Raw genomic sequence first — 112,999 nt, 5'->3', positions numbered from 1 at the left:
GTTCTCGCTTTCTGTGCGATCGATGACGAAACGATGCGGGTGCTGCTGCCCTGGCTCGGCTTCGACACCGAGTATCCGCCGACACCACTGTGGTTCGACGTTGTGGTGATCGTCGCGATCGGGTTCCTCCTCGTGCTGAGCTGGCGACCGCTCGCGAACCTGTTCGCGCGGCACCAGTTGATGAACGCGAGCTTCAATCGGTACCACCTCGTCAACGCCTATGGGGCGTTCGGCACCGTCACGAAGGTTCGGATCGAAGTGATCGTCGAGGGCTGCGCCGATGAGCGTCCGGGGCCGGGGTCGGAGTGGATTCCCTACGAATTCAAGGGCAAGCCGGGCGACGTGAGGAGGATGCCTCCCCAGGTCGCGCCGTACCATCTGCGACTCGACTGGCTGATGTGGTTTCTCGCGCTCGGGTCGCCCGACTCGCGGTGGTTCCAGATGCTCGTCGTCAAGCTGCTCGAGGGCGATCGGCGTACGTTGCGGTTGCTGGACTCGAACCCGTTCCCGGATGCTCCGCCGCGCTGGATCCGCGCCCGCGCGTTCCGGTACCGCTACTCCACCTGGGCGGAGCTCCGCGAAACCGGGGCGTGGTGGGTGCGCACGCCAGCGGGCACCCTCCTGGAGCCGGTCGCGTTGCCGCGGTGAGGCATCCGCTCTGCGCATGGTGTGCAACGGATGTCTCTGCGTTGCTCGGTCGGTTTTGGCTGGAGTTTGGGCTCCGGTGCAGCCAATAATGACCGAGCAAGGTGCGGGAGCGGGTGCCGATGGCGTTGAGTGTGTTGCGTGGTCGATTGTGGTTGAAGCGAGGGCTCCGGAGCTGCCAAAAGTGACCGAGCAGGGTCAGCTACCGTCGGACTCCTGGCCCGCGTTGCCGTTGCCTTCGCCCATGCCGGTGCCATCGCCGATGCCTTCGTCGGCGCCGAAGCCCGCGTCATCCACTGAGTCGCCGGCGTTCGAGAGGCCTTCCTCTGCGGGTCCGCGGGAGTCCCCGGCGTGGTCAAGCGCGGTGCCGCCGGGGGCGATTCCGCCGACGGAAGCGTCTGAGTTGTCCTCACCGGGAACGTGGGACTGCACGCCGGGCGCCGAACTGTCGACGGTGTTAATGGGGTCGTCGCTGATGGGGTTGTTGTCGCGACCGAAGTCGCCTGCATCGTTGGAGGTCATGCGGCGAGGCTACGCCGCGGCCGCGCAGGCCGGCGAGGCCTTGACGCGGTGGCCAGGTCATGGCATCCGTTGCTCGGACGGTAACGGTTTCTCGTGGCGGGATCCAGCAGCCAAAAGTGACCGAGCAACGCGCACGCCACCCGCCGAGCAACCACAACCGACCGAGCAACCGGAGCACCGCGGCAACAGGGGTGGCCGCGGACGCACCGCACCCGGACAATGGGAGCATGACGACGAACACGCCGGAGCCCGGCCACTCCCAGAGCGAGATCGAGCGCAAGTACGACGTGGAAGAGGGGGCGAGCGTCCCGGATCTGAGCGCGGTCGACGGTGTGGCATCCGTCGTCACTCACGAGCCGGTGCAACTCGACGCCGTTTACTACGACACGGAGAACCTCGACCTTTCCATGCGGCGCATCGTCGTCCGCAGGCGAACGGGTGGCGGGGACGCCGGTTGGCACATCAAGAAGCCCGCGGCCGAGGGACGCACCGAGATGCACTGGCCGCTCGGCAGAAACACGGGCACGGTGCCGGCCAAACTGGTCGAACCGATCCGCGCCTGGGTGCGCGACCGCGAGCTCACTCCCCTCGCCCGCATCTCGACAAACCGCACGGCGATCCACCTGCTGGATGCCGCCGGCAACGGCATCGTTGAGATCGCCGACGACGAGGTCACGGCCACGGATGCCCGCAACGGCGGGGAGCGCAGCTGGCGCGAGTGGGAGGTCGAACTCCTCGACGCCGCGCCAGACACCGAAGAGGGACGCACTGCCCTGCTCGACTCCATCGAGTCCCTCATCGCGCCGGCCGGAGCCCACCCGTCGTCGAGCATCGCCAAGATCGCCCGGGCGCTCGGCGCCGACTCCCTCACCCAGGTGGTGCCCGAAGCCACCGACAAGCCGAAGAAGGGCCGCAAGGCGGGCGAGGCGGCATCCGTCGTCGTTGCCGCGATCGGCGACACCGTGAACGCCCTGGAACACACCGACCCCGCCGCGCGCGCGGACGAACCCGACGCGGTGCACCGCATGCGCACCCTCGTGCGCCGGCTCCGCAGCGTGCTTGCCGCGTACCGCTCCCTCTTCGACCGCGAGGTCACCGACGATCTGCGCAACCGGCTCGCCGACCTCGGCGCCGCCCTCGGTAACGCCCGCGACCTCGAAGTGCGCGCCCTTCGCGCTGAAGCGATGCTTGAAGAACTCGGCAAACCCGAGACGGATGCCCGCGCCCGCCTCATCGACGGCGTGCAGCGCAACTACGCAACGGCCCACAAGAAGCTCCGTGCGGTGTTGTCGTCGCCGGAGTACTTTCGCCTGCTCGACGACCTCGACGCGTTCGTCGCGAACCCGCCGCTCACCGATGCCGCCATGAAGAGCACGAAGAAAAGCGGCAAAAAAGGCGCGAAGAAGGGCAGCAAGAAAAACGCCGCGAAGAACAGCGGCAAGAAACTTCTCAAGAAGGTGCTGGCGCGCGAGGTCCGGCGGGTCCAGAAACGAGCGGATGCCGTCGCCACGGAGGGCGGGGACCTCGAGTCCCAGCTCCACGAGGTCCGCAAGGCCGGCCGGCGTCTGCGCTACGCCGCAGAAGCCGCACAGGCGGCGAGCCTCGGCCGCTCAACGTCTGTCGCCGAGGCCGGGGAACGCATACAGGACACGCTCGGGGAACATCGCGACAGCATTCTTTTTGCTGCACACCTCGCGCGCACCGCTATCCGAGCCGAAGCGAAGGGCGAGAAGACCGCCGTCTATACCGTGCTCGCGGAACTGAGCGGTCGAAACGGCACAACGGCGCTCGCCGAATCGACGATCGCGCTGGAGGATATCCGAAAAGTCGGCCGGTCCTGACCCCCGCGAAACGCCCAGAACTCGCCTGTAGAGTTGAGGGCGGTGAGCCGGGAAGTCTGGTCGGCACCGTCTTGTCGACCGCATAAAAGGGAGCCTCATGGCAACTACTCCGCCCAAAAACTCGTCTGACCGCAATCTGATCGGTCGCGGCAGTTACTCCGAGGCGCTTCGAATCGGCTCAATTCTGCGCAAGGAAACGGTCGGCGGACTCCTCCTTGTCGTCGCAGCGATCGTTGCCGTCGTGTGGGCCAATTCACCGGCATCCGACACCTACTTCGCGATCCGTGACTTCGAGATCGGCTACGAACCGTGGCACCTCAAGCTGAGCCTCGGCGCGTGGGCGGCTGACGGACTGCTCGCCATCTTCTTCTTCCTCGTCGGACTCGAGCTCAAGCGCGAGTTCGTCGCCGGCGACCTCAGCCAGTTCAACCGGGCGATCATTCCCGTCGCCGCTGCCGTGGGTGGCGTCGTCGTTCCCGCCCTCATCTACGTGGCCTTCAACTTCCGCGATTCCGGGGCGGTGCGTGGCTGGGCCATCCCCACCGCGACGGACATCGCCTTTGCGGTCGCGGTGCTCGCGATCATCGGGTCGCATCTACCGAGCGCTCTGCGGATCTTCCTGCTGACCCTCGCGGTGGTCGACGACCTGCTCGCCATCGCCATCATCGCCGTGTTCTACACCGACGAGATCAACGTGTTGCCGCTCGTGCTGTTCCTCATCCCGGTTGCGATCTACTGGGTCCTCGCCCACCGTTATCGCCGGTTCTTCGGGCTGCACGCGGGCGCCGCGTGGTACATCCTTCTGCCGCTCGGTCTCATCGCGTGGGGCTTCCTCCACGCGTCCGGTGTGCACGCGACCATTGCTGGCGTCGTACTCGGCTTTGCCGTTCCCGTGCTGCGGAGTGCGGCAAGTGGTGGGCCGACGGCCGGCCCCGGGCTCGCTGAGATCTTCGAGCACCGGTTCCGCCCGATCTCGGCCGGTTTCGCCGTGCCTGTCTTCGCGTTCATGTCTGCCGGTGTGGCGATCGGCGGCTGGGAGGGGTTCACCTCGGCACTCACCGACCCGGTCACCATCGGCATCATCGCGGCGCTCGTGCTCGGTAAACCGATCGGAATCGTTGCGACGACGTGGGTCATGAGCCGGTTCACGAAGGCGAAGCTCGATGCCTCGCTCGCCTGGATCGACCTCATCGGCATCAGCCTGCTCGCCGGAATCGGCTTCACCGTTTCGCTGCTCGTGGCCGAACTCAGCTTCGGGCTCGGTGCGCTCGAGAACGACCACGCGAAGGTTGGCATCCTCGTGGCATCCGTGTTGGCCGCGGTGCTCGCATCCGTTCTGCTGATGAGCCGCAACCGTCGATACCGTCGCATCGAACTTGAAGAGAACGTGGATGCCAATGCCGACGGCATCCCGGACGTCTACGAGCGCGAGAACTAAACTCCCGCGCGCATACTGACGCCGGACGCCTGCTGGGCGCCCGGCGTCAGTCGTTTATCCGGTCAGCTGATGCCGGCGTTACCCTCGAGGTCGATCTCGCCCGGGTCGACGTCGATGTCGCCGACGTCGTCCGGGCCGCCGGTTCCCGGCAGCAGGTTCACGTTGTCGGGGTCGATGTCGCTGTCGTTGAACGCCTCCGAGTCGGAGGACTGCTGGCGCTCCTCGGTCTCCTGCCCGCTCGACGGGCTGTACGACATGTCCTTGCCGGTCTGCTCTTCGTCGGTGAGGTTGCCGTCGGTGCGTGGTTTGGTCACGGGGTCTCCGCTCGGGACGGTGCCCGGCGGGTTCAATGTCTCGTCGCTCATTTCTTGAGGCTAAGCCGGGGTCGAAAAGTCGAGAACCCCCTTGCGTTTTAGGCGGTGGTGTCCGCAGCCTCCGAGACTGGGCGCGGCAGCCCGGTTTCGGGAAACCTAGTTGTCGTCGTCCGAGCCGTCTTCGTCGATCTGCACGACGGCGAACTTTACGTTGAGCTCGACTTCAGCCTCGGTGCCGTCTTCGCGGCGAACCTCGACCTCGTAAGCGTGGTCGGCGTCGTCGCTGCGGTCGATCTCGGTCACGGTGCCGGGAACAGCGGCCAGCGCCGCCTTCTCAACACTCGCGCGCTCGGCGTCGGTCAGCGGCTTGTCGTCGGCGTCGTCAGACTTGTCGGAGTCAGACCCGGTGCCGGATCCGTTGTCGTCGGAGTCGTCGTCGTCCTTGTCGAGCCGCACGACGGCGAAGTTCTCGTCGAGATCGACGTCGACCTCACGGCCGTTGTCGAGGGTGACTTCGACCTCGTAGCCGGCGTCGTCGGCCTCCGCGTCGGTGACTTTCCCGGAGCCGACCTCAGCGAGAGCAGCCTTCGATGCCCGTTCCAGCGCCGGCCCGGTGAGCTGGTCGTCGTTGTCGAACGGTTCGGTGACCGCAACAGCGACGCCCGTTCCTCCGAGCACGAGTACTGCGGCGAGTGCGGATCCGATAATGACGTTCTTCTTCTTCACGAGAGCCTCCTTGTGGCGTTTGATTCCACTGTGCCAAGCGCTCGCTGAAGCCAGCCTGAAGCCTCCTGAAGGCTTCTTCAGGAACCCGAATCGGATGCCGCCGGCATCCGCAATTCGAATCGCGCGCCACCCAGCTCGCTCGCGGTGGCAACGACCGAGCCGCCGTGGGCCTGGGCGATTTCACGCACGATCGACAGGCCGAGGCCGCTGCCGCCGGATTCGCGGGCGCGAGCCTCATCGAGGCGGACGAAGCGATCGAACACGCGATTCCGGGCGTCGTCAGGGATCCCGTTGCCGTCGTCCGAGATCGCGAGCAGCACCTGGCCACCGGACTCCGACAGTTCGAACCGTACCCGCCCGGCCGCGTGCCGGGCGGCGTTATCGGCGACGTTGCGCAACGCCTGACCGAGCAGGCCGACATCGCCGAGCACCCGCGCGGGCCCGACGGCAGAGGTGTCGATCGAGTGCGGCGTTGTGTCTTTCAGCCGGCGTGCTTCGGCGAGAACGAGGTCGTCGAGGTCCACGGCGGTGCGGGTCGGAGCGAGACTGTGTTCGTCTGCTTTCGCGAGCACGAGCATCCCCTGCACGAGCCGCTCCAGCCGGGCGCCCTCGTCGAGCACGACCTCCGAGAGGTCGCTGACGCCCACCCGGTCCGGATGCGCCTGGGCGACCTCGGCGTATTGCCTCATCGACGCGAGCGGCGATTTCAGCTCGTGCGAGGCATCCGAAATGAACCGCCGCTGGGTCTTCTGCGCAACGTCGAGCCGGTCGAGCATGCGGTTCATCGTGGTCGCCAGTCGGCCGATCTCGTCGCTCGAACCAGGGTCGGCGATCCGCTGGTGCAGGTTCGCGGATGTCACATCGTCGACTTCGCGTCGCATCCGCTCGACCGGGCGGAGGGCACGCCCGACCACGAACCACGTTGTAAGGGCGACGAAGCCGAGGAGCACCGGGAGCGCGATGGCGAGAAGCCGCGTGACCGTTCCGGTCGTCTCCCCGATCGACTCGATACTGCGGCCCGTGAGGATGGTGAGGCCGTCCGCTTCGGTACCGACGGTGACGAATTGGGCGGGCTCCCCCGGCAGCGAGATCGTGCGCGCCTCGCCGTTCGCGGGGAGCACGAGCGTTCCGATGCCCGTCGCGTTCTCGCTCGCGGCGACGACGGCGCCGTCCTCGTCGATCACCTGGAAGAAGGCCTCGTCATCGTCGTAATTGGCGAGGAAGTCCTCGGTGCTCTGGGTGACCGGGTCGTCGTCATCGTCATCATCCGGGTCGTCGTCGTCGTCATCGTCGTCGTCCGGGGTGGCGGGCGGCGGAGCATCCGCAGAGATCGAATCGAGACCGGATGCCTCAACGCGGCTCACGAGATCGGTGAGACCCTGTTCGGCGGTCGCGCGCACGCCGTCGCGCAGCGATTGCGTGAGGAGGAGAACGAAGCCTGCGGCGCCGAGCAGCAGGGCGACGGCGACCACGGCTGTGGCGGCGAGGACGATGCGCGAGCGCAGCGACATGCGGCGCCGGGTGGGTTCAGCCACCGTTGGCCGCCAGTCGGTAACCAGCACCGCGGAGGGTTTCGATCGCCTCACGCCCGAACGGACGGTCGAGTTTGTTGCGCAGGTGCCGCACGTAGACCTCGACGATGTTGGGGTCGCCATCGAAGTCGAAGTCCCAGACGTTGTCGAGCACCTCGCGTTTCGAGACGACGTTGCCGAGGTTGCGCATGAGGTAGTCGAGCACGGCGAATTCACGGCTGGTCAGGTCAATCAGCGTGTCGCCGCGCCACACTTTGCGCGCGGCAGGATCCACGCGGATGTCTCCCGCCTCCATCACGACCGGGCGTTCGGCGGCACCGCGGCGGAGCAGGGCGCGCACGCGGGCGAGCAGGATCGCAAACGAGAACGGTTTGGTGAGGTAGTCGTCTGCGCCGGTGTCGAGTGCTTCGACCTGGTCCCATTCGCCGTCCTTGGCGGTGAGCATGAGGATCGGCGTCCAGTTCTTCTCGGCTCGCAGGGTTTCGCACACGCGGTAGCCGCTCATCCCCGGGAGCATGATGTCAAGCAGGATCACCCCGTAGGTGTTCTCGCGGGCAAGCCAGAGTCCGTCGGTCCCTGTGGGTGCGACGTCGATGGCGAAGCCCTCAGCCTCGAGGCCGTGGCGCAGGCCGTCGGCGAGGCGGGCTTCGTCTTCGACCACGAGTATCCGCATGCCGCCATTCTGCCCGAGCGGCGCTGAAGCGGTGCTGAAGCGGGGCCCGGCCTGGGTACAGCGTTCCCAGCTTCGGAGTTTCGGGGCTGAGCCCGCGGTTCTCGGCTCGAATATCACGGGCACCGCACTGCGACCCGGCCTGTACGGGCGGGCTGCCAGCGCTGTCAGCCCGCCTCCCAGATTTCCTCGGTATCGTTTCACCTGCAGAACTCCCCACCCGAAAGCGAGCGGATGCCCGACAGCCCGATCTCGGCGACGCCTTACGAAATCCTCGGCGTCAGCCCGACAGCCGCCCAGGATGACCTGCGTCGCGCCTACCGCAAGCTGATGAGGGAAACGCACCCGGACACCGGTGGAGACGCGACGCGGTTCACTGCCGTGCAGCTGGCATGGGAGCGAGTGGGCACCGTCGAGAGCCGTGCCGCGTACGATCGCGGCCGCTCGACCGGAGCGAGCGCGCCGGAGGAACCGCACACGTGGGCGGCATCCGCGTCGAAGCCGCAACCGGACTCCCGTCCCCGATCGCGGTCGTACGGGCATCCGGGTGGCTGGCGGCGTGAGCGGTACCTGCGCCTCATGCGCGAGTGGACCGGTCGCGGCGTGGACGCCGACCCGTACGACCCGGCCCTCGTGCGCTCGGCTCCGCGTGAACTGCGGCACCTCCTCGCCGATGCCCTTGCCGAGGAGGCGACGGCGAAGAACCTCGCCGAGCTCGGCCTTGGCTTCACGATCTGGCACGACGTCGCGACGGGTGCCCCCGACGAGAAGATCGACCACGTCGTGCTCGGCCCGACCGGACTGTTCGCGCTCCTCTCCGAGGACTACGGCGCCCCGGTCAAGATCAAGCGCGGCGAACTCATCGGCGAGGCGCTCGGTGGCGAGAAGCCCATGCACAACCTCGCCACCCGTGCCAAGGTGCTCAGCCGCTCCTTGAAGGTAAAGTTCACCGGCCTCGCGATCGTGCTCCCCGACGACGCACTCGAGGCGCCGTACGTTCAGCTCGGCAGCACCCGCGGCGCGGCAACGCTCGCGATCCGCGAATCGTTCCTGCCCGGCTTCCTCCGAGCCGGACTCCCCGACCTGGCCCGCGCCGGCGGCAACGAACTCTTCGACCTGCGCACCCGACTGCAGAACGGCATCCGCTTCGTCGAGTGAACGGATGCCGCGACGCCCGCGGATACCGCTCCTGGCGCTAACGTAAGGACGCACGCGAACGCGAACGGAGGGCAGCATGGCCACGATCTATGACGTCGCCACGCTCGCCGGAGTGTCGCCGGCAACGGTGTCGCGTGTCTTCAACGGCCGGGCGGTGTCCGAGGATCGGGCCCAGCGCGTGCGCGAAGCGGCTGAAGCGCTGGCGTTCGTACCCAACCGAACGGCGAGAACTCTGCGACGGCAGAGCTCCGAGGTTATTGCCCTGATCATCCCCGATATCGAAAACCCGTTCTTCACAGCGCTGGCGCGTGGCGTCGAAGACCGGGCCCAGGCAGCCGGATACTCCGTCGTGCTCTGCAACACCGACGACGACCCGGTCAAAGAGGCGACGTACCTCCAGATCGCGATTTCGGAGAACATGGCGGGCGTCATCCTCGTGCCCGCGTCCGATGAGAGCGACCTCGAGGTGATCATCGCCTCTGGCCGCCCCGTCGTCACGGTCGACCGCACCACGGCGTTCGACGTCGACCACGTGATGATCGAGAACGAGCCGGCCGGGGCATCCGTCACCGCTGCCCTCTTCGACGCTGGCTACCAGCGGATCGCGTGCATCGCCGGCCCTGAGACCGTCGTCACCGCGATCGACCGTGCCCGCGGCTGGCGTTCGGTCGTCGAACAGCGCGGGAACTACGACCCCGACCTCTTCGTCCGCAGCGCCAATCACAGGGTCGACGGCGGCCGCGCCGCGATGGCCGAACTGCTCGCGTCACCCGAAAAACCCGATGCCGTCGTCGCCACGAACAACCTCATGGGCGTCGGCGCGCTCCAGGTGCTCAATGAGCACGGGCTCACCCCGCCGGCGTTCGGTGTCGGCGTGATCGGCGACCTCCCGTTCACGACCCTCTCGCCCGGCCTCGTCACGCTCGTGCATCTCCCCACCCGCGACCTCGGTACCACCGCCGTCGGAATGCTCGTCTCACGCATCTCGGGCCAACGCGAACCCGCCCGCACGGTGCTGCTGCCCGGCGAGCTGGCTGCGGCGGCATCCGCTCGCTCCTGATCCCGGCGTAGTTTGGCCGCGCATCGGCGGCCCGAACAGCCGATCGTGGTGGCAACTCAACCGAATGGATGCCGCGGCGCGGCAACACACGGAATTAGCGTCCCACTCCCCGACCCCGCTTGATTATGAAATCGATTTCTGCGACGCTGAAATGGTCTACCGCCAGACCAAGGAGCCAACGATGTCGACCTACACACTTCCCGCGCCCGCAGCCGAACCGGCCCTCGCGCCGAAGACCGCCTACCTGATCTCAAGCGGTGACCTCCGCGAGTCAGCAAACACCGCCGGCTGGCCCGTTCAGGAGGCGATGGAGCGCGACATCGAGAAGGCGTTCGAGGGCATCGGCTGGTCGATCCAGCGCGGCAACCCGGTCGACCCCGATCTCGGGCACGGTTTCATCCGCAGCCAGCGGATGGGACTCGATGTGTTCCGCAACATCCCGCCGACCGCGCCACTCATCGTCGCCGAAGCCGTCTGGCAGTACAGCCACCACGTGCTCGCCGGCCTCCGCACGCACCAGGGCTCGATTCTGACCATCGCGAACTTCGCACCCGACTGGCCCGGACTCGTCGGCCTGCTCGGCCTCAACGCCGGCCTGACCAAGATGGGCACCGAGTACTCGACCATCTGGAGCGTCGACTTCACCGACGGATGGTTCCTCGACGGCATCCGCCAGTGGACCGAGATCGGCACCATTACGCACGACGACTCGCATGTGCGCCCGCTCGGCGAGCTCCCGGACTCGCCCGAAAAGGAGCTCGGCACCGCCCTTGCCCACCAGCTCAAGACCGAGAAGGCCATCATCGGCGTCTTCGACGAGGGCTGCATGGGCATGTACAACGCGATCTTCGACGACGAACTGCTCAACACGCTCGGCATCTACAAGGAGCGCCTCTCGCAGAGCGCCCTCTACGCCGAAATGCTCACCGTCAGCGAAGCGGATGCCGCCGCCGTCGGCGAGTGGCTCACCAACGCCGGCATGACGTTCAAGCTCGGCACCGACGAGGCGACGGAGCTCACCGAAGCGCAACTCACCTGGCAGTACAAGATGTACATCGCCGCGCTCCGGATCAGCGATGACTTCGGGCTCGATGCCGTCGGCATCCAGTACCAGCAGGGGCTCAAGGACCTCGTTCCGGCGAGCGACCTGGCCGAAGGCCTGCTCAACTCCACCGAGCGCCCGCCGGTGACGAGCCGCGACGGTTCGCGCGTGCTGCACGAGGGCAAGGCGTTCCCGCACTTCAACGAGGCCGATGAGGGCGTCGCGGTCGACGCGCTCATCACCGACCGGGTCTGGCGGGCAATGGGCCTCGTGCCAGACAACACGCTGCACGACGTGCGCTGGGGTGAAGAGTTCGACGGCGAGTTCGTCTGGGTCTACGAGATCTCCGGCTCCGTTCCGGCCTCGCACCTCGGCGGTTACGACAAGGCCGAGGGATGGCGGCAGAGTCCGGTCTTCTTCCCCGCGGGCGGCAGCACCATCAACGGTGTGTCCAAGCCGGGCGAGATCGTGTGGTCGCGGGTGTATATCGCCGACGGCGTGCTGAACCTCGACATCGGGCGCGCGAGCGTCGTCGAGCTGCCGGCCGAGGAGACCGAGCGGCGCAAGCAGGCGACGAACCCGGAGTGGCCGATCGCCCACGTCGTGCTGCGCGGCGTCTCCCGCGACCAGTACATGGCCCGCCACAAGGCGAACCACGCCCAGGTCGTCTACGCGCCGGATGCCGACACCGCCGACAAAGCGCTGGTCGCGAAGGCAGCGCTATTCGCTGAACTCGGCGTGCGTGTACACCTCATCGGCGACGTCACCGTCTAACCGGCCCGGCACAGCATAGCCTCCGCGCTCCGATCCCGTTCTGGGGATGCGGGGGCCTTGCGCCCGCTCGCTACGCTCGGGAGCGCACGCAATCGAGGGAGCCGAGTGACCATCACCACCAGCATGAGCCAGCGCCGCCCGGCGCAGGCCGTGATCGAAGAACTCCTCGGCGATCCAGCACACCGAGTGAGCAGGAGTCGGCTTGGTCGAGTGTTCGGTCGCTCGCCTCTCACCGACAATGGGATGGCCTGGTATCGCGGCGCGCAGGGCGAAATCGCTGTCGGGCGGATGCTTGACATGCTTCCCGAGGAATGGACCGTCTTCCACGCGCTGCCGGTTGGTCGCAAGGAAGCCGACATCGACCACCTCGTCGTTGGTCCTGGCGGGGTGTACACCATCAACACCAAGCACCACAGGGGCAAGGCGATCTGGGTTGCCAACAGAACCCTCATGGTTGCCGGGCAACGCCTGCCACACATTCGCAATGCGGAATACGAAGCCGCCCGGGTGACGAAACTTCTGTTCGCTCCACTGGGGCTTGAAGGCCGCGTCAAGCCGGTCGTGGCCGTGCACGGTGCCTCTTCGATCGTCGTGAAGGAGTGGCCGGACCTCGTGTCGGTGCTTGACGCCCGCAAGCTGCAGCGCTGGCTCCTCAAACGTCCGGTGCAATTCGGACTCCACGACGTCGCCCGCGTCGTTGCACTCGTCGATGATCCGGACACGTGGCGAGCCACGGCATCCGCCCCGTGCGAGTTCATGCTCGCGAGCTTCGATGAACTCGACAATGAGATCCGCACAGCGGCGAAGCGCCGGTCGCTCTGGTCGCTGGGTGGGGTACTTGCCTCAGGCGCGGCGCTCGTCGCCGTAGCTCCCTTAGCGTTCGCCGCCGTATTTCAGGCGGGTGCTGCACTTCTCCTGCCGTGAGACGAGTGAGGGGGCTGTGACCATCCGGCGCCAACCCCCTCGCCCGGCCGATGTCGCGGTGGAGCACAGCCGCAACATCTCTTTCCCCCCGGAAGACAGCCCGTCGTCGGGCCGCCTGAGCGCACGTTGTGCGCGGCGCAGCGGGCGATGAAACGCACACGCTGCTGCTTGAGGCTAGTTTGAGAAACCGGTTGCGACCAGTGCCACGTTTTCAGATAGTGAATGCCCCTCACGCGAGGCGATCGGCGCCCAGCTGAAGTGACAGGCGCGCTGCGGCAGCGAGCATCCGCTCGGCGACATCCGCGACGTCGTCTGGCGCAACATCCGACGGTGCCGAGATGGCGAGAGATGCGACGACGCCGGGAGCGCCGACGGGAACGGCGAGGCAGTTGTTGCCGATCACGTACTCCTCGACGTCGGTCGACGTGCAGCCGCTCGATTCAAGTTGCCGCAGCAGCGTGCGCCGGTCGCTGATCGTGTTGGGCGTGAGACTCTCCAACGGATGCCGCGACAGGTAGTCGAGGCGCTCCTCGGGTTCGAGGTCGGCGAGAATCCGTTTGCCGAGTGCGGTGGCGTGGGCGCTGTCGTGGAGCCCAACCCAGAACTCAACGCGCGGTTGAGTGGCGGATTCGACGATGTCGACGACATGAACCTCGCCGTCGTCGAAGCGCGAAAGGTACGCGGTGGCGCCGAATTCCGCGGTGACGTCACGGAGGGCCGATCGCACGCGGGCGAGAAATACTCCGTCGGCATCCTCTCCGCGCAGCGTGGGAAACCGTTGGCCCAGCACGAGGCCGTCGGGCTCGCGGGTGAGGTAGCCCTCGTGCACCAGGGTCCTGACAATGTTGTACGTGGTGCCGAGAGTCAGGCCGGCCGCCGAGGCGAGAGCCTTGACCGAAAGCGGTCTCGGCGCGTTGGCCACCATGTCCACAAGCGCGATGGCGCGCTGGATGGAGCCCAGCAGCGTGCCCCCACGTTCGGTCATCGATGATCCCCCGGGCTTCAGGGTAGTCGCGTTCGCGGCGTTGTCTACGCCATTTACCCCGCCCCCTTCCGGGGTCTAACGTGTGTGTCACCCAGCGACAGAGCCGTCGCAGTTCTATGAGAGGGGCCGACATGGCATCCGCACTTCCTGAGCCGGTGGCTCGGCTGATCACCGCCGTCAATACCGCAGATACCGAAGCATTTCTCGACACGTTTGCGCCCGATGGCACGGTGGAGGATGGTGGGCGCGTCTTCACCGGTCGGGAGGAGATTCGCGAGTGGTCGGATGCCGAACTGATCGGCGTGCAGGCGACTCTCGACGTGACGGCAGACATCACCACCGGCGAGTACACGACGATCACTGCCGAGGTGGGCGGTGAGGGTTTCACGGGCACGAGCCACTTCAGCTTCACCGTGCAGGATGACCTCGTGCAACAGATGACAATCACGGCCTGACGCGCTCGTCTCCTCGAAACCCCGCCCCACTAGGCTGGGGGCGCCGACCCACCGCCGGCGCCGAGGAGAGTCATGGAATTGCTAGGAATCGTTCTGAGCCCGATCATCGTTGCCGTTGTCGTGGGCGTCGTCCTGCTGATCGTCATCGTCATGTTCGTGCAGGGCCGCTACAAGATTGCTCAGCCCGATGAGGCGATCATCGTCACCGGGCGTCGTGCCCGTAAGTCCGTCGGAGTCGACGGCCGCACGATCACCGACCTGACCGGCCAAAAGGTCGTTCAGGGTGGCGGTGTTTTCGTCATCCCGTTCCTGCAGAAGCAGTTCTCGATGTCGCTGCGTTCGCGCGCCATCGGCATTCAGGTGGTGGCACAGACCCGCAACGGTGTGACCATCCGGATCGAAGCCGTCGCCGTCGTCAAGGTGGGCGACAGTGATAGTGCCATTCGCTCCGCTGCCCAGCGGTTCCTTGGCCAGGACAAGCACATTGAGCCGTTCACCCAGGAGGTGCTCTCCGGTTCGCTGCGGTCCTCCATCGGTAACCTCACCGTTGAGGAGATCATCCGTGACCGTGCCGGCCTCGCCGAGCAGGTCATTGAAGCAGCACGTACCTCACTGCTCAACCAGGGTCTCGACGTCGACACGTTCCAGATCAAGGAGATCGCTGACGACAAGGGGTACATCACCGACCTTGGCCGCCCCGAGCAGGCTCGCGTGCGCCAGGCCGCTGAGATCGCCGAGTCCGTTTCGGCTCGTGCTTCGGAGCAGGCCCGCATCGAAGCAGCTGAAGCGATCGCTGACGCGAACCGTGAACTGTCGCTGAAGAACGCATCGATCAAGATGGAGACGGACAAGGCGCTCGCCGAGGCCGAAGCAGCCAAGCCGCTCGCCGAAGCCTTCGCCCAGCAGGGCATTCTGCAGCAGCGCGAGGTCACGGCTCAGCGCGAGACCGCCCTGCGTGAGCAGCAGCTCAACGCAGACGTGCGCAAGACCGCCGATGCTGAGTCGTACCGGATCCGTCAGATCGCCGACGCGCACGCCTCACAGGTCGTCGCTGAAGCGAAGGCGGACCGCGACCGTCGTATCGCCGAGGCCGAGGCAACGCGGGCCGAGGGTGAGGCTGAAGCAGCCGCGATCTTCGCCAAGGGTGAGGCAGAGGCGCGGGCGACCGAGCTGCGCGTCGCCGCTCTTCGCGACGAGTCCGAAGCCCTGCTTCAGCAGCGTGCAATCGAGATCCTCCCCGAGATCGCCAAGCAGCTCGCCGCCCCGTACGGTGCGATCGACAACCTCACGGTCATCTCGACCGATGGCGCCTCACACCTCTCGAAGCAGGTCGTCGGCAACGTCACCGAGGTCACGCAGCTGCTCAAGGACTCCACGGGCATCGACCTCGCGTCGCTCCTCAACGGATTCGTGGGTGGGCGTTCGTCCGCCGCTGCGGCGTCGACGGATGCTGCCGCTTCCGCCACCGCAGACGCTCCGGCTCCCGCCACCGCAGACGCTCCGGCTCCCGCCGCCGCCCCGGTTGCGGTTGCTGCCGAGTAGCAACGCGCTGAGGTAAGGACATCGGTCCCAGATCAGGACGAAACTCAGGTTTTCGTCCTTATCTGGGGCCGTTTTCCTATTTTCGGCGTGATGGTCTTCGCTGCCGCACCGGCGGCATCCGCTCGGCACCTCCCGTCGCACGCCAACAGGAGATCACACGGTTTACAGGATGCTTGTCAGTCTTTCCTCCTGCAAACCGTGCGATCTCCTGTAAACCGGCGGCGGATGCTGCGCTCCAGCACCCGGGAACACGACGATTCGCTGCTGCCGCACCGGCGGCATCCGCTCGGCACCGCAATAATGGGGCCATGAGCCTCCTGCGAAACACGAAACTGTCGGTCATCGGAGCAGGAAGCGTGGGGTCGTCGTTGGCCTATGCGGCGCTGATCCGGAATTCGGCGCGCGAGGTCGTGCTGTATGACCTCAACGCCGCGAGGGCCGAGGCCGAGGTGCTCGACCTGGCGCACGGCACGCCGTTCACCGGGGCGTCGCGCATCACGGGTGGTGGTGACATCGAGGCGGTCGCCGGGTCGGATGTCATCGTCGTCACCGCGGGTGCCAAACAGGAGCCGGGGCAGACGCGACTCGACCTCGCCGGGGTGAACGCGCGAATTCTCGAGAAGCTCTTGCCGCGGCTCGTCGAACTTGCGCCGCACGCGGTCATCATCCTGGTCACGAACCCGTGCGACGTGCTCACCGCCGTTGCCGACCAGCTCGTGGATTTGCCTGCTGGTCAGTTGTTTTCATCCGGAACGGTGCTCGACTCCTCGCGACTGCGCTGGCTGCTCGCCGAGTCCGCCGGGGTGGCGCCGCAGAACGTGCACGCGCTGATCGTCGGCGAGCATGGTGACAGCGAGTTCGCCCTGTGGTCGGATGCCACGATCGGCCAGACCCCGCTCCGCGACTGGACAGATGAGAGTGGCACGCTGCTGTTCCCGCGCGAGCGCCTCGAGTCCCTCACGTCGGATGTCGTGCACGCCGCCTACAAAATCATCGCCGGCAAGGGTGCGACCAACTACGCGATCGGACTCTCGGGTGCGCGCATCGTCGAGGCGGTCCTGCGCAACGAGCGGGCGATCCTTCCGGTGTCGAGCATGCTGCGCGGATACCGCGGAATCGATGGTGTCGCCCTCAGCGTTCCGTCGATCGTGGGTTCTCGCGGAGTCGAGCGCACGCTCGATGTGCCGATGGATGACATCGAGGTCGAGATGCTGCACCGCTCGGCGGATGCGCTCCGGCAGTCGATCGCGCACCTGAGCTGACGTTGTGCACTCGCTGGACCGACGGCATCCGCTCGTCAGAGGCTGGTTGCACTCAAGCAGGAGATCGCACCAATTGCAGGATGCTTTCGCGACTTTCTCCCTGTAAACCGTGCGATCTCCTGCAAAACGTTCCAAGCGGCAGACGAACGGCAAGGGCCAGTGCGTCAGAGCGCCAGAGTGTCAGAGCGTCTGAAGCACGTATCCCACAAGCCCAAGCGCAACGGCGACGATGAGGACGCCGACGTTGCGCCAGCGCGTCCGCAGCCGCCGGCCCCCCACCGCCACGCCCGCGGGCGACGCCAGCGCACCGGCGATGGGAGCAGGCGAACCAACAGCTGGGGTAGAGGCATCGGGTGGCGCCGCCGCCGGGTTGAGGAGTCGCTCGTCGCGCCAGCGGGTCCACGCGTCGACCTTCGCCTGCAGCGCGGCGACGGTCTCGAACAGCTGCGCCCAGACGGCAGGATTCACCGTCGAAATGGCCGGTCCAGTGTATAAAAACAGCTTGTCGTCGACGATCTCGACGTCGAACAGCGCGGCGTGATCGATGAATCGGGCCATGATGTCGGGCGAGAAGAGGTAGAGCGCATCGCGCTCGTACCCCTCGGGGCAATACAGCTCGAAGTAGCGATCGAAGTCGCCCTCGAGTGAGAGCCGCTGCTGCGTTTTGAACGCGGTCGGCAGGTTGCTACCCATGACGGAGTTGTTTGTGACGGCATCCAGCACGATGTGCGGCAACGTGGTGCCGAGCTCGATCGCGACGTAGCCCCAGGCTCGGTGGATGGCGTGCTTGCCGCCGTTTTCCAGGTACTGATGGTGTCCGAATTCGACGGACGGCGACGCCACGGTGCGCAGAACGTCGGATGCGACCCGGTCGCCTCCGATCGAGAAGATCATTCCAGCGCGGTCGGGGTTCTCGATCCGGTGCTGGTACGTCATTCCGTTGGCCGCGGCGAAGCGGTCAAGCCGGAACCGGATCTCCCGATCCCGCAGCACCCGCCGCCGCACCCGCACGGTGATCAGCGCGACGGACCCGGCCACCACAGCGAACACACTGAGAGGAACGACGACTCCACCGGTCAGCTCCCCCAGCTCCACCAGGAAGAGCGCAAACATCACCACGCCCACCAGTGCAACCACGACGAGGAGGGCATCCGCGAAAGCGTGCCCGGCAGATCGCACCCGGGATGCGCTCAGCCGCGCGTGATGCTCCTGCACCTGCAGGGCGTCCACCCGATCGGTCAGGGGCGTCGGGTCGAAAGAAATTTTGGGTCGAAGGGTGGGGGCACTCACCCCTCAACGCTATCGGCTCCGTTCCGTGCGTTCGCGCGCGAGTGGAGGCGTCCGTGCTGCGTTTTCGCGCGGGAGCGTGAGCATCCGTACCGTGCGTCTGCGCGAGTGCAGGCCTCCGTTCTCAGCGACGCCGTTGCACGCAAAACAGGAGATCGCACGATAAACCGGATGCTTCCGCTCAATTCCTCCTGTACCCGTGCGATCTCCTGTAAACCGTGCGAGCTCACAACGAAAGCACAAGCAAGAAGTAAATCGCCCTTGACATCACGTCAAACTTTCTTTACATTCACAAGTGTAAGGTTTTCTTGACATGAGCGAGGAGCTCCGGATGTCATCCGAAGAGAAAAGCGCGTGGGTCCTGCTGGTCGTCGCGATCGCGGGGTACGCGACGTACCTGATGCTCGTGGCGAGCGAGGCGGCATCCGTCCCGGTTCTGGAGACTGGATGGGCGACCTGGATGCTGTGGACGATCGGCGGCGGAATCGTCGGCGGCATTGTCATCAACATCGTGGTCGGAATCTTGTCGCCGAAGGACGCGGGCAAGAAGGACCAGCGCGACCGGGAGATCACGCGCTTCGGGGACTCGGTCGGGCAGGCGTTCGTCGTGATCGGCGGGGTCGTCGCGCTGAGCCTGGCGCTTCTCGAAGCTCCGTACTTCTGGATCGCCAATGCCATCTACCTCGCCTTCGTGCTCTCGGCGGTGCTCGGTTCGATCGCGCGGGTCGTCGCCTACCGGCGGGGGCTGCCGACATGGTGAAGGCTCAGACCCGGGTGACCAATGACATCCGCCGCCTGCGTTTCGCGAATGGCGAGATGACGCAGGCCGAACTCGCCGACCGCATCGGGGTCACCCGGCAAACCATCATCGCCATCGAGCAGGGGCGGTACTCGCCGTCGCTCGAGATGGCATTTCAGATCGCCGGAGTCTTCGGGGTGCCACTCGACACGGTCTTTTCGTATGCGGCGCCCGACAAGGAGTCGTCATGAAAGCCATCGTTCAACATCGATATGGGGCAGCCGATGTGCTCGCCGTCGAAAACATCGAGCAGCCTGAGATCGGCGATGACGACGTGCTCGTGCGCGTCGCCGCCGCCGGAGTCGACGCCGGCGTCTGGCACACCGTCGCGGGCAAGCCCTACCTGTTGCGGCTGTTCGGATTCGGGTTCCGGGCACCGAAACAGAAAACTCCGGGGCGGGATGTCGCGGGGCACGTCACACAGGTCGGTACGAATGTGACCCGGTTCACGCTGGGAGACGAGGTCTTCGGCACCACACTCGAGGGCAGCTTTGCCGAGTTCACGCGGGTGCCTGCTGAGCGGCTCGCGCTCAAGCCGGCGAACGTGACCTTCGAGCAGGCGGCGGCGTCTCCGGTCTCGGGATGCACCGCGATGCACGGCTTGCGCGATGCCGGGCGCCTGACCGCCGGTCAGAAAGTGCTCGTGCTCGGTGCCGGGGGAGGGGTCGGCTCGTTCGCCGTGCAGATCGCTGTCGCGATGGGGGCATCCGTCACCGGCGTGTGCAGCACCGACAAGGTCGAGTTCGTCCGCTCGCTCGGCGCCGCCCAGGTGATCGACCGCACACGCGAGGACTTTGCGGACGGCCCCGGCGGATACGATCTCATCCTCGACACCGCCGGACACAACTCGCTCAGGCGCCTCCGACGGATGCTGTCGCGTCGCGGCAGCCTCGTCATCGTCGGTGGTGAAGGTGGAGGGCTTCTCCTCGGTGGATTCGGCCGGTCGCTTCGGGCGCTGGTCGTATCTGCCTGCGTGCCGCAGCGGTTGGTCGGGCTGATGTCGGAGGAGGACCTGCCGACGCTCGAGGCGCTCGCGGCCCTGCTGGCTGACGGCAGCGTTGTGCCGCCCGTCGACAAGGTGTTCCCGCTCGAGCGCGCAGGCGACGCGATCGAGTACCTGCACGCCGGGCGTCCGCTCGGCAAGGTGGTCGTGAAGGTGTAGTACCGCCAGTTGCCCACTTTCGCGGGTTGAAGGCACGCCGCACCCGCGAAAGTGGGCAACTCGCGAGGAGGGTCCCGGGCGCACCCCATGTACGCGCGCACCCGGCGTGAGTAGCATGAACGGCGGAGCGGGGCGCGGGGACGCAGCCCCGTGGCATCCGCTCATCATGTTCACAAGGGAGTGCGCAATGCAGAAGATCACGCCGTGCCTATGGTTCGAGACGCAGGCCGAAGAAGCCGCTGAGTTCTACGTGTCGGTGTTTGAGAACTCCGAAATCCTTCACGTGTCGCGATACGGCGAGGGTGGGCCGATGCCCGCCGGCACCGCGCTCGCAGCCGACTTCGTGATCGACGGCGTGCAGATGCAGGCGCTGAACGGGCTGCAGGCCACCAGCTTCACCGAGGCGATCTCGCTCTCGGTGAGCACCGAAACGCAGGAGGAGACCGACCGGCTCTGGGAAGCTCTCACCTCCGACGGCGGCGAAGAAAGCATGTGCGGCTGGCTCAAGGACAAGTTCGGCGTTTCGTGGCAGATCGTTCCGACCGTGATGCAGCTGCTGAGCGACCCCGACCAGGAGAAAGCGGGCCGGACGATGCAGGCGATGATGAAGATGAAGAAGATCGTCATCGCCGACATTCAGGCGGCATACGACGGTCGCTGAGCAGGGCATGGCCGGAGCATGAAAGCCGTGATCGTCGGTGCGGGAATCGCCGGTCTGGTGACGGCACGGCAACTCGCGCACGCCGGATGGGAGGTGGTTGTGCTCGAGAAGTCGCCGGGCCCACGGACCGCCGGCTACATGATGGACTTCTTCGGCCCCGGCGTCGAGGCAGCCGAACGGATCGGGCTCTACCCGCGGCTGGCTGCCGCGTCTTACCGGGTGGATGCCGCCGAATACGTCACTCCTGATGGCCGCGTGACGGCGCGGGTCGACTACCGGCGGTTCGTGCAGGCCGCAGGAGGAAAGGCACTCACCCTGATGCGCCCGGACCTCGAACGTGCCGCTCTCGAAGCGCTCGACGATCTCCCTGCTGGTCGCGTGCAGGTCCGCTACGATTCCCGGCCGAGCGGATTCTCCGTCGATGAGGACGGCGTCAGGGTGGAGATGGCGGGCGCGCTCGGATCCCCGCTCGTTGCCGATGCTCTGATCGGTGCTGACGGCATCCACTCGGATGTGAGGGCGCAGCTCTTCGGCCCCGAACCGGAATACCTGCGACCGGTGGGGATGCGTGCGGCCGCTTTTCTCGTGGAGGCTGCGGATATTCATGCCCGGGTTCGGACCCGGTTCATGCTGACGGACAGCATCGACCGAACTGCAGGCCTGTACGGGCTCCGCACCGGGGAGGTTGCAGCGATGCTGGTCTATCGCGACACCCAAACGCTGAGCGGTGAGGACACGACTGCACCACGGGATCGTTTGCGCCAGAAATTTGCCGGGCTCGGAGCCGACGTCGACCGCGTGCTGGCGCTCAGCCCGGAGCGACCGTACGACGACGTCGTCGCGCAAATCGTGATGCCCAGGTGGCGTCGTGAACGGGTGATCCTGGTGGGAGATGCGTGTGGTGCCGTGTCGCTGCTCGCCGGGCAGGGCGGCTCCCTTGCTGTCGCCGGCGGCGCCCTCCTCGGCGACATCCTCGGCCCCGTTTCGTCACCAGGCGACATTGACGGGGCGTTGGCAGAGTTCGAAAGGCGCTGGCGCCCGGTTGTGGAGAGCGCGCAAGTCTCCGGAAGGAGGGCGGCGGCGTCATTCCTTCCGGCAAGTCGCTTTCAGCGACGAACTCGCCGCTGGATTCTCCGTGCGGCTGGGTTGCCTGTCATCAACCGAATCGTGGCACGGCAAATCGTCAACCGGCTCACGAAGTGATTCGGCGCAACCAGCTCCTCCGTCATATGAACAAGTCCGGCTCCAGCCATACCCGCAAACCCCCGATTTGTCATATTGGCGAGGGCAAGCAGTTGTCGGTGCAAGCATTGGGCTATGAGTTCCAGCCTTTCCAGCCTCCCCATCCTCGATTTCTCCCGACTGGATGCCGGCGCCGACGAAGCAGCAGCCTTCCGCGCCGACCTGCTCCGCGCCACCCACGAGGTCGGGTTCTTCTACCTCGTCGGTCACGGGGTCGACCGGCAACTCATCGACGACCTGCTCGCCGTCTCGCGCCGCTTCTTCGAGCTGCCCACCGACGAGAAGCTCAAGCTCGAGAACGTGCACAGCCCGCAGTTCCGCGGTTACACGCGTGTCGGCGGCGAGCTCACGCACGGTGACGTGGACTGGCGTGAGCAGATCGACATCGGACCCGAGCGGGATGCCGTCGAGCCGGCACCAGGGACGGCCGACTTCTGGCGCCTCGAGGGTCCCAATCTGTGGCCCGAAGCGCTTCCCGAACTGAAGAGCATCGCCGAGCGCTGGAACGACGAGCTCACGCGGGTCTCCCTGAGGCTGCTGCGCGTCTGGGCGCTGTCGCTCGGCGCGAGCGAGGACGCCTTCGACGAAGCCTTCGCCGACAAGCCGTTCTCGATGACGAAGATCGTGCGGTACCCGGGGGAGTCCGGCGCCGAACGCAAGCAGGGCGTCGGTGCGCACCGCGACGGCGGCGTGCTCACCCTCCTCCTCGTCGAGCCCGGCAAGGAAGGCCTCCAGGTCGAGCACGAGGGCGAGTGGATCGACGCGCCCTCCATTCCAGGAGCGTTCGTCGTGAACATCGGCGAAATGCTCGAGCTCGCCACCAGCGGCTACCTCAAGGCGACGCTGCACAAGGTGTTCTCGCCCCCGGTCGGCAGCGACCGCATCTCGGTGCCCTTCTTCTTCAACCCGGCGCTCGACACGGTCATGCCGCGGCTCGAACTCAGCCCCGAGCTGGCGACCGCGGCCCGCGGGCTCTCCGTCGACCCGACGAACAGTCCCATCCTCGACACCTATGGTGACAACGCGCTGCGCTACCGGCTGCGCGCGCACCCGAACGTGGCGGAGATCCACCACAAGGACCTGCTCGCCGCCAACGGCGATTGAGCACCGCCAACGGCGATTGAGCACCGACCCGGCGATTGAGCTTGTCGAAATAGCCTTTCGGCGGAGAGCCGTCCCACGAAAACCCCCACAGCGGCGGATGCCATGGAACATCCCGGCTCATACGTTGGTCGAACGGAAACAATTCGGATCGACCCCGGGGAGGTCACTATGTCGACCAGTGAAACGACGAAAGGCGCCATCGATAGGGCCGTTGATCGCACCGAAGCGCAACGGCTGAAGAACATTGAGAAAGGCCCAGTTCTGCCAACCGCTGTGCCGTGGCGCGCGGTTGTCGTCTTCACGGTTCTCGCGCTCGGGCTCGCCTGGCTGATTCAGCTGCCGGTGTGGCTGTCGGGTGAGGGCATGGCGCATCCGTTGTTCGGGATTCTCACCACGGCGATGATGTTCACGCCCACGGTCGCCGCCCTCGTGGTGGTGTTCTTCGTGAAGCGACCACCGAACATCCCGCGCCTTCTGGGCCTGTCTCCGATCCGGCCGTGGAAGCGCACGCTGCTGTTCTGCCTGATCGCCCTGTTGGGGATGCCGGCCCTCGCGTTCGCGGCGATGCTGCTCGGCCAGGCGTTCGGGCTCATCACGCTCGATCTGACGAGCTTCTCGGGGCTGGTCGAGGGCATGAATGCTGCGGGCCAGGAGATCCCGGGCGGCAACATTCAGGCGGTCGTGATGATGCAGCTTCTCTTGCTGCCAATTTCTGCGATCTTCAGTTCGGTTGCGGCGTTCGGCGAGGAGCTCGGCTGGCGCGGATGGTTGCTGCCCAACCTGCGCCCGCTCGGCACGGCGCCGGCGCTGCTCATCTCGGGAGCGATCTGGGGTGTCTGGCACGCACCGGTGATCCTCCTCGGCTACAACTACGGACGCACAGACGTCCTCGGCGTGCTGCTCATGGTGGGTTGGTGCATGCTGCTCGGTGTCGTCATCGGATGGCTGCGGTTGCGGAGCGCATCGGTCTGGCCGGCGGTCTTCGCGCACGGCTCGATCAACGCATCGACAAACCTGCTCCTGATCACGTTCCTCGCGGCAGGCCAGGGCCAGGAGGCGATCTGGGGATCGATCCTCGGCTGGAGCGGGTGGATCGTGCTCGGTGCCGTCATCCTGGTGCTGGCGGTGACCGGTCAGCTGCGCAAGCAGCCGCAGCCAGGGCTGACGCTGCGGGAGTCCCGTGCTGTCGCTGGCCCGCCACTCAACGACTGAGGTAGTCGGAATCTCCGCCAAGAGCGCGCGGACGACGAACAGAGAACGGATGCCACGGCGCAGTCGCGCACCGTGGCATCCGTTCGTCGGGTGAGGCGAAACTACGGAACGAGGATCGCCCGACCTCGAACCGTGCCGGCCTCGAGGTCGTCGAACGCCTGGATGCCGTCTTCGAGCGAGTACTGCTGGGTTTCGACGGTGATCTTGCCGAGCTTGGCGAGTTCGATCACCTGGCGCTGGTCGGAGCGGGTGCCTCCGTAGGAGCGGCGCACGTCGACGCCCCACGGCAGGGTCGTCGTGAGCGCATCGGCGGCGTAGGTGAAGGAACCTTCGCCGAGTCCCACGAAGCGGAGCGCTCCGTCTGGAGCGATAATCTTCGTCGCGAGGTCGACCGTCGGCTGGACGCCGACGAAGTCGAAGACGGCATCCGCCCCGTATTCGCCGGTGAGGGCGAGGACCTTCGCCGCGGTGTCACCGTCGCTCATGAAGGTTTCGTCTGCGCCGTGTTCGCGGGCTATCTCGAGCTTCTGCTCGCTGGAGTCGATCGCGATGACGCGAGCGCCGGTGGTGGCCTTGAGGATCTGGAGGCCCATGTGACCGAGGCCACCGACTCCGATAACGGCGACCGTCGAGCCTGGGGTGAGGCGGTGGCGGGCGCCGTTGATGGCGTGCATCGGGGTGAGGCCGGCGTCGGCGAGGGGGCCGGCGGTGACCGGGTCGAGGTCGCCGAGTGGTTCGAGGTAGCGCGCCTTGACTGCGATGTACTCGGCCATGCCGCCGTCCGGGCCGAGGCCGGGGCAGGGCGGCATGCCGTATCGCCCACCGGTGTTGACGCAGACGTTGTCGCGGCCTTCGATGCAGGGGCGGCAGACGCCGCAGGCCCACACGAGGTAGACGAGAACGGCGTCGCCTTCGCTGAGTCCGGTCACGTCATTGCCCAGGGACGCCACGTGGCCGGCGGTCTCGTGCCCGAGCGTCATGTTCGGCACGGGCCACTCGGGCGCGTGGCGCACGTGGACGTCGGAGTGGCAGAGGCCGGCTCCGGCCACCTTCACGAGGACTTCGTCTGGGCCGATTTCGGGGACCGGAACGTCGCGGACTTCAAGAACGCCGGCGGATACGATTTGCAAGGCTCGCATATTGCTCTCTTTCTTCAGGTCGATGACCGTCGTTGGCCACTGAATTTTCACAATAGGACAGATGCCCCATAGATCTCTACGGGGGTTAGACTCACGCAGTGACTGATGAGCTCATGGACCCGCGCCAGCGGCGAACGCGTGCCCGCCTGCACGAGGTCATCCACGAGCTGGCGGCGTCGACGCCTCTCGGCAGCATCACCGTTGCCGACATCGCGCGTGCCGCGGACGTGAAGCGCGACACCGTGTACCGCCATGCGGGGAGTGCAGTTGCGCTGCTCGCACAGGCGCTCGAGTCCGAGATGGAAGAGCTGGTTGTGTACACGTCAGAGCTGCCAGCGGTGTCGGAGACGGGGGAGAGCGTCTTCGCCGGGCCAGAACGGGCGTTGTTCGAGCATGTGGCGAAACACGCGGATATCTACCGAAACGCGTTGGCGTCTGAGGTGAGTGGTCCGATCCGTGATCTGCTGATCCGCTCGAGTGCCCGAGCGCTGACGGCGCACCTGGAGCGGCATCCCGAGATCGCACCGCTTGTCGACGGCCGGCCCGCGACGGAGTCGGAACGACGGATGTTCGTGGCCTTCGCTGCATCGGGAACGTTCGGTGCGGTGCAGGCCTGGCTCGCTGAGGGTAATCTCAGCGACCTGGATGCCGCGGCGGCGGCAACGCTGGCGGCGGCGCCGGAGTGGTGGTTGGGGCGGCGTTGAAGTCGTCCGGTGATTGAGCCTGTCGAAATCGCGCAAACCAGAGTGCCCTTTGCGACCATCATGACTAGCCAGCAGCTCGATGCGCGTATCGGCTGATGACGCTGATTGGCTCGTGTAGACCCGCACTGGGGGAAGACAGACGTTGGAGGCGCCAACTAGCTTGAAGGCATGGGGGCGTCTTGGGGAGCGAACGGGCTGAGCGCGCCCAACCCAATCCTGGACATGTCGACTGTTCTGCCGGCGTACGCCGGGATGATCATTCTGGTCGTTCTCCTGCCCTTCGTCGCCACCTTCGTACTCGACGGGGTGGTGCTCGTGCTTCGCGGCCGAGGGCTGAAGCCCCTGATGATGGGTGCCGGGTTCTCCATTGTGGTAGCGCTTATTGGCTTGGCATTCCTCTCAAACGCCCAGCCCGAGGACCGTACGCCCCCGGAAATAGCGGCGGGGATGGCGTCAGCGGCCGAGATGCTTTGGCCGTTCTCAGTAGCACTCGCGCTCTTTGCGTTCGTGCTGCGCACCGCCTCATCTCTCGCTCGTGACAAGTCCAACAAGCGTCGACGTGCTCGGGTGTGAGTAGCCAACTCTACGCTGGACGGCTCAAGCTGATTCGAATGCCAGCTCGGCCGAGCGCCTAACCGAATCGGAACGGATCACCTTTGCCTAGCCCAAGCCGCGCCTACTACTCGGCTCCTATCCTTCAATTCCTAAAGACGGACAACTCAGCTGTGCTGGGAATGCTGGTGGACAGCGCCATGAATGTCGAGGAGTCCCAGCGGCTCGCCTGGCAAATCTCCGTCGAGCTCTTGCGGGACCAGCTTGCCGCTGACCCTCAAGGTCATCTTTATCTCGAACTTGTCATTCCACGAGCTGGTCGGCGCATCGACGCAGTGATCGTGAAAGACGCCGCAATCTTCGCTATCGAATTCAAGATCGGCGCGAAAGCCTACATGCGGACGGATGAGCGACAGGCCGAAGGTTACGCGGTCGACCTCAAGAACTTCCACGAGACAAGTGCGGACGCGCCTATTATCCCCGTGCTGGTTTGCACAGCGGCCGAAGAGCGACCCTTCCAATTGATTCTGGCGCACGACCGTGTGGCAAAGACGATATTGAGTAACGGCAGCAATCTCGGCCCACTTCTCGCCGAGCTTTCTTGCTCGTTTGATGATGAGCCGTTAGACCCAAGGGAGTGGTACGCCGGCAAGTACCGCCCCACCCCGACGATCGTCGAAGCCGCTCAATACATGTACGCCAATCATGAGGTGGCAGCGATTACCCGGAGCGAGTCGACGGCAGAGAACCTCACCGGGACTACGCGGACGATCAAAGACATCGTTAGTAGTTCGCGGGCGAAGCAACGCAAGAGCATATGTTTCGTAACTGGCGTGCCTGGGGCAGGCAAAACACTGGCTGGTCTTAATATTGCGACGAAACTGGACGACGATACTGCTGCTGGACCCGCGGATCTCGCAGTGTTCCTCTCCGGAAATGGTCCGCTCGTGAAGGTGCTTCGAGAAGCGCTTGCTCGGGACGCAAATGATCGGGACCCGTCGATAACTAAAGCGGCCGCACGCAGATCGACCGGGCGATTCATTCAGAACGTTCACCATTTTCGCGACGAGACGCTAGTTGACACAAGCGCCCCGCCGGAACGAGTAGCGATCTTTGACGAGGCGCAGCGAGCGTGGGATCACGCAGCGACCGCGTCGTTCATGGCCAGGAAAAAAGGTCGGCTCGACTTCACAATGTCCGAACCGGAGTTCCTGATAAGCGTGATGGATCGGCATGACGACTGGGCGGTCATCGTTGCTCTGATCGGAGGCGGGCAAGAGATCAACACCGGAGAGGCAGGCCTTGCGGGTTGGGTGGACGCCCTCGAGTCGAGATTCTCAGACTGGGACGTATATTTCTCCGAGCAGCTGTCTGATGCTCATTTCGCGGGCAACGAGGTTGACCTTCCACGTTTAGCGAGCCCACAACGCGTGGCCGAAGCGAGGCCAGGGCTGCACCTCTCTACATCTCTTCGCTCCTTCCGCGCTGAGAATCTGTCTCAGATGGTGCACCACCTGGTGCACAATGAGCCCTCGGCCGCACGCGCTCAGCACGCGAAATTCGAGGACCTATACCAAATCTTCGTAACCCGCGACATAAGCCGAGCACGAGAATGGATCGAGCGTCAAAACCGCGGATTCGAGTCACGGGGGCTTCTTGCCTCGTCTGGCGGGATGCGGCTTCGTCCTGAAGGAATCCATGTCAAGAACATGATCGAGCAGGAGCATTGGTTCTTGAACGGACCCGAAGACGTTCGTTCTAGCAATGCTCTTGAATTGGTGGCGACGGAATTCGACGTGCAGGGGCTGGAGCTCGATTGGACTCTAGTGGCATGGGATGGGGACCTTCGCCACACTGGGGATCACTTCGTTCATTACCAGTTCAAAGGCACTAAGTGGCAAAGTCGTAACCAGGAGCCCAGTAGGCGGTTCCTGGAAAATGCCTACCGGGTTCTGCTCACTCGCGCGCGACAGGGAATGGTCATATTCGTACCCCGAGGCAGCGACTCGGATGCCTCCCGGACACCGGCCTTCTACGACGGAACGTATTCGTATCTCCGGTCATGCGGGATCCGTAAGCTCCCTGACTCTGCTGAAGGTTGAGAGTGAGGGCTAGCTCCGCAACTACATTCTCGATATACGCGACTGGTTCAATCGGCGGCGACGGTTACCCGAGTACGCCGACCCACAGGCCGTCACGCGCTCGAGTCATCGCGACATAGAGCTCCCGTCGATCGCGCTCGTCCCGTTCGCGCGTGATGTCGTTCGACGATGACCCGTTTGCATCTGCACTCGAGTGAACGTTGGAATTCAGTTGCTCGGCGCGAAGTCTGGGCACCAGAACTTGCTTGAACTCCAGTCCCTTTGCCCGCTTGACGGTGCCGATCTTGACCGCATCGAGCGGCCGGCCGTCGTAATCTTCGAGGTCGATTGTTGGTATTCCCGCCTTCCGGCAAGCACGAGAGATGAGATCGACATTCGCGTTCGTTAAAGCCAAAATTCCGATGTCCCCGAAGGACGTTCCAACTTCGCTCGATGCCTTCCGGATTTGCGAGACCATCGCTTGATCATGTTCAGCGGTGGTCCGACTGCGAGATATCACCGGAGCGTCACCGTGCCTTGGTACTGCCTTCGTGGAATCTGCGCGCTGATCGGTGCCCTCGATATCCGTGAACTGGTCGCCGGCGATCATGGCATCCGCGAAGGCCAGTATCTCCGCTGTATTGCGGTAATTAGTGTCCATGACGACACCACGACCCGCCAAGGAGATCCCGACCTCAGCCAGCGTGTATCCGCCAGGGTAGATGCTCTGCTGCCCATCGCCGATCAATGTAAACCCGTCGGCTTCGTCACCAACCAGCGAATAGAGCATGCCGACCATTGCACACGATAGATCCTGCGCCTCGTCAACGATAACTGCGGAATATCCGGTGAGCGGGTCGTCGCGGAGTGACGCGGCTGCTAGAAGTACTTGGTCCGCGAAATCGTTGATTCCAGCGCTTCGTAACCGGTCCTCGTACGCTCGGTAGAGCTTCCAAACTTCGCGGCGCTGTTCTACCGTCAAGCGACGACGTCGACCAACCCGCGCTGATTCGGCGTATACGTCGAATGACGTCATCCCGCGTCCCTTGATGACGTGGTCGATCTCTTCCTTCCAGTAACGGTCCTTCGGCTCAATTGCCGACAGCGGGCCGCTCGCTCCGACCTCGAACCAAGCTGATTTGAACGCTGAGTTTGCCTGCGTCGGCTTGGTGTTCACCCGGATGCCGCGCTCACTGAGTACTCGACTAGCGAACCGATGGACGTTTATGAATTCGACGTTCACCACTTCTGGTGCCATTCGCTCCATCAGACGAGAAAGCACAAGCGGAAGTGTCCGAACGTAAGTAGTTACCAGGACCTTCCCTGGTCGAGATCGAGCGAGATAAGCCGCCCTATGCAGCCCAATTACCGTTTTTCCAGTACCAGCCGCACCTCGAATTCGCGATGGTCCGTTGAAATTCCGCCGGATGAGTTTGCTCTGATCGGGGTGGAGAAACGTCATCCACTCCTCCACCGGTGCCGCCAGGAGCCCTTCGAGAAGGGCTGAATTCACCTCGTCGGTTGAAAGCAATTCGCTTTCATCGATCTGTGTAGGGGATGCTTCGATCACGGGTTCAGGCAGCGTGGTATTCACTGGTTGTGGCGCACCTACAACGGGGAAGTGGCTTAAAGCAGCGCGAAGGACGGTGTCCACCTGCAGTGATGTCAGGCGGTTCCCTCGTGCGGCAATATGCCGAAGCACATCGCCTTCGCCCACGATATCGACGGTGCCAATTGTTGCTTTGACTCCTTTGCGGCCCGCCAGGACAACGATCGGGCGCACTTCCCCGGGAGCGAGCCCGACCGCTCCGAGAGCGCCTTCCGCACCGAACGCCAAGTCGGCAAGGTTGTCGAACTCATCAGTGACGTCATCCTGGTCGCGGAACACGCGTCCAGCCGCAATCACAACGTCCTTCCACCATTTGGTGTCGACGATGAACACTCCGCCAGGGCCGACCATGACGAGGTCCACTTGCGCGGTCCGGCTGCCAGGCCACTGTCGATCTGGCAAGAAGTGGTAGCCGGCCGCCGATAGCGGGGCGAGGACTCGCGCGACCTGTTTCTCCGAAATGGACGCTGCCCGGTAGCGTCCCGCTGCCTGGCGCGCATCGATCGCTGCGCGTTCGTGCTGCGCCGCCAAAGCAAGCTGCCTCAGGGACTCATGGCCCGCGGACGATCCAGCCGACATCCGCACTCCCCCCGATTGCACGTCTCGGTTATTCTGACATCCGACACGGCCGCCATACCGCTTCTCGAGCGACGTGCACCCGAAATGGGGTAGCTGAAAGAAGTGCCTGCTCAGTCGCCTCAGCGCTGGAGCACTGGCTCCGGGAAGAGTCGCCGAATCTCCCGCTGCTGACTCACCAGCGCGAACACCGCGAACCCGATCGCTGCGCCCAGTGTGTTCGCGATGAGGTCGTTCACGTCGGCGGTTCGGGTGGCACCGACCATCCCGAGCCAGATCTGCGTCATTTCGATGCCCAGGCTGAACAGCGCACCGGCTGCGACAACTCGACCGAGCGTGTCAAAGCGTGTCAGCACGGGGAGCAGGAAGCCGAGCGGAGCCGTCATGAGGATGTTGAGCATGAAGGTGCGGATGTCGATGGTCACGATCGGCCAGGGGTTGATGATCGACCACCACGGTCCCTGGTTGGCGTACTCGCCGATGTTCACGTGGAACGGAAAGAACGTGACCGCCGCAACGCAGATCAGGTAGGCGACGGCGGCACCGTTCCAGAGCGTCCGCACGGGTGAAGCACCGATGCGCTGGGAGTGAATGAGCGTCAAAGGGACCAAAAAAGCTAGCGCGGGGATCGCGAAGATGATCAGGGGAATGGTGAAACGGATGTCGAGCACGGCAGACCAATCAGATCGGGTTTACTCGATCATCGTGGGACCCGCTATCGCATCGCGTCAGTCGCGAGAATGAAGCGTCCGGATGGGATGTCATCCAGTTGGCGTACGGGGGCACGCTCCAGGGGCGGCACTCCGGCGACCACCGTTCCGCGGGCTTCGTAGTTCCTCAGTAGGTGATGCTCGGCATCAGGAGACCACCGACGATCACGGTGTAGCCCAAGCCGACGAAGGCTGCGGTCGAGCATGCGCTGACACCAACTCGCCACCATGAGGCGGCGTCTGGTCGCCCGAGATCGCGCAGACGTTTTACCAGCAGCCACGTGCTGGGAACGATACCGAGAACTGCAATGAGCACCAGCGCTTGGGCCCCACGGATCACGAAGGCACCGGGTGGTTCTGCGTCTGAGAGCAGAGCGTCGGCGACGAGAACCCAGAGCGGGATCGACAGAACCAGGGCAAGAATCGCCGAGTACTGCGCCCACTGGAGGGTTCGTTCGCGGCTCGAAGGAGCGGGGCGATGCGCATATCGGCGAATAAGGGCTGCGACCGGCCAGACGATGAGGAGCACGACGAGCAGGAAAAGCGAGACAGCGGCCACTAAGGGGAGTACCGCTTGAGACGCGGGCATGGGCTGGAGGGTGAAAGCCGGGTCGAAAGAAATGGCGCGAACCGTCCCATCGGAGACGTCGGCGGCAATTCGCCGTTGCCCGTCAACCTCCTGCCAGACCCAGGGCTCGACCTCGACGAATTCGAGAGGCTGTCCCGCGGCGTCCGTGATCGCCGAAACCGCCACCGCGCCGTTGCTCGTCACGCTGACGTCGATGGCGGAGAGGATGAAGAACAAGCGGATGAAAGTCGATTCGCCCCTCCGAGACAGTTTGTAGACGCCGGAAATGTCTTCACCATGTTCTGCTGTGGTTTCCGTCGCCGTTGGCGTCGGCCGGGAATCGGCGAAGTAGCGATCGGCGAAGCCGGTCAGGACGGCATCTCGGATCACCGACGTCGAGTCTCCGCGAATGCCGGTGCTGTTCAATGAGAGAAAGATACCTGCGTCGTCGTCTGGATAGATCTCAAGCTGGGCGTGAAAGGCAGTGAGGTCTCCGGCGTGGCTGAGAATGCGATGGCCGTTGCGGTCCCGTTCGAAGAAGCCCAGTGCCATCCGGGGGCCGGACGCTAGGCCGCCGAGGGTGTCCTCGCCCAATGCCGGGCTGTGCATCGTCTCGAGCGCCGGCGCCGAAAGCACGTTCTCGGATTCGGTGGAATGTCCGAGCTGGGCCAGCATGAACCGGGCCATGTCGGTCGCAGTGGCGGATATCGCACCCGCCGGCGACGGAGAAACGATCTCGAAGGGCACTTCACCCGAGGTAGCGAAATCGTAGCCAGCCGACATGTCCGGAAGCTGGTCAGTCGACAGCGGTTGATCGTACGTAGCGGTCGACATACCGGCGGGCGAGAGGATGTTTTCCGCCGCGTACGCCTCGAAGTTCTGGCCCGACATCCGCTCGACGACGTACGCGGCCAGTCCGTTGGAGTAGTTCGAATAGGCCGGCATCGTTCCGGGCTCGAAGATCTGCTCAGGCGGGTCGACCGAGACTGCCTCTTTCAGAGACGGTTGATTATCGGGAGAACTGGTGATGAGACCAGCGAGCTCGTCTTCGAAGCCGGCGGTGTGCGAGAGGAGGTGGCGGAGGGTGATGGGTGTGGAAAACCGGACGGGCAGGTCGAAATCGAGATAGCTCTGGACAGGCTCGTCGAGCTCAAGAACACCGGTGTCGACCAGCTGCATGACGGCGGAGGCCGTGAAGAGCTTGGAAACCGAGCCAATGCGGAACAACGTGCGCTCCGGGTCGACCTGCTCCGGCGCTTTCGAACCGACTCCAGTGTCGGCCCAGCCGAACCCTTGCTGAGTGACGATTTCTCCGTCCTTGACGACCGAGACCGTAGCGCCGGCGATGCCTTCGCGCTCCAACATGGAGGGGAGGAGCCCCGACAACCAGGCATCGACATCCGTCTGCGAGAGTTCCGCTGCCGGAGCAGGCGAGACGGGCATTGGAGCCGTGGGCCGGCTCGTCGTTGTCAGTGATGCATCCGTCGAAGCTGAGGCCGTGGTTCCCACAAGGGCCAGAGGCCCGGCGAGAAGGATCACCATGCTCGAGGCCACCAGAAGTCGGCGAAGCGTTCGGTGGCGGGCGCGACGAAGTACGGCTTTTCTCAGAGGGGAGGGCACGATCCCATATTGGCAGTAGCCGGGGCCTTTGATTTTGCCCCGCAGGTGACGCCACAAGAATGGCCCGTCTACTCGAGCCGTGAGACGAGACTGAGGAGTGGACGGTGGAGCGCTACGAGCGCGCGGCCCAGTCCAGGACACGGAGCGCCCGCAGGGTGACCCAACGGCTCGGCTCGCCCTCCCTTTCCATCTCGAAGTGCACCTTGCCGGGGTGCGCCAGCTCGAGCAGCCACCGCCCGTCCACACCTCGCTTGCTCTCGATCAGGTCGAGCGCCTCGTCGAGCCGCGGGTCCGGCACCGAACCCGCGCGGCGGAAGTAGTCGAGACCCCTCAGCACGTCATAGAACCAGCGGGTGGGGAACGAGAAGCGGGTGAAATCGGGGTCCGCGACCTCTCCCGTGGACAGGCGGCGGAACATCCGTCGTTCGAGGAGATACTCCTCCGCTCGCCGTCGCGCCGCGGTCACTTCAGCGGATGCTCCGTGCGCCTGTTCGTGCTCGAGCAGCCCGTCGAGCACGCAGATCGTGGAGTGGAATGACGAGCGGGTGGAGCCGCGTTCGGCTTCGCAGTTCCAGCCTCCGTCGTCGAGCTGCTCACCGAGAAGCCGGTCGACCAGCGGCTGCACGTTCTCGCCGAAGTAGTCGCCGAGCGCCACGATCATGCCGTTGACGCAGGGCTCGACCTCGCCGCCGAAGTACTCCTCGCCAATGGGGTCCCAGCTGACGTGATCGCGGACAAGGGCGATGGCGGCACGGGCTTCGGCGCTCGCCGGATCGAGGCCGAGCTCGCGGAGCAGCACGACGGTGTGGTGAGTCGCGGTCCACGGCTGACCGGGATCATCCGGTTCGCGCGGTTCGGGTGGGTCGTAGACGCCCCGGTCCCAGTAGCCGTCTGCGCCTTGCAGCTGGAGGAGCTGTGCGCCCCAGCCCTCGGTCGCGACTTTCGCGCGTTCGGCGGCGACGGCATCCGTTGGTTCGTGCAGCAGGTCGCGCATCACCTGCCAGCGGATCGAGGGGTCGGAGTCGAGCAGCCAGTCGGTGACGGTCATGCGGGCGAGTTTAGGGCGTGGGGGCGAGGTGCGGAAAGGGGTGCTTGCCTGCGCGGCCGGCCGACGGCATCCTGAAGCTGGGCACTCGGCTCACGATGGGGGCGACTGTGGACAAGTACGACGTCAAGACCACGCACAAGGCGCTCTATGCGCCGTCGGCAAAGGACTTCACCGAAGTCGACGTGCCTCGGATGCGATATCTCGCGATCGACGGACACGGCGACCCGAACACGTCACCCGAGTATGCCGCCGCGATCGAAGCGCTCTATCCGGTCGCGTACGCACTCAAGTTCATGAGCAAGAAGGAGCTCGGGCGGGACCTCGTGGTCGCGCCGCTCGAGGGGCTGTGGCGCGCCGACGACCCGTCGGTGTTCACGACGCGGCAGAAGGACGCCTGGGACTGGACGATGCTGATCAGCCAGCCCGAGTGGATCACGGACGAGATGGTTTCTGCGGCGATGACGACGGTGCGCGAGAAGAAGGACTTGGCGGCCATCGAGCGGATGCGACTGCTCGCCCTCGACGAGGGACGCTCGGTGCAGATCCTCCACGTCGGGTCGTATGACGACGAGACCCCCACGCTCAAGCGGCTCCACGACGAGTACCTGCCTGCGCACGACCTCACCTTTAACGGGGACCACCACGAGATCTACCTCAGCGACGCCCGTCGCACCGAACCCGCCAGGCTGCGGACGGTGTTGCGCCAGCCGGTCCGACCGCTGTGACCCGACGCTAACGGTACGAGTCGGCCCGCGCGAAGATCCACCGGGTGCGGCGCCGTTTACCCGTGATCACCAGGGTGATTCCCGTCGCGCCCAGCAGCAACCCGATCAGCGCGGACCGCACGGCTCCTCCGACGTCGCCGATCATCGCCGATGCGACCGAGAGTGACAGCAAGGATGCTGCCACCACCGTCACGAGGACGCCGAGCACGATCATCCACGTCGGATTCCGCCCCACCACCGGAGCGGTCGAGGCATCCGCCGTGTTCTGGATCCGAAGCGGGTCGAGCTGGCCCACCGGCCGCTCTTCGGCGGCGTGAACCCGGCTGGTGATCTCGGCGATCGCTGCGTCGTTCAGCTCGAGGATAAGGCAGCCACTTGCACCCTCTGGGTCGGTGTAGTCGAGGATGCCGAAGTCCTCGGTGGTGCGCGGCTGCAGTGGTGTGATGAACTCCATCGCGAGTTCGATCACGCCGTCCGCCATCGTGGCGCGAGTGAGCGGGATGTCGTACCGGCGTTCCGACTCCGCCGGGCGTCCGTGCGCGTCGTGAGTTTGCAGCATCCGGATCCCGCGACTGCTCGCCATGCGCTGCCTTCCGTCGCGCGGGGGCTGGGTGCCGCCGCTCCGCTCCACCCTAACCCCGCGGTTAGCTGGGCTCCGCGCGGTTCAAGGGACGCAAACTGCTGCTAAACGCCGGGATGACAGCGTTTTGCGTCCCTTGAAACCTCGCACACGCTGCCCGACCCGGCAAGGCATTGCGGCGGCGGCCCAGGGGTGACGTAATGGATCCGCGGAAAGGACACCACATGCGCCAGATCGTTGAGAACGTCTTTCAGCTCGAGAAGTCCCAGGGAGCGAACGGATACGTCGTGCGTGGCGACGGCCGGACCGCCGTGATCGACCCGGGGATGGCATCCGGATTCGACGCTCTTCTCGCCGAGTTGCAGGAGGGTGAGCCGATCACCGACATTCTGCTGACGCACTACGACTTCGATCACTCCCAGGTGGTGAAGCGGTTGCAGCAGACGCTGCAGGTTCCGGTGTGGATCAGCACTGTGGATGCCGCGATCCTCCGCGGTGAGGTCGCCCCGCCCACGTTGTTTCGACGCTTCCTCTACCGGGTGGCGCCGGTCGAATACCCCGATGGTGTCGTGGAGATCACCGGGACCCTCGAGGTCTTTCCGGGGCTTTTCGCGTTTCCGACGCCCGGACATACTCCCGGTCATCTCGGCTTTCGGTGGGGCGACGTCTTGTTCACGGGGGATGCCGTCACCGTCACGAAAGAGGGCGACATGCGGCAGTTCTTCCGGCCGGCGATCAGCGACAAGGCGATGGCGCGTACGACCGAGCGGTTGCTGCGGGAACGGATCGCTGCAGAGGGGATCGAGTGGTTGTGCGCGGGCCACAATCCGCCGACGCGGTGGGTGGGTGGCGACGCCGAGTGGTGACCGCGTGCGTTTGGGCCTTGCGTTGCCACTTTCGGCTGAAGATCGTCGCTCGTTCCAACCATTAATGGCAACGCAACGTGCGCAGCGTCGGTGGCGGGCGGGGTCTCGATACGCTCGTTCCTCGCTACTCGACCAGCGGAGGGCGCGCCGCAGGAATAGGGGAGCAGCGGGGCGCGTTGGCCCGGGGGTCGCCGCGTGGCGGCATCCGCAACCGAAAGGCATCCGCCCATATGGACCTGTTCTCACCCGTTTCACTCGGAGATCTCCACCTGCCGAACCGTGTCGTGATGGCGCCGCTCACCCGATCGCGCTCCGGCGACGACGGAATCCCAGGCGACATCGTCGTCGAGCATTACGCGCAGCGGGCGAGCCTCGGCCTGATCATCACCGAGGGAGCCTACGTGAGCGCCGAGTCCCAGGCCTTCGTCGGCCAGCCGGGCATCGTCACCCCCGAACAGATCGAAGCGTGGCGCCGCGTCGCCGACGCCGTTCACGCCAAGGGCGGACGCATCGTCATGCAGCTCATGCACGGCGGCCGGGTCTCGCACACGGCGATCACCGGCACCGACCGCATCGTCGCCCCGAGCGCCATCGCGATCGAGGGCATGGCGCACACGCCGGTCGGCAAGCAGGACTATCCGGTTCCGCACGCGCTCACGCTCGATGAGCTCGACATCGTGCGCGACCAGTTCGTCACGGCCGCCCAGAACGCGATCGAAGCCGGACTGGACGGCGTCGAGATGCACAGCGCCAACGGTTACCTGCTGCACGAATTCCTGTCGCCCGCCTCGAACGTGCGTGACGACTCCTACGGCGGAACGTCGGCCAACCGCGCGCGCTTCGTCGCCGAGGTGACCAGCGCGGTTGCGGCCGCTGTCGGGGCCGGGCGGGTCGGCATCCGCATTTCGCCCGAGCACAACATTCAGGGCGCCCTCGAAACGGATGCCGCGGACGTCACCGCCACCTACACCGCCCTCCTCGACGCACTCGCGCCGCTCGGACTCGCCTACCTCAGCGTGCTCCACCGCGAACCCGCCGGCGAGCTCGTGAAAACCCTGCGCGCCCACTTCGGCGGTGCACTCATCACCAACAGCGGTTTCGGCACCGTCACCACGCGCGAAGAGGCCATCGACCTCATCGATGAGGCCCACGCGGATGCCGTCGCCATCGGCCGGCTCGCACTCGCGAACCCGGACCTGGTCGAGCGTTGGCAGGGTGGCCATGCGGAGAACGAGCCGAACCCGCGCACCTTCTACAGCGACGGCGCCGAGGGATACACGGACTACCCGCGACTCGTGCTGTAGCGGGGAGTTCCGGTTGCGGCCGATCTCGATACGGCCGCAGGCGGCCTACTCGATCAACGAAAGCGTCGGTCCGCACCGGGTGAAAGCGCGCCGAGTTGCAAGCGGGCGGCAAGGACCCCGGGAGCGCGCGAGAATGGAGCCGGGCCGGTTCCGCCAGTATTGACGCAGGCCACGACCTGCTGCGGCGAGGAATCCCCGGCCCCATTTTCGCGAAAGAGATCCCATGAGAAGCTTCACCCGACCGGTATTTGTTGTGTTGGGCGTCGCCCTCACGGTCACGCTCGTGTCGTGCGCCCCCGGCACCGGCCAGGGCAAGGCACCCGAGCCGCAGAGCACCGAGATCAGCACCGACATCTCGGGCGTCGACGACATGACGCTCACCGTCTGGGACCAGGAAGTCCGCGGTGCCCAGAACGAGCAGATCGAGCAGCTCAACGCCGCCTTCGAGGAGAAATACCCGAACATCACGATCGAGCGCAACTCGCAGGCGTTCGACGACCTCAACACCACGCTCCGCCTCGCGCTCACCGACACCGACGCCCCCGACGTCGTCCAGGCCAACAACGGCCGCAACACGATGGGCGCGTTCGTCGCCGCCGACCAGCTCCGACCGCTCGATGACTACGCGGATGCCTACGGCTGGTTCGACCGGTATCCCGCGTCGATCCTGCAGTACTCGACCTACGGCGACGACGCCACGGTGTTCGGCGAGGGTGAACTGTACGGCCTCCCGCAGACCGGTGAGATCGTCGGCGTCTTCTATTCCAAGAGCAAGCTCGAGGGGCTCGGCGTGGAGGTTCCCACCGACTGGGCCGCGTTCGACGAGGCGCTCGCCGCGGCAAAGACGGCAGGCGAGGTCCCGCTGCAACTCGGCAACATCGAGCAGTGGCCCGCCGCGCACGTGTTCGGTCCGCTCCAGGGCAACACCGTCGACGCCGACGAGGTCACCAAGCTCGGACTCGGCAACGCCGGCGCCAGCTGGACCACCCCCGAGAACGAGAAGGCCGCCGCCGCACTGCAGGGCTGGGCGACCAACGGCTACTTCAACGACGGCGCCAACGGCACCGACTACGACGCCGCATGGCAGGCGCTCGCAGCCGGCAACGGCGTGTTCCTCCTCGGTGGATCCTGGCTCGCCGCCGACCTCGCCGATGCGATGGGCGACGACCTCGGATTCTTCCTTCCCGAAACGGATGCAGGAACCCTCGCCACTACCGGTGGCACCGGTGTGCCGTTCACGATCACCTCGGCAGCCGAGAACACGGACGTCGCCGCGGCCTACATCGACTTCCTCACCAGTGATGCCGCGATGGAGATCCTCGCCGAAACCGGCAACCTCCCGGTGAACCGCACGGCAGAACTCGCGCCGGAGTCCGGCGTCCTCTCCGACGTCTACACCGCCTTCGACGCCGTGACCCAGGACGGCAGCCTGCTCCCGTACCTCGACTACGCCACCCCGACCTTTGGCGAAACGATCGGCTCGGCGCTGCAGGACCTCCTCGAGGGGCGCACCACCCCGAAGCAGTTCACCGACGCCCTCGAAGCCGACTACGCGGAGTTCATCGACTCGAATGGCTGATGTCGCGACGGCGGGCAGGGGAGCGGGGACGCATCCCGGTCGGGCTGCCCAGCGGCATCCCCGCCGATTGGGCCGTGCCTGGATTCCGTACGCTTACCTCGCGCCAGCGCTCCTCCTATACGGACTATTTCTTCTCGTGCCGCTCCTGCGGGCCGGGCAGTTCTCGTTCTTCGAGTGGGACGGGATCGGCGCATCGACCTTCGTCGGCCTCGACAATTACCTCGCGGTGGTGCAGGACGAACGCCTCCGCGAAGCATTCGGGCACGCGCTCGTTCTCGTCTTCTTCTACGCGGTGCTGCCGCTCGGAATCGGACTGGTGCTCGCCGCCCTGCTGACGCGGGCGAAGGTGCGGGGGATCGGCTTCTTTCGCACGATCATCTTCCTGCCGCAGGTGATCGCGATGGTCGTCGTCGCCGTGACCTGGCGGCAGATCTACGCACCGGACGGTTCGCTCAACGGGCTTCTGCGCCTGGTCGGCCTCGACGCGCTCACCACCGCGTGGCTCGGCGACTACACCTGGACTCTCCCCGCGGTCGGGCTCATCGGCACGTGGGTCTCGACGGGACTCGTGACCGTTCTGCTCATGGCCGGCATGGCGCGCGTGCCCGGCGAACTCTACGAGGCCGCGCGCCTCGACGGCGCCGGCCCTGTCCGCGAGTTCTTCGCCATCACCCTGCCCGCGATCCGCGGTGAGATCACCGTTGCCCTGACGCTCACCACCGTCGCCGCGCTCAAGACGTTCGACCTCGTCTACGTCACCACCGGCGGCGGGCCCGGCACGTCCACCACCGTTCCGAGCTACGAGGTCTACCGCCGCGCGTTCGAGCTCGGCCAGGTCGGCGAAGCCGCCGCGATCGGCATCGTGCTGACGATCCTCGTCTTCGCCATCACCGCCGTCGTCAACCGGATCGGCGACCGCTCATGAAGGTTTCCCGGGTCGAGATCACGGCGAACTACCTGATCCTCGGCGTTTTTGCGCTCATCGTGCTCGGCCCGCTCGGCCTCATCTTCAGCCGGGCACTAGGCCCGCAGAGCGCGTCGGTCGGGCGCGAGGGCCGACTGCTGCACTGGGAGAACTTCGCGGATGCCTGGGAGATCGGCCGGTTCGGACAGTATCTGCTGACATCCGCCACCGTCGCGCTGATCGTGGTCGTCACGTCCGTCACCGTCTCGATCCTCGCCGGCTACGCGCTCGGGACCATGCGGTTCAAGGGCGCAACGTTCTTCTTCTACCTGTTCCTGCTCGGCATCATGGTGCCGACCGAAGCGTTTATCGTGCCGCTGTATTTCGACCTGTGGATGCTCGGACTCACCAACACGGTCTGGGGGGTCGCGTTGCCGCAGATCGCGATGTCCATCGCGTTCGGCACGTACTGGATGCGCGCGTACTTCCGGTCGGCGAGCAGCACGATGATGGATGCCGCGCGGCTCGACGGCGCGGGAACGATGCGGATCCTGTGGCAGATCCTCGTGCCCAACGCGCGGCCGGCGATCACGACACTCGTGCTGCTTGTCTTTCTGTGGACGTGGAACGAGTTCCTCATCCCGCTCGTGATGTCGCCCAACGGAAGCGTGCGAACGGCCCCGCTCGGTCTCGCCTTCTTCCAGGGTCAGTACACGCAGGGCACCGCGCTGCTCGCCGCAGGCGCCGTGATGGTGGCGCTCCCGGTCGTGGTGCTCTACATCGTGTTGCAGCGGCACTTCCTGCGCGGGATGCTCGCGGGCGTCTCGGCGCACTGACGCGAGCGCGGCGGGCGGACCTTGGACGCACCACCCGGCACACTCGCTAGGCTGGCGGCACCATGCTGAGCTATCCGCGAACCCACACCGGAGGCGGCCGCGACCGCACACTGACCGAGCCATCGACGACGGGTGAGGATGAATTCCGCGTCGATGTGGAACGCATCCGTTTCTCGCCGTACTTCACGCGACTGTCGGCCGTCACTCAGGTGATTCCGCAGGCCGGCTCCGGAACCATCGTGCACAACCGGCTCACCCACTCGCTCAAGGTCTCGGCGGTTGCCCGCTCGATCGCTGTCTCCTTCCGCGACGCGAACGACAACACCCGCGCCATCATCAGGGAACTGGGCGGATGCGACCCCGTCGTCGTCCAGGCGGCCGCGGCTGCGCACGACCTCGGCCACCCACCCTTCGGGCACCTTGGTGAGCAGGTGCTCGACCGGGTCGCCCGGAACCGCCTCGGCCTCCCGGATGGCTTCGAGGGCAACGCGCAGACCTTCCGCATCCTCACCGCGCTCGACAGCTGCGACGCGACCCCGCGCGGACTCAACCTCACCAAGGCGGTTCGAGCAGCGGTTCTCAAGTACCCGTGGACCCGCAACGAGTGGCGTGCGCTCCCACCCCGGCCGGCGGAGGAACTGCCACGCGGAGTCGGGACGGATGCGGCATCCGGAGCCCTGAAATTCTCGGCGTACTCGATCGACGCCCTCGAGATGGCCGACGTGCTCGCGGTGTTCCCGAAAATCGGGCAGCACCAGCAGACGCTCGAGTGCTCGGTGATGGACATCGCCGACGACATTGCGTATTCGGTGCATGACCTCGACGACTTCTACCGTGCCGGGGTGCTGCAGTACACGTCGGTGTCGGCGGAGCTCAACGGGTGGCTCTCGGCGCAGTCCGACCTCGCTGCCCTCGACGACGCCGAGCTGGCCGTGCGCCGGCCGGGTCACTCGCTCGAGGCAGCGTGGCGCAAGGTGCAGCAGAAGGATGCCTGGATCGCCGATGCGGATGCTTTCCGCAATTCGGTCGAGAGGGTCACCACGGATCTCGTGGAAGGACTGCTCACCATTCCCTACGACGGCGGGCTCGAGGCTGACCGAGCCGTGTCGGCGTTCACCCGCAGGTGGATTGACCGGCTCAAGGGGAGCATCCGGGTTGAACGTGAACCGAACATCCGCAGTGGTCACGTGCGCCTCAGCAGGCAGGCGTGGCACGACGTCGTCGTGCTCAAGTTCGTACACACCCGTTTCGTGCTCGACCGTTCCGACCTCGCGGTATACCAGCGCGGGCAGGCGCGCGTGATCGAGGCGCTTGCCGAGGGTTTCCACACGTGGCTCAACGACCCAGCGGATGCCGCGCGAGCGCCACGCAGGCTGCTCGACTCGGTCGAGGCGGCGACGGAGGAGTACCGCGGGCTGCTCGACGAGGCGCCCGAATACTTCACCGCTGCCGGCGTGGGCACTGGGGCATCTGACATCGTGCAGCTCGGACAGAGCCGTGCGGTCGTGGACTACATCGCGTCGTTCACGGATGCGCAGGCGATGAGTGTCGCGACGCTCATCAGTGGCACGTCGGACAACCTGTGGGAGTCCGGCCGCAGCCTGTAGGCCGCGGTGATTCGGCGCGGGAGAGCTACGGGGCGACCGTCTTCGCGAGCCGGTCGCCTGCGGTGCGCATGTGCACAGCCATGGCGGATGCTGCGGCATCCGGGTCGCGCGTTGCGATCGCCTCGTAAACGGCCGTGTGTTCCTCGATCGCTACGCGAGCCTGTTCTGGCTGCTGCACAGCACGGTCCACCCAGACCCGCAGAAGGGAACGGATGCTCTGCAGCAGGTCGAGAAGCACGGTGTTCTCGATGCTGCGGGCAAGTTCGAGGTGGAACTGCAGGTCCGCCTCGACGAATCCGGCGAGGTTGTCGACGTTATGCCGCATGTCATCGAGGTGCTCAGCGAGGCGTTCAAGAGCTTCATCGGAAATTCGGGATGCCGCGAGCCGAGCCGCGTAAATTTCGAGCGCACCACGCACCTCGATCAGTTCTGCCGTGCGCGGTTCATCGAGCATGAGGCCCCAACTCAGCGTCTGGGGGAGGAGTTCACTGGCTGAGCCGCGCAGGTAGGTCCCCGAACCGGGGCGCACGTCGACGATGCCCAGCAGTTCGAGAGCGGCGAGTGCCTCGCGCACGGCTGAGCGCCCGACGCCGAGGCTCGTCGACAGTTGGCGTTCCGGCGGAAGCCGCGTTCCCGGTTCGATATCGCCGCGCGTGAAGATCTCGAGCAAGCGTTTTGCCACAGCCGACACCGGCGTCGCACCGCTCAGTGTGCCCATTGAGGCAGCGATTTCAGCGGAGGAGTCATTCGGGTAGGCCGGCATGGCTCCAAAGCTAGCAAACGAGCGGTCGTATTGAGCGCCACCGGTTGACCGATATTGGTCAACCGGTTGACAGAACGCCGATTTCGGGAAATACTCGTGAAAGCGAAATACGCGGCCCGGCCGGTACTCGCACATCCCCCTTCCTCACCAAGGAGTCAACGTGGACACCACCACAGACAAGCCAACGCCACAAAGCGCGGTGGAGAAATCCGCCATTAAGAAGGTGGCCGTTCGGCTGGTGCCTTTCGTGGCCCTGATGTTCTTCATCAACTACCTCGACCGCACGGCCATCGGATTCGCGGCGCCGAACGGCATGAACGACGATCTGGCCCTGTCAGCGGCCCAGTTCGGGTTCGCTTCAGGCGTGTTCTTTATCGGCTACATCCTGCTCGAAGTGCCGTCAAACGTTGCCCTCCACCGATTCGGTGCCCGCAAGTGGCTCGCCCGCATCATGGTCAGCTGGGGAATCGTCGCCCTGCTCTTCACCTGGGTCGGAAACTTCGAACACCTCGTCGTGCTTCGGTTCCTGCTTGGTGTCGCCGAAGCCGGATTCTTCCCTGGCGCGATTCTCTTCCTGAGCCTCTGGGTCCCGTCGAAGCACCGCGCGAAGATCCTCGCGCTGTTCTACTTAGCGCAGCCCCTCACCACTGTCATCGGAGCACCGCTCGCGGGTCTCCTCATCCAGCAGGACGGCATCTTCGGCCTCGAAGGCTGGCGCTTCATGTTCATGGGTGTTGCCATCCCGGCGATCATCGTCGGTGTCGTCGCCTGGTTCTACCTGAAGGACCGCCCGGCGGATGCCAAGTGGCTCACCGAAGAAGAAAAGGTGTGGCTCACCGCAGCACTCGAGACCGAGCGCAAGAGCACCGAGAAGGCCAACCCTCACGTGCGCATCCGTGACGCGTTCAAGAGCGGCCGGGTCTGGAACCTCGCGTTCATCTACTTCGGTTTCATCTACGGTCTCTACGCCCTCGCCTTCTTCCTGCCCACGATCATCGAGGGCTTCCAGGCACAGTTCGGCACCGAGTTCGACGTGTTCCAGAAGGGGCTCATCACCGCGATCCCGTACGTCCCCGCTGCAATCGCCCTGCACTTCTGGGCCCGGGATGCCACGAAGCGCGGACTGAAGACCTGGCACATCGCGATTCCCGCCTTCGTCGGAGCGGTGAGCATTCCATTCGCGCTGTTCGCCGGTTCGCCTGCGGCAACGATCGCGGTCATCGCGGTCACCGCGATGGCGATTTTCTCGGCGCTCCCCACCTTCTGGACCCTGCCCACCCAGTTCCTCACCGGAGCGGCAGCGGCAGCAGGTATCGCCCTGATCAACACTGTCGGCAACCTCGCCGGTTTCTCGGCCCCTTACATCACGGGAGCGGTAGCCGACTGGACGAAGGTCGGCGACGCCCCGAACTATGAAGCGCCGATGTTCATCGTCGGTGGATTCATGGCTCTCTCGGGAGTGCTCATGCTGATCCTCGCCCGTAAGAACCGGAACCGTCCGGCCGCCGACACTCAACTGGCTGCCGAGACCTTCGCTCACTGAGAACACCCGCGCGGGGTGGTCCATCGCCGCCCCGCGCTTACTCCCCAACGACCACGGAGCTCCCATGACCCGACTCTTCAACGATCCGGCAGCGTTCGCTGACGAGATGATCGACGGTTTCGTCGCCGCCAACAGCGCGCAGGTTCGCCGGGTACCCGGCGGTGTCATCCGCAGCACCATCTCGGCACCCGGCTCCGTTGCCGTCGTCACCGGTGGCGGATCCGGACACTACCCGGCCTTCGGCGGGCTCGTCGGGCAGGGTCTCGTCCACGGCGCAGCGCTCGGCAACCTCTTCGCCTCCCCATCCGCCCAGCAGGTCCATTCGGTGGCGTCCGCTGCGGACCTGGGCGGAGGCATCCTGCTCTCCTACGGCAACTACGCGGGCGACGTTCTGCACTTCAGTCAGGCGCAGGATCGCCTCCGCGACGCCGGAGTCGACTGCCGCACCGTCGTCGTCACCGACGACATCGCGAGTGCCCCGCTCGCCGAGAAGCACAAGCGCCGCGGTATCGCCGGGGATCTCACCGTGCTCAAGTCTGCAGCAGCGGCATCCGAAGCCGGTTATTCCCTCGACGACGTCGAACGCATCGCAGCCCACGCCAACGAACGCACCCGCTCCTTCGGAGTCGCATTCAGCGGCTGCACCCTCCCGGGAGCAACGGCACCCCTGTTCACCGTTCCCGAGGGCCGGATGGGTGTCGGCATCGGCATCCACGGCGAACCTGGCATCGACGAAACCGACATCCCGACCGCGGCCGGACTCGCCGAATTGTTCGTCTCCGCCCTCCTCGAGGAACTACCGGACGGCATCGACTCGGCCGATGGCCAGCGCGTCGGGGTAATCCTCAACGGCCTCGGCTCGGTGAAGTATGAAGAACTCTTCGTGGTCTACCGTCGTGTCGCCGGGCTGCTCGGAACGGCCGGCGTCACCGTCGTCGACCCCGAGGTGGGTGAGCTCGTCACGAGCTTCGACATGGCCGGGGCCTCGCTCACCCTGTTCTGGCTTGACGATGAACTCGAAACCTTCTGGCGGGCCCCCGCCAATACGCCCGCCTACCGCAAGGGCACCATGGTCGCCGCCGAACAGTCCGCCATTGTGGACATCGCCGACGAGGTCGCTGGAATCCCGGATGCCTCGCCCGAGTCCCGCGAATCGGCACGCGTCGCCGCAGTAGCCCTCCACGCCCTCGCCGGGGTGATCGACGAGAACGCCGACGAGCTCGGCCGGATCGACGCGGTCGCCGGAGACGGGGACCACGGCATCGGAATGCAGCGTGGCGCGCGGGCGGCGGCGTCAGCAGCCGATGAGTTGCTGGCCGCTGGAGCAGGCGTTCGGACCCTGCTTGAGCGCGCCGGTGACGCCTGGGCCGACCGGGCAGGAGGAACATCCGGAGCACTCTGGGGTCTCTCGCTCCGCGCTGTCGCCGGACAGCTCGACGACGAGGTGGCCGCAACCGGCGCATCGATCGCCGCCGGCGTCGATGCCGCGAGCCGGGGCATCCGGGACTTCGGGAAGGCTCAGATCGGCGACAAGACGATGGTCGACGCCATCGTGCCCTTCAGCGACACACTGACCCGCGAATACGCGCAGGGCGCCGCGTTCGCGCAGGCCTGGTCGACTGCAGCGGATGCCGCGACAACGGCTGCAGCGGCGACCGCCGACCTGCTCCCCAAAATGGGACGCGCCAGGCCGCACGCCGAGAAGAGCCTCGGTACGCCGGACGCCGGCGCCCACTCCTTCGCGCTCATCGTGCAGCGGATCTCGCGCGTCATCGACGCAGAACAGGAATAGGAACACCATGGACAAGCTTCGAATCGTTCTCGGCTCAGACGACGCCGGGTACGACTACAAGGAGATCCTCAAGAAGGACCTCCTCGCCAACGATCTCGTCGAGAGTGTCACCGATGTCGGCGTCGGTGCCGATGGGCACACACCGTACCCACGCGTCGGCGTCACCGTCGGTGAGGCCATCGCTGCCGGTGACGCCGACCGCGGCCTGCTCATCTGCGGAACCGGAATGGGCGTCGCGATGGCTGCAGGCAAGGTCGCGGGCATTCGTGCATCCGTCGCGCACGACAGCTTCTCGGTCGAGCGGCTTGTGCTCTCGAACAACGCCCAGGTGCTCGCACTCGGGCAGCGCGTGATCGGCGTCGAGCTGGCTCGTCGACTCGTGCGTGAATGGCTCACCCACCGTTTCGACGAAACGTCAGCCAGCGCCGAGAAGGTTGCTGTGCTCGACGAGTATGAAACAACGGGCAGCTGCTGATGATTGGCCTCGGCAGCTACGCGTTCTTCTGGGCACACCAGGAGGGACTCTCGCTCGAGGGCGCTCTCCAGGCGACCGCTGACCTCGGGGTCGGCCTGTTCCAGATCTGCGACTTCGCTCCGATCGAGAGCATGACCGACGACGAGTTGCGTGCGGTAAAAGCCACCGCCGACCAGCTGGGCATTGCCCTCGAGCTCGGGACCCGCGGACTCGACACTGCCCACCTCACCCGCTACCTCGAGATCGCCGGGATTCTCGACGCCTGGGTTCTTCGTTCGATGGTCAATACGACCGTCACCGAAGCGGGGGCGTTGCTCGACGCCATCCTTCCCGCTCTGGATGCCGCGGACGTCACCCTCGCACTTGAAACGTACGAACGCATTCCCACCGCCGAGCTCGTCGAGCTCGTCGACCGAGCCGGTTCGCCTCGCGTCGGTATCTGCCTAGACCCGGCAAACACCATCGCGATTCTCGAGCGACCGAACGAAGTCATCGCCGCCACGGCCGGGCACGTGGTCAATATCCACGTCAAGGACTTTGCTTTCTCGCGCCGCGATGGCTGGGTCGGATTCACCCTTGCCGGAGCTCCACTCGGCGAGGGACAACTCGACCTCGAGCGCCTGTTGTCGTTCGCCGACAGCATCCCTACCGTCAACCGGATCATCGAGCACTGGCTGCCCTGGCAGGGCGATGTCGAGACGACCGTCGCGCTCGAATCCGACTGGACCATCCGCAACCTCAACTATCTAAGGAGTCACTAATGTCAGAGAATCTCACCATCGCTGTGATCGGCGCCGGCGGAAAAATGGGCATGCGTGTGTCCAACAACCTCGTGAAGTCGGATCACACCGTCTTCTACAGCGAGGTGTCACCCGCGGGTCAGGAGCGAGTCACCGCCGCAGGCCGTAGCCTTACCGAGACCGAAGCCGCTGTTACCGACGCAGACGTCGTTGTGCTGGCCGTGCCTGACCTCGCGCTGCAGAGCGTCTCTGGGGCCGTTGTTCCGCTCATGAAGAGCGGCGGAATTCTGCTCACGCTCGACCCGGCCGCCGCATACGCCGGACTCCTCGCAACCCGTGACGATGTCATCCAGGCGGTTACCCACCCCTGCCACCCGTCGGTCTTCGTCGAGCGCCACACGCCCGAGGAGTATGCGGACACGTTCGGTGGCATCGCTGCACCGCAGGATGCGATCGCGGCGATCGAATCCGACGACGCCGACAAGGCTGCAATGGTCGAAACCGTCGTGCGCGTCATTTTCGCCCCGGTGGTCGACGTGCACTGGGTCACCGTGAAGCAGCTCGCGCAGCTCGAGCCGACGCTCGTCGAGACGATCGCCTGCATGATCGGCGCGCTGCTCAAAGAATCACTCGACGAAGCGGTCAACACGATGGGGGTTCCAGAGCCCGCTGCCCGCGCGATCCTGCTCGGCCACACCCAGGTGGCTCTCGCGAACAGCCTCAACGGCGACAACCCGTTCTCAGACGCCTGCCTCATCGCGATGGATTATGGCCGTTCGAACATCATCAAGGACGACTGGAAGAAGGTCTTCCGTGACGATGAGCTCGACAAGAACCTCGCCGCGATGCTGCACCTCGACAAGATCGAGAGGTAGCGGAGCGGAGGCGGCGGTCACCTCAGCGTACGGGGGCACCCGGACGGCGATTTCGCGAAGGTGGCCCCGTCGACTCACGGATGACCAACTCGGGTTCCAGGACGAAATGGTCGGGGTGCCTGCCGGTGCGGATTTGTTGATACAACATCCGGAACGTCGCGACGCCGAGCGCGCGGAAGTCGAGACGCATCGTGGTTAGCGGTGGCGAGAAGTATGCGGCGGATGGCATGTCGTCGATACCCACGATCGAATAGTGCTCGGGGGAGCGGAATCCGCGATTCTGCATGGCGCTCATAAAGCCCAGAGCGATTTCATCGTTACTCGCAACGACTCCGGTGAACAGCGCCGGATCAGCCAGTTCGCCGGCACGGAAGCCTGGGTGAGCAGACCAGTCGGTTGCGCCGCCGATCGCCTGTGGGAGCAGTCCCGCCGCTGTCATCGCGTCACGGTATCCCCGGTCACGTTCCGCTGCCTCGTTGCGGGTCGAGGGCCCGGCGATGTGCATGATGTCGATGTGCCCGAGGCTGATCAGGTGTTGCGTGGCGTCGAGCGCGGCTGAATAGGAATGAGCCCCTGCTGAGTTCTCTTGAGATCGGGGGCGTTCGGAAACCGTAAGTACGGGGATGCCTGCGGGTACTCGAGCCAGCAGACGGTCGGCGTCCGGGATGGGGGTCGAGAGCACGATGCCCTCGACCTGAACGGAGACGAACTGGTCCAGGGCTCGTTTTGCCTCGGCCTCCCAGTCCGTTGCTTCGAAGTCCAGGTCGAGCTGGGCGATGATCATCGTGACGTCGGCCTCACGAGCGGCGAGGCCAAGGCCGGTCAGTATGCTCGCACTCCCATGAATGAGTCCGCCCATCGACAGCACCCCTATGGTGTTTGTCCGCTGGGCGCGCAGGTTGCGAGCCGACTGATTCGGGACGTACCCCAGCTCACTGATCGCTGCGGCGATGCGCTCTCGGGTCTCGGTTCGCACGTAACCGGTGCCAGTAAAAAAGCGCGAAACCGTCTGCGTCGACACTTCCGCCATTCTCGCAACGTCGGCCATGCTCGGTCGAGGCGCTGCGCTCACTTCGGTCATGGTGGGTCCCCTCTGCCGCGCCCCGGTTATAACGAAAACGTAACGCCTTATCCAAGTTTATAGGTTATCGATCACCCACGTTATAAGTTATCGATCACCTAATCCCAATCGGTCAACCGGTTAATCAATATGCCCAGCACTCGTGCCCAACGAAGGACACCCATGACGTCGATTCCGAATTCAGCCGCTCGGGCCTCATTTGCCGCAAAGCGCTGGACGCTTGGCACCAGCCCCTGGCAGACGATCGCTCCCCTCGGCGGCCCACGGGCGCGTGTGATCATCGACAACGACTTTTCGGGTGACCCCGATGACCTGTTTCAGCTCGTTCACCATCTGCTGTCGCCCAACGTCAACATCGTTGCCGTCGTCGGCTCGCATCTTCGCGATGGCGACCCGTTCGACCCAGGTCCCCGCTCTGCCGACAACGCGGTTGCCGTGCTCACCGACGTGTTCGCTCGAATGGGTCTCGAATCGACCGAGCGGATCTTCGCGGGGTCGAACGATCCGCTGAGCGACCACAGAACGCCTCAGCCGTCGGCCGCTGTCGACGTGATCATTGCAGAAGCAATGGCGGACGACGCATCGCCGTTGTTTTTCGTTGCCGGCGGCGGCCTGACCGACCTCGCATCCGCCTATCTCATCGAACCGCGAATCGCAGAGCGCCTGACGGTGATTTGGATCGGCGGCAATGAGCACGTCGGTCTCGCGGTTCCGCCGCCGAACGCAATGCCGATCGAGTACAACCTGCTCATCGACCTCGTCGCTGGCCAGGTTGTCTTCAACGACTCCGAGCTGACCCTGTGGCAGATCCCGCGCGATGTCTACCGGCAGTGCCTGATGTCCGATGCGGAGCTGCGAATGCGCGTCGCCACGGCGGGGCCGCTGGGGCGGTACCTGTACGACGAGGTAGCCAACGTCATGGTTCGCGCCGCTGAGCAGGGCAGGGGGCCAGCCGAGACCTATGCGATGGGTGATTCCCCTCTCGTTCTACTCACGGCGCTGCAGTCCCTCTTCGAGGCGGACCCATCGTCGAGCGACTATGTCTCGATGCCAACCCCGGCGCTCGCCAACGACGGCACCTACTCCGCCACGATCGATGCGCGCCCGATGCGGGTATACACCCACGTCGATACGCGGCTGATGTTCGAGGACTTCTACCTCAAGCTCCAGGAATTCAGCAGCTGGCAGAACAGCAACGACTGACCAGTCTCCTTCACCGTTGCAAGCAAACGACACCAATCGATACGAACACGAAATGGAAGCAATGATGCACATTAATCGCTCGTGGCGCGCGATCGCCCTCGGGGCCGCAGCAATGACGGTCCTCGCCGGATGCTCCAGTAACGACGGCGGAGGCTCCGGTGACGGAGAGACCCTGTCCGTCTGGATGCCAACGCAAGAAGACTCGCAGGGCACCAACATCAACGCCCTCATCGATGCCTACGAAGAAGCAAACCCAGGCGTGACGATCGAGCTGGAGCAGCGGTCGGTCGACGAACACAAGAACGCGCTTCGCCAAATCGCCGGAACCGACGCCGGCCCGGACATCTACTGGTACTGGGAGGGCTCGGGCCTCGGTGGTGAACTCATCAACGTCGGTATGAGTGCCGACCTGTCGAATTATTACGCCGAATACGATTGGGACGACAGGTTCACTGCCGCGTCCCTTGGGGGCATCACACAGTACGGCGGCTACCACGGTGTGCCGTGGTCTCAGCAGGGTGAGGCTATTTACTACAACAAGACACTCTTCGATGAGGCAGGAATCTCCGAGGTCCCAACTGACTACGACGGTCTGGTGGAGGTCGCGGAGCAGTTGAAAACAGCCGGGATCACTCCTATTGAATTCGGTGGCACCGTCAACTGGGATGTCATGCGACTGCTCGACTCCCTGATCGAGACCACCTGTGGCGCGGATATCGCTGATGAGCTGAACACGGGCGACGGCGACTGGGGCTCCGAAGCCTGTGTCGCTGATGCGTTCACCGAACTGCAGACGTGGGGAGAAAACTACTTCAACGAGGGTTACCTCGGGATCAACAATGACGACGCAGCCCAGCTGTTTTTCTCTGGCGCAGCCGCCATGTCGCTTGAAGGCTCCTGGTACAACGGCCAGGTCGTCGACAACGGCATGAACCCCGACGAAATCGGGATCTTCATGTTCCCGACGGGCACCGGTCGACTGTACGGCTTTGGTGAAGCGTTCTACGTAAGCGCGACGAGCGAAAAAGCTGACGAGTCGGCGAAGTTCCTCGACTACATCACTTCGGAGGACGGCCAGGAGATCGCGGGAGACGCCTGGGGCGCTCTCTCCGTGAACAAGGACGTGCCGGTAAGTACTGACAACCCGTTGAACCAGGTCTGGGCCGATCTGTTCGCAGAAGCCGATGGTGTCTACACGAACAACGACCAGAACTTCTCTACGGCAGAGACGACTGAGTACTGGCGCATCCAGAACTCAGTTCTGACCGGCTCGATCGACCCCGCTGATGCGGGAGCCGAGTTCCAGAAGTTCCGCGATTCCCAATAGCGGCCCAACGCACGAGGGGGCCGGCGCGGCCCCCTCGTGCACCCGTTCATTTCGAGCCGGACGACGTCCGAGCCGTTGAAAGAGGTCCATTCATGACCACTGCACCACCGGTCACCCGGGGTAGCGCGAAGAGGCGTACCCCTCAGCAGAAGATGCGTACTCCCAAGCATCATCGGTTCGTCCTCGCCCTGCCGTACCTGATTCCCGCGATCGTCCTGTACGGCTGGTTCCTCCTCTACCCGATGGCCGACGCCGTGCGGCTGTCGTTCTTCCAGTGGTCCGGGTTCCGCACCGAAGAGCCTGTCTGGGTCGGAATCGACAACTACATCCGGCTCTTCACACAGGACGCAGTGTTCTGGACCGCGCTGCAGAATTCGGTGATCTGGGTGGTCCTGTCGCTAATCATCCCCACCGGCATCGCCCTGTTGCTGGCACTCGGTCTGAACCGCAAGATGGCCGGGCGTAATCTGATGCGAGCGGTGTTCTACATACCGGCCGTGTTCGCTTCGATCACCGTCGCGGCGATGTGGCGTTGGATCTACAACCCCACCCTGGGCTTCGTCAATCAGGCACTTGAGGCTATCGGTCTCGGCGCCTGGACCCAGTCCTGGCTGGGCGATCCGGAGTTTGCGCTCGCATCGATCTTCGTCGCCAGTGTCTGGCAGGGCGTCGGCTTCAGCATGGTCCTCTTCCTGGCTGGGCTGCAGACGGTCCCAACAGAGCTCATCGAAGCGGCAAAGCTCGACGGAGCGAACGCCTGGCAGCGCTTCCGCGCCGTGACTGTCCCCGCGCTTCGACCGACCACGGTGGTCGTGGTGATCCTTGCGATCATCAACGCCCTCAAGGTGTTCGATCTTGTCGTCGGTATGACCGGAGGCGGGCCGGCGCAGTCGACCCAGGTCCTCGCGCTGTGGTCGTTCACCCAATCGTTCACCAACCACAACTTCGGGATGGGTGGCGCCGTCGCGACCGTGCTCCTCGTCGTGACACTTGCCCTCGTCATTCCTTACATGGCCTGGTCGATGAAGGGAGAAGACCGATGAGCAGCGCAACAGCTACACCGGTCATTGCGCCGGAGATCCTCGAAAGCGGAGGGCGCCGTCGGCCGCCGCGCGACTATGTCGGCATCGGGCTCTGGGCCGCGCTCGGCGTGACCGCGCTGCTGTGGTTCCTCCCTCTCTTCCTGATGTTCACGACATCGGTCAAGAGCAAGCCGGATCTGAACAGCTCGCCCATGTGGTCGCTGCCCTCCACGTGGGAGTGGGGCAACTATCTCGCGGCAATCGACACGGGAGACCTATGGGTCACCGCGGGCAACAGCCTCCTCGTGGCCGTGATCAAGGTTCCGCTGGGGCTGGCGATCGCCGCGGCCGCCGCGTATGCGCTCGCTCGCATCCGTTTCAAGGGTGGCCGGGTTCTGCTCATGGTCATCGCCATCGGCTCGATGGTCCCCGTGCAGATCGGACTCGGTCCGCTGTTCAACACCATGCTGAACCTGGAGATCCTCGACTCGCTGTACGGCCTGATCCTTCCGTACCTTGCCTTCGGCATCCCCTATCAAATCTTCGTTTTGTACGGTTTCTTCCGCGGGATTCCCGACGAACTCGAAGAGTCCGCCCGACTCGACGGCGCCTCGTCGTTCCGCATCTTCTGGCAAATCGTCCTCCCGCTCGCAAAGCCGGCGCTCGCCGCCCTCTTCGTGCTCGACTTCGTAGCCACGTGGAACGAATACGCAATGGCGACAACGCTGCTTCGGTCGCAGGGCAACTGGACCATTCCGCTCGCCGTCCAGAGCTTCTCGACGCAGCACGGAACTGACTATGGGCCGATGAACGCGTTCATCTTTATGTCTGCCGTGCCCGTCCTTCTGGTCTACCTGCTGTTCCAGCGCTACTTCATTCAGGGCGCACTGGCTGGAGCTGTGAAAGGCTGAGTTGCTCAACGCAAGGAGGACTGTCGTGACCGAGAACGTCTCTCAGCGGCTCGACCGGCTGTGGTCGCCAGAGCCAACGCCGAGTCCCGTCCAGATGGGTCCGTGGCGATTCGAGCTGCGCGGCGACGAGATTGCCGACGTCAGTTTCGACGGCAGTCCCGTGGTCCGCAGCGTCCGGGCTGTCGCGCGGGACCGGGACTGGAACACCGTCCCGACGAGCGTTCTGTCGTTCGAGCCGAGCGACAGCGGATACCGGCTGGAGCTCAGCTTCGTCGGATTCGGTGCCGAGATCAGCGCGACTCTCGACATCGCGCATCGCGCCGGGATGCTGAACATCAATCTGACAGCGACGTCGCACGCCGACTTCCTCACGAATCGCCTCGGCCTCGTTGTGTTGCATCCTCCGGTGCTCGCCGGCACGCCGCTCACGGTTGGATCCGAGAACGCCGAAGAGGTGACCGCCTTCCCGACCGACGTCTCACCGCATCAGCCGGCCTTCGGCATCCGCTCGCTGTCATGGAGCTACGACGGCGTCGACACGCGCGTGCAGTTCAGCGGAGACACCTTCGAGATGGAAGACCAACGCAACTGGACCGACGCCAGCTACAAGACCTACAACCGTCCGCTCGCCTTGCCTTTCCCCTACCCGATCGGGCGGGGAGAGACGATTGAGCAATACGTGTCGCTGACCGCGAACCGCGTGCACGAACGGGGTCCGATCGAGTCAGGCGATCTGATCGAACTCGTGCGCACGGGCCAGCTGGTCCCCGAGGTCACGCTCGGCGCATCGACGATTCCGGATGCCGCGATGCCGGTCGCGGGCGCGTCCCTTCCCGCTGGCGTCGGGGCGGTGCTCGTCGAACTGGACACGCGGACGCCGAGCTGGCGCGCCGCGCTGGAGCGGGCTGCATCCGAGGCGGGGGAGCTGCCGCTCGACGTTCGAGTGGTGGCCGATGACCCGAGTGTGGTGCACGACACCATCGCGGTCGTGGCAGCGACGGGGATCCGTGTTAAGCGACTCGGCGTATTCTCGGGCACGAGCCACAGCACCGAACCGGAACTCTGGAATGCACTCACGACGGCGGGGCGTGCCCTGCCGGGCGTTGTGCTCATCGGAGGCGCTCGATCGCATTTCACCGAACTGAACCGCGAGCACGGTCGGCTGCCGGACGGCATCCCGGAACTGAGCTTCTCCATCACCCCCCAGATGCACGCAACCGAGCGCGCCCAGCTGGTCGAATCGATCCCGATGCAGGCCGTCGTTGTTCGCAGTGCCGGGGTTCTCGCCGAGGGCCGGCCCCTGCACATCGGGCCAATCACCCTGCGTGCCCGGTTCAACGCGGTCGCCACGAGTGGCGCGGAGGGCCAGGCGTCCGCCGGCCTGGAGCGTGGCTACGGCGCCGAGCTCACCGTCGGCGCGACCGACGAACGCCAGAAGTCCCCTGGACTCGAAGCGTGGACCATAGCCAGCTTCGCTGCGATCGCGGCGGCGACAGACGCGGCGCAGGTTTCGAGCGTGAGTTACTTCGAGGCATCCGGCCCCCGAGGACTCGTCGATAGCGGCCAGTCGTTTCCCGTTGAGCAAGCCATCTCCGCGCTTTCGGCTTTGGCGGGTGGCGAGCTCCTGATTCCATCGACCCCCGCACATTCGGAACTGTGGTGCGTCGGATCCCGTCGGCGGAACGGGTCCTGGCATGTGCTTCTGACGAACATCGGGCCAGCACCGGTCACGTCCGACCTTCTCATCGAGGGCGAGCGCCGTTCGATCGAGATCGCACCGTACGCGGTGCTGTTCCTTTCCTCGAGCGCGGATTCCGCGAGCGGGTATCCGCCAGAAGCTGAAGACATCCCTACCGAACGGAAGACAACCACATGAGCAATCGACTGCAGGGCAAGACCGTCATCGTGACCGGTGCCGGATCCGGCATCGGACGGGCCATCGGCCAGCGCTTCTCCCGCGAGGGGGCCAGGGTGGTCTTCACCGACGTCGACCTCGACGCGGCGACAGGAGCCGCTGGCGAGGTGGAGAACGCGGTGGCCGTGCGCATGGACGTGTCGGACGAAGCGAGCGTGGCCGAAGCGTTCGACAGCCTTGCCGCCGACGGCGCTTCGCCCGATGTTCTCGTTGCGAGTGCCGGGGTCCAGCTCTTCGGCTCGGATGCGCCCATCGCCGACCTCGAACTCGACGTCTGGCGCCGCACGATCGACATCAACCTCACCGGTGCTTTCCTCAGCGTCAAGCACGGTGTCCGTTCCATGCTCGGGCGCGGCGGATCGATCATCCTCATCGGCAGCCCGACCGCGCTGAACGGTGAAGGGAAAGACTTCACGGCGTACAGCTCGTCGAAGGCGGGAATGCATGGACTCGGACGTACTGTCGCTGCCGCATACGCGAGTGACGGTATCCGGGTGAACACGATTGTGCCCGGGTACACCGAGACTCCCCTCGTCTCTGCGATCTCGAGCGATCCCGAGGATCGGGCGGCGATCGTCTCGCGCATCCCGCTGGGGCGACCAGGGCAAGCGTCAGACGTCGAGGGCATCGCCGTCTACCTCGCGAGTGACGAGTCGAGCTTCGCCACCGGGGCGACCTTCCGGGTCGACGGAGGAATGACGACTCTCTAGAGCTCGGCCGGTAACCAGTGTGCGGCAAATCAACGTAACGTAGGGAGTGTGGCACTTCCGGCGGTCGGGAGCGGGGAGAGACGCCACACACGAGAGGTATTTGCAGTGAGCATCGAATGTAAACATGGTTTTGAGCCCGGATTCTGCGACACCTGCTTTCCGAAGCCCGTGTTCGTGCCCGAGCCTAAAGAGCCGGTGAAGCGCGTCGGTCGCACCCGCGCCCCTGCCCGAACTCCCGGTACCCCCAAGGCCGCTCCGGTCTCCACGACCAAACTGCCGACGTTCAACGCCGGTGAACTGCGGCTCTACCACGTGACCCACATCAGCAATCTGCCCGCGATCCTCGAATCCGGCAAGCTGTTCGCCGCGTCCGGACCGGATGCCGCCGCTCCCGCCGTCGACATCTCCTCGGCTGAGAACCGCGAGGCTCGGAAGACCGTGTTCGTCGCCGGTCAGAAGGATTCGCCGGTTTCAGCCTTTGTTCCGTTCTTCCTTTCGCCGGATGCGGCGCTGTGGCGGAGCATCCGCTCGGGGAACCCGGATTCACGGCTCGCTCATGACGTGACCGAGCACTCGGTCAACGACTTCGTTGTGCTCGTCACGACCATCGACGCGGTGTCGCTCGAGGGTGTCGGCGCGCTCGCGAACGTTGTCGTTGCCGACGGTGATGCGGCCGGATCGCTCACGCCGTTCGCCGCCAACAGCGCCAGTGCGGTGCGGATGCTGCGCAAGCTCCGCTCCGATGAAGAAGCGGAGGCGCTGCTCGAGGCCGAAGTTCTCGTCGCCGACGCTGTCCCGGTCGACAACATCGCGCTCATCGGTGTCGCGAACGTGAAGGTGCGCGAGGCCGTCAAGCGGATGCTCGCGCCCACCCCCTACGCCACCAAGGTCGCGGCGTACACACCCTGGTTCGAGGCTGTCGAGTAGTTTCGCGTCCTTCGTGGGGTGCTCGCGGGTCGCTGCTCGGTCGGTTGTGGTCGTTCGCGCCTTGCTCGGTCGGTTTTGGTCGCTTGAGCGCGCCGGTTTCAGCCAAAAGTGACCGAGCAACGCGGCTGGGGCCGAGCGGCACCGTCATCGAATCCCGACATAGAACCGGGACTCATCACTTCGGTGCAAGGCGCGGTAGAGCTCGAATCGAGTACCCGATTCGGCCCAGGTAACCGACTCGATGCAGAGAGCGGGCGCACCGGGCTCGAGCTGGAGGAGCTCCGCTTCCTCCGTACTCGGGATCACCGCCTGAATCCACCGATCAGCCCCAGCCGGAGACACTCCGTAGTGCCGACGAAGGTGCTCGTAGAGGGAGTGGTTCTCGAGATTTGCGCGGGCAAGTCCGGGAAACAGTGTTCGGGGAAGCGTTGTCGAAACGAGTAGCCAGGGTTTTCCATCGACGGAGCGCAAGCGGCGCAGACGAACCACATCGCTTCCCGGCGGGATGCTGAGCGTTGCAGCCTCTTCGGTGTCAGCGATTCCTTCTTCCTGCCGGAGTACGCGGGTTGATGAAGTGCGTCCGGAGGCGGTTAGGTCTGCGGATGAGCCGAGCGTCGAGCCGATGAAGCTCAACGCGGGCGAGGCAGGGGAGACGAATGAGCCTTTGGCGCGAATCTTGTAAATCAGTCCCCGGCGGACGAGCTCAGCCAGGGCTTCGCGTACCACCGTTCGCGACACGCTGAAGCGATCGATGAGCTCCGATTCGGAGGGTAGCGCCTGATCCGGAAGCAGTCGGCCGTTGGCGATTGCGGCCCGTAGGACTGTCGCAAGTTGCATCCACAACGGTTCGGGCGCGTCGCGATTGAGTCGCTCGTCTCCGAACGCTGGTGTCGACATCGGCCCCCCTGACTTCCTGGCTGTTTCGGCACAGCGCATTTGACACTACCGGCATCGTCCGGTTGACACGGCTCACGGCCATACCTATTCTTATCACTACCAACTGGTCATGACGAGTTGGGCATGACAAATGCCCCGAAGTTTCCAGTTGCTTGCCGGGACGACGACACATTGAACCGGGAAGCCAGCCCTTTCACCTCGCATAGTCGCGAAAAACAGGAGACAAACGATGTCGTTTCGTACCTTCCGGCGGTTCACCGTCGCAGCCGCAGCCGTCGCTGCGCTAACCCTCACCGGCTGCTCAGCTGCCGAGACCGATACCGCTGAAGGAGGAGACTCGCCGGAAGGCGTGTCGATCTCGCTGAGTAACGGGTTCGTCAACGGTTGGCGGCTGACCCTGATCAACAAATTCGAAGAGGAAGCCGAGAAGCTCAAGGAAGACGGCGTTGTCTCCGAGTTCAACACGGTCAACGCTCCCGGTGAAAACAGCGCCACAGAGCAGGCCTCACAGATTCGCAGCCTGGTGCTGCAAAACCCCGATGTTCTGATGGTAATCCCGGCGTCGTCCACAGCACTGGTCCCCGCGGTGGAGGAGGCCTGCGATGCGGGCATCACCGTTATTGTTCTCGACGCTGACATGGACGCTCCGTGCGCAACCATCGTTCGGAACGCATATGACCAGTGGGGGGACGTTTCACTTCAGCCAGCACTCGATGCGATCGACGGCAAAGGCAACATCGTCATCAACCGTGGTGTCATCGGCTCCCAGCCTGAGGAAGAATTCCACGCTCGTCAGCTTGAGATCCTCGAGGACTACCCGGACGTAACGGTCGCAGCAGAGGTCAACGGCTTCTGCGACAGCAGCACCACGCAGAAGGAAATCGTCGGCGTATTGGGCTCTTTGTCTGACATCGCTGCCGTTCCCGGCTGCGTCGGCGGCATGGGGGTCGTGCAGGCCTTCGAATCAGCAGGCAAGGAAGTGCCCGTTGTGGTGTTCGACACCGATGGCAAGTCACTCCAGTTCTGGAAGGACAAGGGAATTGAGAACGGTTCCTTCGCCGCGCTGACCGACCCGGGCCAGTCGGTTGCCGCCATCTACGTCGCACTCGCCGTCCTTGACGGTAAAGAAGTACCCGACGAGATCGTCATCCCGCTGCTCCAGATCAATCAGGAAGACCTCGATTACTGGCTGGGCGAGCTTGATTCCGATGAGTATGCCTCCTACCCATGGGACAAGGCCAGCGTCGAAGCTGCCATCGAAGCCGCTCAGGCCGGCGACGAGGCTGAAGCACCCGCGATCAAGTAATTGCGATTGACCGACGAGTTCAAGGATCCCCACATGTCAACGAGAGAATTCGGCGGAGCTGTGACTTCTGGAATACGCAACGCAGCCTCTCCTCCAATGATCGTTGCTGAGGCCGTGTCGAAGAGCTACGGCAATACGCATGCTCTGAGCGACGTGAGTCTCGAAGTGGCGAGTGGAGAAGTCCTTGGACTCGTCGGTCACAACGGAGCGGGGAAGAGCACTCTCATGCGCCTCCTGGCGGGTCGGGAACGACCCGATTCAGGTGTCGTGAGTATTCGCGATTTCCCGGCCGACCGGCCGTTCACCGCTCAAGCGGCTGAGGCCGCCGGTGTCCGCATGGTCTACCAGGAACTGGCGCTTTGCGCTGACCTGACGATCACGGAGAATGCCTGGTTGTCCGACCGACGCCCTGTTCGTGGCCCTGGGTGGATGCGGAAGGCAGAACGGCGCATCGTCGACGTTCTCGATACCGTTTTTCCCGGGCACGGCATCGCGGTCGTGAAGCGATCCGGTGACTTGCCGATGGCCAAGAGGCAAATGGTCGAGATTGCGCGCGCGTTGTGCACGGAGAACCTCCGCCTCTTGATCCTCGATGAGCCAACAGAATCCCTCAGCACGGATGCCGCCGGGCAGCTGTATGCGTACCTGAAGACGCTGACGGAGCAAGGAATCAGTGTCCTCCTGATCTCGCACCGGATGCAGGAAGTCATAGCCAACAGCGATCGAATCGCCGTCATGAAAGATGGTCGGGTTGTGTCGGTGACGGACGCCAACGTCACGGAGGACGAGCTCCTGGTCGCTATGGGCGGAGAAGTGCGAGCGGACAGCGCAACACTCGACCGCGTCGTGGCGGCCGAAGCAGAGGATACGTCCACTGTGCGTGCCGCCGCAGAGGGAACGGTGCTGGTGTCGGCGTCGGACGCGGCGGGAGGACGCTTCGAGGCGCGCGCAGGCGAGATTGTCGGGCTGGCAGGGCTTGCAGGTCAGGGGCAGGAAGAGTTGCTCCAGAAACTCTGGTCCCGTGGGGCTTTCGACCGTGGGACGCAGACGCCGCGTCGGCGCGCTTATGTTCCTGGTGACCGGCAGACTTCGGGGATTCTCCCGTTATGGACAGTCGCTGAAAACCTCACGATCGCCGCGTCACGCGTCGTCAGTCGCTTCGGGATTGTGAACGCCCGCCGCAAACGAGAACTCGCCGCGCACTGGGTCGACACGCTCAAGGTGCGCGGTGGTGCGCACTCGCCAATCACCGCCCTCAGCGGAGGGAACCAACAAAAAGTCCTCATCGCTCGCGCCTTCGCGGCGGACGCGGAGCTTGTGCTTCTTGATGACCCGTTCCGGGGCGTCGATGTCGCCACCAAGAACGAGCTGTACGCGCTGATGAAAGCGGAAGCGGCCGTAGGCAGATGCATCGTCTGGTACTCCACCGAGAACAAGGAAATGGCGCATTGCGACCGCGTGTATGTCTTCCGGGCGGGCCGAATCATCTCGGAGCTTTCGGGAAGCGACATCACGGAGGAACGCATCATCGCCGACTCATTCGACGAAAACACCGGAGAAGATCGATGACCAGTCCAACTCTTGCACCGTCGCTCCCGTCCACGCGTACGCGGCTGACGGCGACTGCTGTTCACGGATCACCGGCGCTGCTCTCGCTGGTGGCGATGGTGGCTATCTTCGTTATCGCAGCGGTAAATCAGCCGGGCATCCTCAGTGTGTCCGGCCTGACGCTAATGCTCATGTCGGCGGTGCCGCTGGTTCTTGCAACCCAGGCTCAAATGCTGATCATGTCGGTGGGTGACATCGATCTTGGGATTGGCTACCTGGTGGGTTTCGTCACCGTAATAGCGGCGACTGTACTGCAAACGTCACCTCTCGTCGGTGTCCTCATTTTGATCGGCATCGTCGTCGCCTACGCTGCGCTGGCTTTCATCATTCAGAAGCGAAATGTACCGTCGATCATCGTCACTCTGGGCATGTCGTTTGTGTGGCTCGGGCTTGGATTGCAGTTCCTGCCGACGCCGGGTGGTGAGGCCCCTGCATGGTTGGCGGCCATCGGTCGGTGGCGGCCGGATTGGATCCCGAGTCCGCTCGTTTTCATCCTCATCGCCACGCTGGTGGGTTGGTTGATTGCGCGCCGGTTCCGTTTTGGCACCCGTATGCGTGCGCTCGGGAGCAGCCCGGCAACACTTGAAAAGCTTGGCTGGTCGCTCAGCAGAACCCGCGTGCTCACTTACATGTTCGCCGCTGTTCTGATGATCGTGGCTGGTTTGATGCTTGCGTCACAAACTCGCTCGGGTGACATCAACTCGGCGACCAACTTCACTTTGATGACCATCGCCGCGGTGATTCTGGGCGGAGGCAATTTCGCCGGGGGGAGAGCCCTCCCGCTGGGCGCAACGCTCGGTGCGGTCACCCTTGGGCTGATCACGGTCCTGCTCAGTCTCATCAATCTGTCCTCCAGCTTGCAGTCCGCCGCGCAAGGCCTCATCGTCCTTGCCGTGCTGGCTGGCCGAGTGATCACAGAACGGGCCATTCGCTCATGACAAACACCCTTCCTGACACCAAAAAGTCGACCGCTGAAGTGCGGGAGCGAGCTCCACGATTCCAGTGGGTCTGGCCAGCATGGGGCTGGTCACTCATCGGGGTGATCGGTGTGTGGCTGTGCATGACGACGGTCAGCACAGGTTCGCCGTTCCAGCCGCTCAACCAGGCGCTCACCCTTGCCCCATACCTCGCCCTCGTGGCGCTCGGCCAGATGGTGGTTATTACACTCGGGCCTGGAAATATCGATGTCTCCGTCGGTGCGATTATTTCGATGTCCGCCTACGTATCCGTCGCCGTATCGCTTGGAATGGGACCGCTCACCGGTCTCGCGGCGGCAGTTCTCGCTGGCATCGCAGCTGCAATATGCAGTGTGCTCGCGATCCTTCTGTTGCGGGTGCCCCCCATCATCGCGACCCTTGCCACCAGCCTTATCGTTGGCTCGGCGACCCTGCTTCTTGCCGACGCGAACAGGTCCGGTGCCGCCCCCGCGCTTCGAGAATTTGTGAACGCCAAGGTCGCGGGCATCCCGGTGATCGCCATCGTTGTCGCGATCATCACGGTTGCGATTGCATTGGCGCTGCGCCACACCACCCTGGGGCTTGCCATCGTTGCGACCGGCCAGAGTTTCAAGGCCGCTCAAAAAGCCGGCCTCAACGTCACGCTGGTGACGACTGTCGCCTATCTTCTGAGCGGCGCCCTCGCGGGACTCGCTGGTGGTCTTCTCGCGGCGTTTATTTCTCCGAGCACGGTACTGGGAACGTCCTACATGCTCGATTCGATCGCGGTCGTCGTCATCGGCGGGACGCTCATCGCTGGTGGCAGGCCCGTTCCGATCGGTGTCTGGACGGGCGCAATGTTCTTTGTCCTTCTCTCTGGACTGCTGAACCTCGTCGGTTGGAGCGTCGGAGCGCAGAACATTCTCAAAGGCGTGCTCGTGGTCCTGGTCGTCGTTATCTCCAGTTCCGTGACCCGCACAGGCCGATCCGCTTTCCGGCGATTCATCGACGATCGAAAAAAACCTCACACCCAACAAAAGGAGCAAACCAATGGCTGATCTCGACGACCTGCGCGAAGGAACGAACTTCGCTGGCGCCCCGGTAAACACTGGAGGCTTTCACCTCAAGGGCCTCGGCGGCCAGGATTGGGGAATGCGGAGCCGTCTCTCGCGCATCTTCGACCCGGCAGATGGCAAGACGGTGATGCTTGCGTTCGACCACGGTTACTTCCAGGGCCCCACGTCTGGCCTTGAGCGTCTCGACCGTTCAATCGTCCCCCTCATCCCTCAGGCCGACGCACTCATGCTCACGCGAGGCGCGCTTCGGACAACGATCCCCGCTGAACACGGCAAGGGCATCGTTCTGCGGGCCAGCGGCGGGCCGAGCGTGCTGCGAGACCTCTCCGATGAAGAAATTACGGTCGGAATTGACGACGCGGTCCGGCTTGACGCTGCGGCCCTCGCCATTCAGGTCTTCATCGGGGCTGAGAACGAGACGAAATCGATCAAGAACATGAGCACTCTGGTCGACCAGGGGCAGTCCGTCGGCATCCCCGTCCTCGCCGTAACCGCTGTTGGCAAGGACATGGCTCGAGACGCCCGCTATTTCCGTCTGGCCACCCGAATCCCGGCCGAGCTCGGTGCCAGCTTCGTGAAGACCTACTACGTCGAGGACGGATTTGAAACGATCACTTCCGCGTGCCCTGTGCCCATCATCATCGCTGGGGGAAAGAAGGTCGCGGAGCACGAAGCGCTGACGGTTGCATACCGCGCCATGCAGCAAGGTGCAGCGGGCGTCGACATGGGCCGCAACGTATTCCAGTCAGAACACCCGTCGGCCATGCTCGGCGCCGTGCGCGGAGTCGTGCACGATTCGCTGACGCCAGACGAGGCCTTCGAACTGTTCGAGCACCTCTCCAACTGATGTAGCTGGTTGCGGAGCCCGGGTCACGGCTCCGCAACCGTAAACCTAAGGAAGCCCCATGCCAACTCTCTCTACCTACCGGGATCGAATCGAGCCGGTCGACGTCGCTATCATCGGTGCAGGCATCAACGGTCTCGCCGTGGCGCGCGAAGCCGCGCTCCGCGGAATGAGTGTCGCGCTCATCGACCAGGACGACGTTGGCGCGCGCACGACGGCCATCTCCACCCGGTTGGTGCATGGGGGACTCAAATATCTGGAACGTTTCGAGCTCAATCTTGTCTTCGAGTCGATCCGAGAACGGAACATCCTCCTCAAGCAGGCGCCTCACCTCGTGCGGCCGTACCCGATGCTCATTCCCTTCTCGAGGGGTCAGAGCCGGCCAGGGTGGTTGCTTGCGTGTGGGTTGATCCTGCATGACGTCCTCTCGATTGGCAAGAAGCTTCCGCTCAACCGGGTGGTCTTCAAGAAGAGCATCAGGCGGTCCTGGCCTGGCCTCGCTGACGCCGGCCTGAAGTGGGGCGGGCTGTTTCATGACGCGCAGGTATCGCTCACCGAACGCCTGACCCTTGAACTGGCAGCAGATGCCTACAAGCACGGGGCGGTGGTTCTTACTCACACCCGAGTCGAAGACCTGGTTCAGAGCAAGGGGCGCGTGACAGGAGTGCGCTACCGTGACCGGGCCGACGGCAGCGTGAAACAGCTCGACGCGCGCATCGTGGTGAACGCTGCTGGGCCGTGGGTTGACGAGATCCTTGGAATGGCAGGTCCGCACGATCGGAAGATGGGGCCCACGAAGGGCAGCCACGCCGTCATCGATCCCTTCCCGGGAGCACCGGAGACGTGCATATTCTTCGAATCTCCCAAGGATGCCCGACCCATGTTCATCCTTCCCTGGGCAGGCAGATACATGATCGGAACAACCGACCTCCCCTACAACGGCAGCCTCGACTCGATCATCATGGATGACGAAGAGACGGCTTACCTTCTCGATGCCGTGAACGGGCTGATCCCTCAGGCGGGGCTACGCCCGCAAGACGTTCTCTGGTCCTACTCAGGAGTTCGTCCCCTGCCATACGTGGCCAACCTCGATGATCCCTCCCAGGTCACACGCGACCACCAGATCCTCAGTCACACCGGCGCTCTGACGGGCCTGGTGACAATCATCGGTGGAAAACTCACAACCCACAGGGCGCTGGGTGAGCAAGTGACGAAGGTCCTCGCGAAGTCGCTTGGCCTGGCCAGGGCAGCGTCACCGACGCGGGCGGCACCGTTCCCCGGTGCGCCGCGCCACGAGATATGGCCCCGATTCCGTACGGAGTTCATCAGCCGCTCGAAGCTCGCGCGTCCCGTGGCGAGTCGCCTCGTCGACACCTATGGCACCGCTGCCACTGAGATCGAGGCGATTGCGATCGCACACGAGGAACTGGCCAGGGTGATCGATGAAGATTGTGGCGCCATCGGTGCCGAGATCGTGTACGCCGTTCGCGAGGAAGGGGCCCACACGCTGGAGGATGTCATCCTTCGGCGCACCCTCATCGGGATCAACCGTGACGTCGGGCTCACCGCGGCACCGATCGCCGCTGGCATACTCGTCTCAAAAGGCCTCTGGTCGCGTGAGTACGCCGACGAACAGGTTCTTGCGTACCGCGAGGCCGTTCGCCGATTCAATCCGCGCGCCCTCGCCGACGACTCCGCATCAAGTAAGTAGCAAGGACAGAGAGCCGTGGGAATGAAGCACTGTTACATCGGGATCGACGTTGGATTGACGGCGGCGAAAGCAGCGGCCTTTGATGAATCAGGTCGGGAACTCCGAACGTATTCAGCGCCAAACCCACGCGTCGCGGTCGCCTCTGATCGACAAGAGGTCGATATGCACACACTCTGGGAGACCGTCTGCGGCGTCCTCGCCAACCTCACGAGCTGGCTGACGTCAGAGGGGTGGGTGCCGCGGGCGGTCGGCGCCACCGGCCACGGCAATGGTCTGTACCTCGTAGATGAAGGTTTGAATCCGGTGCGATCGGCAATCGCATCAACCGATAGCCGCGCGGAGGGAATCGTGGCTCGGATTGCCCCGGAAGACCGAGCGAGTATGCAGGAAGTAACTGGTTCAGTTCCGTGGGCCGGTCAGCCCGGGGTGCTTCTCCGATGGCTTCAGGATAACGAGCCGGATACGCTCGCGCGGGTACGTTGGGTCCTGTCCTGCAAGGACTGGTTGGCGACGCAACTCATCGGAGCACCCACTGCGGACTTTTCGGATGCTTCGGCGTGCGGCCTCGTTTCGCTGACGGACCGGGACTATGAACCGCGGGTGTTCGACATGCTCGGCCTGCCTCGAGGCTTGATGGATCTTCTTCCCCCGCTTGCTGCTTCCGATGCGATTGTCGGGGAGATCACCGCGGGCGCGGCCGCGCGAACCGGTCTGCCGATCGGGACCCCCGTCGTTGCTGGCTGCATGGACTGTGTGGCGAGCCCGCTGGGTGCCGGTTCGGTGAACGAAACCGATGTCACCATCATTGTGGGGACCTGGGCAATCAATTCCGTCGTGGTTCCGGTTGGAATGGCTCCGCCCGACGTGACTCTCAATGCGCTACTGCCCAATCCTTCGGTGATGCTTGCGCAAGAGGTTGCTCCGACCTCGGCTGCGAGCATCGAGTGGTTCTCCTCCCTGATGTCGACGGTGGCCGTTGACGCCGTCACACCGCAGCAACTCCTTGCTGCCGCGGCGGACGTACCCGCGGGTGCCGACGGGCTCTTGTTCCTTCCCTTCATCCACGGCGCACCCGGCCACCACGGCGCCTCGGGTTCACTCCTGGGCGCGAAGGGCAGTCACGGTTACCGGGAGATCGCGCGGGCGGTCGCTGAGGGTATCGCCCAGTACCACCGCGTGCAGTTGGGGAAGCTTTGCGCAAGTGGGGCTGTGGTCTCCGACGAGCCGTGGACGCTGGCGGGAGGCGGAGCCAAGAATCCACTCTGGGCACAGATGTTCGCCGACATCATTGGGCACCCGGTGCGCCGGCAACTGGGCACTGAACTGGGCGCCCGTGGTGTTGCATCACTGGCCGCAGCGGGCGTCGGCCAAAGCCTGGAGGAGTGGGGCACGAGCCCCGACCCCAAGCTCGTTGTTCATCCGGGGGTGGATCACCAGCCATACCGTGAACAAGCTGCCCGATTCGATGCGGTTCTTGACGCGATGGAAAATGTCTGGTCGGCGGTTCGGATATGAATATGACTCCTGCACAGCTCCTCCTGGAACAACTCAGCGATGTCTCACGACGGCTCGGCTCAGACCCCGCGCTCGTGTTGCACGGGGGCGGCAACACCTCGATTAAAGGGTCGCTGAGAGGCGTCACCGGCAAGGAAGTGGACGTCGTCTGGGTCAAGGGAAGCGGATGGGACCTGGCGTCCATCGAACCTGCCGGTTTCGCACCTCTTCGACGGAACCGCCTGCTTGAGGTGCTCGAGGTTGAGAAACTGAGTGACGCAGAAATGGTGAACGAGGTTCGCCAGGCATCACTCGACGCGTCAGCTCCCACGGCTTCTATCGAAGCTCTTCTGCATGCCTTCATTCCACATCGCGTGGTGTTGCATTCACATGCTGACGCGATCGTGGCGTTGACCAATCAGCCTGCGAGTGCAGATTCGGTTGCTTCCGCGCTGGGCGACAAGGTGCACGTCTTGCCCTATGTCATGCCGGGATTCGAGCTCGCCCGTATGGTGGCGGCGGCTCGCTCCGAGATGGACAGTGGGATCGACGCAATCGTTTTGTCCAATCACGGGTTGTTCACCTTCGCCGATGATGTGGAAACCGCATATGAGCGACACATCGAACTTGTCAATCGTGCATCCGCAGCTTTGGGAGTCGCGGCGTGGGGCGACACGGGATCGCCGGTGACCGCCCGCCAGGGCAGCATCGAACGAATTGCTGACCTTCGTCGTCAGATATCGGATGCCGCGGGACGGCCCATGATCGTTACTCAGTCGACCTCTTCCCGTGCCGCGCAATTTGCCTCGCGTACCGACGCTGCGGTCGCAACGCGAAGGGGAACCGCAACCCCGGAGCACGTCATCCGGACCAAGCGCGTGCCGCTCGTGGGGACCAATGTCGGAGCGTACGTCGACGACTACCGCCGGTATGTGAACGAGAACCGTGCTCGGTTCGAAGAGATTACGGAGATCGACCCGGCGCCACGGGTCGTGCTCGACCCAGAGCTTGGCCTGCTCACGGTTGGCTCATCTTTCAAGGACGCCAGTGCCGTCGCCGATATCGCCATCCACACGATGGACATCATCGAGGCCGCCGACAGGTCGTCCGAGTACCAGTCGCTCGATGAGGCCCGTAGCTTCGACATCGAGTATTGGGAACTGGAGCAGGCACGCATCAGGAAGGGACCGTCGGCTCCGATCTTTGCGGGAGAGGTCGCGATCGTGACTGGAGCTGCATCTGGGATCGGCAGAGCATGTGCCGCCGCTCTTCTCGCCTCAGGAGCTGCCGTTGTCGGGATCGACATTAGTCCCAACATCCGGGACGCGTTCAACTCGCCTGCGTGGATAGGGATCGAGGGCGATGTCGCCGATTACGAGGCTCTCACCCGGGCCGCCGAATCGGCCGTGAGGACTTTTGGTGGGGTCGATGTCCTCGTGGTCGCTGCGGGGATTTTCCCTGAGAGCGCCCCGATTGCGGAGCTTGATGATGAACAGTGGGATCGGAGCGTTCGGGTCAACACGACTTCGGTGGCTCGCGTCCTGAAGGTGATGCATCCGTTCCTCGCGCTTGCGCCCAACGGAGGGCGGGTGGTCCTCGTTTCCTCGAAGAACGTCGCCGCCCCCGGTCCGGGCGCGGCAGCGTACTCCGCCAGCAAGGCGGGGGCCGCACAGTTGGCTCGGGTCGCTGCTCTCGAGTGGGCCGCTGATGGCATTCGGGTGAATCACGTCGAACCCGATGCCGTCTTTGACACGGCCATCTGGACACCCGAACTTCTCAGCGATCGCGCTGAACGATATGGGATGACGATCGACGAGTACAAGTCCCGGAATCTGCTCGGAGTCGAAGTGACAAGCTCGAAGGTCGCCGAGGCGGTCGTCGCCATCTGCTCGCCGTCGTTCTCAGCCACGACCGGCGTCCACCTGACCGTGGACGGTGGCAACGATCGCCTGATCTAACCCGTGCCGAGCGAGCAGCCGAGCGGATGCCGCGTGGCCGGGTCAGCGCGCGATGCAGGAGCCGGAGGCGACGGCATCCGTCAATGCTGAAGCCTGCGCGATCACCGGAAGGACCTCTTCCATCGCGAGGGCGTAGCCGACGTTGGCCGTGGCATCCGACTTCGCGAAGATGACGCCGGCGACAGCACCGTCGGTCGTCAGCAGCGGGCCACCGGAGTTGCCCTGCTGCACATTCGCGGCGAGTGTTGAGATCTCGCGCGGGACCGGGTTCGCGCCGTAGATGTCGCCGACGAGGGTGCTTCCGCTCGAGAGCACCTCGGCGGCCTGCGCCGAGAACGGCCCGCCGTACGGGTAGCCCATGAACGCGGCCTGGGCCCCGGCGCCGAGGGTGGGGGAGATCGCGAGGGGCGCGGCATCCAGACCATTGACGGCGATGACGGCGAGGTCGTCGACCGGGTCGAAGTACACGACCCGCCCGGGCTTGGGTAGCTCACCGGGCGCTTCGACGACGAGTTCCGTGACGCCCGCGAGGACGTGTGCGTTGGTGACGATGCGGTCGTCGGCCACGACGAATCCGCTGCCGACACTTCCGCTTCCGCACGACGGTGCGTTGCCCGTGATCCGCACAACGGATGCCGCCGCTCGCGTCAGCTCCGGCGAGTCCATCGCCATCTGCGGGATCGACGGTGCCGTCGACGGCACCCCGACGGCGTCGATGAGGCGCGGCAGCCCGTCGGTCAGGATCGTCGACCGCAACTGCGCGAGGGCGGATGCCACGGGGCGCGGCGTGAGGTCATCGAGGGTTCGCAGAACGTTCGACGTTGCCATCGCCTGGGTGAGGACCGGTGCGCTGAGCGACTGGGCGCTGAACGCGAGCATCGACACGACGACGAGTGTCACCGCAACGTTGGTGATCGCACCGAGGAAGCGGTCGATTCCCCGGAGCGGGGTCTTGTGGAGCGGGCGACGGATGAGGTTGCCGATGGCAGCGCCGATCGAGAACCCGATCGACACGAGCAGCAGCCCGGCGAGCAAGGCGATGGGCACTCGCCACTCGGACAGTGCGGCCCAGGTCGACACCAGCGGAAGCACGAAGAACGCCGCGATCCCGCCCACGATCATGCCGGCGATCCCGCCGACAACCCGCAGCAACCCGCGGGTGAACCCGTAGACGAGGGCGACAACGAGCACCGCGATCAGAATCACATCGAGCACGAGGGCCGCCGTCACCACCACAGGGGTCCTCCTCGGTTCCGCGGCAGGATAGTGCCGGAAAATTCAGTCTAGAGCGGCAATGATGAAGATCCCCCGAGCGACGGATGCCACGGGCAATCCGTCCGCCATACCGTGGGTTCATGGGGAGAATCAACGATCACACGCCGGCCGATGACGCGGAGCCGAGCGAAGCATCCGACGATTCAGCGGATGAAGAGAAGCAAGGCCAGGCCATCGGGATCGGGATCGCCCTCGGGCTGAGCTTCGGGGTGACGCTCAGCCTCGTGCTCGACAGCTGGGCGTTCCTCGGCATCGGGATTGCGCTCGGCGTGGTGTTCGGCGTTGCATTCGGGCAGCAGAAGAAGGAACCAGTGCCCGAGGACACCAGCGACGGGCCGGACGGCGGATCAACGCCTTCCGACGCGGCACCGAAACCGTAGGCTTCGCGGCCGGGGTGGGTCCGCGGGGGATCGGTCGGGCCCTAAGGGTTCTCCGCATTGAGCGGGAACGACCCTCTGGGCCCGATCGATTGCGCGAACGACCTTTTGGGCCCGGTCGATGGCGTCCAAGAGCTTGAGCTGCTTCAACCGGTCGTTCATTGTGAGCCGCAGCAGCACATTGTGGTGATTCGTCGTTGGCAGCAACCTTTTGTGGCAACTCGGTCGCCGGCACAAAAGCGTCCGGGCCCCGAACGCACGCGGCGTCGGAGCCCGGAAGCAGGAAAACAGGAGTGGGTCAGCGGTCGGAACCCGTGGCATCCGTCCCTGATGCCTCGCTCGACGCGACCGCGTCGCTGTCGAGAGCATCCGTGAGCTGGGACACGGTCGTGTCCTGGTTGTCGGTGCCCGGCTCGACCTCACCGTGGGTGTTGCTGAAGAGGTGCTGGTCGTTCTCGGTGTCGTCGGAGTCGTTGGCGGCATCGGAGTCCGAGGTCTCAACGTCAGCTTCGTCGACGTCGAGGAACGCGGCATCCTGCTCGACCGGCTCACCGGCGACGGCATCGTTCGCGACCGTCTCCTTCGCGAGCATCTCCTCGTCCTTCGGGTCCCCGACGCCCCACACTGCGCCCTCCGATGTCACTCCATCGGTCGAAGACTTGTCGTCGTGAATGTTCTGGTCGCTCATGGTTCGTCCTTTCGTCGGAACCCCCACCGTAGGCAACCGCGAACTCGACCGACAAGGGGCTTGCGGTCGCCCGCTCAGGCCTGCGAACTCTGCGAGCCGTGCGCACGGTCGACGGGCACGAGCGTCACGTCGCGCAGGGTGCCGGCATCGGCGACCGCCGTCATCAGGGTGCAGACGGGCTGGCGGCGGCGATCGGTCGGTGACCCGGGGTTGAGCAGTCGCAGCCCGCGCGGCGTCGTTGTGTCCCACGGGATGTGGCTGTGCCCGAAAACCAGCACATCGGCATCCGCGAATTGCGCCTCGCACCGCGCCTCACGACCGGTCGCAGGCCCGGTCTCGTGGATCATCGCGAAGCGGATGCCGTCGATCACCTCGGTCGCGATCTCCGGCAGGCGGGAGCGCAACCCGGGCCCGTCGTTGTTGCCGTACACACCGATCAGGCGGCGACTGTGTTTCTCCAGCTCGTCGAGCGTGGCCTCATCGACCCAGTCGCCCGCGTGTAAAACGACGTCTGCCTCGTCGACAGCGCGCCGGACCTGGTCGGGAAGCGCCCGTGCGCGTTTCGGCACGTGGGTATCGGCGAGCAGCAGGAGTTTCGTCGGCATGGCTGGATCCTTTCACGGGCTTCACTCGTACCGCGAGTTGCCCACTTTCGCGGGTGCACGAGCGCGACGACCCGCGAAACCGGGCAACTCGCGGCAGAAAGAGTACGAAAAGGCCCGGCACCCCGAGGGGCACCGGGCCTGACGCGGCTGAAACTCAGCGGTTCTCGTCGTCGAGGTTGAGCATCGGGTCGCCCTCGGAGGCGACCGCATCGAAGTCGTTGCTCGGCGTGTAGTGCTCGCCGGTCGCGTGACGGTCGTCGAGGTGTTGCTCCTCGGTCACCTCAGCGTTCCGAGCATCCTCGGCATCATTCGTGTTGTAGACCGGTTCACCGAGAACGGGGTCGTTCTGCGCGGTCTGGTGGCCCATCATGTCGACAGTTTCCGGATCTCCTCCGGTCATAGCTGAATCGCTCATTCATGTTCCTTTCCTTGATTGCAAGGGAACCGCCGGGGCAGGCGGCCCGAGTTCCTCACAAAGTTCGTGGCGGGCTGCTGCGATCGATGGTTGGATCGCCCGCGGTCGTGCCGTCGAGGTTCGGGTCATAGCGCCGCATCCGCGCGTGCTTCGGTGCGTCGCCGCCCTGGTTCTGGCCTGTGAGGCCTGCTTCGTCGGCCGGAACCGCGGATCCGTCGCGCTGCCCAGCGGTGAGGTCCACCTTGTCCGGGTGGAACTCATTGAGATCCCGCGGCCGGTCGTCGTCCGCGGCACGCTTGAGGTCGTCCCCGAGCGGGCCGTCGTTGCGTGCGCCCTCGTCCCGGTGTTCGCCGGTGTCGAAGCTCGTGTCCTCAGCCGGAACCGCGGCACCGGATGCCCGCTGGCCGCCAATGTTCTCCTCGGTCAGGGTACGACGATCATCGTCGTCAACCCGACCGTCGTCGTCGAGATCGCGGGAGCGTGCGGCATCCGCGCGCTGCTCGTCATTCAGCAGCCGGTCGGCATCCGTGTTCCGATCGGAGTCGAGAGAGCGGTCCGCGTCGCGCGAGCGGTCGCGCTCCGCATCCGACGTGCCGACGGGAACCGGTGTGACCGTATTTCCGCCCGGGTTGTGGCGGTATTCGCGGTCGGGGTACTCGTCCGGCCGCGCGGTTCCACCGTCAGTGTCCTGGTCGGACAGACCGTAGTAGCGGTAGAGCGCCTCTTCGTTGTGCGGCGAAAGTTCCTCGTCGGCGTCGATGCGCGGAGCCTCCTTGAGGGTCTCCTTGTCGATGTCGACGGACAGTTCCTCGCCGTTGAAGTCGGCCTCCGCGAGCGGGACGAAGGTCTCCTTGTGCCCCAACAGGCCGGTCTTCACCGTCACCCAGTTGGGCGCACCGGTTTGCGAGTCGAGGAACACCTGCCCGACATGACCGAGTTTCTCGTTGTCGCGGCCGAGCACGGGCGCGCCCTGCAGGCCGCCGATGTCGCGTGAATCAAGCATGCTTACTCCTCAAAGAAATGAAATCGGATGCCACGGGCTTGAGTCAGCGACCCAGGCCGGCGCGATCGACACGACGGTGGAACCGCATACCCGCCATTCCTCCGAGGATCGCACCGCCGAGGCTGACGAGTGCAGCGAGAACCGCGGTCACGATACCTTCCGTGGTCAGGTCTTCAGTGCTCGTCGGGATGCGCGGGAAGGTGTTGAGGTCGGCAAGGATGTTGTTGCCGAGCACCAGCCCGAGGACCGCGGCGACGATGGCGATGATGATCGCCCAGAGCCACACGGCGAGTCCCTGCTTTGCCCCGTCGAAGCGGGCCATCCGGCCAGCGACGTACCCACCGCAGTAGTACGCGATGAAGAGGATCACGAGCACGACGATGGCGTAGATCACGATGCCGCCGAACGGGGTCGAGATGGTCGAGTCGACGGCCTCTTCGACCCCTCCGCTGACGGCTGTCGCGATGGCGACAGCGAGCGCGGTGAGGAGGACGACGAGTCCGGTCGCGGCGAGCCAGCCGAAGAAGGCGGAGCCGAACTTGATGCCGCCGAACTGCTCTTTCTGTCGGCCGGTCACCTCTTCGCGATAGGAAGGTCGGGACTCTGCGGGCACTGAACCGTGGGCCTCAGGGCCGCCCGGGGTCGAGTTGGCGCGGGTGCGTGCGTCGGGATCGCGGGAATCTGAAGTACTCATTGCTGGTCCTTTCACGGGGAAACACCAGTCAAAGCCCCGTGTTGTCCCCCGTGCAAGGGGGTTGCATCCCGGCCGCACGAAGTGCCGGAGTGCGGTAAGAGGGCCGTGAGTGGAACGGACGGCGTGGTTTTATGCTGCGCCGGTGCAGCTGCACTCGCGTGCGGCCAGAACACCCGCGCACGAGCGTCGGGCCCGGAGGGGACGCCAGATGGGCGAACTGCGATCAGCGAGGGGCCGCACGCGGCGGCGCCGTCGACGCGCCCTGCTCGAGCGCGCACATCACGAGCGCGTGCCGGTCGTGATCGCCACCGCCGTCGAGCTGATCGATGAGTAATTCCACCCCGCGGCGGCCCAGCTCAACGCTCGGCGCGCTCATCACGGTGAGCTCGGGATCGTTCATCGCCGCCATCTCCTTCGAGGACGCGATCGACAGGATTGACAGGTCATCAGGCACCGACAGCCCCTGGTGCCGGAGTTCGCTCAGCAGCCCGGGTGCCGCGTGCTCGTTCATGAGAATCAGCGCGGTCATGCCGGGCGCCTCGTCGCGGAGCCGCGCACCCATCTCTCGGCCGGCGGCCGGGTTCTCGTCGCAGGAGAGCCGGAAGGCGGTCAGCCCGCGCTCCTCCATCTCCCGGTCGAACGCGCCCCGGGTGCGCACGACGGGGCCATAACCGCGAAGAGCTCCGCTGCCGACACCGCCGTCGAGCAGACCGATCGCCGTGTGCCCGAGTTCGACCAGGTGGTCGATCGAGGCGGCGACGGTGCCCTCAAAGTCGATGTCGACGAAGTCGAGAGCGTCGGGTTCAGCGGTCCGGCCGATGAGGGCGAATGGCGTGCCGGACTTCTGCAGGCGCTCGACCCGGGGGTCCTCGACCTGCACCTCCATCAGAAGCACTCCGTCGACGAGACCGGTCGACGTCAGTTCGTCGAGTTCGTCGTCGTTGCTCGCCGGCCACAGCACGAGGTTGTAGCCGTGCTCGCTCGCGGTCCGGGCGGCGCTGGTGAAGAAGTTCACGACGGTGCCACGAAAGCGGTGTTGCAGCGCCGGGTAGAGCAGGGCAAGGATGTGGGTCCGCTTGCTCGCGAGCGCACGGCCAACGGCGTTGCGGCGGAAGCCGAGCTCCTGCATCGCCGCTTCGACCCGGGCACGGGTGGCGGGGGAGACCGGCTTGCTGTTGTTCACGGTGAACGACACGGTCGCGATGGAGACATTCGCCAGCCGGGCGACATCCTGCATGGTGGCCACGGTGCCCCCTTCCGTCTCGTTTCGCGCCCGGTTCTGCAGTGAAAGCGGATGCTGGCTCGAATCCTCTCACAGATCCGCACCGGTTCCGGTCGCTTCATCACGAATCAGTAAAGCGCTTAACTTTTTCCTTGACAACCCCGTCCACCGGCCGCAGAATCGTCAGAACACCTTCGCGGTTAAGCGCTTTACCGGAACAGCGACGTCCCAACACATTTGGCAAGGGAGCCACCATGAGAAAACGCAGACTGACCACGCTTCTGGCCATCGCGGCCATCACCCCGCTCGCCCTGACGGCGTGCGCAGGCGGAGGAGGGGGAGGGCAGTCCGGCGGTGACCCTGACACCCTCACCGTTCTCGATTACTACAACAACGAGCCGGACAAGACGCTCATCCAGGCCGCGCTCGACAAGTGCGCCGAAGAACTCGACGTCACGCTCAAGCGCGAGACGGTCCCAGGCAAGGATCTCATCCAGAAGGTCCTCCAGCGCTCATCGTCGAAGACGCTGCCGGACGTGCTCATGCTCGACAACCCCGATCTGCAGGAGATCGCCGCGACCGGTGGCCTCGCCCCGCTCAGCGACTACGACGTCGACACCTCTGGCTTCGCCGATGGCATCCTCGAGGCAGCCACCTATGAAGACGAGGTCTACGGTCTCGCCCCCACGGTGAACACGCTCGGCCTGTTCTACAACGAGGACCTCCTCGCCGCCGCCGGCGTCGAGCCGCCCACCACGTGGGACGAGCTCAAGACCGCCGCAGCAACGCTCACCACCGGCGACCAGTACGGCCTCGCCTTCTCCGCCATCGCCACCTACGAGGGCAGCTGGCAGTTCCTCCCGTTCATGTGGACGAACGGTGGCGATGAGACCGACCTCAATACCCCCGAGGTTGCCGAGGCTCTGCAGCTCTGGGTGGACCTCGTCGACAGCGGCGCGGCATCCAAGAGCGTTCTCAACTGGTCCCAGGCCGACGTCAAGGACCAGTTCGTTGCCGGCAAGGCCGCGATGATGATCAACGGACCGTGGCAGATCCCCGGCCTCGCCGAGACGCCCGACGTGAAGTGGGGCACCGTGCAGGTCCCCGTCAACGAAGCCGGCCAGACCCCGATCGCCCCGCTGGGCGGCGAAGTCTGGACCGTTCCGGTGACGGGTGACGACGAGAAGCAGGCCAAGGCGGCATCCTTCGTCGAGTGCATCTCGAGCGACGACAACCAGCTCGAGCTCGCGACCGAGCGGTACACCGTGCCGACCAAGACCGAACTCGCCGACGAGTACGTCGAGGCCGTTCCCACCATGGACGCCTTCACCGAGCAGGTCGCCAACGCCCGCTCGCGCACCGGCCAGCTCGGTGAGGAGTGGCCAGAGGCTGCGACCGTGATCTACACCGCGATCCAGCTCGCTCTCACGGGGCAGGCCTCGGTTGAGGATGCCTTCGAGCAGGCTTCCGCAGGATAACTCGCCCCCTACGCGCAGGGTGCTCCACCGGGAGCGCCGAAAGGTTTCACGCATGTCAACGACACGTCTCACCAGCGAAACGGCTCCGGCCGATCGCGCGGGCGCGCCTCGTCGGGGCACCCTGCCACGCCGCTCGCTGAAGCGGCAGTTCTCGAAGGAGAACGTCACAAAGATCCTCTTCGTGGTGCCCGCCGCGCTCTACATCCTGCTGTTCTTCGGCTACCCCGTGGTCAAGAACATCGTGATGAGCCTGCAGGACTACACGACGAAGACCTTCTTCACCGGAGAAGCGCCATGGGTCGGCATCCAGAACTACCTCACGGTGATCACGAGCAACCTGTTCTGGCCGTCGCTGACCAACACGGCGCTGTTCACGATCGGGTCGATCGCCGGCCAGTTTGTGATCGGGCTCGCGCTCGCCGCGTTCTTCAAGCGCCGGTTCCCGCTCAACAACTTCCTCCGCTCGATGCTTCTGCTGCCGTGGCTGCTGCCGCTCATCGTGGCGAGCGCGACCTGGCGGTCGATCCTCGATCAGGACAGCGGCATCCTGAACCGGTTCCTCGGAACCCTCGGGATCGAAGCGGTTCCGTGGCTGACCGACCCGTCGGTGGCGCTGACCGCCGTCATCCTCGTGAACATCTGGATCGGAATCCCGTTCAACGTGACCATCCTCTACGGCGGTCTGCAGGACATCCCGGACGAGCTCTATGAGGCAGGCGCCCTTGACGGCGCGACGGGCTGGAAGGCCTTCTGGCACATCACCTGGCCGAACCTGCGCCCGGTCGTGAGCGTCGTGCTGCTGCTCGGGGTGGTCTACACGCTCAAGGTGCTCGACATCATCCTCGGCCTCACCAACGGCGGGCCGGCGAACGCGACGCAGACGCTCGCGATCCGCTCCTACCAGGAGTCGTTCGTGAACTTCGAGTTCGGCGTCGGTGCTGCGTTCAGCAACATCCTCATCCTCATCTCCCTGTTGTTCGCCATCATCTACCTCCGCGCCAACCGGCGCCAGGTCGACGAGTAAGGGGCCAGACATGACCATCGCACCCGTCGTTCTCTCGCACCACGCGGCCGCCAAGCGTCGCCAGAAGGAGAACACCCGCTCCGCCGGCTACACCGTTCTCGGCATCGTGTTCCTCGGGATCATGCTGTTCCCGGTCTACTGGATGATCAACGCATCACTCCAGCCGTCCGGCAACACGCTCACAGCCGACATCTTCCCGTTCAACCCGAACTTCGCCGGGTACGAGAAGGCAATCGCCGACCAGGGCCAGAATCTCGTCACGAGCCTGCTCATCTCACTCGGGACCGTCGTGCTCAGCCTCGCCATCGCGGCACCTGCTGCGTATGCGCTCGCTCAGTTCCGGTTCCGCTGGATCAACGTCGCCCTGCTCGCGATCACCATTTCGCAGATGATCCCCGGCATCGTGATCGCCAACGCCCTCTACGCCGCCTACAACGACATCGGGCTGCTCAACTCGATTCCCGGACTGATTCTGGCGGATGCGTCGCACGCGATCCCGTTCGCCATCCTCATCATGCGGGCGTTCATGATCGGCATCCCACCGTCGATCGTCGAGGCTGCCCGGGTCGACGGCGCGGGTCTCGTCCGCGCGTTCGTCTCGATCGTCGTGCCGATCAGCCGCAACTCGATCATCACCGCCGGTCTGTTCGCGTTCCTCTTCTCCTGGAGCGACTTCCTGTTCGCGCTCACCCTCACCACTACCGAGGAGGTGCGACCGGTCACGCTCGGCATCTACCAGTACCTCGGCACGCAGGTGTCGAACTGGAGCGCCGTCATGGCGACGGCCGTGCTGTCGTCGATCCCCGCGATCGTGTTGCTCATCCTTGCCCAGAAGTACATCGCTGCCGGTGCCACCGGTGGCGCTGTGAAGTAGGTCGTTCTGTTTTCGCCGCCTCGCGGCATCCGTCATTCTCACTATTCACACCGTTAGGAACACCATGTCGAATACCGAAAGCCCGATCCGCGTCATCGTCTGGGGCGAGAACCGCCACGAGCAGGAGCAGCCCGAAGTGGCCGCGATCTATCCGGATGGCATGCACAGCACCATCAAGGAGGGCATCGAGGAGAACCTCGGTGAGGGAACGTCGGTCACCACCGTGACCCTCGACGACCCGGAGCACGGGCTCACCGAAGACGTGCTGACCAACACCGACGTGCTCGTCTGGTGGGGGCACGCGGCACACTCGGAGGTCTCCGACGAGGTCGTCGAGCGGGTGCACCGCCACGTTCTCGCCGGGATGGGCCTGCTCGTGCTGCACTCCGGGCACTGGTCGAAGATTTTCGGCAAGCTCATGGGAACGTCGTGCACCCTGCGCTGGCGGTCAGAAGAGGATCGCGAACTGGTCTGGACCGTCGACCCGACCCACCCGATCGCTCAGGGTGTGCCGCACCCGTTCATCATTCCGCAGCAGGAGATGTACGGAGAGTTCTTCGACGTCCCCGCTCCGGACGAGCTCGTGTTCCTCTCCACCTTCTCGGGTGGCGAGGTGTTCCGCAGCGGCATGACCTATAAGCGCGGCTTCGGCAAAATCTTCTTCTTCAGCCCCGGCGACCAGGACTACCCGGTCTACCACCAGAAGGAAGTTCGCCGTGTGATCGCGAACGGCGTCGAGTGGGCGGTGACCGTGCGCCCCGAGCGCACCGACCCCGTACTGCTCCGCTATGACACCGAGGACTTCTACAACGGCCACGGTTACCAGGGAGCGATGGCGAATTGAGCACCGTCTCCTTTCCCGTTCTCGCCGGAACGGACCCGATCCGCGTCGTGCAGGTCGGTGCAGGCGGGATGGGCCGCAACTGGGTCCGGCTCCTCGCCGACTCTCCCGATGTGATGCTCGTCGGGCTCGTCGACCTCAACGTCGCTGCCGCTGAGGCTGCGCTCGCCGATGCCGGGCTGTCGGGCGTCGTCGTCGGGACGAGCGTCGCCGAAGTGGCCGAGGCATCCGATGCCCAGGCGGTCGTCAACGTGACGATCCCCGCCGCCCATCACCCGGTCAACGTCGAAGCCCTGTTTGCCGGGCTGCCGGTGTTGTGCGAGAAGCCCGTTGCGCCGACGGTGGCGCAGGGGCTGTCGCTCGCTGCCGCCGCCGAGGTGAGTGGTCAGTTGCTCATGATCAGCCAGTCGCGCCGGTACTACCGGACGCTTGCTGCCTTTCGGGAACAGTTGTCGACCCTCGGCGATGTCGGCGTGGTCACGACCGAGTTCTTCAAAGCGCCGCACTTCGGTGGATTTCGTGAAGAGATGGAGCACGTGCTGCTCGTCGACATGGCGATCCACCCGTTCGACGCCGTGCGCTATCTGCTCGACCAGGACCCGGTGTCCGTCTACTGCGAGGAGTTCAACCCGAGCTGGAGCTGGTACTCCGGCGACGCCGCCGCTACCGCGGTGTTCGAGTTCTCCGGTGGCGCCCGCTACGTCTACACCGGAAGCTGGTGCGCCGACGGACTCGAAACGTCGTGGAACGGTACCTGGCGTGCGAACGCCGCCGGAGGGTCGGCGCGCTGGGATGGCGAGAATGATCCGGTCGTCGAACGGGTCGCCCCCGCGGAGGGTGGCGCTCCCGACCCGGTGGCGGATGCCGTCGGGCTGGGCGGCGACGCAGCATCCGGTGCTGGCGCTGCGTCTGCTTCTGCTGCCTCGCCCGCTGAGGAGATCGGTGGTGCGCTCGCCGAGTTCGTTGATGCGTTGCGCACCGGCACGGTTCCGTCGGGGGAGGTGCACTCGAATGTGTACAGCCTCGCGATGGTCGAGGCGGCTGTGTTGTCGTCGTCGACCGGCTCGAAGGTGCGGATCGCCGACGTGCTCGACGCGGCGTACGCCGAGGCCCTCGCTGCAGAGCGCCGCCCGGATGTGAAGGCTGCACTCGAGGGCTGGGGTGTGCCGCTGGGCGCTGCTGCCGCGTTGATCGAGTAGCTCGCGCAGCGAGCGTATCGCGATCGCCGTACCGGATCTCGATACGCTCGCTCCTCGTTCCTCGTTCCTCGCTTCTCGCTACTCGATCGGCGGGATCGTGCGATCAGCGAGGTGCTCTACATTGAGAACGTGCGCAAACGCCCCAGCATTCTGTTGCCCCTGGTAGTCGGAATTGTCGCGCTTCTCGGCTTCGGCTGGCTCTGGATCGCCCTCGAGCCCGACATGTCGTCACCGACCTCGACGATCACGTGGGCGCTCTCCGAGATCTCGCTCGCGCTGGCGCTCGCGGTGCCCGCCGTCTGCCTCTTCTTCGCCATCCGGGCGGGGCACATCCGCCGGCTTCAGGCCCGCGAGGCGGTCGGGCCGGCCGCCGCCGGCGTCGCGAAAGCACGCGACCTGCTCTGGTCGCTCACGCACGAACTCCTTCCGCCGACCGAGTCGCCCGGTTCTCTCCCCACGGATGCCCGGGAGCAGGTCTTTCTGCACGGCACGGTCGAGTGCGCGCGGCACAGCATCCCGGCCCCGGCGATGCGCAAAATGGTGGTGTCGGCACGGGGTGCTGGTGCAGCCGGAGTGCGGCAGGCGGCATCCGCTCGTCGTGGCTGGAGTGAACCGGACACCGCGGAAATCTGCGCAACCGACCGGCGCATTCTGGTGCGCGCCGGGGTTGAACTGCTCGACATCCGGTATTCGGATATCACCGACATCGCCGTGGAGCCGGGCATCGTCGTGCTGCGGTTGCACGAGGGAGCTCCGATCGTTCTCAGCGGTGAAGTGGCGGAGTCTTTGGCGGTGCTCGCGGTGTGGGGGAGTGTCGGCGAATCCGCTCTCCGCCGCCACCCGGCCCTCGCGTCACTGCGCACCTGAGGCGTGGCCTTTCCGCCGCCGACTGATTCATGTTGGCGGCACCCTGCTCAGGTCACACCGATCGCCGCCGGCACTGCGTGGTTGGATGGGAACCATGGATTCCACGCTCAACCCCAACGCGCACATCGCCGACTTCGCCCGCTTCATCGAGGCGAGCCCGTCGTCGTACCACGCGGCAGCCGAGGTGGCCCGGCGGCTCGACGAGGCGGGGTATGCCGTATTGAGCGAGACCGAGGAATGGCCGACCGGAGCCGGGCGACACTACGTTGTGCGCGACGGTGCGGTCGTGGCGTGGAGCCAGCCGGAGGCATCCGGACCGACCACTCCGTTCCGGATCCTCGGCGCGCACACCGATTCGCCCGGCTTCAAGCTCAAGCCGAAGCCGACGATCACCGCACACGGCTGGCTGCTGGCCGGCGTCGAGGTGTACGGAGGGCCGCTGCTTAACTCGTGGCTCGACCGCGAACTCGAGCTCGCCGGGCGCCTCGTCACGCGCGACGGCGACGAGCGCCTCGTACGCACCGGGCCGTTCCTGCGGATCCCGCAGCTCGCGATCCACCTCGACCGTGACGCCAACAGCGGGCTGACGCTCGACCGGCAGCGGCACACGGTGCCGGTGTTCGGCGTCGGCGACGCGGGTTCGGCCGATCTCGTCGGTCACCTCGCCTCGCTCGCCGGGATCGACGGCGCCGACGTGGCGGGTTACGACATTCTCACCGCCGACACCCAGGCGCCGGCACGGTTCGGCATCGACGGCGACCTGTTCGCGGCTGGGCGCATGGACAACCTGTCCTCCGTCTACGCCGGCCTCGCCGCTCTGCTCAGCGCCCCCGACGCCGAGCACATCAACGTTCTCGCTGCCTTCGACCACGAGGAATTGGGATCGGAGTCCCGCTCCGGTGCGTCGGGCCCGATGCTCGACGACATCCTCTCGAGGATCGCGGCCGGGCTCGGAGCATCCGTCTCGCAGAAGCTGCAGGCGTACGCGAACTCCTGGTGCCTCTCCGCCGACGCCGGGCACTCGGTGCACCCCAACTATCCCGAGAAGCACGATCCCGCGAACCACCCCGTCATCGGCTCGGGCCCGCTGCTCAAGATCAACGCGAACCAGCGCTACGCGACGGATGCCGTCGGCTCGGCGCTCTGGGAACGCGCGTGTGCGTCGGCTCAGGTTCCGTACCAGGAGTTCGTGTCGAACAACACGGTGCCGTGCGGCTCGACCATCGGGCCGTTGACAGCGACACGGCTCGGGATCCGGGTACTCGACGTCGGTATTCCGCTGCTGTCGATGCACTCGGCGCGCGAACTCGCCCACGTCGACGACCTCGTGGGACTGTCACGGGCGATCGGCGCGTTCTTCTCCGGGGTGTGATGCCCCGCTCCCCGCTGATTGAGTAGGCCGCCTGCGGCCCTCCCCGCTGATTGAGTAGGCCGCCTGCGGCCCTCCCCGCTGATTGAGTAGGCCGCCTGCGGCCGTATCGAAATCGGGTCCGAGCAACCTCGCGTATCGAGACCTCCCGAAAGGTCCGCGCACCAGCAATCAGGGCGCCCGCCGGCCCAGCCGCCCCTCCAGTTCGGCCCGATCCGCGAGGAACCACACGTGGTCACCGCGGTTCGACTCCCACACGAAGTCCCGCAGGGCGCCGCTCGCCTCGACGTGGGCGGCGATGTCGCCCAGAATCGCAAGCGTGATCCGGTAGTTCACGAGCTTCTGTGCAACCTCACCGGCGAGCCCGGAGCTCAGGCGGAAGAACTCCGCATCGAGGCGGGAGGCAGGGATTGCGACGACCGTTGCTTCGTGCCCCCAGGCATCCCCGATGAGGTCGTTCGCCTGATCGGGTCGCGCGATGAGCGGGCCGTCCGCGTCGAGGAGCAGCACGCGGGAGCCAGCGATGTCGAGAGTTTCCATGGCCACAGGCTAGAGCCGCGCGCCCGCGGCCGCACTCCTGTTACGCCAGCAGGCGCGAACCGCAAGCCCGGGCCCGTGCACAGGTCGGCTGCCTAGGCTGGGCCCATGACCACGGAAACCACCACCGAGCAGACCACGCCAGGCAGCTACGTCGAACCGGGCGAGGAATACACCCGCGACACGAACTATATCGAGGACCGCATCACGCGCGACGGCCGCGATGGCTGGCCCGTGGAACCCGGCCGGTACCGCCTCGTCGCCGCGCGCGCGTGCCCGTGGGCGAACCGCACCGCGATCGCCCGCCGGCTGCTCGGACTCGAGGATGCCATCTCGCTCGGCATGCCCGGCCCCACCCACGATGCCCGCAGCTGGACCTTCGACCTCGACGAGGGCGGCGTGGACCCCGTGCTCGGAATCCACTACCTGCAGGATGCGTACTTCCGCCGTTTCGCTGACTACCCGCGCGGCATCACCGTTCCCGCGGTCGTGGAGGTGGCATCCGGCAAAGTGGTGACGAACAACTTCCCGCAGATCACACTCGATTTCGAAACCGAGTGGACCGAGCACCACCGCGACGGTGCCCCCGACCTCTACCCCGAGCACCTGCGGGCCGAGATCGATGAGGTCAATGACCTGATCTTCCGCGACGTGAACAATGGCGTGTACCGCGCCGGGTTCGCGGGTTCGCAGGAGTCATACGAGAAGGCGTATCACCGCCTGTTCGAGCGGCTCGACTGGCTCGAGGAGCGGCTCGCCGGCCAACGCTACCTCGTGGGCGACACGATCACCGAGGCAGACATCCGTCTCTTCACGACCCTCGCTCGCTTCGACGCGGTGTACCACGGGCACTTCAAGTGCAACCGCAACAAGCTCACCGAGATGCCCGTGCTCTGGGCGTACGCGCGCGACCTGTTCCAGACGCCGGGCTTCGGCGACACGACCGACTTCGTGCAGATCAAGCAGCACTATTACATCGTGCACTCCGACATCAATCCGACCGGGATCGTCCCCGCCGGTCCGGATGCCTCCGGCTGGCTCACCGAGCACGGCCGCGAGTCGCTCGGTGGTCGCCCCTTCGGCGACGGAACCCCGCCAGGCCCGCCGCGTGAGGCCGAGCGCGTGCCTGCCGGGCACGGCGCCGAGTAGGGCCGCGGGTCCCGGCCGCGGGCCCGGCTCGCGTTTTCACGCGTTGCGGACGGGTTCACTCGGTGCGCCGGGTGCATTGGTCCGCGGTGAGTGAATTCGCCGGACGCGCTCTTGCACATATAAGTTGACGCTGATACATTGGCGCCATGGACACCAACATCGCAAAATTGCACGCCGCCACCGACGCCCAGATCCCTGCGGTACGCCGCACCGTCGGCAAGCGCGAGGTCGGGGGCGACGACGCCCGCGTTGTGACGCTGACCCAGACCTATCCGTCAGCGCGGGCCGACGTCTGGAACGCCATCACCACCCAGGACCGCATCTCGCGCTGGCTGGCACCGATCACGGGTGAGTTCTCGCTCGGCGGGCGTTACCAGATCGAGGGCAACGCGGGCGGCGAGATCCTCGAGTGCGCCGAACCTGACCGCCTCCATGTGACGTGGGAGTTCGGCGGAGACATCAGCTGGGTCACGGCAACGCTGACGAGCTCGAGCGAGAACGAGACCACCGTCGAGATCGAACACATCGCCCACGTCGGCGACGAGGACTGGAAGATGTTCGGGCCGAGTGCAGTCGGCATCGGCTGGGACTCGATGCTCCTCGGCCTCAACCTCCACCTCGGCTCGGGCGCGAGCCTGAAACCCGAAGAGGCGGCGGCGTGGATGGAGTCGGAAGACGGCATCCGTTTCATGACCCGCAGCAACGATGGCTGGCGCGAAGCGAACATCGCGGCCGGAGAAAGCGAAGCGGATGCCACGGCCGCGGCCGCTCGCTGCCTCGCCGCGTACATGGGAGTGGAATCGGGCCCGGACGCCTAGTGCACGCCTTCGACATTCTCGGAGATCCGGTCCGGCGCCGGATCCTCGTGCTCCTCGCCGAAGGTGAGCTGCCCGCCGGCGCAATCGTCGACGCGATCGCGGACGAGTTCGGGATCAGCCAGCCCGCTGTCTCGCAACACCTCAAAGTGCTGCGCGAGAGCGGGTTCGCGACCGCCCGCAGCGAAGGCAGGCGGCGGATCTACACCGTCGAAGCCGAGCCGCTGCAGGAGGTCGACGAGTGGATTGCCCACTTCCGTGGCTTCTGGACCCAACGCCTCGACGCCCTCGGCACCGAGCTGAAACGCGGTGAGCGTTAGTTCTTGAGCGCGCCCTCGATGACCGAGACCACTTCGGGAGCATCCGGAACGGTGGTGGGCCGGAACCGGTGCACCTCATCGTCGGGTGTGATCACGAACTTCTCGAAGTTCCACTTGACCTTGCCCGCCTTGCCGCCGGCATCCGGGGTCTTGGTCAGTTCGTCATAGAGCGGGTGTGCGTTCTTGCCGTTGACCTTGGTCTTCTCGAACAACGGGAACGTCACGCCGTGGTTGATGCGGCAGGCCTCTTCGATCGACTCGCCCTCGCCCGGCTCCTGGAAGAACTGGTTGCTCGGAAAGCCGAGCACGACGAAGCCACGGTCGCGGTACTTCTGGTACATCGCCTCGAGGGTGTCGTACTGCGGCGCGAGCCCGCACTTCGATGCGACGTTGACGACGAGGACCACTTTGTCCTGGTGCTCGGCAAGAGTCGTGGTGGATCCGGAAATCGTGGTCAGGGGAATCTCGCGAAGGCTCATGGTCGCGACACTATCGACGGATGCTGTGGGGCCGCCGCGAACTTGCACTCTCCCGTTTCGCGCGCCCCACGCCAGCATCTCGGCTCGGGGTGGGCCGCGGGCGAATCTAGGATGAGGGGATGCCAGCTCCCGTCATCTTCGTGCACGGCCTCCGTACCTCCGCGACCCTGTTCCGGGCGCAGGTCGAGGAGCTCACGCGTCTTGGGATCCCGACGGATGCCATCGACCTTCCCGGTCACGGACGCCGGCTTGACGAGCGCTTCACTCTCGATGCCGCGCTGCAGTCGATCGATGATGCTGTGACGCGAGCGGAAGCATCCGGATCCAAACCGTACCTGGTGGGGTTCTCGCTCGGCGGGTACCTCGCGATCGAGTGGGTCGCTCGGAACCCGGGCCGGGTCGCTGGCCTGCTCGCCGCGGCGTGTGCGACCGTTCCGCATCCGGTCGTCATGCACACCTGGCGGGTGATCGCGAAGGTGATCCACCGGTTCCCGGATCGCGGGCGGGGGCTCAACGACTTCGCGGTGCGCCTGCTCGTGCCCGAACCCGGTGCCACCGATGTGATCGCCGGGGGAGTGGCCCTCGAGGTGATGGACGACGTGCTGCTCTCACTGCTGACGCTGCGCCCGATCGAGCGCCTGCGCCAGATCGAGGAGCCGGTGCTCTTCGTGAACGGCAAGCTCGACCACGTGCGGGCGCACGCGCGCCGCTACCTCGCTGCCACCCGCAATGCCCGGTTGGTGACGATCCCGGGCGCGAGTCACATGGTGAGCGTGGTCCGCCCGGTGCAGTTCACCGAGGCGCTGCTCGAGGGCTATCGCGAGGCGACCGCGCGCGCCTGAGCGCGAGTTGCCCACTCTCGCGGGTGCACAGCGCGCCACACCCACCAAGGTGGGCAACTCGCGAAGCGGATGCCGCTACTTGCGACCCGACGACGGACCCCGCGTCGCGAACCGCTGCTGCAGCAGCACGGCGACCACGATGATGAGGCCCTTCGCGACGGCCTGCACCGACGTGTCGAGGTTGTTCTGCGTGAACACGTTGATGAGCGTCGCGAAGATCAGCACACCCAGGACGGTGCCGACGATCGTTCCGCGACCACCGCTGAGCAGCGTGCCGCCGACGACGACCGCGGCGATGACATCCAATTCAATGAGCGTGCCGTGCGTCGACGTTCCCGCCGTCGTGCGCCCGAGCATCATGATGGCGGCGATTCCCGAGGTCAGGCCGGCGAGCGTGTAGACGTAGACGAGGTGGCGCTTCACGTTGATACCGGCGAGTCGGGATGCTTCGGCGTTGCCTCCGATCGCTACCGTTCGCCTGCCGAAGGTGGTGCGGTTCAGCAGGAACCAGCCGGCGATGGCGACCACCGCGAAGATCCAGATGAGCACGGGGACGCCGAGCAGGTTCGCCCGCACGATGTCGAGGAAGTCGTTGTTGGAGACGATCTGGGTGCGCCGACCCGAGATGAGTTCCGCGAGCCCGCGCGCACCCACGAGCATCGCGAGAGTTGCCATGAACGCGACGACCCGGCCGTAGGCGATGATCATGCCGTTGACGAACCCGGCGGCAGCGCCGACGAGAAGGGCGACCAGCATCATCAGGAATCCGGAGAACTGTGGTGACGCCAACTGCACAGCGCTGATACTCGCAACGACCGTCGCGAGGCCCATCACCGATCCCACCGACAGGTCGATGCCACCCGTGGTGATCACAAACGTCATGCCGACCGAGATGACTCCGACGATCGACGCGTAACGGATGATCGTGAGCACGTTGTTGATGTCGGCGAACCGGTCACCGGCGGTGACGGTTCCGATGATGATGAGCACCAGGAGCGCGATCACGAGGCCGAGGTTCCGGCCGGCTGACCCGCCGAGGATGCGCTTCAGGGCGCTGGGCCGTTCGGATTGCTGCGATGCACCCGGAAGCGGTTCGGCATCCGTGAGGATCGTGGTTTTCTGCTCGCTCACGCGGCACTTCCTTTCATGACCAGGTCGAGCACGCCCGATTCGTCGATGTCGCCGGCGTTTTTCGTGGCGAGAACTTCGCCGTCGCCGATGACGAGCACCCGATCGGCGAGACCGAGAACCTCCTCGATCTCGCTCGAGACCACGACGATGGCGGTTCCTTCGGCGGCAAGGCGCCGGATGAGAACATAGATTTCGGCGCGCGCGCCGACATCGACGCCGCGGGTCGGTTCGTCAAGCAGCAGAACGCGGGTGCCGTGCACGAGCCAGCGGGCGAGGAGGATCTTCTGCTGATTGCCGCCCGAGAGCGTGCGGGCCGGGCGGTCGGGATCATCCGGCCGGAGCTCCAGCGCGGCGATCTGTTCGCGCGCGGCGTTCCGTTCGGCGCGTTCGTTGAGGACCCCGCCGCGCGCGAACCGCGAGAACGTCGACAGGGTCACGTTCTTGAAGATCGGTTCGTCGAGAATGAGGCCCTGGCTCTTGCGTTCCTCGGGTGAGAAGCCCATGCCGGCTGCAACGGCGGCGCGCACCGACCCGGGAGTGAGCGTCTTGCCCTGGACTGCAACGGTCCCGGATGTCGCCTTCCGCGCCCCATAGATCGTCTCGAGTATTTCAGATCGACCGGAGCCGACCAGCCCGGCGAGACCGACGATCTCGCCGGCGCGCACGGTGAAGTTGACGTCGGAGAACGACCCGCGCAGGTTGAGGTAACTGACCTCGAGAAGGGTGGGCGCATTGGAGGGGACCGGAACGGCATCCGGAAAGACGTTCTCGACATCCCGCCCCGTCATCAGCCGGATCAGCTCACGTGTCGGCGTTTCGGAGACGGCGAGCCCGCTCGCGGTGCTGCGACCGTCTTTGATGACGGAGATGCGGTCGCCGACCTGGCGGATCTCCTCGAGCCGGTGCGAGATGTAGACGACGGCGATGCCCGAGCTGGTGAGCTCCCGGATGACCCGGAACAGGTTCTCGACCTCACCGGAGTCGAGCACGGCGCTCGGCTCGTCCATGATGATGAGCTTCGCGTCGCGGGAGAGCGCTCGGGCCATGCTGACGATCTGCTTGGTCGCGGCTGAGAGGCGGCCCACTTCGGTCGATGCGGGAATGTCACCGTGCCCGAGGCGGGTGAGGAGCTCGCGGGTGAGCCGGTTAGCGTCGCCGACGCGGAGCATCCCTGCCCGGGAGTGTTCGTGGCCGAGGAAGATGTTCTCGGCGATGGTGAGACCGTCGACGACATCGAGCTCCTGGTACATCGTCGCGATGCCGAGGTCGAGCGCGGCCTGCGGGTCGGAGATGGTGACCGGCTGGCCCTGCCACTGGATCTCGCCGTCATCGGGCTGGTGCACGCCGGAGAGCGTCTTGATCAGGGTGGACTTGCCCGCACCGTTCTGGCCGAGAACGCAGTGCACTTCACCGGCACGAACCGCGAGGTTCACTCCTTTGAGGGCCTGCACGCCGGCGAAAGACTTCGTCACCCCGCGGACGTCGAGCAGCAGCGCATGGTCGTCATCGATCATGAGCGCAATCTAACACACATATGACGATCAACGAGAATAAGTCCGTCGATTTCCTTATCACTTCTGCTATGGTGGCCGAGTCAACGTCGACATGTCCTTGAGGACCCAACAGCACCCTGGGTCCGCGAACCTCCTCGTTGGCACCTTGCGAACGACCTATTGGAGGAATTCATGCTTTCACCCAGCACTCGGCGACGGATGCTCGTCGCCGCGGGCGCGTCCCTCGCCGCCGCCCTGGTTCTGACCGGTTGTGCCCCTGGAGGAGACACCGGAACCGATGTGGAGCCCACCGGGGCATCCGCTGAAGACAACGAGGCAGAGGGCGACGAGGTCGTCATCGGCTTCTCCGGCCCCGCTGCCGACCACGGTTGGCTCGGCGCCATCAACTCGGCGGCGCTCGCCGAAGCAGAGAAGTACCCGGACATCGACCTCCGGGTCGCCGAAGGCACGAACGACGCGAACCTCCAGATCAGCCAGGTCGAGGGTTTCATCAACGACCAGGTCGACGCGATCGTGTTGCTGCCGACCGACGGCGCCGCGTTGACCGAGGTCGCGATCGAGGCGATGGAAGCGGGGATCCCCGTGATCAACGTCGACCGCGAGTTCTCGAGCACCTTCGCTGCTCGTGTCACCATCCTCGGTGACAACTACGGCATGGGCGTCTCGGCCGGTACCTACATTTGCGAACAGGTCGGCGACAACCCGGATGCCGTCGTGGCCGAAATCGCCGGAATCGACTCGCTCCCGCTGACCCAGGACCGCAGCCAGGGCTTCGCTGACGCGCTCGCCGACTGCGGACTCGAGGTCTCGAACCGCGTCGCCGCCGACTTCACCATCCAGGGTGGAGAGGCAGCAACCTCGCAGCTGCTCTCGGCAGCGCCGCAGATCGACGCCATCTGGAACCACGACGATGACCAAGGTGTCGGGGTCCTCGCCGCCATCGACGCCGCCGGACGCGACGAGTTCTTCATGGTCGGCGGTGCGGGATCCGCCAACGCCATGCGCGAGATCGAGTCGGGTGACAGCGTGCTGAAGGCGACCGTCATCTACCCGTCCACGCAAGCCGCCGATGGCATCCGTCTCGCTCGACTGGTTGCCCAGGGCAAGGCCATGAGCGACCTCGTCGAGATCGAGGTTCCGAACCGGATCGTGCTCAACGCTCCGGTTGTGACCGCCGAGAACGTCGAGAAATACCTGCCGACGGCCTTCGAGTCGTAGGCACAAAGGGGCGGGGTGCTCGCGAGCATCCCGCCTCTTTGCTGGCTACCGCCAGCTGCTCAACTGAGACACCGCCCGGGCTTCGGCCCCCGCCAGAAAGAGGAAACGTGCCAGACACACCCACACTTCGCATCGCCATGATCGGCTACGGCTTCATGGGCGCCGCCCACTCCCAGGGCTGGAGAGTCGCCCCGCGGTTCTTCGACCTGCCGGCGAAACCCGAGATGACGCTGATCGTCGGCCGCAACGCCGAGAACACGGCGGCTGCCGCGGAGAAGTTCGGCTGGGCCGAGACGGCGACGGACTGGCGGGATGCTGTCGCTCGCGACGACATCGACGTGATCGACATCGTCACCCCCGGTGACTCGCATGTCGAGATCGCGATCGCCGCGCTCGAGGCGGGCAAGCACGTTCTGTGCGAGAAGCCGCTCGCGAACACGGTCGAAGAAGCGCGGGCGATGGCCGAAGCTGCCGAGAAGGCAGCGGCCAAGGGCGTCTACGCGATGGTCGGGTTCACCTACCGCCGGGTACCGGCAGCGACATACGCGCGCGACCTCGTGGCATCCGGTGCGCTCGGAGAAATCCGTCAGGTGCGCGCCAACTATCTCCAGGACTGGCTCGTCGACCCCGAGGTTCCGCTCGCGTGGCGGTTGCAGAAGCACCTCGCCGGCTCCGGTTCGCTCGGCGACATCGGCGCGCACGCGATCGACCTCGCCCAGTTCATCACCGGGCAGAAGCTCACGACCGTGAGCGGCATGCTCGAGACCTTCGTGAAGCAGCGCCCGATCCTCGCCGAGGCGTCCGGGCTGTCGGGAACGGCATCCGACGAGATGGGCGACGTCACCGTCGACGACCTTGCGCTGTTCACCGGCCGGTTCGACGGAGGAGCGGTCGGCTCGTTCGAAGCCACCCGCATGTCGACCGGGCGCAAGAACGCGTTCCGGATCGAGGTGTCGGGCTCGAAGGGTGCGATCTCGTTCGACCTCGAGAGCCTCAACGAGCTCGGCTTCTACGACGCGACCGCGCCGGCCGGCCAGCAGGGCTTCACCCGAATCCTCGTCACCGAGCCGGAGCACCCGTACATGGAAGCGTGGTGGCCCACCGGTCACATGCTCGGGTACGAGCACGGCTTCAGCCACCAGGCCCGCGACTTCGTGGTGGACGTGATGTCCGGCACCCAGCCGACCCCGTCGTTCGCCGACGGTTTGCAGGTGCAGCAGGTACTCGAGGCCGTCGAGCGCAGTGCGGAATCCGGGAGCGCGTGGACCGCGACCTCCGGCATCGACTGAGCTCGCGGCATCCGTTTCTCGATCGAACCCGACCAAGGAGTAATTCATGGCACGACCAGTTACGTTGTTCACCGGCCAGTGGGCCGACCTGCCGTTCGAAGAAGTTGTGAAGCTCGCCTCCGGGTGGGGCTACGACGGGCTCGAGATCGCCTGCTGGGGCGACCACCTCAACCCGTGGCAATGGGATGACGAAGAATATGTCGCCGGCAAGCTGGCGCTGCTCGAGAAGTACAACCTCAAGGTGTTCACCATCTCGAACCACCTCAAGGGCCAGGCCGTGTGCGATGACCCGATCGACCAGCGGCACCGCGACATCCTGCCCGACATCGTGTGGGGCGACGGCGACCCCGAGGGCGTGCGGCAGCGTGCGGCCGAGGAGATGAAGAACACAGCGCGGCTCGCGGCGAAGCTCGGCGTGAAGACGGTGACCGGGTTCACCGGGTCGTCGATCTGGAAGTACGTCGCGATGTTCCCGCCCGCCTCCGAGGCGATGGTCGAAGCCGGTTACCAGGACTTCGCCGATCGCTGGAACCCGATCCTCGACGTGTTCGACGAGGTCGGGGTGCGGTTCGCGCACGAGGTCCACCCGTCGGAGATCGCGTACGACTACTGGACCACCGTTCGGGCGCTGGAGGCGATCGGGCACCGTGAGGCGTTCGGCCTCAACTGGGACCCGTCGCACATGGTGTGGCAGGACATCGACCCGGTCGCGTTCCTCTGGGACTTCCAGGACCGGATCTACCACGTGCACTGCAAGGACACGAAGAAGCGACTCGGCAACGGCCGTAACGGCCGGCTCTCGTCACACCTGCCGTGGGCGGACCCGCGTCGTGGCTGGGACTTCATCTCGACCGGGCACGGAGACGTGCCGTGGGAGGACGCGTTCCGCATGATGAACGCGATCGGTTACGACGGTCCGCTCTCGGTGGAGTGGGAAGACGCCGGCATGGACCGCCTCGTCGGTGCGCCCGAAGCGCTTGAGTTCGTGCGCAAGTTCGCGTTCGCTGCTCCGGATGCCGCCTTCGACGCGGCGTTCAGCACGAAGTAGGTCGTTCGATCGGTCCGGAAGGGTCGTTCCCGTTCATCAGGAATGACCCTTTCGGACCGTTCGTGCGTTCGGCGGCGGATGCCGCGGGGCGGCGCGAACGGAACGGGCGGAAGTCAGCGCGTGGCGGCATCCGCAAGGTCGACCACCATGGCTTCGACGTTCTCGGGGGAGAGCACGTGGTGGATGGCGAGGATGCTTGCGCCCAGCACGGCCGCATTGGCACCGACGCTGGACTGGGTGATCTGCAGGTGCTGCGTCGCGAGCGGCATGGAGCGGGCGTAGACGACCTCGCGCACGCCGGCGATGAGGTGTTCGCCGGCCTGCGCCATGGCGCCACCGACGACGATGACCGACGGGTTGATCAGGCTGATGCAGGCGTTGAGAATTTCGCCGAGGTCGCGTCCGGCCTGCCGCACAGCCTGGGTCGCCCTCGTGTTGCCCGAGCGCACGAGTTCGATGACGTCCTGGCTCGACTCCGCGACGAGATCCTGCTCGGAGAGCGCCTTGGCGAGGGCCGGCCCCGAGGCGATCGCCTCGAGGCAGCCGACGTTGCCACAGTGGCAGATCGTCTCGTTGTCACGTGGAACGCGCACGTGGCCGATGTCGCCGGCCACTCCCTGGGCACCGCGCTGGAGCATCCCTCGGGAGATGACGCCGGCGCCGATGCCCGTCGCGACCTTGACGAAGATGAGGTGGTCCACGTCGGGCCATGCGACCTCACGTTCGCCGAGCGCCATGATGTTGACGTCGTTGTCGACGAGGACGGGCACGTGAAAATGGGCCTGGAGCCAAGTGGGTACGTCGAAGTTGTCCCAGCCCGGCATGATCGGTGGGTTGACCGGGCGGCCGCTCGAGTGCTCGACCGGTCCGGGCAGGCCGACGCCGATCGCGAGCAGATCGTCGAGGCTCCTGCCGGCGTTCGTGATGAGGTCGTCGCCGGCGCGGATGACCCAGTTGAGGATCTTCTCGGGTCCCTCGGAAACCGCGATGTCTGTGCCGTCTTCACTGAGAGGTCGGCCGGTCAGGTCGCTCACCGCGATGCGCACGTGGGTTGCTCCGATGTCGACGGCGAGGACGACCTTGTTTCCCCCGGTCAGGGCGAACTGGGAGGAGGGCCGCCCGCCCGTCGACGGCGCCGTCTCGGCAGGGCCGATGAGCCCGAGCTGCAGAAGAGAGTCGATGCGCAGCCCGACCGTGGAGCGTGCGAGTCCGGTCAGGCTCGCGAGCTCGGTGCGAGTGCGCGGTCGACCGTCTCGGAGGATCTGAAAGATGTCGCTCGTCGCCGACGATCCAAGCGCGGAGGGACTTATGTCGACCATCAGACAATTCAACCACACCCGAGGTGCAAAAGTTGGCGACGTTCGTCATATGTTTGGCGTCGCAACGAACCCGCTCCGGGTTACCGTAAGAGCATGCCCGAATTGACCCTGACCACCACGGTGCTGCCCCGCGCCGAGTGGCAGGCGCGGGAGCTCGCCCACTCCGAGCGCGCAGACGCGCTGACCGCCGATCATCGGGAGCGGGCGCAGCGGGGCGAGAAGCATCCGATCGAGGATTTTCTCTTCACGTACTACCCGTTCAAGCCGCGGTTGCTGCGGCGCTGGCACCCCGGGGCGGGTGTCGTGCTGACGGATGCCGCCGGCCAGGACCGCGCGGACTGGCGCTGGTACCGCCAGGGGCGCGACGGTATCGAGGTCGACGCAGCGGCGTTTCTCGAAGCGAAGGGTGCGAGCGTCGACTTCATTGAGAACCTCCTTCGCCGCACAGCTGCGCGCGTGAGCCAGTTCGGCTGCTTCGGATTGCACGAGTGGGCCATGGTCTACAGACAAGAGGAGATCCGCCACGCGGTGCCATTGCGGCTCGGCCAGACCGGAACCGACGAGGTCGTCGAGTCCCACCACATCGGCTGCTCGCACTTCGACGCGTTCCGTTTCTTCACCCCGGATGCCGTTCCCCGCAACCGGCTGCAGCCCACGCGTGAGAGTTCACCCGAGCTCGAGCAGCCCGGGTGCCTTCACGCCGGGATGGATGTGTACAAGTGGGCCGTCAAGCTCGGGCCGCTCGTGCCCGGCGAGGTGCTGCTCGATGCGTTCGTGCTGGCGCGCGACATCCGCTGGCTCGACATGCGGGCATCCCCGTACGACATGGCACCGTGGGGCGCCGAACCCGTTGCGATCGAGACGCCGGACGGTAAGGCGGAGTATGTGCGGCAGCAGCGCGCGTTCGCCGGACGCTCGAATGCGCTGCGGGCGCGGGTCGTTGCGGCGATCCAGGTCGCTCGCGCCGCGGTCTGATCGCTTTCGGGAGGTAAATCGTGGGGTTCGTCCTCGTATAGGCGATGGACCCTACGATTTACCTCCCGAACGTGCCTGCCCTCCCCGGATCGGGGGGACACCAGCGGCATATCCGGCGTGTTAGATTACGAGCCACCGAGCGCAGATCCGCATGGTGGTTCCAGACGGACAGAGGAAGCCAGTTCCCATGCGATTTCGCGCGCTCATTACCATCGCAGTGGCGGCGGCCCTCGCTGTCCCGCTCGCCGTCACCGGCTCGCCCCCCGCTCCCGCATCAGCCGACGAGGCGAGCGCGCAGGCCGCGTCGACGGCCTCGACCGCCAGCATTACCCGCCTGAGCGGAGCGTCCCGCTACGAGACGGCGGTTGCCGTGTCGAACCAATACGCCGCGGGTGTGCCGGCAGCGTTCGTCACAACGGGTGCCGACTTCCCCGACGCGCTGTCGTCAGCCGCTGCGGCTGCTCGACTCGGTGGGCCACTCCTCCTCACCCCGGCCGGAAGCCTTCCCTCTGTGGTCACTACCGAACTGAAGCGCCTGAAGCCGGCCAGAATCTACGTCATCGGCGGCGCCGCGGTGGTCAGCGAGAAGGTTCGGCTCGCCCTGACGGGCATCGCTCCCACTGAGCGGCTCTCGGGCGTCGATCGCTATGCAACCGGGCTCAAGGTTGTGGCGAGAGCCTTCACGGCCGCCGATCACGCCATCATCGCCACCGGACGAATGTTCCCCGATGCCCTCGCCGCGTCAGGTGCCGCCGGTTCCAGGAAGGCGCCTGTCGTCCTCGTGGACGGAGCGAAAGCATCCGTTCCGCCCGCCACCGTTGCGGCGCTTGCGAAGCTCAAAGTCACGACCATCTCGATCGCCGGGGCGAACGGTGCCGTGAGTGCCGGTATCCAGAACCAGCTGACGAACGCCGGATACACGGTGACCCGTTACGGCGGAGCATCACGGTACGAGACCGCGGCGTCTCTCAACCGGGCATACTTCGCTCCCGGGTCCGCTCAGACGTCATTCCTCGCCACCGGGCTGGATTTTCCGGATGCTCTCGCGGGCGCCGCTCTCGCCGGTCGCCTCTCCGTTCCTCTCAATGTCACTCCTCCCACTTGTGTCTACCCGGCGGTGAACGATGCCATCACGGCGTTGGGCGCTCCGGCCCGTGTGGTCCTCGGCGGCAAGGCCGTTGTTTCGGCCGCCGCTGCGGACAATGCGCGATGCGTGTTCGCGTCCAAGACCCAGCCGCTGAAGGACTGGGCGGTGTCGAACCTGACGCTCAACGCCGACATCGAGGCGCCATACCTCGACCGTCCGCCGGTCAGCGTGTATGACTCAGCGGTCAAGCTCGACCCGACCGGGCTGCGCATCTACCTGCGCCTCGACAACAACCTTCGAGAGGATCACCCGGTTGCCTACGCGCAGTACGGCATTTCAGCGCTGATCGAGTACAACCGCACTGGCGACAAGGTGTGGCTCGACCGGGCGAAACGGCACGCTGAGCGGCTCACCGAGATAGCGGTTCCGCGAGACGGTGCCTGGTGGTACCCGTACAAATTCCCGTGGACGTACTACAAGCGTCACCTCCCGGCACCGTGGTGGTCGGCAATGGCGCAGGGCCAGGCTCTGTCGCTGTTCACCCGGCTCGCGGAGCAGGATCCGGATGTGAAGACCCGGGCAACGTGGAAGAACGCGGCTGATAAGACCTGGGCCAGCTTCAAGCAGCCGTACTCGGCGAACCTTCCGTGGTCGAGCCTCGTGATCGACAAGCACCTCTACTTCGAGGAATACGCCAGCAACCAGCCTCCGCTTCTCGTGCTGAATGGGCACGCGTTCGCGATGTTCGGGCTCTACGACTACTGGAAGTTCACCGGCACGGCGACGAACGGATACGCGCCCACCGTCACGGCCGAAGTCGCGAAGTACTTCGACGGCGGTGCGACGGCGGTGCTCGACCGGATGATGCCACTGACTCGTAACGAGAACGATGTTTCGTACTACTGTGTGCAGTCCGACTACTGCCAGAGCCCACTGTGGCAGAACAAGAATTATCACGCCATCCACTCCTGGCAGCTCGATACCCTCGCCAAAATCACCGGCGAAACCGAGTTCACCGAGTGGGCAGACCTCCTGCGGGCAGACTGGCAGCCTCCGAGCGCGTACCGCCGCCACGGTGGCCCGGCGGTCCCGCCGACCGATCCCCACTCCGGCATGGGTGGCGACTCCAACTGGATCGAGCCCTAACGTCTTCGTGGGGCGTAAGATCCCAACATCCGCCCCACGGAAGGACAGAGCATGATCCCCGAGATCAACTACTGGGCCGTACTGCTTGCGACCCTGTCGAGTATGGTGGTCGGCTCGATCTGGTACACGCCCAAGGTCTTCGGCAAGTACTGGATGAAACAGGCCAACGTCACGCCATCGGGCAACACGAAGGATGCGATCCGGCCCATCATCGTCACCCTGATCGTGAGTTTCATCACGGCGTGGGTCCTCGCGGGCGCGACTTACCTGTCCTGGGATTTCTACGGCGGTAGCTTCCTGCTCAACGCCCTGCTCACCGGCGTCATCCTCTGGGCGGGATTCACGGCGGCACGTTTCATCACCCATGACGCCTTCGACGGCCGCCCCGCTGGGCTCACCGTGCTCAACGTCGCCCACGAGCTCGTGACGATCGTGATCATGGCGCTCATCATCGGGATCTGGCCCGCCTGAGTCCGGGCCCGGTCCCAATGTCGCATGCCGCCGTGACGGCGCAAAGCAGTCGAGTTGCCCCAAAAGGTCACTCCGGATGCTCCGGAACGACCCTTTGAGGCAACTCGATTTTGCGAACGACCTTTTGAGGCAACTCGATTCCGGCCCCGAGCCGGAGCCCTTACGCCTGCGCGGGCAGCGGCTTCGGCGCCTTGATGCGTGCGGCGATGGTCACGAGAAAGATCACCGCAACGATGGCGATCGCCGTGATCGCGGTCGGCACCGACTCAAGGTCTCCGGCGAGTCGCCCGTAGGCAACCCAGCCGATTCCCCACGAGAGTGCTGCGGAGGGAGCGAGGCGTCCGCGGTTCCAGAGCGCAAGGCCGACGCCAATCACGCCGGCGACCGCAATCAGCAGCACACCCCAGAGGTCGGGCGACAGGCCGAGCCCGTCAAAATCGGTGGCCGCCAGAACGGCGGCGATATTGGCGACCGTCGCGATGGTGACCCAGCCGAGGTAAAGGCCCATGGTTCCATCGGTCACGATCGTGTCGATGAGGTTCTTCGGCCGGTGCGCGAGCGTGATCCGGAACGCCCAGATCAGCACTACGAGCAGGGCGACGATGACCGGCACACTCGCCCAGAGGAGATCGAACTGCACGCTGAGGATCCAGGCAGCATTGAGAATCAGCGACAGTGCGATCGGGTAACCAAGGAGGCGGTGGCGTTCGGCCGACTTCTGACCGGGCAGCAGCTGCCAGATCGTGTACGCGATCAGCCCCGCGTAGATGGCGGACCAGATGGCGAAGGCCGGCCCGTCTGGCGCGACCGGTGTGGCATCCGCAGACAGTGCGCCTCCGGATGCTTCGGCTATGGGAACCCCGCCCGCCGCTCCAGATCCGATGAAGGCCCCGATGATCGCGACGATGGCGCTGACCAGAACGACAATCTGGCGGAGCCGGTCGTTGGTGTTCACAGCAATCCCCTTATCCCGCGGAGGCCAGACGGCCGCGCGCGTGCTCCGACCCTAGCAACGGGGACAGGCGTCACCTCAGCCTTGCGCGTGGCCCGAGGTGCCGCTACGAATGACGAAGACGGATGCCGTCGAGCGGCATCCGTCTGTCGTCTTGCGGTGATTGCGCCTACGCGGCTCGGGTGAGGGCGTTGGCAGCCCCGGTGCGGGAGCCGGCAACGACAGCTCCGGTCGGGATGGTGCTGTCGCGGCTGATGCGGGCTCCGGCGCCGATTTTGGCGTCGGCGCCGATGCGGCAGTGGCTGCCGATCTCGGCTCCGACACCGACGGTGGTACCGGCGCCGATGTGCACGTTCGCGCCCACGAATACTCCGGGCGCGAGGGTGACGTCGCGGTCGATCCAGCTGCCGGCTCCGACCCAGCAGCGGCCGGCGACATGCGCGCCCGGTTCGACGTAGGCGGTGGGGTCGAGGAAGGTCGTCGGGTCGACGACTGCTGTGGAGGCGACAAGTCCGCGACCGTTGCTGTGGCGACGGTACTTCGCGATCTCGCCCGCCTGGGACTCGATCTCTTCAAATACTCTGCTCATGATCTCCTTCGACGCACGGCCGCTCGGGTACGCGGCGTTTGTGCGCTCCCTCCAGTCAACATCGCCAACCACCGGAGGATTCCTCCTACTCAGCGACCTGTCAGTTAGTGCGCAGATGGCGCTCAGTTGACGCAGACTGACGCATCCAGCGTCGCCGGTCTGGCCGATCCGCCTAGAAGGGAGGCGTATTATTGAACCTTCGGCTCGTCACGACGTGGTGCGTAGTCCCCGTCTACCGAAAGCGATCCGATCGTGTCGAACAATCCCGTAAAACTCTGGACTCCGAGTTTTCTCCTCGCCATCCTGGTGAATTTCTTCCTGGCCATTGTGTTCTACACACTGATGACCACCATGGCGCTCTACGCGGTCGATCGCTTCGGTGCGTCTGACACCGCCGCGGGGCTTTCCTCGAGCACCTTCATCATCGGTGCGTTGATCGCCCGCATCTTCGCGGGCAAGTTCCTCGACTTCGTCGGCAGGCGCCGGATGCTGATTTTCGCGTTGGCCGCGTACGTTGTCGCCGGGTTCCTCTATATCCCGGCGGACAACCTCGTTCTGCTGCTCGTCGTTCGCACTATCCACGGCATCGCCTTCGGTGCGGCGAGTACGTCGATCTCCGCATCCGTCATGGGTCTCATTCCCGCCCACCGTCGTGGTGAGGGGACCGGCTACTTCGGAATCTCCACCACGCTCGCCACCGCAGTCGGCCCATTCCTCGCCGTAGTGCTCGTCGACGTCTCGAGCTACGACGTGCTCTTCGCCCTGTGCACCGCGTGCGCTGCCGTCGGCCTCATCTTCTCGTTTTTCCTCAAGCTGCCCGAGCGCACGCCGTCCGCGCTCGAGGTCGCCGACAAGTGGAAGTTCCGGGCACGGGATCTGTTCGAGCCAGCAGCCCTCACCATCGGAGCGGTGATGTTCGTCGCTGCCATTGGCTACTCAGGTGTCCTCGCTTTCCTGAACTCGTTCGCCCAGTCCGAGAACATGGTCGCCGCCGCCAGCGCGTTCTTCCTCATCTACGCCGCGGTCGTCCTGCTGTCTCGGTTCTTCGTCGGTCGAATCCAGGACCGCTTCGGTGACAACGCCGTGGTGTACCCGACTCTCATCTCCTTCGCGATCGGACTCGCACTACTGGGCTTCTCGCCCAACGGGGTCGTCCTGGCGAGCTCGGCGGTGTTCATCGGATTCGGTTTCGGTGCCCTCATGCCCTGTGCGCAGGCCATCGCCGTCACGATGGCTCCTCCGCACCGCATTGGTGTCGCCACGTCGACGTTCTTCCTCATGCTCGACGCCGGCATCGGATTCGGGCCGCTCGTGCTCGGCTCACTTCTGTCTGTGACCGGATTCCACGGGATGTATGAGGTCCTCGCGATTGTTGTCGTGCTCGCCGCTGTGCTCTACCACTTCGTGCACGGCCAGCGCGGTTACCGCCGAAACGCCCTCCCGGCCTGAGCCTTTCCGCGGCGTTTCTTCTTCCCGGCAGTCTCGGTCTCCGCGGTGAGCACCCAACGCGCGATAGCCACCCCGAGCGCCGCCGCGGCAAGCGATCCCAGGAACGAGCGGCTGCCGGTGCGTTCGCTGCCTTTCCAGCCGCCGGTGGCGGTGGCATCCGCTGTCGGAGCCGGTGAGTAGAGAGTGCCGTCCGTCGACTGCGCCTTGTTCTTGCGAGACAGGTGCGTCTTGTCGGTCTGCAGCGCCATTTGCGCCTCGACCGCGGCCGGCGTCTTGCGGTGCTGCTTGACGAGCGACTTACCGATCGGGCCTGCCGCGATCACCTCGTTCTTCGGCTTCTTCGCGGTGCGCACGATGAGCTTCGCGACGAGGTCGGGGCTGTACACCGGCGGCATTGCGACGACCTGGCGCCCGGTGTAGTTCGCTGAATGCCGGAAGAACGGGGTATCGATGGTCGCAGGCATAATCGTCGACACGGAGATGTGCTTCTGCTTCTGCAGCGCGAGCTCCGACCGCAGGCTCACGCCGAGCGCGCGAACCGCCGCCTTCGACATGCCGTACGGCGCGGTGTACGGCTGTGGCACCTCGCCGACGATCGACGCGACGTTGATGAGGCTTCCGTGCCCCTGCTCGGTCATTACCGCGAGGGCGGCGCGGGCGCCGTACACGTAGCCCATGATGTTCACGTCAAGCACACGACGGATGTCATCGAGCGGCATCTCGAGGAACGGTGCGAACGCCGAGACGGCCGCGTTGTTGACCCACACGTCGATGCGGCCGAACTTCATGACGGCAGCGCGGGCCAGCGCATCGACCTGGGCGGCATCGGTGACGTCGGTCGCTACGGCGATAGCCTCGCCACCGCGTTCTTCGCACTCTTTCACGAGCTTCGTCAGAGCCTGGCCGCGACGACTCGCGAGGACGACGTTTGCTCCCTTGCTCGCGTAGAGCAGGGCGGTGGCGCGGCCGATCCCGCTCGACGCCCCGGTGATCACAACGACGGTGTTTTTCGACATGCTTCGCTCCTTCTCCACTGCGCCGCGCTGGCACGTGGTTCCACGTTTCTCGACCGGAGGTTCCGGGTCAAGAGGTGGTCAAACCGGCGCGAGTGAGTTAGGAGCGCGCGTTGCTCAGCCGTCGATCTTTTCGAGAAGTTTTTTGAGAGCATCCCGGATCTCGTCGTGATCGAACTGGCCGGCACGGCTCTCGGCCGAGATCACGGCACACCTGTGCACCTTGCTGAAGTCACCGATGGGGAACTTGTAGTGCCCCTTCGTGTCCTTCGGATGCTCGTCGTCAACGCCGAGGTGCCAGTGCGAGTAGTCGGTCCACGAATGTTTGTCGAGGAACGTGTTTTCGTCGTCGGCGCTCGGGGCGTGCTCGCTCCAGTCGTCGCGCTCGTCGCGGACAACCTTGCCGTCGCCGACGAGCTTCTTCGCCTGCCGGAATGCGGGCTGGTTGAGCTTCACGGTCATGGGATTGCTCCTTCGGTAAGCGGTAAGCGGCCGGATCCAGCCAAGCCCGGCCGGGCCGCGGCGCACAACCCCTTGCCGCGCGGGTATTTTGGGCGACGCGGGTGTTGCTTCACCCGCGCAACGCCGTCAGACCCGCGAAACCGCGCGCGCCGGCACTGCAGCGGGACCCCACTCAGCGGTCGGTTGTGATCGTCACGTCGCCGTTCGTCGTCTCGGCCGTGATCGTGCGCGTCGCGTCGCGGTCACTCGGGACGTCCTGGTCGTCGACGTTGCCGTTGGTCGTGTCTGCTTCGATGAAGTACTCGGTGTCGTCATCGGGCACTTCGACGCGGATCTCACCGTTGGTGCTGAGCGCTATCACTTCGTCCGGGGCGTTCTCGAAGCTCAGAGTCACGCTGCCGTTGGTGGTGTCCGCTTCAACCCGGCTCGATTCCGAATCCTCGATCTCGATCCGGCCGTTCGTCGAGTGCAGCTGGAGGTCCCCGCGAGAGCCTTCCACCTCGATGCGGCCGTTCGTCGTCGACAGGTCGAGGTCCCCGGTGAGACCCTCGGCGGTGATCGCGCCGTTCTTTCCGCCGGCGACGACGTCGAGGTCAGCCGGAAGAAGCACTTCGATCCGCACGTCGCAGCGGTTGAAAACGAACCAGCCCGACGGGCATCCGCCCCGGATTTCGGTCTCGTCGCCGGCGGTCGTCACGTCGAGGGTCGGTCGTGCGCCTGAGTAGTTGCCCCGCATCGATACGTGGATCTCGTCATCATCGCTCACGCCCAGATCGATCGAGGCGTTCGGGATGTCGATGAGGAGACTGGTGCCGGCATCCGTATCGACGTTTTCGCTCACCGGCTCGCCGTTCAACGCGTTCATGGCAAAGAGCGTTGCGGCGATGACGAGCGCGAGCCCGATCAGCGGGAGTCCGACGAACAGAAAGATCATGAGGCCGGGACGACGGCGGCGCTCCGGTGGAGTCGGCGGCCAGCCGGGCTGCTGCGGAGGGAGCGGTTGCTGCGGCTGGTACGGCTGTTGCGGCGGGAGGGTCATCGCGATCCTTCGGAGAGCATGGGCTGGTCAGTAGTCGATCCGGTCGGGCTTCGCGCCCCACGCGGTGAATGGGGCAAGCTTGTCTGCAACCTCGGCAGCGGTGATCGAGATGGCGGGCGTGACGCCGTCAAAGTGGTCGAAGAAGCGGGCGTCATCGAATCCGGCTCGTTCGGCGTCGTGCCGGTCCGCGGCGTAAACCACGGAGCCGACCCGTGCCCACAGACTAGCGGCGACGCACATCGGGCAGGGTTCGCAGCTGGCATAGACGGTCGCGCCGGTGAGGTCGAAGGTGCCGAGCGCTGCGCAGGCTCGGCGGATCGCGACAACTTCGGCGTGTGCTGTCGGGTCGTTTTCTGCGGTCACAAGGTTGGTGCCCTCGAAGACCCGTCCGTCTGCGGTGACGACGATCGCGCCGAACGGTCCTCCGCCGGAGTCGACGTTCGCGACCGCGAGCGCGACGGCAGCGGAGAGATGGTCGGAAGTCATACCTCCTGCCTATCACTCCGGCCGGGGCTGCCCAACCGGGCTGACGAAAAAAGTCGGTGAACAGGGTTGCCACGTGGGGCATCCGGCCGTATCGTATTCAACGAATAGGTTGATCAAGAGGGAAGTTGATTATGAGCAAGGCGACGGATGCCGACGAGCGGCTCAATCGCGCCTTTCTTGCGCTTGCGGATCCGGTGCGCCGTGCGATCGTGGCGAAGCTCAGTCGCGGCCCCGCGACGGTAAACGAACTCGCCGAGCCCTTCGCGATCTCGAAGCAGGCGGTGTCGAAGCACATCCAGGTGCTCGAGCAGGCCGGCCTCGTGAGCCGGACGCGGGATGCACAACGCCGCCCCGCCCATCTCGTGCCCGAAGCGCTCGAGGAGCTCACCGCCTGGATCGATACCTATCGGCTCGAAGCTGAATCACGATTTCGCCGGCTGGACGACGTCCTCGCCGGCCTGAAGGTCACCACCCCAACACAGAGAAAGGAAAAGAAATGACGAACCCAACCAACATCACCGTGCCTGACGGCCAGCCGTACATCGAGATCGTGCGCGAGTTCGATGCCCCGGCCGAGGCCGTGTATCGGGCACACACCGACCCGGAGCTGATCGTCGAATGGCTCGGTCCGCGCGGCTACCGTATGGAACTCGAGCGCTGGGACATCGTCCCGGGCGGCAGCTACCGCTACGTGCATTACGACGGCGACGAGGGCTACGCGTTCAGTGGAGTCGTGCACTCGGCGTCACTCGAGAACGGCATCGTGCAGACCTTCGAGTTCGAAGGTTTTCCCGGTGCGGTGAGCCTCGAGTTCCTTCGGATCGAGGACCTCGGGAAAGGCCGGTGCCGCGTGATCGGGCACAGCGTCTACCCGACTCAGGAGAGTCGCGACGGCATGGCCCAGTCGGGCATGGAGCGCGGGGTCAACGACGGCTACGAGCGACTCGACGAGTTGCTCGCGAAGGTGGCGGCGTAGGTCGCTACTTCGACAAGCTCAGTAACCACAGACGAAGGAGCGAGTCGAGGCCCCGTCACAAGGATCTCGATACGCTCCTTCGTCGCTACTCGATCAGCGGTGGGGTTGCGGGCGGCTTACTCGATCAGCGGTGGGGTTGCGGGCGGTTTACTCGATCAGCGGTGGGTTTGCGGGCGGCCTACTCGATCAGCGGTGAGGTTGCGCCACGCCGGGGCCGCGGCGGCGGGGGCGGCGGCACTTCTTTGGCCGCGATCACCGCGGTGTACGCAACGATCTCGAGCCCGCGCTTGGTCGCAATCGCGCAGTGGGTCTCGTCCGAGCGCACGAACCAGCCGAGGGCATCCGTCGCCTGGCCGTCATCGAGTTGATGGCGCACCACGACGCGGGTGCCTTCGGTCGTCGCGCGGAGGAACGCGACCGCTTCGGCGCCTAACATGCGGGGGTTCGGGTTGTGGGCAGCATCCCACCAGCCTGTCATGCGCGAATGTGAGCCAGTGCGCGACCCACCCCTAGCCGCCGCCGCGGGCCGCGACTACCCTGACTTGCAAAACTTTCGATCGACGAAGGGACCCTCCATGCCTGACATCACGGTCACGACCCCCGGCGCACCCTGCTGGCTCGAACTCACGACATCAGACCCGGCCCGCTCGCAAGAGTTCTACAGCGCGCTCTTCGGCTGGGACGCCGAAACGGGCGACGAGGTGCTCTACGGCGGCTACGTCAGCTTCAGTTCCACCGGCCGGCGCATCGCCGGCGCGATGAAGAAGCAGGATGACGCCCCCTACGCAGACAGCTGGACGGTGTACCTGCTGACGACGGATGCCAACCAGACGGCATCCGCGATCGCTGAAGCGGGCGGCATGAACATGTTCGAGCCGATGAACGTTCCCGACATGGGAGTGATGGGGTTCGCAACCGACACCACCGGTGCAACGGTCGGGTACTGGCAGTCCGGCAACCACACCGGGTTCCAGGCGGAGCGCGAGCACGGTGCGCCGGTCTGGTGCGAGTTACTTGCATCCGACTTTGAGAAGGCCGTCGAGTTCTACGAGAAAGCGTTCGGCTTCACCCTCAAAGACGAGGGCGACGGCGCTGATTTTCGGTACATGACTTTCGAGCGCGAGGGGCAGCCGTTCGCGGGCATCTACGACGCGAAGGGCGACCTCGCAGAGGGGGAGGCCGCGAGTTGGGCGGTGTATTTCGGTTCTGATGACGTCGACGCGACCGTCGCGAAGGCGCTCGAGCTCGGTGCCACCATCAAAGACGAGGCCGAGGACACCCCCTACGGTCGCATCGCCACCGTCGTCGACCCAACGGGCGCGGTCGTGCGGTTCATGTCGTTCTGACCCGCGCCGAGATCGCAGTTACGCACTCAAAAAGATCGCAGCGCACAGGTTTGGGTGCGCAACTGCGATCTCGCGAACGGTTGTCGCGGGCCGGCTCAGCGCGCCCACTCCAGCAGGCGGTCGGCAGGCCACGTCGTCACGATCCGGTCGGCCGGCACGCCGTTCGCCTCAGCACGCGCGGCGCCCAGGTCGAGCAGCCCGAGTTGCCCGGGTGCGTGCGCGTCGCTGTCGATGCTGAACAGGCACCCGGCCTCGAGCGCGACCTGGATGAGGTTGTCGGGCGGATCCTGCCGCTCCGGCCGCGAGTTGATCTCGACAGCAACGTTGTTTTCGGCACACGCGGCAAAGACAGCAGCGGCGTCGAACGTCGACTCCGGGCGGGTCCCGCGGCTGCCCTGAACGAGCCGGCCGGTGCAGTGCCCGAGCACGTTCGTGTACGGGGAGCGGATGCCGGCCAGCATCCGCTTGGTCATCTCCCGTGAGTCCATACGCAGTTTCGAGTGCACGCTCGCGACGACGATGTCGAGGCGGTCGAGCACGCCGTCGGACTGGTCGAGCTCACCGTCGAGGAGGATGTCGACCTCGATCCCGGTGAGCACCCGGAAGTCGTCGAACTCCGCGTTGAGCCCGTCGATCTCGACGAGCTGCTCCTCGAGGCGCTCGGTGCTGAGCCCGTTCGCGACCCGCAGCGAGGGGGAGTGGTCGGACGCAACGAGATATTCGTGCCCGAGCCGCCGGGCGGTGCGTGCCATCGACGCGAGATCGGTGGTGCCATCGGACCACAGAGTATGACTGTGCAGGTCACCCTTGAGTTGCGCGCGAAGTTCGCCGCCGGCATCCGTCACCGGGCCACCGATTCGCTCGCGCAGGTCGGCGAGGTACTCCGGGATGCCGCCCTCCACCGCCTGCTCGATCACGTTGTAGGTCGTCGACCCGATGCCCTTGGTGCGCTTGAGCCGGCCGTCTTCGACGCGGGCGGCGATCTCGTCATCGCTCAGGGAGCCGAGCGCAGCGAGGGCCCCGCGGAACGCCTTGGTCTTGTACGGGGAGGCGAGGTCGCGCTCGAGCAGGAACGCGATCTCGTCGAGGGCGTCGGTGGGTCTCATGGCGGGTCCTTGCGTCGGCGTGGAGTTGGATCGGGCGTTAGCGCCCGATCAGGGGGAAGACGTCGTCGGCGAACCGCTGGTAGCTGGCGATCGGGTCGTCAGCACCGGCGACGAGGATGATGGTGTCGGCTCCAGCCTCAGCCCAGCCCGTAATCGCGCGCGCGCCGTCCTCCGCGGTTCCGGCGACGGCGAGGGACTGGAGGATCTCATCGGTCAGTTCACCGCTTCCGTCGGCACCCATCCCGGCGATTTCCGTGAGCCGGTCGAAGACACCGAAGTCGACCAGTCGCTGCACCCGGGCGCGAACCTCGGCCAGCGCCTGCCCACGATCGTCGCCGAGGCTCGTCATCGCGAGAAGCAGGGCCCGGCCCGCCCCCGCTGGGGCGGCCATCTCGTCGCGGACCCAGCGGACGGCATCCGGTGTCGCGATCTCGGGCAACAGCACTCCGTCGGAGCTCCGGCCGGTGATGCGGAGGCCGAGCGGCCCCGTGGTGCCGAGAACGATCTGCGGCATCTGCTCGGGTGTGAAGCCGAGCCGCACGGCATCGAGGTGCACGTGGTGCCCGTCGACGGTGACCTCCTCGCCCGCGAGAAGCCTGCGCAGCCCGACGGCCGTCTCCTCGAGCGCGGCAAAGCGCCTGGGCACGTCGGCACCTATCTGCTGCATCCAGCTCGGGATGCCGGTGCCCAGCCCGATCGACAACCGCCCCGGCGCGAGGCGGGCCAGGGTCGCGATCTCCATCGCGGCGGTCGCGACATTGCGGGTGGTCGCGGGGAGGAGTCCGAGCCCGACGTGGATGCGTTCGGTGACGGCGAGGGCGGTGGCCGCCATCGCGATTCCCCCAGCCCAGGGCAGGTCTTCACTGAACCAGAGTTCGTCGAAACCGGCCGCTTCAGCCCATCGGGCGAAGTCGGGAAGTCGCTCGGGTTCCCAGTCGGGCTCGAACCGGACTCCGATGCGTGGCTGCGGCGTCATGCTTCGAGCGTATGGCACAGCGCCGACAAAACCACGGGCTATTGGTAGGTAACGAGGTCCGGCGCGGGCGACACATCGCTCATTGTCTGCTCCGGCGTGAGCATCGGCGTGTCTTCGTCGTAGAAGTTCTTCCAGCCCCAATGGATGCCGGCGGGCGCGTCGCGGTGCAGGTTCGCCCACGTCGCTTGCTTGTCGCCTTGCCCGCCCTGGCCGTCGGCGTGGATGAGGAGCGAGACCTCGGGCCGGGTGAGATCGAGCGACGCGCGATCGGTGATCATCGAGGTGCGGAACTGGTGCAGCACGAGCATCTTCTGCGGCAGGCTCTTCTCATTGGTGAGGTCGGCGAGCCAGGTCGTGACGCTGTTCACTTCGGCGGCGCTTACCGAGCCGATCTGCCGAAGCGGAACCTGGTCCGGCCCGAGCCGCCACTCCGGATCGAGCGCGAGCCCGACGTGCGGCAGCTCGAGTAGCGACTGGTACTGCTTGGCCTGGGTGAGAAAGTCGGTGCGCCCCGGCTGCAGGTCGATCACGACGTAGATACCTGCCTTCGCGGCTTCGTCCACGAGCGGGCGCAGGCTTTCGGGCGAGAGTTCGTTGGAATAGTTCTGGTCGGCTCCGGCGCCACCAGCGGCGACGGTCGCGATGATCTCGAACATCGGCACGACGGTCTTGTCGGTCAGAGCGGCGTACGGAGCAGCGACGTCACGGGCGCGCTGGACCGAACCAGCGGCATCCTGCTCGCCGAGCACGCCGAGGACACTCGTGATCGGTGTGCCGTACAGCGCGATGAACTGGTGCGCCGGGAACAGGAGCTGCCCCCCGCCGGGCAGTTGCGTGCCCGTGCGTGCGGTGCGGATCTTCCAGTCGAGCGCAGGCTGGGCGGCGAACTCAGCGCCGATCGCGAGCGTCTTCGTGGCTTCCGTGGTCGAGAGCGCCTCGATGACGGATGCGTGCGCCTGCGGATTCGCGGACCCTTCCGCGACGAGATGCACCGGAATCCCTGCAGCCCGCGCCGTCGCGATCGACGCGAGTTGTGCGGCACCGTTCACGGCGAGGGCCACGGTGTCGGCGAGGGCCTCGGCGCGTTTCGGCCGCGCGATGGGCGCTTCGGCGGCAGAGCTGCCGCGCTTCGCTTTCGGCGCCTCCCACGCGGTGATGCCGGCGGGGTAGCCGGCGGCGTCCTCGGCGGTAGCCGTGCCGAGCTCGAGCCCCGTCGCTTCAGTAACCGCGGCGGCGCTCGCCTTGACACGCTCAACGGTGAGGTCCGACTCGGAGTCCTCCGCTTCGGCGTCGAGCGGCTCGACGGCGCCGATGACCAGGGCGGTGGTCGCCTTCAACCGCTTCAGCTCGGCGGGCAGCCCGTCGGGGGCCGGCTCGGCGCTCGCCGTGGGCGCGGGGGTTGGGGTCGCGGTCGCTTCCGCAGTTTCTTTCTTGCCGTCCGATTCCCCGACGAGCAGCGGCACACCGAGGCCGATCGCTGCGCGCGCCGCAATCTCCTGCGCCTTCGGATCGCCGCTCGGGGCGACCACGACGACGGGGGAGGAATCGAACAACTCAGCACTCGTGGCGACGGATGCCTCGCGATCGTTCGCAGCGTCGATAACGGTGAGCGCGGCATCCGGATCGGAGGTTTTCACGGCCGTCGTACGCGCGGTTTCGGGGGCGCTTGCCGTGCAGGCGGTCAGCGCGAGGAGGCCGGCGAGGGCGATGGCGGTAGTGCGCGAACGCCGGGAGAGCAAAGACATGCCTCAACGGTATGTCACCCGGTGGAGGGGTGCACGACCACTCGCGGGCGAACGTGGTTACTTTTTCTCTGGTCGACCCGCGCTTTTCGGGTGGCGCAAGGTAGAGGTAAAGCAGCGTCGCTCGCAAGGGCGTTGCTGTTCGTCGTCCATCTGGAAGAGTGAAAGCACTGACGCACGGGGGGTGAAGTCATGAACCACACGGTTCTGGCTTTCCGCGCCTGTCCGGCTGATTCTGTGTCGATCTGGCTTGGTCACGTCGACCGGAATCCGCTTCTTCGCCAGCACCGATTCGGCCACGCCGGCGACGACGAACCCCGCTTTCTCCGGAGAGTGTGGTTCCGGGCGCCCCCAGGACTCCGTTCGATGACCCGGGTCGCCCATGATTTCTGAACTCGGATGCCGCGGCTACGATCAGTGCCCCAGTCGCGGCATCCGCACCGCTCGCCGTGCGTCTTCGAAAGGACGCAAACTGTCGCTGAACGCGTGAATGACAGCACTTGCGTCCCTTGAATCGCGCCGTAATCCACATTGTCAAGACGTTGACCGTTTTCGACCGTCAACGGACAGTGGCTGCATGAGCACTCGAACTGATCCGACCGCCGGGCCTGCTGCCGCGCCTACGTCGGTAGCCGCGGAGCCGCACGCCGAGTTCAGCACCACGGAACGCCTCGCCGCCGAATACGTGTTGCCTCTGCGCTGGTCCGAATTCCGCACCGGCGACGTGTTCGAGCTCACCGACTACCTTCTCTTCCTCGCCAAACACATCGACGTGACGATCGTCGACGGTTCGCCCGAACCCGTGTTCGCCGCCCACCGCGCGCTGTGGGGCGCATTGGTGCGGCACTTGCCGCCCGACGGCCCGGCCACCGGCAACGGCAAGGTCGCGGGGGTGATGACCGGGGTTCGCCGGGCCCGGCATCGCGCGGTGATCCTCGCCGACGACGACGTGCGTTACGACTGGCCGTGCCTGCAACGTATGGTGAAGGAACTGAACAACGCCGACCTCGTGCGGCCGCAGAACTATTTCACCGCCCTGCCCTGGCATGCCCGCTGGGATACGGCGCGGAGCCTGCTCAATCGCGCCGTGGCATCCGACTACCCGGGAACGCTC

At 65.3% G+C, this 112,999-nt stretch carries 108 protein-coding genes (2 of these 108 cut by a window edge); 70 read left to right on the top strand and 38 right to left on the bottom strand.

Annotated elements, in window-relative coordinates:
• Positions 1-648, top strand: partial view of a lipase maturation factor family protein gene (locus tag ACWA1Q_RS14725; protein WP_463760881.1) — the end only. 780 nt of this gene lie to the left of the window's left edge; 648 of the gene's 1,428 nt are visible here — the last part of the coding sequence; the start codon falls outside the window, past its left edge; it ends in the stop codon at positions 646-648.
• A 195-nt stretch (positions 649-843) separates the two neighbouring features.
• Here ACWA1Q_RS14725 and ACWA1Q_RS14720 read toward each other — a convergent pair whose 3' ends face one another.
• Entirely contained in the window at positions 844-1,167 is a 324-nt protein-coding gene (locus ACWA1Q_RS14720; RefSeq protein WP_463758440.1) for a hypothetical protein, read from the bottom strand.
• 227 nt (positions 1,168-1,394) lie between these two features.
• Between ACWA1Q_RS14720 and ACWA1Q_RS14715 the strand changes: the two genes are divergently transcribed.
• Positions 1,395-3,008: a CYTH and CHAD domain-containing protein gene (locus ACWA1Q_RS14715; protein ID WP_463758438.1), complete on the top strand. Its 1,614-nt coding sequence runs from the start codon at positions 1,395-1,397 to the stop codon at positions 3,006-3,008.
• A gap of 97 nt (positions 3,009-3,105) precedes the next feature.
• Positions 3,106-4,446, top strand: a complete 1,341-nt coding sequence (nhaA, locus tag ACWA1Q_RS14710) for a Na+/H+ antiporter NhaA (protein ID WP_463758436.1) — start codon at positions 3,106-3,108, stop codon at positions 4,444-4,446.
• A gap of 62 nt (positions 4,447-4,508) precedes the next feature.
• On the opposite strand, the gene ACWA1Q_RS14705 is transcribed toward nhaA, so the two are convergent.
• From ACWA1Q_RS14705 to ACWA1Q_RS14690, 4 genes are all read right to left on the bottom strand, one after another.
• Positions 4,509-4,811, bottom strand: coding sequence for a hypothetical protein (locus ACWA1Q_RS14705; protein ID WP_463758435.1), 303 nt, complete (start codon positions 4,809-4,811; stop codon positions 4,509-4,511).
• 105 nt (positions 4,812-4,916) lie between these two features.
• Complete coding sequence (locus ACWA1Q_RS14700; protein ID WP_463758433.1) at positions 4,917-5,486, bottom strand: PepSY domain-containing protein; 570 nt, start codon at positions 5,484-5,486, stop codon at positions 4,917-4,919.
• A 77-nt stretch (positions 5,487-5,563) separates the two neighbouring features.
• Complete coding sequence (locus ACWA1Q_RS14695) at positions 5,564-7,021, bottom strand: sensor histidine kinase (protein ID WP_463758431.1); 1,458 nt, start codon at positions 7,019-7,021, stop codon at positions 5,564-5,566.
• The gene (locus ACWA1Q_RS14690) at positions 7,014-7,691 is read right to left on the bottom strand and encodes a response regulator transcription factor (protein WP_463758430.1); all 678 of its coding nucleotides are present in this window, start codon (positions 7,689-7,691) and stop codon (positions 7,014-7,016) included. The genes ACWA1Q_RS14695 and ACWA1Q_RS14690 overlap by 8 nt, the downstream gene beginning before the upstream one ends.
• Positions 7,692-7,922: 231 nt before the next feature.
• Between ACWA1Q_RS14690 and ACWA1Q_RS14685 the strand changes: the two genes are divergently transcribed.
• The 4 genes from ACWA1Q_RS14685 (at position 7,923) to ACWA1Q_RS14670 (ending at position 12,646) form a co-directional block, all read left to right on the top strand.
• Complete coding sequence (locus ACWA1Q_RS14685) at positions 7,923-8,846, top strand: DnaJ domain-containing protein (RefSeq protein ID WP_463758428.1); 924 nt, start codon at positions 7,923-7,925, stop codon at positions 8,844-8,846.
• Positions 8,847-8,922: 76 nt separating this feature from the next.
• A complete protein-coding gene (locus ACWA1Q_RS14680) occupies positions 8,923-9,906 on the top strand; it encodes a LacI family DNA-binding transcriptional regulator (protein WP_463758427.1) in 984 nt (327 codons plus the stop codon).
• Positions 9,907-10,087: 181 nt separating this feature from the next.
• Positions 10,088-11,722 carry a fucose isomerase gene (locus tag ACWA1Q_RS14675; protein ID WP_463758425.1) on the top strand — a complete coding sequence of 545 codons (1,635 nt, stop codon included), beginning with the start codon at positions 10,088-10,090 and terminating at the stop codon, positions 11,720-11,722.
• 105 nt (positions 11,723-11,827) lie between these two features.
• A complete protein-coding gene (locus ACWA1Q_RS14670) occupies positions 11,828-12,646 on the top strand; it encodes a nuclease-related domain-containing protein (RefSeq protein WP_463758423.1) in 819 nt (272 codons plus the stop codon).
• A 229-nt stretch (positions 12,647-12,875) separates the two neighbouring features.
• Here the strand turns inward: ACWA1Q_RS14670 and ACWA1Q_RS14665 are convergent, their stop codons facing one another.
• A complete protein-coding gene (locus ACWA1Q_RS14665) occupies positions 12,876-13,631 on the bottom strand; it encodes an IclR family transcriptional regulator (RefSeq protein WP_463758421.1) in 756 nt (251 codons plus the stop codon).
• A gap of 131 nt (positions 13,632-13,762) precedes the next feature.
• Between ACWA1Q_RS14665 and ACWA1Q_RS14660 the strand changes: the two genes are divergently transcribed.
• The 3 genes from ACWA1Q_RS14660 to ACWA1Q_RS14650 all read left to right on the top strand — a co-directional run bounded on the left by ACWA1Q_RS14660 (position 13,763) and on the right by ACWA1Q_RS14650 (position 16,890).
• On the top strand, positions 13,763-14,086 hold the full coding sequence (locus ACWA1Q_RS14660; protein WP_463758420.1) for a nuclear transport factor 2 family protein: 324 nt from the start codon (positions 13,763-13,765) through the stop codon (positions 14,084-14,086).
• A gap of 72 nt (positions 14,087-14,158) precedes the next feature.
• Positions 14,159-15,628: a flotillin family protein gene (locus tag ACWA1Q_RS14655; RefSeq protein ID WP_463758418.1), complete on the top strand. Its 1,470-nt coding sequence runs from the start codon at positions 14,159-14,161 to the stop codon at positions 15,626-15,628.
• Between the two features lie 308 nt (positions 15,629-15,936).
• On the top strand, positions 15,937-16,890 hold the full coding sequence (locus ACWA1Q_RS14650; protein WP_463758417.1) for an L-lactate dehydrogenase: 954 nt from the start codon (positions 15,937-15,939) through the stop codon (positions 16,888-16,890).
• A 180-nt stretch (positions 16,891-17,070) separates the two neighbouring features.
• Here the strand turns inward: ACWA1Q_RS14650 and ACWA1Q_RS14645 are convergent, their stop codons facing one another.
• Positions 17,071-18,180, bottom strand: coding sequence for a hypothetical protein (locus ACWA1Q_RS14645; RefSeq protein WP_463758416.1), 1,110 nt, complete (start codon positions 18,178-18,180; stop codon positions 17,071-17,073).
• Positions 18,181-18,490: 310 nt separating this feature from the next.
• On the opposite strand from ACWA1Q_RS14645, the gene ACWA1Q_RS14640 reads away from it, so the two are divergent.
• The 7 genes from ACWA1Q_RS14640 (at position 18,491) to ACWA1Q_RS14610 (ending at position 24,357) form a co-directional block, all read left to right on the top strand.
• Positions 18,491-18,937, top strand: a complete 447-nt coding sequence (locus tag ACWA1Q_RS14640; protein ID WP_463758414.1) for a hypothetical protein — start codon at positions 18,491-18,493, stop codon at positions 18,935-18,937.
• Positions 18,931-19,167, top strand: a complete 237-nt coding sequence (locus tag ACWA1Q_RS14635; protein WP_463758413.1) for a helix-turn-helix transcriptional regulator — start codon at positions 18,931-18,933, stop codon at positions 19,165-19,167. Before ACWA1Q_RS14640 ends, ACWA1Q_RS14635 begins: the two co-directional genes overlap by 7 nt.
• A complete protein-coding gene (locus ACWA1Q_RS14630) occupies positions 19,164-20,138 on the top strand; it encodes an NAD(P)-dependent alcohol dehydrogenase (protein WP_463758411.1) in 975 nt (324 codons plus the stop codon). Before ACWA1Q_RS14635 ends, ACWA1Q_RS14630 begins: the two co-directional genes overlap by 4 nt.
• A 187-nt stretch (positions 20,139-20,325) precedes the next feature.
• Positions 20,326-20,799: a VOC family protein gene (locus tag ACWA1Q_RS14625; protein WP_463758409.1), complete on the top strand. Its 474-nt coding sequence runs from the start codon at positions 20,326-20,328 to the stop codon at positions 20,797-20,799.
• A gap of 18 nt (positions 20,800-20,817) precedes the next feature.
• Positions 20,818-22,002 carry an FAD-dependent oxidoreductase gene (locus ACWA1Q_RS14620; protein WP_463758407.1) on the top strand — a complete coding sequence of 395 codons (1,185 nt, stop codon included), beginning with the start codon at positions 20,818-20,820 and terminating at the stop codon, positions 22,000-22,002.
• Between the two features lie 114 nt (positions 22,003-22,116).
• Positions 22,117-23,145, top strand: a complete 1,029-nt coding sequence (locus tag ACWA1Q_RS14615; protein WP_463758406.1) for an isopenicillin N synthase family dioxygenase — start codon at positions 22,117-22,119, stop codon at positions 23,143-23,145.
• A 168-nt stretch (positions 23,146-23,313) separates the two neighbouring features.
• Entirely contained in the window at positions 23,314-24,357 is a 1,044-nt protein-coding gene (locus ACWA1Q_RS14610) for a lysostaphin resistance A-like protein (RefSeq protein ID WP_463758404.1), read from the top strand.
• Between the two features lie 101 nt (positions 24,358-24,458).
• Here the strand turns inward: ACWA1Q_RS14610 and ACWA1Q_RS14605 are convergent, their stop codons facing one another.
• Positions 24,459-25,496 carry an NAD(P)-dependent alcohol dehydrogenase gene (locus tag ACWA1Q_RS14605; protein WP_463758403.1) on the bottom strand — a complete coding sequence of 346 codons (1,038 nt, stop codon included), beginning with the start codon at positions 25,494-25,496 and terminating at the stop codon, positions 24,459-24,461.
• Positions 25,497-25,594: 98 nt separating this feature from the next.
• Between ACWA1Q_RS14605 and ACWA1Q_RS14600 the strand changes: the two genes are divergently transcribed.
• From ACWA1Q_RS14600 to ACWA1Q_RS14590, 3 genes are all read left to right on the top strand, one after another.
• The gene (locus ACWA1Q_RS14600) at positions 25,595-26,200 is read left to right on the top strand and encodes a TetR/AcrR family transcriptional regulator (protein ID WP_463758401.1); all 606 of its coding nucleotides are present in this window, start codon (positions 25,595-25,597) and stop codon (positions 26,198-26,200) included.
• Positions 26,201-26,422: 222 nt separating this feature from the next.
• A complete protein-coding gene (locus ACWA1Q_RS14595) occupies positions 26,423-26,773 on the top strand; it encodes a hypothetical protein (protein WP_463758400.1) in 351 nt (116 codons plus the stop codon).
• Between the two features lie 167 nt (positions 26,774-26,940).
• A complete protein-coding gene (locus ACWA1Q_RS14590) occupies positions 26,941-28,854 on the top strand; it encodes a DUF2075 domain-containing protein (RefSeq protein WP_463758398.1) in 1,914 nt (637 codons plus the stop codon).
• 64 nt (positions 28,855-28,918) lie between these two features.
• Here ACWA1Q_RS14590 and ACWA1Q_RS14585 read toward each other — a convergent pair whose 3' ends face one another.
• The 4 genes from ACWA1Q_RS14585 to ACWA1Q_RS14570 all read right to left on the bottom strand — a co-directional run bounded on the left by ACWA1Q_RS14585 (position 28,919) and on the right by ACWA1Q_RS14570 (position 34,964).
• Complete coding sequence (locus tag ACWA1Q_RS14585; protein ID WP_463758397.1) at positions 28,919-31,021, bottom strand: nuclease-related domain-containing DEAD/DEAH box helicase; 2,103 nt, start codon at positions 31,019-31,021, stop codon at positions 28,919-28,921.
• Positions 31,022-31,140: 119 nt separating this feature from the next.
• Positions 31,141-31,689 carry a VanZ family protein gene (locus ACWA1Q_RS14580; protein WP_463758395.1) on the bottom strand — a complete coding sequence of 183 codons (549 nt, stop codon included), beginning with the start codon at positions 31,687-31,689 and terminating at the stop codon, positions 31,141-31,143.
• 166 nt (positions 31,690-31,855) lie between these two features.
• Positions 31,856-33,916: a serine hydrolase domain-containing protein gene (locus tag ACWA1Q_RS14575; protein ID WP_463758393.1), complete on the bottom strand. Its 2,061-nt coding sequence runs from the start codon at positions 33,914-33,916 to the stop codon at positions 31,856-31,858.
• A 112-nt stretch (positions 33,917-34,028) separates the two neighbouring features.
• Positions 34,029-34,964 (bottom strand): hypothetical protein, encoded by a 936-nt coding sequence (locus ACWA1Q_RS14570; protein ID WP_463758391.1) that lies wholly within the window; start codon positions 34,962-34,964, stop codon positions 34,029-34,031.
• A gap of 95 nt (positions 34,965-35,059) precedes the next feature.
• On the opposite strand from ACWA1Q_RS14570, the gene ACWA1Q_RS14565 reads away from it, so the two are divergent.
• Positions 35,060-35,689, top strand: a complete 630-nt coding sequence (locus tag ACWA1Q_RS14565; protein ID WP_463758390.1) for a GyrI-like domain-containing protein — start codon at positions 35,060-35,062, stop codon at positions 35,687-35,689.
• Between the two features lie 7 nt (positions 35,690-35,696).
• On the opposite strand, the gene ACWA1Q_RS14560 is transcribed toward ACWA1Q_RS14565, so the two are convergent.
• Positions 35,697-36,272 carry a hypothetical protein gene (locus tag ACWA1Q_RS14560; RefSeq protein WP_463758388.1) on the bottom strand — a complete coding sequence of 192 codons (576 nt, stop codon included), beginning with the start codon at positions 36,270-36,272 and terminating at the stop codon, positions 35,697-35,699.
• A 221-nt stretch (positions 36,273-36,493) separates the two neighbouring features.
• Here ACWA1Q_RS14560 and ACWA1Q_RS14555 point away from each other — a divergent pair, with 221 nt between their 5' ends.
• The 6 genes from ACWA1Q_RS14555 (at position 36,494) to ACWA1Q_RS14530 (ending at position 43,365) form a co-directional block, all read left to right on the top strand.
• Positions 36,494-37,135, top strand: coding sequence for an MBL fold metallo-hydrolase (locus tag ACWA1Q_RS14555; RefSeq protein WP_463758387.1), 642 nt, complete (start codon positions 36,494-36,496; stop codon positions 37,133-37,135).
• A 230-nt stretch (positions 37,136-37,365) separates the two neighbouring features.
• Positions 37,366-38,439 carry an alkene reductase gene (locus tag ACWA1Q_RS14550; RefSeq protein ID WP_463758385.1) on the top strand — a complete coding sequence of 358 codons (1,074 nt, stop codon included), beginning with the start codon at positions 37,366-37,368 and terminating at the stop codon, positions 38,437-38,439.
• Between the two features lie 223 nt (positions 38,440-38,662).
• The gene (locus tag ACWA1Q_RS14545; protein ID WP_463758384.1) at positions 38,663-40,018 is read left to right on the top strand and encodes an ABC transporter substrate-binding protein; all 1,356 of its coding nucleotides are present in this window, start codon (positions 38,663-38,665) and stop codon (positions 40,016-40,018) included.
• The gene (locus ACWA1Q_RS14540; protein WP_463758382.1) at positions 40,011-40,943 is read left to right on the top strand and encodes a carbohydrate ABC transporter permease; all 933 of its coding nucleotides are present in this window, start codon (positions 40,011-40,013) and stop codon (positions 40,941-40,943) included. Before ACWA1Q_RS14545 ends, ACWA1Q_RS14540 begins: the two co-directional genes overlap by 8 nt.
• The gene (locus ACWA1Q_RS14535; protein ID WP_463758380.1) at positions 40,940-41,758 is read left to right on the top strand and encodes a carbohydrate ABC transporter permease; all 819 of its coding nucleotides are present in this window, start codon (positions 40,940-40,942) and stop codon (positions 41,756-41,758) included. The genes ACWA1Q_RS14540 and ACWA1Q_RS14535 overlap by 4 nt, the downstream gene beginning before the upstream one ends.
• Positions 41,759-41,820: 62 nt before the next feature.
• The gene (locus ACWA1Q_RS14530) at positions 41,821-43,365 is read left to right on the top strand and encodes a deoxyguanosinetriphosphate triphosphohydrolase family protein (RefSeq protein ID WP_463758378.1); all 1,545 of its coding nucleotides are present in this window, start codon (positions 41,821-41,823) and stop codon (positions 43,363-43,365) included.
• Positions 43,366-43,390: 25 nt separating this feature from the next.
• Here the strand turns inward: ACWA1Q_RS14530 and ACWA1Q_RS14525 are convergent, their stop codons facing one another.
• Positions 43,391-44,128, bottom strand: coding sequence for a FadR/GntR family transcriptional regulator (locus tag ACWA1Q_RS14525; RefSeq protein WP_463758376.1), 738 nt, complete (start codon positions 44,126-44,128; stop codon positions 43,391-43,393).
• A gap of 160 nt (positions 44,129-44,288) precedes the next feature.
• On the opposite strand from ACWA1Q_RS14525, the gene ACWA1Q_RS14520 reads away from it, so the two are divergent.
• From ACWA1Q_RS14520 to ACWA1Q_RS14500, 5 genes are all read left to right on the top strand, one after another.
• Positions 44,289-45,671: an MFS transporter gene (locus tag ACWA1Q_RS14520; protein WP_463758374.1), complete on the top strand. Its 1,383-nt coding sequence runs from the start codon at positions 44,289-44,291 to the stop codon at positions 45,669-45,671.
• A 64-nt stretch (positions 45,672-45,735) separates the two neighbouring features.
• Positions 45,736-47,463, top strand: coding sequence for a dihydroxyacetone kinase family protein (locus ACWA1Q_RS14515; protein ID WP_463758373.1), 1,728 nt, complete (start codon positions 45,736-45,738; stop codon positions 47,461-47,463).
• 7 nt (positions 47,464-47,470) lie between these two features.
• A complete protein-coding gene (locus ACWA1Q_RS14510; protein WP_463758371.1) occupies positions 47,471-47,938 on the top strand; it encodes a ribose-5-phosphate isomerase in 468 nt (155 codons plus the stop codon).
• The gene (locus tag ACWA1Q_RS14505; protein WP_463758370.1) at positions 47,938-48,699 is read left to right on the top strand and encodes a sugar phosphate isomerase/epimerase family protein; all 762 of its coding nucleotides are present in this window, start codon (positions 47,938-47,940) and stop codon (positions 48,697-48,699) included. Before ACWA1Q_RS14510 ends, ACWA1Q_RS14505 begins: the two co-directional genes overlap by 1 nt.
• Complete coding sequence (locus ACWA1Q_RS14500; RefSeq protein WP_463758368.1) at positions 48,699-49,553, top strand: phosphogluconate dehydrogenase C-terminal domain-containing protein; 855 nt, start codon at positions 48,699-48,701, stop codon at positions 49,551-49,553. Before ACWA1Q_RS14505 ends, ACWA1Q_RS14500 begins: the two co-directional genes overlap by 1 nt.
• Positions 49,554-49,575: 22 nt before the next feature.
• Here the strand turns inward: ACWA1Q_RS14500 and ACWA1Q_RS14495 are convergent, their stop codons facing one another.
• On the bottom strand, positions 49,576-50,634 hold the full coding sequence (locus ACWA1Q_RS14495; RefSeq protein WP_463758367.1) for a LacI family DNA-binding transcriptional regulator: 1,059 nt from the start codon (positions 50,632-50,634) through the stop codon (positions 49,576-49,578).
• A 162-nt stretch (positions 50,635-50,796) separates the two neighbouring features.
• Between ACWA1Q_RS14495 and ACWA1Q_RS14490 the strand changes: the two genes are divergently transcribed.
• The 7 genes from ACWA1Q_RS14490 to ACWA1Q_RS14460 all read left to right on the top strand — a co-directional run bounded on the left by ACWA1Q_RS14490 (position 50,797) and on the right by ACWA1Q_RS14460 (position 58,649).
• Positions 50,797-51,837, top strand: coding sequence for a nucleoside hydrolase (locus ACWA1Q_RS14490; RefSeq protein WP_463758365.1), 1,041 nt, complete (start codon positions 50,797-50,799; stop codon positions 51,835-51,837).
• Between the two features lie 61 nt (positions 51,838-51,898).
• Positions 51,899-53,164, top strand: coding sequence for an ABC transporter substrate-binding protein (locus tag ACWA1Q_RS14485; RefSeq protein ID WP_463758363.1), 1,266 nt, complete (start codon positions 51,899-51,901; stop codon positions 53,162-53,164).
• Positions 53,165-53,256: 92 nt separating this feature from the next.
• Positions 53,257-54,207: a carbohydrate ABC transporter permease gene (locus ACWA1Q_RS14480; protein ID WP_463758362.1), complete on the top strand. Its 951-nt coding sequence runs from the start codon at positions 53,257-53,259 to the stop codon at positions 54,205-54,207.
• Positions 54,204-55,097, top strand: coding sequence for a carbohydrate ABC transporter permease (locus ACWA1Q_RS14475; RefSeq protein WP_463758360.1), 894 nt, complete (start codon positions 54,204-54,206; stop codon positions 55,095-55,097). Before ACWA1Q_RS14480 ends, ACWA1Q_RS14475 begins: the two co-directional genes overlap by 4 nt.
• A 25-nt stretch (positions 55,098-55,122) precedes the next feature.
• Positions 55,123-56,973 carry a hypothetical protein gene (locus ACWA1Q_RS14470; protein WP_463758358.1) on the top strand — a complete coding sequence of 617 codons (1,851 nt, stop codon included), beginning with the start codon at positions 55,123-55,125 and terminating at the stop codon, positions 56,971-56,973.
• A complete protein-coding gene (locus ACWA1Q_RS14465; protein ID WP_463758357.1) occupies positions 56,970-57,722 on the top strand; it encodes an SDR family NAD(P)-dependent oxidoreductase in 753 nt (250 codons plus the stop codon). Before ACWA1Q_RS14470 ends, ACWA1Q_RS14465 begins: the two co-directional genes overlap by 4 nt.
• Positions 57,723-57,896: 174 nt before the next feature.
• Positions 57,897-58,649 carry a DarT ssDNA thymidine ADP-ribosyltransferase family protein gene (locus ACWA1Q_RS14460; protein WP_463758355.1) on the top strand — a complete coding sequence of 251 codons (753 nt, stop codon included), beginning with the start codon at positions 57,897-57,899 and terminating at the stop codon, positions 58,647-58,649.
• Positions 58,650-58,793: 144 nt separating this feature from the next.
• Here the strand turns inward: ACWA1Q_RS14460 and ACWA1Q_RS14455 are convergent, their stop codons facing one another.
• Complete coding sequence (locus tag ACWA1Q_RS14455; RefSeq protein ID WP_463758354.1) at positions 58,794-59,546, bottom strand: GntR family transcriptional regulator; 753 nt, start codon at positions 59,544-59,546, stop codon at positions 58,794-58,796.
• Positions 59,547-59,775: 229 nt separating this feature from the next.
• On the opposite strand from ACWA1Q_RS14455, the gene ACWA1Q_RS14450 reads away from it, so the two are divergent.
• The 8 genes from ACWA1Q_RS14450 (at position 59,776) to ACWA1Q_RS14415 (ending at position 70,478) form a co-directional block, all read left to right on the top strand.
• Complete coding sequence (locus tag ACWA1Q_RS14450; RefSeq protein WP_463758352.1) at positions 59,776-60,852, top strand: substrate-binding domain-containing protein; 1,077 nt, start codon at positions 59,776-59,778, stop codon at positions 60,850-60,852.
• Between the two features lie 96 nt (positions 60,853-60,948).
• Positions 60,949-62,421: a sugar ABC transporter ATP-binding protein gene (locus tag ACWA1Q_RS14445; RefSeq protein ID WP_463758350.1), complete on the top strand. Its 1,473-nt coding sequence runs from the start codon at positions 60,949-60,951 to the stop codon at positions 62,419-62,421.
• A complete protein-coding gene (locus ACWA1Q_RS14440) occupies positions 62,418-63,398 on the top strand; it encodes an ABC transporter permease (RefSeq protein WP_463758348.1) in 981 nt (326 codons plus the stop codon). The genes ACWA1Q_RS14445 and ACWA1Q_RS14440 overlap by 4 nt, the downstream gene beginning before the upstream one ends.
• Complete coding sequence (locus ACWA1Q_RS14435; RefSeq protein ID WP_463758347.1) at positions 63,395-64,453, top strand: ABC transporter permease; 1,059 nt, start codon at positions 63,395-63,397, stop codon at positions 64,451-64,453. Before ACWA1Q_RS14440 ends, ACWA1Q_RS14435 begins: the two co-directional genes overlap by 4 nt.
• Positions 64,446-65,318 carry a 3-hydroxy-5-phosphonooxypentane-2,4-dione thiolase gene (gene lsrF, locus ACWA1Q_RS14430; RefSeq protein WP_463758345.1) on the top strand — a complete coding sequence of 291 codons (873 nt, stop codon included), beginning with the start codon at positions 64,446-64,448 and terminating at the stop codon, positions 65,316-65,318. The genes ACWA1Q_RS14435 and lsrF overlap by 8 nt, the downstream gene beginning before the upstream one ends.
• 58 nt (positions 65,319-65,376) lie before the next feature.
• A complete protein-coding gene (locus ACWA1Q_RS14425; RefSeq protein ID WP_463758344.1) occupies positions 65,377-67,026 on the top strand; it encodes a glycerol-3-phosphate dehydrogenase/oxidase in 1,650 nt (549 codons plus the stop codon).
• A 21-nt stretch (positions 67,027-67,047) separates the two neighbouring features.
• Positions 67,048-68,541 carry an FGGY-family carbohydrate kinase gene (locus tag ACWA1Q_RS14420; RefSeq protein ID WP_463760880.1) on the top strand — a complete coding sequence of 498 codons (1,494 nt, stop codon included), beginning with the start codon at positions 67,048-67,050 and terminating at the stop codon, positions 68,539-68,541.
• Between the two features lie 2 nt (positions 68,542-68,543).
• A complete protein-coding gene (locus tag ACWA1Q_RS14415) occupies positions 68,544-70,478 on the top strand; it encodes a bifunctional aldolase/short-chain dehydrogenase (protein WP_463758343.1) in 1,935 nt (644 codons plus the stop codon).
• Between the two features lie 42 nt (positions 70,479-70,520).
• Here ACWA1Q_RS14415 and ACWA1Q_RS14410 read toward each other — a convergent pair whose 3' ends face one another.
• Positions 70,521-71,714, bottom strand: a complete 1,194-nt coding sequence (locus ACWA1Q_RS14410; protein ID WP_463758341.1) for a MarP family serine protease — start codon at positions 71,712-71,714, stop codon at positions 70,521-70,523.
• Positions 71,715-71,833: 119 nt separating this feature from the next.
• Here ACWA1Q_RS14410 and ACWA1Q_RS14405 point away from each other — a divergent pair, with 119 nt between their 5' ends.
• Entirely contained in the window at positions 71,834-72,133 is a 300-nt protein-coding gene (locus ACWA1Q_RS14405; protein WP_463758340.1) for a hypothetical protein, read from the top strand.
• 295 nt (positions 72,134-72,428) lie between these two features.
• On the opposite strand, the gene ACWA1Q_RS14400 is transcribed toward ACWA1Q_RS14405, so the two are convergent.
• The 6 genes from ACWA1Q_RS14400 to ACWA1Q_RS14375 all read right to left on the bottom strand — a co-directional run bounded on the left by ACWA1Q_RS14400 (position 72,429) and on the right by ACWA1Q_RS14375 (position 76,772).
• Positions 72,429-72,818 (bottom strand): hypothetical protein, encoded by a 390-nt coding sequence (locus ACWA1Q_RS14400; protein ID WP_463758339.1) that lies wholly within the window; start codon positions 72,816-72,818, stop codon positions 72,429-72,431.
• Positions 72,819-72,892: 74 nt separating this feature from the next.
• On the bottom strand, positions 72,893-73,423 hold the full coding sequence (locus tag ACWA1Q_RS14395) for a metallophosphoesterase family protein (RefSeq protein WP_463758337.1): 531 nt from the start codon (positions 73,421-73,423) through the stop codon (positions 72,893-72,895).
• A gap of 154 nt (positions 73,424-73,577) precedes the next feature.
• Positions 73,578-73,838 carry a hypothetical protein gene (locus ACWA1Q_RS14390; RefSeq protein WP_463758336.1) on the bottom strand — a complete coding sequence of 87 codons (261 nt, stop codon included), beginning with the start codon at positions 73,836-73,838 and terminating at the stop codon, positions 73,578-73,580.
• Positions 73,839-73,893: 55 nt separating this feature from the next.
• Positions 73,894-74,841, bottom strand: coding sequence for a PRC-barrel domain-containing protein (locus ACWA1Q_RS14385; protein ID WP_463758335.1), 948 nt, complete (start codon positions 74,839-74,841; stop codon positions 73,894-73,896).
• 43 nt (positions 74,842-74,884) lie between these two features.
• On the bottom strand, positions 74,885-75,535 hold the full coding sequence (locus ACWA1Q_RS14380; protein ID WP_463758333.1) for a hypothetical protein: 651 nt from the start codon (positions 75,533-75,535) through the stop codon (positions 74,885-74,887).
• 223 nt (positions 75,536-75,758) lie between these two features.
• A complete protein-coding gene (locus tag ACWA1Q_RS14375) occupies positions 75,759-76,772 on the bottom strand; it encodes a LacI family DNA-binding transcriptional regulator (protein WP_463760878.1) in 1,014 nt (337 codons plus the stop codon).
• A 239-nt stretch (positions 76,773-77,011) separates the two neighbouring features.
• Here ACWA1Q_RS14375 and ACWA1Q_RS14370 point away from each other — a divergent pair, with 239 nt between their 5' ends.
• The 7 genes from ACWA1Q_RS14370 to ACWA1Q_RS14340 all read left to right on the top strand — a co-directional run bounded on the left by ACWA1Q_RS14370 (position 77,012) and on the right by ACWA1Q_RS14340 (position 84,412).
• Positions 77,012-78,235 carry a sugar ABC transporter substrate-binding protein gene (locus ACWA1Q_RS14370; protein WP_463758332.1) on the top strand — a complete coding sequence of 408 codons (1,224 nt, stop codon included), beginning with the start codon at positions 77,012-77,014 and terminating at the stop codon, positions 78,233-78,235.
• A gap of 52 nt (positions 78,236-78,287) precedes the next feature.
• A complete protein-coding gene (locus tag ACWA1Q_RS14365) occupies positions 78,288-79,259 on the top strand; it encodes a carbohydrate ABC transporter permease (protein ID WP_463758330.1) in 972 nt (323 codons plus the stop codon).
• A 121-nt stretch (positions 79,260-79,380) separates the two neighbouring features.
• On the top strand, positions 79,381-80,133 hold the full coding sequence (locus ACWA1Q_RS14360; protein WP_463760877.1) for a carbohydrate ABC transporter permease: 753 nt from the start codon (positions 79,381-79,383) through the stop codon (positions 80,131-80,133).
• 64 nt (positions 80,134-80,197) lie between these two features.
• Entirely contained in the window at positions 80,198-80,977 is a 780-nt protein-coding gene (locus ACWA1Q_RS14355) for a ThuA domain-containing protein (protein ID WP_463758329.1), read from the top strand.
• Complete coding sequence (locus tag ACWA1Q_RS14350) at positions 80,974-82,173, top strand: Gfo/Idh/MocA family protein (RefSeq protein WP_463758327.1); 1,200 nt, start codon at positions 80,974-80,976, stop codon at positions 82,171-82,173. Before ACWA1Q_RS14355 ends, ACWA1Q_RS14350 begins: the two co-directional genes overlap by 4 nt.
• Positions 82,174-82,302: 129 nt before the next feature.
• Positions 82,303-83,040 (top strand): hypothetical protein, encoded by a 738-nt coding sequence (locus ACWA1Q_RS14345; RefSeq protein ID WP_463758326.1) that lies wholly within the window; start codon positions 82,303-82,305, stop codon positions 83,038-83,040.
• 94 nt (positions 83,041-83,134) lie between these two features.
• Positions 83,135-84,412, top strand: coding sequence for a M18 family aminopeptidase (locus ACWA1Q_RS14340; protein ID WP_463758324.1), 1,278 nt, complete (start codon positions 83,135-83,137; stop codon positions 84,410-84,412).
• A 168-nt stretch (positions 84,413-84,580) separates the two neighbouring features.
• On the opposite strand, the gene ACWA1Q_RS14335 is transcribed toward ACWA1Q_RS14340, so the two are convergent.
• Positions 84,581-84,949, bottom strand: a complete 369-nt coding sequence (locus ACWA1Q_RS14335; RefSeq protein WP_463758322.1) for a DUF4180 domain-containing protein — start codon at positions 84,947-84,949, stop codon at positions 84,581-84,583.
• A 105-nt stretch (positions 84,950-85,054) separates the two neighbouring features.
• Here ACWA1Q_RS14335 and ACWA1Q_RS14330 point away from each other — a divergent pair, with 105 nt between their 5' ends.
• From ACWA1Q_RS14330 to ACWA1Q_RS14320, 3 genes are all read left to right on the top strand, one after another.
• Positions 85,055-86,095, top strand: a complete 1,041-nt coding sequence (locus ACWA1Q_RS14330) for a glutathione S-transferase family protein (protein WP_463758320.1) — start codon at positions 85,055-85,057, stop codon at positions 86,093-86,095.
• A 146-nt stretch (positions 86,096-86,241) separates the two neighbouring features.
• Positions 86,242-86,913, top strand: a complete 672-nt coding sequence (locus ACWA1Q_RS14325; protein ID WP_463758318.1) for an SRPBCC domain-containing protein — start codon at positions 86,242-86,244, stop codon at positions 86,911-86,913.
• Positions 86,913-87,230: an ArsR/SmtB family transcription factor gene (locus ACWA1Q_RS14320; protein WP_463758317.1), complete on the top strand. Its 318-nt coding sequence runs from the start codon at positions 86,913-86,915 to the stop codon at positions 87,228-87,230. The genes ACWA1Q_RS14325 and ACWA1Q_RS14320 overlap by 1 nt, the downstream gene beginning before the upstream one ends.
• On the opposite strand, the gene ACWA1Q_RS14315 is transcribed toward ACWA1Q_RS14320, so the two are convergent.
• Positions 87,227-87,709, bottom strand: coding sequence for a glutathione peroxidase (locus ACWA1Q_RS14315; protein WP_463758316.1), 483 nt, complete (start codon positions 87,707-87,709; stop codon positions 87,227-87,229). The two genes, ACWA1Q_RS14320 and ACWA1Q_RS14315, sit on opposite strands and share 4 nt — an antisense overlap.
• 119 nt (positions 87,710-87,828) lie before the next feature.
• Here ACWA1Q_RS14315 and ACWA1Q_RS14310 point away from each other — a divergent pair, with 119 nt between their 5' ends.
• Positions 87,829-88,551 carry an alpha/beta fold hydrolase gene (locus ACWA1Q_RS14310; protein ID WP_463758314.1) on the top strand — a complete coding sequence of 241 codons (723 nt, stop codon included), beginning with the start codon at positions 87,829-87,831 and terminating at the stop codon, positions 88,549-88,551.
• Between the two features lie 75 nt (positions 88,552-88,626).
• Here the strand turns inward: ACWA1Q_RS14310 and ACWA1Q_RS14305 are convergent, their stop codons facing one another.
• Both ACWA1Q_RS14305 and ACWA1Q_RS14300 read right to left on the bottom strand, forming a co-directional pair.
• Complete coding sequence (locus ACWA1Q_RS14305; RefSeq protein WP_463758313.1) at positions 88,627-89,682, bottom strand: ABC transporter permease; 1,056 nt, start codon at positions 89,680-89,682, stop codon at positions 88,627-88,629.
• Positions 89,679-91,196, bottom strand: coding sequence for a sugar ABC transporter ATP-binding protein (locus ACWA1Q_RS14300; RefSeq protein WP_463758311.1), 1,518 nt, complete (start codon positions 91,194-91,196; stop codon positions 89,679-89,681). Before ACWA1Q_RS14300 ends, ACWA1Q_RS14305 begins: the two co-directional genes overlap by 4 nt.
• A gap of 171 nt (positions 91,197-91,367) precedes the next feature.
• On the opposite strand from ACWA1Q_RS14300, the gene ACWA1Q_RS14295 reads away from it, so the two are divergent.
• The 3 genes from ACWA1Q_RS14295 (at position 91,368) to ACWA1Q_RS14285 (ending at position 94,751) form a co-directional block, all read left to right on the top strand.
• Positions 91,368-92,414 (top strand): substrate-binding domain-containing protein, encoded by a 1,047-nt coding sequence (locus tag ACWA1Q_RS14295; protein WP_463758310.1) that lies wholly within the window; start codon positions 91,368-91,370, stop codon positions 92,412-92,414.
• A gap of 137 nt (positions 92,415-92,551) precedes the next feature.
• Entirely contained in the window at positions 92,552-93,703 is a 1,152-nt protein-coding gene (locus ACWA1Q_RS14290; protein ID WP_463760876.1) for a Gfo/Idh/MocA family protein, read from the top strand.
• A 46-nt stretch (positions 93,704-93,749) separates the two neighbouring features.
• Positions 93,750-94,751, top strand: a complete 1,002-nt coding sequence (locus tag ACWA1Q_RS14285) for a sugar phosphate isomerase/epimerase family protein (protein ID WP_463758309.1) — start codon at positions 93,750-93,752, stop codon at positions 94,749-94,751.
• 113 nt (positions 94,752-94,864) lie between these two features.
• Here the strand turns inward: ACWA1Q_RS14285 and ACWA1Q_RS14280 are convergent, their stop codons facing one another.
• Complete coding sequence (locus tag ACWA1Q_RS14280; RefSeq protein ID WP_463758307.1) at positions 94,865-96,070, bottom strand: ROK family protein; 1,206 nt, start codon at positions 96,068-96,070, stop codon at positions 94,865-94,867.
• 93 nt (positions 96,071-96,163) lie between these two features.
• On the opposite strand from ACWA1Q_RS14280, the gene ACWA1Q_RS14275 reads away from it, so the two are divergent.
• From ACWA1Q_RS14275 to ACWA1Q_RS14265, 3 genes are all read left to right on the top strand, one after another.
• Positions 96,164-97,045 carry a 3-methyladenine DNA glycosylase gene (locus ACWA1Q_RS14275; RefSeq protein WP_463758305.1) on the top strand — a complete coding sequence of 294 codons (882 nt, stop codon included), beginning with the start codon at positions 96,164-96,166 and terminating at the stop codon, positions 97,043-97,045.
• A 187-nt stretch (positions 97,046-97,232) separates the two neighbouring features.
• Positions 97,233-99,278 (top strand): cell wall-binding repeat-containing protein, encoded by a 2,046-nt coding sequence (locus ACWA1Q_RS14270; protein WP_463758303.1) that lies wholly within the window; start codon positions 97,233-97,235, stop codon positions 99,276-99,278.
• 51 nt (positions 99,279-99,329) lie between these two features.
• On the top strand, positions 99,330-99,749 hold the full coding sequence (locus ACWA1Q_RS14265; protein ID WP_463758301.1) for a DUF1761 domain-containing protein: 420 nt from the start codon (positions 99,330-99,332) through the stop codon (positions 99,747-99,749).
• 160 nt (positions 99,750-99,909) lie between these two features.
• Here the strand turns inward: ACWA1Q_RS14265 and ACWA1Q_RS14260 are convergent, their stop codons facing one another.
• The gene (locus ACWA1Q_RS14260) at positions 99,910-100,704 is read right to left on the bottom strand and encodes a TspO/MBR family protein (protein WP_463758300.1); all 795 of its coding nucleotides are present in this window, start codon (positions 100,702-100,704) and stop codon (positions 99,910-99,912) included.
• A 166-nt stretch (positions 100,705-100,870) separates the two neighbouring features.
• A complete protein-coding gene (locus ACWA1Q_RS14255; protein WP_463758299.1) occupies positions 100,871-101,290 on the bottom strand; it encodes a DapH/DapD/GlmU-related protein in 420 nt (139 codons plus the stop codon).
• A 252-nt stretch (positions 101,291-101,542) separates the two neighbouring features.
• On the opposite strand from ACWA1Q_RS14255, the gene ACWA1Q_RS14250 reads away from it, so the two are divergent.
• Positions 101,543-102,739, top strand: a complete 1,197-nt coding sequence (locus ACWA1Q_RS14250; protein ID WP_463758297.1) for an MFS transporter — start codon at positions 101,543-101,545, stop codon at positions 102,737-102,739.
• On the opposite strand, the gene ACWA1Q_RS14245 is transcribed toward ACWA1Q_RS14250, so the two are convergent.
• From ACWA1Q_RS14245 to ACWA1Q_RS14230, 4 genes are all read right to left on the bottom strand, one after another.
• Entirely contained in the window at positions 102,712-103,755 is a 1,044-nt protein-coding gene (locus ACWA1Q_RS14245) for an SDR family oxidoreductase (RefSeq protein ID WP_463758295.1), read from the bottom strand. The genes ACWA1Q_RS14250 and ACWA1Q_RS14245 overlap by 28 nt on opposite strands.
• 114 nt (positions 103,756-103,869) lie before the next feature.
• Positions 103,870-104,214, bottom strand: a complete 345-nt coding sequence (locus ACWA1Q_RS14240) for a hypothetical protein (RefSeq protein WP_463758294.1) — start codon at positions 104,212-104,214, stop codon at positions 103,870-103,872.
• Between the two features lie 172 nt (positions 104,215-104,386).
• Entirely contained in the window at positions 104,387-105,253 is an 867-nt protein-coding gene (locus ACWA1Q_RS14235) for a DUF4097 family beta strand repeat-containing protein (protein ID WP_463758292.1), read from the bottom strand.
• Positions 105,254-105,280: 27 nt separating this feature from the next.
• Positions 105,281-105,739, bottom strand: a complete 459-nt coding sequence (locus tag ACWA1Q_RS14230) for a nucleoside deaminase (RefSeq protein ID WP_463758291.1) — start codon at positions 105,737-105,739, stop codon at positions 105,281-105,283.
• A 131-nt stretch (positions 105,740-105,870) separates the two neighbouring features.
• Here ACWA1Q_RS14230 and ACWA1Q_RS14225 point away from each other — a divergent pair, with 131 nt between their 5' ends.
• A complete protein-coding gene (locus ACWA1Q_RS14225) occupies positions 105,871-106,239 on the top strand; it encodes an ArsR/SmtB family transcription factor (protein ID WP_463758289.1) in 369 nt (122 codons plus the stop codon).
• Complete coding sequence (locus tag ACWA1Q_RS14220; protein WP_463758287.1) at positions 106,236-106,715, top strand: SRPBCC family protein; 480 nt, start codon at positions 106,236-106,238, stop codon at positions 106,713-106,715. The genes ACWA1Q_RS14225 and ACWA1Q_RS14220 overlap by 4 nt, the downstream gene beginning before the upstream one ends.
• A 178-nt stretch (positions 106,716-106,893) precedes the next feature.
• On the opposite strand, the gene ACWA1Q_RS14215 is transcribed toward ACWA1Q_RS14220, so the two are convergent.
• Positions 106,894-107,193: a putative acetyltransferase gene (locus ACWA1Q_RS14215; RefSeq protein WP_463758286.1), complete on the bottom strand. Its 300-nt coding sequence runs from the start codon at positions 107,191-107,193 to the stop codon at positions 106,894-106,896.
• A 97-nt stretch (positions 107,194-107,290) separates the two neighbouring features.
• Between ACWA1Q_RS14215 and ACWA1Q_RS14210 the strand changes: the two genes are divergently transcribed.
• Positions 107,291-108,061, top strand: coding sequence for a VOC family protein (locus tag ACWA1Q_RS14210; protein WP_463758284.1), 771 nt, complete (start codon positions 107,291-107,293; stop codon positions 108,059-108,061).
• A gap of 95 nt (positions 108,062-108,156) precedes the next feature.
• On the opposite strand, the gene ACWA1Q_RS14205 is transcribed toward ACWA1Q_RS14210, so the two are convergent.
• The 3 genes from ACWA1Q_RS14205 to ACWA1Q_RS14195 are packed head-to-tail and all read right to left on the bottom strand — an operon-like array spanning position 108,157 to position 111,888.
• On the bottom strand, positions 108,157-109,167 hold the full coding sequence (locus tag ACWA1Q_RS14205) for a PHP domain-containing protein (protein WP_463758283.1): 1,011 nt from the start codon (positions 109,165-109,167) through the stop codon (positions 108,157-108,159).
• Between the two features lie 37 nt (positions 109,168-109,204).
• Positions 109,205-110,143 (bottom strand): LLM class flavin-dependent oxidoreductase, encoded by a 939-nt coding sequence (locus ACWA1Q_RS14200; protein ID WP_463758282.1) that lies wholly within the window; start codon positions 110,141-110,143, stop codon positions 109,205-109,207.
• Positions 110,144-110,181: 38 nt separating this feature from the next.
• Entirely contained in the window at positions 110,182-111,888 is a 1,707-nt protein-coding gene (locus tag ACWA1Q_RS14195; protein WP_463758280.1) for a hypothetical protein, read from the bottom strand.
• 574 nt (positions 111,889-112,462) lie between these two features.
• Between ACWA1Q_RS14195 and ACWA1Q_RS14190 the strand changes: the two genes are divergently transcribed.
• On the top strand, positions 112,463-112,999 hold the 5' portion of the coding sequence (locus ACWA1Q_RS14190; RefSeq protein ID WP_463758279.1) for a glycosyltransferase family 2 protein. Its footprint extends 519 nt past the window's final position; 537 of the gene's 1,056 nt are visible here — the first part of the coding sequence; its start codon is at positions 112,463-112,465; its stop codon lies off the right edge, out of view.

The sequence above is a fragment of the Mycetocola sp. TRD_SC_2 genome, from assembly GCF_055361225.1.
This window is presented reverse-complemented; position numbering and strand designations above follow the sequence as displayed.

Coding starts and splice junctions, on each gene's coding strand:
- ACWA1Q_RS14450 (WP_463758352.1), top strand. CDS start 59,776: ATGTCGTTTCGTACCTTCCGGCGGTTCACCGTCGCAGCCGCAGCCGTC.
- ACWA1Q_RS14395 (WP_463758337.1), bottom strand. CDS start 73,423: ATGCCGACGAAACTCCTGCTGCTCGCCGATACCCACGTGCCGAAACGC.
- ACWA1Q_RS14390 (WP_463758336.1), bottom strand. CDS start 73,838: ATGAGCGATTCAGCTATGACCGGAGGAGATCCGGAAACTGTCGACATG.
- ACWA1Q_RS14220 (WP_463758287.1), top strand. CDS start 106,236: ATGACGAACCCAACCAACATCACCGTGCCTGACGGCCAGCCGTACATC.
- ACWA1Q_RS14675 (WP_463758425.1), top strand. CDS start 10,088: ATGTCGACCTACACACTTCCCGCGCCCGCAGCCGAACCGGCCCTCGCG.
- ACWA1Q_RS14690 (WP_463758430.1), bottom strand. CDS start 7,691: ATGCGGATACTCGTGGTCGAAGACGAAGCCCGCCTCGCCGACGGCCTG.
- ACWA1Q_RS14380 (WP_463758333.1), bottom strand. CDS start 75,535: ATGAGTACTTCAGATTCCCGCGATCCCGACGCACGCACCCGCGCCAAC.
- ACWA1Q_RS14490 (WP_463758365.1), top strand. CDS start 50,797: ATGACGTCGATTCCGAATTCAGCCGCTCGGGCCTCATTTGCCGCAAAG.
- ACWA1Q_RS14370 (WP_463758332.1), top strand. CDS start 77,012: ATGAGAAAACGCAGACTGACCACGCTTCTGGCCATCGCGGCCATCACC.
- ACWA1Q_RS14715 (WP_463758438.1), top strand. CDS start 1,395: ATGACGACGAACACGCCGGAGCCCGGCCACTCCCAGAGCGAGATCGAG.
- ACWA1Q_RS14555 (WP_463758387.1), top strand. CDS start 36,494: ATGCGCCAGATCGTTGAGAACGTCTTTCAGCTCGAGAAGTCCCAGGGA.
- ACWA1Q_RS14230 (WP_463758291.1), bottom strand. CDS start 105,739: ATGACTTCCGACCATCTCTCCGCTGCCGTCGCGCTCGCGGTCGCGAAC.
- ACWA1Q_RS14685 (WP_463758428.1), top strand. CDS start 7,923: ATGCCCGACAGCCCGATCTCGGCGACGCCTTACGAAATCCTCGGCGTC.
- ACWA1Q_RS14665 (WP_463758421.1), bottom strand. CDS start 13,631: ATGACCGAACGTGGGGGCACGCTGCTGGGCTCCATCCAGCGCGCCATC.
- ACWA1Q_RS14310 (WP_463758314.1), top strand. CDS start 87,829: ATGCCAGCTCCCGTCATCTTCGTGCACGGCCTCCGTACCTCCGCGACC.
- ACWA1Q_RS14205 (WP_463758283.1), bottom strand. CDS start 109,167: ATGAGACCCACCGACGCCCTCGACGAGATCGCGTTCCTGCTCGAGCGC.
- ACWA1Q_RS14270 (WP_463758303.1), top strand. CDS start 97,233: ATGCGATTTCGCGCGCTCATTACCATCGCAGTGGCGGCGGCCCTCGCT.
- ACWA1Q_RS14595 (WP_463758400.1), top strand. CDS start 26,423: ATGTCGACTGTTCTGCCGGCGTACGCCGGGATGATCATTCTGGTCGTT.
- ACWA1Q_RS14440 (WP_463758348.1), top strand. CDS start 62,418: ATGACCAGTCCAACTCTTGCACCGTCGCTCCCGTCCACGCGTACGCGG.
- ACWA1Q_RS14240 (WP_463758294.1), bottom strand. CDS start 104,214: ATGACCGTGAAGCTCAACCAGCCCGCATTCCGGCAGGCGAAGAAGCTC.
- ACWA1Q_RS14565 (WP_463758390.1), top strand. CDS start 35,060: ATGGGGGCGACTGTGGACAAGTACGACGTCAAGACCACGCACAAGGCG.
- ACWA1Q_RS14545 (WP_463758384.1), top strand. CDS start 38,663: ATGAGAAGCTTCACCCGACCGGTATTTGTTGTGTTGGGCGTCGCCCTC.
- ACWA1Q_RS14195 (WP_463758280.1), bottom strand. CDS start 111,888: ATGTCTTTGCTCTCCCGGCGTTCGCGCACTACCGCCATCGCCCTCGCC.
- ACWA1Q_RS14615 (WP_463758406.1), top strand. CDS start 22,117: ATGAGTTCCAGCCTTTCCAGCCTCCCCATCCTCGATTTCTCCCGACTG.
- ACWA1Q_RS14355 (WP_463758329.1), top strand. CDS start 80,198: ATGTCGAATACCGAAAGCCCGATCCGCGTCATCGTCTGGGGCGAGAAC.
- ACWA1Q_RS14550 (WP_463758385.1), top strand. CDS start 37,366: ATGGACCTGTTCTCACCCGTTTCACTCGGAGATCTCCACCTGCCGAAC.
- ACWA1Q_RS14630 (WP_463758411.1), top strand. CDS start 19,164: ATGAAAGCCATCGTTCAACATCGATATGGGGCAGCCGATGTGCTCGCC.
- ACWA1Q_RS14540 (WP_463758382.1), top strand. CDS start 40,011: ATGGCTGATGTCGCGACGGCGGGCAGGGGAGCGGGGACGCATCCCGGT.
- ACWA1Q_RS14485 (WP_463758363.1), top strand. CDS start 51,899: ATGATGCACATTAATCGCTCGTGGCGCGCGATCGCCCTCGGGGCCGCA.
- ACWA1Q_RS14290 (WP_463760876.1), top strand. CDS start 92,552: ATGATCGGCTACGGCTTCATGGGCGCCGCCCACTCCCAGGGCTGGAGA.
- ACWA1Q_RS14605 (WP_463758403.1), bottom strand. CDS start 25,496: ATGCGAGCCTTGCAAATCGTATCCGCCGGCGTTCTTGAAGTCCGCGAC.
- ACWA1Q_RS14265 (WP_463758301.1), top strand. CDS start 99,330: ATGATCCCCGAGATCAACTACTGGGCCGTACTGCTTGCGACCCTGTCG.
- ACWA1Q_RS14610 (WP_463758404.1), top strand. CDS start 23,314: ATGTCGACCAGTGAAACGACGAAAGGCGCCATCGATAGGGCCGTTGAT.
- ACWA1Q_RS14655 (WP_463758418.1), top strand. CDS start 14,159: ATGGAATTGCTAGGAATCGTTCTGAGCCCGATCATCGTTGCCGTTGTC.
- ACWA1Q_RS14385 (WP_463758335.1), bottom strand. CDS start 74,841: ATGCTTGATTCACGCGACATCGGCGGCCTGCAGGGCGCGCCCGTGCTC.
- ACWA1Q_RS14235 (WP_463758292.1), bottom strand. CDS start 105,253: ATGACCCTCCCGCCGCAACAGCCGTACCAGCCGCAGCAACCGCTCCCT.
- ACWA1Q_RS14500 (WP_463758368.1), top strand. CDS start 48,699: ATGTCAGAGAATCTCACCATCGCTGTGATCGGCGCCGGCGGAAAAATG.
- ACWA1Q_RS14495 (WP_463758367.1), bottom strand. CDS start 50,634: ATGACCGAAGTGAGCGCAGCGCCTCGACCGAGCATGGCCGACGTTGCG.
- ACWA1Q_RS14325 (WP_463758318.1), top strand. CDS start 86,242: ATGGACACCAACATCGCAAAATTGCACGCCGCCACCGACGCCCAGATC.
- ACWA1Q_RS14425 (WP_463758344.1), top strand. CDS start 65,377: ATGCCAACTCTCTCTACCTACCGGGATCGAATCGAGCCGGTCGACGTC.
- ACWA1Q_RS14285 (WP_463758309.1), top strand. CDS start 93,750: ATGGCACGACCAGTTACGTTGTTCACCGGCCAGTGGGCCGACCTGCCG.
- ACWA1Q_RS14635 (WP_463758413.1), top strand. CDS start 18,931: ATGGTGAAGGCTCAGACCCGGGTGACCAATGACATCCGCCGCCTGCGT.
- ACWA1Q_RS14275 (WP_463758305.1), top strand. CDS start 96,164: ATGCCCGAATTGACCCTGACCACCACGGTGCTGCCCCGCGCCGAGTGG.
- nhaA (WP_463758436.1), top strand. CDS start 3,106: ATGGCAACTACTCCGCCCAAAAACTCGTCTGACCGCAATCTGATCGGT.
- ACWA1Q_RS14445 (WP_463758350.1), top strand. CDS start 60,949: ATGATCGTTGCTGAGGCCGTGTCGAAGAGCTACGGCAATACGCATGCT.
- ACWA1Q_RS14465 (WP_463758357.1), top strand. CDS start 56,970: ATGAGCAATCGACTGCAGGGCAAGACCGTCATCGTGACCGGTGCCGGA.
- ACWA1Q_RS14620 (WP_463758407.1), top strand. CDS start 20,818: ATGAAAGCCGTGATCGTCGGTGCGGGAATCGCCGGTCTGGTGACGGCA.
- ACWA1Q_RS14435 (WP_463758347.1), top strand. CDS start 63,395: ATGACAAACACCCTTCCTGACACCAAAAAGTCGACCGCTGAAGTGCGG.
- ACWA1Q_RS14515 (WP_463758373.1), top strand. CDS start 45,736: ATGACCCGACTCTTCAACGATCCGGCAGCGTTCGCTGACGAGATGATC.
- ACWA1Q_RS14535 (WP_463758380.1), top strand. CDS start 40,940: ATGAAGGTTTCCCGGGTCGAGATCACGGCGAACTACCTGATCCTCGGC.
- ACWA1Q_RS14330 (WP_463758320.1), top strand. CDS start 85,055: ATGACCACGGAAACCACCACCGAGCAGACCACGCCAGGCAGCTACGTC.
- ACWA1Q_RS14570 (WP_463758391.1), bottom strand. CDS start 34,964: ATGACCGTCACCGACTGGCTGCTCGACTCCGACCCCTCGATCCGCTGG.
- ACWA1Q_RS14650 (WP_463758417.1), top strand. CDS start 15,937: ATGAGCCTCCTGCGAAACACGAAACTGTCGGTCATCGGAGCAGGAAGC.
- ACWA1Q_RS14225 (WP_463758289.1), top strand. CDS start 105,871: ATGAGCAAGGCGACGGATGCCGACGAGCGGCTCAATCGCGCCTTTCTT.
- ACWA1Q_RS14505 (WP_463758370.1), top strand. CDS start 47,938: ATGATTGGCCTCGGCAGCTACGCGTTCTTCTGGGCACACCAGGAGGGA.
- ACWA1Q_RS14680 (WP_463758427.1), top strand. CDS start 8,923: ATGGCCACGATCTATGACGTCGCCACGCTCGCCGGAGTGTCGCCGGCA.
- ACWA1Q_RS14475 (WP_463758360.1), top strand. CDS start 54,204: ATGAGCAGCGCAACAGCTACACCGGTCATTGCGCCGGAGATCCTCGAA.
- ACWA1Q_RS14295 (WP_463758310.1), top strand. CDS start 91,368: ATGCTTTCACCCAGCACTCGGCGACGGATGCTCGTCGCCGCGGGCGCG.
- ACWA1Q_RS14300 (WP_463758311.1), bottom strand. CDS start 91,196: ATGATCGATGACGACCATGCGCTGCTGCTCGACGTCCGCGGGGTGACG.
- ACWA1Q_RS14255 (WP_463758299.1), bottom strand. CDS start 101,290: ATGAGCAGAGTATTTGAAGAGATCGAGTCCCAGGCGGGCGAGATCGCG.
- ACWA1Q_RS14340 (WP_463758324.1), top strand. CDS start 83,135: ATGGATTCCACGCTCAACCCCAACGCGCACATCGCCGACTTCGCCCGC.
- ACWA1Q_RS14510 (WP_463758371.1), top strand. CDS start 47,471: ATGGACAAGCTTCGAATCGTTCTCGGCTCAGACGACGCCGGGTACGAC.
- ACWA1Q_RS14210 (WP_463758284.1), top strand. CDS start 107,291: ATGCCTGACATCACGGTCACGACCCCCGGCGCACCCTGCTGGCTCGAA.
- ACWA1Q_RS14405 (WP_463758340.1), top strand. CDS start 71,834: ATGGGGAGAATCAACGATCACACGCCGGCCGATGACGCGGAGCCGAGC.
- ACWA1Q_RS14640 (WP_463758414.1), top strand. CDS start 18,491: ATGAGCGAGGAGCTCCGGATGTCATCCGAAGAGAAAAGCGCGTGGGTC.
- ACWA1Q_RS14480 (WP_463758362.1), top strand. CDS start 53,257: ATGACCACTGCACCACCGGTCACCCGGGGTAGCGCGAAGAGGCGTACC.
- ACWA1Q_RS14245 (WP_463758295.1), bottom strand. CDS start 103,755: ATGTCGAAAAACACCGTCGTTGTGATCACCGGGGCGTCGAGCGGGATC.
- ACWA1Q_RS14215 (WP_463758286.1), bottom strand. CDS start 107,193: ATGACAGGCTGGTGGGATGCTGCCCACAACCCGAACCCCCGCATGTTA.
- ACWA1Q_RS14530 (WP_463758378.1), top strand. CDS start 41,821: ATGCTGAGCTATCCGCGAACCCACACCGGAGGCGGCCGCGACCGCACA.
- ACWA1Q_RS14705 (WP_463758435.1), bottom strand. CDS start 4,811: ATGAGCGACGAGACATTGAACCCGCCGGGCACCGTCCCGAGCGGAGAC.
- ACWA1Q_RS14720 (WP_463758440.1), bottom strand. CDS start 1,167: ATGACCTCCAACGATGCAGGCGACTTCGGTCGCGACAACAACCCCATC.
- ACWA1Q_RS14625 (WP_463758409.1), top strand. CDS start 20,326: ATGCAGAAGATCACGCCGTGCCTATGGTTCGAGACGCAGGCCGAAGAA.
- ACWA1Q_RS14365 (WP_463758330.1), top strand. CDS start 78,288: ATGTCAACGACACGTCTCACCAGCGAAACGGCTCCGGCCGATCGCGCG.
- ACWA1Q_RS14280 (WP_463758307.1), bottom strand. CDS start 96,070: ATGGTCGACATAAGTCCCTCCGCGCTTGGATCGTCGGCGACGAGCGAC.
- ACWA1Q_RS14585 (WP_463758397.1), bottom strand. CDS start 31,021: ATGTCGGCTGGATCGTCCGCGGGCCATGAGTCCCTGAGGCAGCTTGCT.
- lsrF (WP_463758345.1), top strand. CDS start 64,446: ATGGCTGATCTCGACGACCTGCGCGAAGGAACGAACTTCGCTGGCGCC.
- ACWA1Q_RS14415 (WP_463758343.1), top strand. CDS start 68,544: ATGACTCCTGCACAGCTCCTCCTGGAACAACTCAGCGATGTCTCACGA.
- ACWA1Q_RS14560 (WP_463758388.1), bottom strand. CDS start 36,272: ATGGCGAGCAGTCGCGGGATCCGGATGCTGCAAACTCACGACGCGCAC.
- ACWA1Q_RS14375 (WP_463760878.1), bottom strand. CDS start 76,772: ATGCAGGATGTCGCCCGGCTGGCGAATGTCTCCATCGCGACCGTGTCG.
- ACWA1Q_RS14400 (WP_463758339.1), bottom strand. CDS start 72,818: ATGAGCGACCAGAACATTCACGACGACAAGTCTTCGACCGATGGAGTG.
- ACWA1Q_RS14335 (WP_463758322.1), bottom strand. CDS start 84,949: ATGGAAACTCTCGACATCGCTGGCTCCCGCGTGCTGCTCCTCGACGCG.
- ACWA1Q_RS14525 (WP_463758376.1), bottom strand. CDS start 44,128: ATGCCGGCCTACCCGAATGACTCCTCCGCTGAAATCGCTGCCTCAATG.
- ACWA1Q_RS14420 (WP_463760880.1), top strand. CDS start 67,048: ATGAAGCACTGTTACATCGGGATCGACGTTGGATTGACGGCGGCGAAA.
- ACWA1Q_RS14200 (WP_463758282.1), bottom strand. CDS start 110,143: ATGACGCCGCAGCCACGCATCGGAGTCCGGTTCGAGCCCGACTGGGAA.
- ACWA1Q_RS14315 (WP_463758316.1), bottom strand. CDS start 87,709: ATGAGCCTTCGCGAGATTCCCCTGACCACGATTTCCGGATCCACCACG.
- ACWA1Q_RS14360 (WP_463760877.1), top strand. CDS start 79,381: ATGCTGTTCCCGGTCTACTGGATGATCAACGCATCACTCCAGCCGTCC.
- ACWA1Q_RS14455 (WP_463758354.1), bottom strand. CDS start 59,546: ATGTCGACACCAGCGTTCGGAGACGAGCGACTCAATCGCGACGCGCCC.
- ACWA1Q_RS14660 (WP_463758420.1), top strand. CDS start 13,763: ATGGCATCCGCACTTCCTGAGCCGGTGGCTCGGCTGATCACCGCCGTC.